A 115,343-nucleotide genomic window follows, 5' to 3' on the forward strand; every position below is an offset into this window, starting at 1 on the left:
GTCAACCTCTTTTTCAGAAGTTTTTCTCCGGCGGAAACTCCTGGGAGCCTCCTGCTGAACACCGCGTTACGTAAGCCGTTGTGCCGTGTCAGTGGAGGCGCATTATAGGGAGTTCTTTCTGAGTGACAAGCATTAATTATAAAAAAATGTCTGAGCGGTTTATTTTTAAACGAACGAGGTAAAAAGAACCACTTCCTGCCTAAACAACGCACGGAAATCACCACGTAGTCTTTGAAAGAGGCGTATTGTGCATTTCTGCCAATGCTATTCTTCTTCATTATCTTTGCTGAAAACATTACGAAGGACGCTCAATGATTAAATCCGCGCGCAGTATGGCCGGTCTGCCATGGATTGCCGCTATGGCATTCTTTATGCAGTCACTGGATGCCACGATATTGAACACAGCCCTGCCCGCGATCGCCACCAGTCTTGACCGTTCCCCGCTTGCCATGCAGTCCGCCGTCATCAGCTACACCTTAACCGTTGCCATGCTTATCCCCGTCAGCGGCTGGCTTGCAGATCGTTACGGCACACGCAAAATCTTCATGATTGCCGTTTCGCTCTTTACCCTTGGCTCGTTAGCCTGCGCCTTGTCGCCTTCTTTATCTGTTCTGGTTACCTCCCGTGTCATTCAGGGCGTTGGTGGTGCCATGATGATGCCGGTAGCGCGCCTGGCACTCTTGCGCGCCTATCCGCGCAGTGAACTCTTACCCATCCTTAACTTTGTGACGATGCCGGGGTTAGTGGGGCCAATCCTGGGGCCGCTGTTGGGCGGTGTAATGGTGACGTATGCCACCTGGCACTGGATATTCCTGATTAACATCCCTATTGGCATACTGGGCATATTCTATGCGCGTAAATATATGCCTGACTTTACTACCCCTAAACGCCGCTTCGACTTTCTGGGCTTTTTACTCTTCGGCATCGGGTTGGTGATGATCTCCACCGGGATAGAGCTGTTTGGTGAGCGTATCGTCTCGCCCTGGATTGCGGCCGGGGTATTGTGTGGCGGTGTTGTGTTATTGCTTCTTTATATTGCGCACGCCCGACGTCATCCCTCTCCCCTTATTAATCTGCCGATGTTTAAGACCCGCACCTTCTCGGTAGGTATTATTGGCAACATCGCCTCGCGGCTTGGTACAGGCTGTGTGCCGTTTTTGATGCCGCTGATGCTTCAGGTGGGTTTCGGTTACTCGGCTATTCTGGCGGGATGCATGATGGCACCCACGGCCGTAGGATCTATTCTGGCAAAACAAAGCGTGACGCAACTGCTGCGCTGGTTTGGTTATCGCCGCTTGCTGGTCAGCATTACGGTGATTATCGGGTTAATGATTGCCAGCTTTTCACTGCAGTCACCTTCTGAAAGCATCGCATTGTTATTGATACCGCTCTTTCTGCTGGGTATGGCGATGTCCACCCAGTTTACGGCGATGAATACCATTACGCTGGCTGATTTAGATGACGACAACGCCAGTGGCGGCAATAGCGTGCTAGCCGTGACACAACAACTGGCGATCAGTTTCGGTGTAGCGGTCAGCGCTGCTGTACTGCGTTTTTATCAGGAGTTTGATAGCACGACGGTAGAACAGTTCCATTCCACCTTCCTGACGATGGGCATCGTAACCGTGCTGTCGGCGCTAACATTTATGATGTTGCGCAATGGTGATGGACGTAACCTGATCAGCAATCGCGATAAAAAGAAAAAGGCTTAAACCGAGCCTCGCGGCACCAGCTCCGGCGTCAGTACCAGCGTTTGCTGGCTGACGTCGGGATTGCTCAGGCGGTGAATCAGCGTATCTATCGCCAGTTCGCCCAGTTCGTCTTTAGGTTGATGAATAGTACTCAGCGGCGGTGACATATAGCGAGCCAGTTCAATATCGTCATATCCCATCACCGCCATATCCTGTGGAATCTGCAGTCCGGCCTGATGCAATGCGTGATAAACGCCAACCGCCATCGCGTCATTGCTGGTAAAAACAGCATGCGGCGGCGTTTCCAGCGCCAGCAATTCAAACATTGCGTTGTAGCCGCCTGAAAACTCAAAGTCGCCACTGACAACATATTCTGGCGGAACATGCAGACCGCTTTTCTGCATCGCCTGGTAATAACCTTCCAGTCGCATGCGTGCAGGTGTTTTATCAAGCGGCCCAGAAATACAGGCAATACGCGAGTAGCCACTGTCAATTAGGTGCTGCGTGGCCAGCTCTCCCCCTAACAACGCGTTATCCTGAATAATATCGCCATGGCCTTCAAAAGGTGCCCAGTCCATCATCACCGTTGGGATAGAAGGATAACGATTAAGGATTTCGGCCGAAGGCAGATGACTCTCGGTACACATGATAAGCAAGCCATCAACGCGCTTTTGCAGCAGCGTTTCCAGGCTACGATTCATGCGCGCTTCGTCGCCAGCGGTATTACAAAGAATCAGACTGTATCCCCGCTCATAGCAACTGTCTTCCACCCCACGCACGACTTCTGCATAAAAAGGGTTGCTACTGGCAGTCAGCAGCATGCCGATGGTATTGGTTTGGTTAAGCTTGAGGCTACGCGCTAATGCCGACGGCGCGTAGTTGAGTTCGCGGATCGCCTGTTCAATTTTTTCACGCACGCCGTCACTGACAAAACGGTTCTTGTTGATGACGTGTGAAACCGTTGAAGTTGAGACACCCGCCAGTCGGGCGACATCTTTCATCGTAGCCAAGCGCTTAACCCTGCTGCTGTAAAAAGTCGTCGATTTCCGCACGCCACGGTACAGAAGGCTGCGCACCTGAACGGGTTACCGCAATTGCCGCGGCGGCATGGGCAAAACGAACGGCATCATGCATGGCCTTACCTTCAAGGCGCGCAGTGATAAACGCACCGTTAAAGGTATCGCCAGCAGCAATGGTGTCGACCGCGTTGACCTCAAAGCCGGCAATACGTTGTCCCTTCCCATTTTCACTGAGCCAGACGCCACGGCGTCCCAGGGTGATCAAAACGGTAGCAATACCTTTTTCATGCAATGCGGCGGCGGCACGTGCTGCATCATCATCATTATTTACCGCAATACCGGTCAGAATTTCAGCTTCAGTTTCATTCGGCGTAATGATGTCGATAAGCGCTAACAAATCATCAGACAGTTTCGTTGCCGGAGCAGGATTTAAAATCACGCGGGTCTGATGCTGTCTGGCCAACGTCGCCGCAGCCAAAACGCTGTCCAGGGGCGATTCCAACTGCATCAGTAAGGCATCCGCCTGGGCAATGACCTGCTGGTGACGTTCAACATACTGCGGCGTCAATGCCGCGTTGGCGCCGGAATAGATGCCAATGTTATTTTCGCCTTCGCCATTCACGAAAATCATCGCCACACCCGTAGATTCACCCTCGACGGCTTCTACTGGATGCGTATCAATATTGTCCTGCGCGAGCTGCTGGCAAATACGTTCGCCAATGTCATCAGCGCCAACACAGGCTATAAAAGCGATATTCGCACCCGCACGACCCGCGGCAACCGCCTGATTCGCGCCTTTACCGCCAAACGCAATCTGGTATTTCTGCCCGATCACCGTTTCGCCAGGGCGGGGAAAATGAGCCAGATTAAGAATGTGGTCAGCATTAATGCTACCAAGAACGGCCAGTTTTGCGTTTTTGCTCATTGGAGGAGTCCAAAATAAGTGCGCCACCGACGGGTGGCGCAATGCCCTGCTTTTCTTTGATTTATTTGGTAACCAGTTTCAGATCGACCGGATTGACCGCCTGCACTTTTTCACCTTTCAGCACTTTATCAGCAGTCTGAACGCCGATCATGCCAATTTTCTCTGGCATCTGAGCCACGGTTGCGGCCAGCTTGCCACCTTCAACGGCTTTCACGCCATCAGGTGTGCCATCGAAACCGACGACCATCACATCGGTTTTACCTGCAGTTTGCAGTGCACGCAGCGCGCCCAGTGCCATTTCGTCATTCTGTGCAAACACCGCCTGAACATCCGGGTGCGCCTGCAGCAGGTTCTGCATAACGTTCAAACCCTTGGTACGATCAAAGTCTGCCGGCTGGCTGGCCAGGATCTGGAATTTATGTGCGTCAGCAGCCTGTTTAAAACCTTCGCCACGTTCACGCGCAGCAGAGGTCCCTGCGATGCCTTCTAACTCGATCACTTTCGCGTTATCACCCAGTTTACGTGCGATGTAGTCACCCGCCATCTTGCCGCCAAAGCGGTTATCAGATGCAACGTGACTGACTACCGTACCCTGTGCAGCTACGCGGTCCAGGGTGATCACCGGGATCTTCGCCTGGTTAGCCATTTTGATGGCGTTGCCGACAGCGTCAGAATCGGTCGGGTTAATCAACAGCACTTTCGTCCCGCGCACGGTTAAGTCCTGAACGTTAGCCAGTTCTTTTGCCGGGTTGTTCTGTGAATCCAGCACGACCAGGTTGTAGCCCAGTTTATCGGCTTCTTTCTGTGCGCCGTCTTTCAGTGAAACGAAGAACGGGTTGTTCAGCGTAGAGATAACTAAGGCAATGGTATCTTTAGCCATTGCGCTGGCGCTGAGCGTTGCACCAAGGATCACAGCTAATGCAGTTAACTTTTTCATCATTTTATCCTGTATTAAGGTCTGAGTTATTTGCTGCTTTTATTGTCCACCAGCACCGCCAGCAGAATGACTACCGCTTTTACGATCATCTGGTAATACGACGATACACCCATCAGATTTAAACCATTGTTCAAAAAGCCAAGGATTAATGCGCCAATTAAGGTGCCAACAATCCGGCCCTTACCTCCGGCCAGGCTGGTACCGCCTAATACAACGGCGGCAATCGCATCCAGTTCATAGCCTGTTCCGGCTGTCGGCTGCGCGGACGAAAGACGGGCGACTTCGATAGAACCCGCCAGCGCCGCCAGCATGCCAGACAGCGAATAAACAATGACTTTGACCCGATTGACGTTGATACCGGAGAGACGTGTTGCGGCTTCATTCCCCCCCAGTGCATAGATGTAGCGGCCCAACCGCGTGTGGTGCAGCATGTACCAGGCCGCCACGAACACCAGCACCATCAGCCATACGGGTGTAGGAATCCCCAACGGACGACCAATACCAAACCAGCCGAACAGATCGGCATTGTCATTAAAGCCGGTATTCACAGGGCTGCCGTTGGTATAAACCATGGTGACACCGCGCAGTAACAGCATCATCACCAGCGTGGCGATAAAAGCCTGCACCTTACCGCGCGCGACAATGGTACCGGTCACCGCGCCAATGGCTGCGCCCAGCGCCAGCGAGGCCGCAACCGCAACAAAGGCATTCACCTCCATTCCCACCAGCGATGCCGCCACCGCACCTGTGAGCGCCAGTAGCGATCCCACAGAGAGATCGATACCTGACGTCAGAATAACCAGCGTCATGCCCACCGCCATAATGGCGTTGACCGATGTCTGCTGCAAAATGTTGAACAGGTTTGCCACGGTAAAGAAATTAGGGCTCTGGCTGGCGACCACGGCAATCAACACAATCAGCGCAATCAGCGACTTTTGCTCAAGCAGCCAGGCTTTGCTGAACCAGCGACGGTTAGACGGAACGGTTTGGGTGGTCATACAACTAAATCCTCACTGTGTTGCTTACCAACGGCTGCGGCCATCAGGCTTTCCTGGGTAGCGTCTTCACGGGTAAATTCGCCGCTTAAACGGCCTTCATGCATCACGACAATACGGTCACTCATGCCCAGAACTTCAGGCATTTCCGACGACACCAAAATAATGCTCAGCCCTTCTGCCTTAAACTGGTTAATGAGCTGATAGATCTCTTTTTTTGCCCCCACGTCAACACCGCGCGTCGGTTCATCGAGAATCAACACGTTGGGGCGCGTCATTAATCCGCGGGCAATCGCGACTTTCTGTTGATTACCGCCGGATAGCAGGCCAATCGGCTGCTCCATTGACGGGGTTTTAACGTTAAACAGACGGATAAAATCGCTGACGGCGAGCTGCTCTTCAGCGTGCCTGAGCCTGCCGCCCAGGTGACTGAAGTAGCGCAGTGCGGTCAGAGACATGTTCTCTTTGACTGACATGCCCAGCACCAGGCCATCGCGCTTACGGTCCTCCGATATATACACGATGCCATTGGCAAGGCCATCCTGCGGTGAGCGGGTCACCACTTCACGTCCACTCAGCCAGATCTGCCCGGCGCTGCGGGGCGCAGCACCGTAGAGGATTTTCATCAGTTCGGTGCGCCCAGCGCCCATCAGGCCAGACACGCCAAGAATTTCACCTTTGCGCAGGGTAAACGAGACGTTATCGACGCCAGGCCCGCTGAGGTTTTCGACTTTAAGGCGCACGTCGCCAGGCGCCTCGTCCAGATGGGGATACTGATCTTCCAGCTTACGGCCCACCATCATCTCAATGAGGCTTTCTTCGCTCAGATCGCTGACGGCACGCTCAGCAATAAACTGACCATCACGGAACACCGTGACATCATCGCAAATCTCAAAAATCTCTTTCATGCGATGGGAGATATAGACGATGCCGCATCCCTGTGCTTTCAGCTCGTTGATAACGCGGAATAACGACAGGGTTTCGGTATCGGTCAGCGCGTCGGTCGGCTCATCCATAATGATGACTTTCGACTCAAAGCTCAGCACTTTAGCGATCTCGACCATTTGCTGATCGCCGATGGATAAATCGCCCACCAGTTTGTGGCTGTTAAAACGTAAATTCAGGCGCTTTAGCAGCGCGTCAGCTTCGGCATACATCCGTTTCCAGTTGATGCAGCCCAGGCCATTAACGAATTCGCGGCCAAGAAAAATGTTTTCCGCGACGGTTAACTGGGGGATCAGGTTAAGTTCCTGATGGATAATACCAATGCCCGCTTCCTGAGAAGCCTTGGGTCCGCTAAACGTCGTTTCTTCACCCAGCCACAACAGTGAACCGCCATCACGACTGTAAATGCCGGTAAGCACTTTCATCATGGTCGATTTGCCCGCGCCGTTTTCCCCCACCAGCGCCATGACGCGTCCCGGCCAGACTGACAACGATGCGCCATTCAGTGCTTTGACGCCCGGAAATGATTTTTCGATGCCTTTAAGCTGCAGTAACGGTTGCATAATGGCCTCAGAAGGTCACACCTGCGCTCAGGATGACATTCGCAAACGGAGAACACTCTCCGCTGCGAATGACCGCCTGACTACGCTGTGTTTGTTGTTTGAACTGTTCGTGACTGATGTAGTGGATACTAATGGTATTTCCCTGGTGCTGTTGCAATGCGTCGAGCACGGCGATCAGTTCGCTATGGAGCTGCGGATTATGCTGCTTAATTTCTTCCGCGATAAAGGCGCTTTCCACCTGCATCTCATGCGTTACCGCTTCAACCACCTGCATAAATCCTGGCGTACCCGGTATCAGTGCCAGATCGATACGCTGCGTTTCTGCCGGAATCGGCAACCCCGCATCGGCGATCGTCAATGTATCCGTATGGCCCAGGCGGGCGATGACGTAAGAGAGTTCAGCGTTTAACAGGCGACCTTTTTTCATTTTTCCACTCCAGAGCGAAACGTTTCGCTTTCAGGAGTGTATTAAATGAAGGTTACAATTCAACCACTGAATAAGAAATTTGTGATCGCTATCGAAACGTTTCGCTGTTGCAGACCAGAATTTGAGTTAGGGGGCAATCAGAAGGGAAAAATGGACCGCCTGGGCGGTCCATTGGGGCAGAATCAGGGCAACTTTTTGACCTGTTTGACGTCCAGCTCGATGCTGTTGAAATCTTTGTCCAGTTCCCCGGTCAGTTCAACACGGTCTTTGGGTGAAACGGTCAGCCCATTCCAGCGCTTATGATCGATTTCTACTTTCATCGTGCCGGTCTGATCACGGAACACGTAGTCTTCGTCACCAATCTGCTTTTCAAGCTGGCCACGAACGGTAATCCAGCTGTCATCTTTCATCTCTTCAGCCTGTTTCACCGTTACAACACTGCTTTGATCGGTTTTGAAACCGCCCTGCTGCTGATGTGCGGCCGGCGCTGGCGCATTTGGATCAACAAATCCGCCTTGTTGTGCAGCAAAGACCGGCGCGGAAGCCAGCATGGTTACGGCTAATAGTGCAGCATACTTTTTCATTTTGTCACCTCTTGTCCATGAAGCAGTTAGGGTAGTGACTGTAGTAAAACATAGAGTTCTTAACAGGATCTTAAGGCAAAAATAAACGCAGTTTTTAGCCAAACTCACTGTACAACCCCCATTCGCCTTCGTATAAATCGCTTACTAAAAGGGAGAAGCGATGCGAATTTTACTGATTGAAGACGACCGCCTGATTGGAGACGGCATTAAAGCGGGACTCAGTAAGCTGGGATTCAGCGTTGACTGGTTTGTCTCTGGCGAGGCCGGTTTTCAGGCATTAACGGCGGCGCCGTGGGATGCGGTCGTACTCGATTTATCACTGCCTGAGCGTGACGGGCTGGACATATTGCGTCAATGGCGTCAGCAGGGGCACGATGTCCCGGTTCTTATCCTTACCGCCCGCGATGCGCTTGATCAACGCGTTGAAGGATTACAGATGGGGGCTGACGATTACCTGTGCAAACCCTTTGCCCTTACAGAAGTTGCCGCACGCTTACAGGCACTGATTCGCCGCCGCCACGGGCAACTCCAGCCCGAACTGCGTCATGGCGATGTAGTGTTGATTCCCGGTAATCTCAGCGTGGAAAGAAACGGCGAAAATATCGCGTTAAAAAGCCGTGAGCTGGCCCTGCTTGAGCTGTTTATGCGAAATCCGGATCGGGTACTGACGCGAAGCCAGCTCGAAGAAAAGCTCTATACCTGGGATACCGAAGTGTCGAGCAATGCGGTAGAAGTGCATATCCATCATCTGCGTAAAAAACTCGGTAACCGCTTTATCCGCACCATCCACGGCGTGGGCTATACGCTGGGGGAAAGCGAATGCGATCGATGAGTTTGTTTTTACGCCTTGGCATTGGTCTGGTGCTGATACTGGGCATTTGTTGGGGAGCGGCCACGCTCAGCGCCTGGTATAAAACACGTGACACCGTTAACGAGCTGTTTGATACGCAACAGATGCTGCTTGCTAAGCGCCTGCTGACCCTGGACTTCACGACGCTGAACGGCACGTCGCTGCCAAAAACGAAAAAGTTGCTGGATCACAATCGTGGCGAACAGGACGATGACGCGCTGGCTTTCGCGGTATTTGACCGGGAGGGAAAACAGGTCCTCAACGACGGTGATAATGGCAAAGATCTGCCCTTTAATGCGGATCATCAAGGTTTCCAGGATGGCCAGCTTAACGGGGATGACGATCTCTGGCGTTTTGTCTGGCTGACTACGCCCGATCAACGTTACCGCGTCGTGGTGGGTCAGGAATGGGAATACCGTGACGATATGGCAAAAGATCTGGTCGATGCCAGCATGTTGCCCTGGCTGATCTCATTACCTTTTATGTTGCTGATGTTAACGGGCCTGGTGTGGTATGAACTTCATCCGCTGAAGAAACTCAGCCACCAGCTTGCCGGGCGGGCACCTGACGATGATGCGCCCTTGCAGGCCGATCGCGTTCCCAAAGAGGTACGACCGTTAATTGACGCCCTGAACGGCCTGTTCAGCCGTATTCATACCATGATGCAGCGGGAACGCCGTTTTACCTCGGATGCCGCACACGAATTACGCAGCCCGCTCGCCGCACTGCGAGTGCAAAGCGAGGTCATTCAACTGGCCGCCGATGACGAGGCGATGCGCACTCACGCGCTGCAACAGCTGGATGCGGGTATTACCCGCGCCACTCGTCTGGTTGATCAGCTGCTTACCCTTTCCCGCATTGAAGCCGAGGATGTTCGCAATACGTTCCAGCCCGTCATGTTAAAAAAGGTGGCACAGGACACGCTGGCTTCACAGCTGCCACTGGCAGATAAGGCTGACATTACGTTGCGCCTTAACGCTGAAGCCGATCCGGTTATTTCGGGACACGCGTTGCTGCTGTCACTGCTGATCAGAAATCTGTTGGATAACGCTATCCGCTATACACCGCCGGGCAGCCGCGTTGACATCGTGCTCAGCCCGAATACGTTGCGGGTGGAGGATAACGGAAACAGTTTATCGGCAGCGGAGTTGCAGCGTTTAGGCGAACGTTTCTGGCGTCCGCCGGGGCAGGAGAAAAGCGGCAGTGGGCTGGGTTTATCGATCGTACGCAATATTGCCCAGTTGCACGGTATGTCGCTGCACTTCAGTCAACATCCCGGCGGCGGATTGTGCGTCACGCTGCACTGGTGAAACGCTGTGCCTGACAGGCAGGCACAGCCGTTTAAATCTCGACCTGCGTTCCCAGCTCGATAACCCGATTCGGCGGGATCTCAAACTGATCGGGCGCACGCAGCGCATTGCGTTGTAACGTCATAAACAGCTTGCCGCGCAGACGCAAATACCAGGGGCGTTTTCCAATGATCAGCGACTCATGGGACATAAAGAAAGAGGTCTCCATCATGCGGCAGTTAAGTCCTTCCAGGCCACAGCGGTGGAAAATCTCTTCAACGTTCGGCGTTTCACGCCAGCCGTAACTGGCTACCACGCGCCAGAAGGTGGGCGACAACTGCTCAATGGTGACGCGCCTGACGTTGTGTACGTATGGCGCATCTTCGGTACGCAGCGTTAACAGCACGACGCGCTCATGCAGCACCTTGTTATGCTTAAGGTTATGCAACATGGCAAAAGGAATCACGTTCAGCGCGCGAGACATGTAAACCGCAGTGCCGGGTACGCGAACAGGCGGTGACTTTTCCAGAGAAGCAATCATTGCTTCCAGGGAATTGCCGTGCTCATGCATGCGGCGCAGCAACCGAAAGCGTTCACTCTTCCAGGTTGTCATCACAATAAACATCATCAGCGCCAGCGTCAGGGGCAGCCAGCCGCCGGAGAAAATTTTAATCAGGTTGGCCGAGAACAGCGACACATCAATGCACAGCATCGCCACTAAAATCAGCCCCACCAGATAACGATTCCAGTGCCAGTTCAGTATCGCAACGGTCGCACACAGAATGGATGTCAGCACCATGGTGCCCGTGACCGCAATCCCGTAAGCCGCAGCCAGGTTACTCGAATGCTCAAAGCCGATGATGACAATCACGACAGAGAAATAAAGCAGCCAGTTAATCACGGGGATGTAGATCTGCCCCGACTCTTTTTCCGATGTATGGACGATGCGCATTGGCGGCAAATAACCCAGACGTACCGCCTGTCGGGTTAATGAGAAGACCCCGGAAATCACCGCCTGTGAAGCAATAACGGTGGCTAAGGTCGCCAGAATCAGCATGGGGATCAGCGCCCAGTCGGGGGCCAACAGGAAGAACGGGTTTTTAATCGCTTCCGGCTGCTTCAGTAACAGCGCGCCCTGACCAAAGTAGTTGAGCACCAGCGAAGGCAGCACCACCACAAACCATGCCAGCCGGATAGGGAATTTACCAAAGTGCCCCATGTCCGCATACAGCGCTTCGACGCCTGTGATTGCGAGCACCACCGCGCCGAGCGCAAAGAAGGAGACAGACTTGTATTCGACAAAAAAGTGCAGCGCCCAGTAAGGATTGAGCGCCTGCAATACTTCGGGATTATTGAGAATGCTGCGCGCACCCAACACGGCCAGGACAATAAACCACAACAGCATGACGGGCGCGAAGAGTTTACCCACGATGCCGGTCCCGTGTTTTTGAATGACAAACAACAGTGTCAGGACGGCGATGGCCATGGGCACGATGTAGCTATCGAGACTTGGCGCCGCAATTTCCAGACCTTCAATCGCCGACAGGACAGAAACCGCCGGGGTGATCACCACCTCGCCGTAGAAAAAACTGCCGCCAATCAGCCCCATAATCACCAGAATTGCGGTGGCTCGCCCGCCCGTATGTCGCCCCGCCAGGGACATCAGCGTCAAGATGCCGCCTTCTCCGGCATTGTCTGCGCGCATGACGTAGCTGATATATTTCAGCGATACCACCAGCACCAGCAGCCAGAAAATCAGCGAAAGAAAGCCAAAGACCGCATCCCGCTCCACGCCAAAGCCAAACTGCCCCGAAAGACATTCGCGTAAGGTATAAAGCGGGCTGGTGCCGATATCCCCGTAGACGACACCAATGGCAGCCAGCGTTAATCCGCCTAGTGAGTGCTTATTATCCGAGCTCATAAAATTATCTTTTGTTGGAGTCTGAGAGGCGCACAAGCCATCAAAAAGCGCACAGTATGCACGTATTCACAAAAATTCCTACACCGCCGTCCGGGTAACCGATGGTCATTCACTGTTTTTTGGTGCTGCATTAACATTTAAAGTCGCGCTGTCGAACCTTCTGAAACAAAAAAGCTGACATCGATTAACGCTTTCGCGCATCATACCCTATAGAGTATTGCGTTCGCTAAAACGCGGCGGCTCGACGATCGTAAGGACATTGATGTGATTATGGCTCAACCCCATCTTTTGGCAGAAAGAATTTCTCGTCTCAGCAATGCGTTAGAAAAAGGTTTGTATGAGCGACATCATGCCATTCGCCTTTGCCTGCTCGCCGCACTCAGCGGCGAAAGCGTATTTTTGCTGGGTCCGCCAGGCATAGCAAAAAGCCTGATTGCCCGTCGCCTGAAATGCGCCTTCCAGCATGCCCGCGCTTTCGAATATCTGATGACCCGCTTTTCTACTCCGGAAGAAGTCTTTGGTCCGCTGTCTATTCAGGCTTTAAAAGATGAAGGACGCTATCAGCGGCTGACCAAAGGCTATCTCCCCGATGCCGAAATCGTTTTTCTGGATGAGATCTGGAAAGCCGGCCCGGCAATCCTTAACACGCTGCTTACCGCCATCAACGAACGCCGTTTCCGAAATGGCGATAGCGAAGAAAAAATTCCGATGCGCCTGCTGGTCACGGCCTCCAATGAGTTGCCGGAAGCCGATAGCGGGCTCGAAGCCCTGTATGACCGCATGTTAATTCGCCTGTGGCTGGATAACGTGCATGAAAAGCAGAACTTCCGCAGCATGCTGACCCATCATCAGGATGAAAATGACAACCCGGTCGCCGAATCGCTGCGCATCAGCGACGAAGAGTATGTGCGATGGCAGCAAGGCATCAGCCAGGTCACCCTGCCCGATAACGTGTTTGAACTGATCTATCAGTTACGCCAGCAGCTGGAAAAGCTACCCGAGGCGCCTTACATCTCCGATCGCCGCTGGAAAAAGGCCATACATCTGTTGCAGGCCAGCGCCTTTTACAGTGGGCGAAACACCATTGCGCCACTGGATCTGATCTTATTGAAAGACTGTTTGTGGCATGACGTTGCATCCATGCAGCTTCTGGATCGTGAAATCGATCAGCTCATGACTCAACATGCCTGGCAACAGCAGGCGATGTTGCTCAGGTTGCAGCAACTGAAAGCCCGACGTCTGGCCCTGCAACAGCAGCAAAGCGTGGCTGCCGCCATTACGCTTGAGAAGCACAGCGGCATGTTCAGTCGTAAACCGCATTACGACATGCCCGAAAGCCTTACCGACGCGCAGTTAACGCTGATGCTGCAAAAGCCGCTCACGCTGCATGATATGCAGGTCACGCATCTGGTTATTGAGCGTGAAGCACTGAACCACTGGTTACAGAAAGGCGGCGATATTCGCGGCAAATTAAACGGTATTGGATTTGCTCAAACGGTGGATATGCTGGTGGATGCGCAGCATTGCCTGGCGGTTCGCGATGTCAGCTTACAAACGGCAAGACTGACACTGCCCGGCAGCAGCAGCAGTGAGGCGTTGCCGGAAGAAATCAGTGAAGCGCTGGATGAACTCGACAACCAGCTGCGTCAACAACGCCACCTGTTCAGTCAGCAACAGCGTTGCCTGTTTATCAGTGATGACTGGCTGGCTCGCGTCGAAACCAGCCTGCAGGACGTTGCGGAACAACTTAAACAGGCGCGTAAATGATCTCACTGGAGACGCTGAGTACCCTGCTGTCAATCGGCGAGACCGAGCTGATTGAAGAGTTAATTCTGGCACTCCTCGCGTCTCCACAACTGGCCCTGTTCTTTGAAAAATTTCCCGGCATGAAAAAGGCGCTGTTACGGGATGTTCCTCGCTGGAAGGCAGAAATTGATGCCGAACTCAAAGCCACGCCGGTCCCGGAAGCACTGGCGGAAGAGTTTCAGTTATTCCAGCGTATTCAGTTACTCAGCGATCGTGAATTCAGCCAGCAGCTTGATGAAACCCTTTCTCACCTTGAACGCCTGACATCCCCCTTCCAGGAAGAAGCAAAACGACTGCTTCTTCATAACGATCCCGGCCATCTCAGCACTGCCCAGCATACGCTGTTCCTGCAACGCTGGCGGCTCAGCCTTACGCTGCAAACGTTAACGCTTAATGAGCAACTTCTTGAGCAGCAGCGCGAACGTCTGATGGCGGAGTTACAGCAACGTATGGCCCTGAGTGGGCAACTGGCACCTGTGCTGGCAGACGATGACGAAGCGGCAGCCGGACGGTTATGGGATATGGGCAAAGCGCCGCTTCAGCATGGCGATTACCAGTTGATGCTGCAATACGGCGAGTTCCTTGCACAGCAGCCCGAATTAATGAAGCTGGCCCAGCAACTGGGGCGGAGTCGTGAGGCAAAATCGGTTCCCTCCCAGGATACGCCGATGGAAGCCTTTCATCATCTGGTGCGCGAACCGGATGCCGTACCGGAAGAAGTCAGCGGTATTCATCAAAGTGATGACGTATTACGTTTGCTGCCACCTGAACTGGCAGCATTGAGCGTCAGCGAGCTTGAACTTGAGTTTTACCGCAGGCTGGTAGAGAAGCGACTGCTTACTTACAAACTTCAGGGCGATGCCTGGCATGAAAAAATCACTCAACGTCCCGTCAGCCACCAGCAGCATGAAGAACAGACTCGTGGCCCGTTTATCGTTTGTGTCGATACCTCAGGGTCAATGGGAGGGTTCAATGAACGTTGTGCAAAAGCCTTTTGTCTGGCCCTTCTCAAAGTGGCACTGGCCGATCGCCGTCGCTGTTACATCATGTTATTCGCTCATGACGTAATTGGTTACGAATTAACGGGCGATGACGGGCTGGAGCAGGCCATCCGTTTTCTCAGCCAACGTTTTCGTGGCGGAACCGACCTCGCAGCCTGTCTTTCCGCGGTGGTCAAACGGATGGAAGGCCCGTTGTGGCAGGATGCCGATGCCGTCATCGTGTCAGACTTTATTGCGCAGCGCCTGCCGGAAGAGGTGGTACGCAGCGTTAAACATCGCCAGCAGCAACAGCAGCAGCACTTCCACGCCGTCGCCATGTCCACGCACGGTAAACCCGGCATAATGCGCATCTTCGATCATATCTGGCGTTTCGATACCGGCTTAAAAAGCCGCATTTTACGTCACTGGCGGCGCTAAGCGAGACAGCAGAAATTCCATTTTGCTTTATAGTAAATATCTGCAATTACTTATTCAGCAATCAGGAGTGTCCTGTGAACACCGTTCAACCCCATCGCGATTTACCTGCGCCAACCCGGACGCTGATGCTCTCTGGCCAAAATGTCGAACAAAAACGTGCCGAGCTGCTGGCTTACTTTAGTCAGACATGGGCGCTGTACGAAGATCTCTTTACCTGCCTCAACGATCAGCGCGCATGGTTTACGAAAGCGATTCCCCTGCGCCATCCGCTGATCTTCTACTTTGGCCACACCGCCACGTTCTACATTAACAAGTTAATGGCTGGACGTTATATCGATGACCGCATTGACGATCGCATCGAAGCCATGCTGGCTATTGGCGTGGACGAAATGAGCTGGGATGATCTCAACGACAACCACTACGACTGGCCTTCTGTAGAAGCCGTTCGCGACTATCGCGGTAGCGTAAAAGCCTTAGTGACACAATTTATTCAGGAGATGCCGCTTGAACTGCCCATCACATGGGACAGCCCGGCCTGGGTGATCCTGATGGGGATTGAGCATGAACGAATTCACCTGGAAACCTCCAGCGTGCTGCTCCGTCAGCTGCCGGTCGAATGGGTGAAACCTCAACCGCAGTGGCCAGCCTGCGCGGAAGCGCGCCGCGATCGTCAGTTGGTGCCCACCAACGCACTGGTCTCCCTGCCCGGTGGCCACATCACGCTTGGTAAAACCGATGATACCTATGGCTGGGACAACGAGTACGGTACTCAGCAGGTTGAGCTAAAGCCTTTCAAGGCCAGCAAAATGCTGGTCAGTAACGCAGAGTTTTATGAATTTGTGCAGGCTGGTGGCTATCAGGAATCCCGCTGGTGGGATGAAGAAGGCCTGGGCTGGCGCCAGTTTGCACAGGCAGAAATGCCCACCTTCTGGGTGGGTAACGCTGCGATGCCCGATCAGCTGAAACTCCGACTGATGTGTGAAGAGGTACCCATGCCGTGGGACTGGCCAGCTGAGGTCAATCAGTTGGAGGCCGCGGCCTTTTGTCGCTGGAAAGCGGAAGAAACCGGTAAGTCAGTCCAGCTACCCTGTGAGGCGGAATGGTATCAACTGCGCGAACAGGTCGAAGGCGATCAGCCAGACTGGCAGCAGGCGCCAGGCAATATTAATCTGGCTTACTGGGCCTCTTCCTGCCCGGTCGATCGGTTCCCGCAGGGTGAGTTCTACGACATCGTGGGTAACGTCTGGCAATGGACAACCACCCCAACCAATGGCTTTGAAGGCTTTAAAGTCCATCCGCTCTATGACGATTTCTCAACGCCCACCTTTGACGGTAAGCACTCACTTATAAAAGGTGGAAGCTGGATTTCCACCGGCAATGAGGCGATCAAATCATCGCGTTATGCCTTCCGCCGTCACTTTTTCCAGCATGCGGGTTTTCGCTATGTGATTTCTTCCCACCAGGAAACCATGGCCTTAAACCCCTATGAAACCGACAGCATGGTTTCTCAGTACCTCGATTTCCAGTATGGGCCTCGCTATTTCGGCGTCGATAACTATGCAGAAGCCCTGGTCAAACTGGCACTGTCGCACAGCCAGAATCGGGGAGAGGCGCTGGATATTGGCTGCGCCACGGGCCGGGCAAGCTTCGAACTGGCCCGCCACTTTGAGCATGTCACCGGCATGGATTATTCGGCCCGCTTTATTGATGTGGCGCTCCAGCTCACCACCGGCGAAGATTTCCGCTACGTGGTACCTGAAGAAGGCGATCTGGTGGAATACCGTCAGGTACGACTTAAGGACTTTGCTATCACCAGTGAGCAGGCGAAGCGCATTCAGTTTGTTCAGGGCGATGCCTGTAACATGAAACCTCAGCCAGCACGTTACGATCTGGTCCTGGCCTCGAACCTGATCGATCGCCTGCGTCAGCCGGCACGTTTTCTTCAGGACGTCACGCCCATGCTGCGTTCTGGTGGGATCTTAGTGCTGTCGTCACCTTACACGTGGCTTGAAGCCTTTACCCCGAAGGAAAACTGGCTGGGCGGCGTACGTGAAAATGGAGAAGCCCTGACCACCCTGCAGGCACTGCAACGGTTGCTGGCCGCCGACTTTGAGCAAATAGGTTCACCACAGGATATGCCATTCGTCATCCGTGAAACGGCGCGTAAATTCCAGCATACGCTCGCGCAGGTCACTCTGTGGCGTAAACGTTAAGGCAACCGGCAGCGGCTTATGCCGCTGCCGGTGTGTTGCCAGTTACGTTATTTTGCTGCACATTCTCCTCAGTTCATTGAAGAAAAACGATAACGAGGACGATCATGCCCGAACATCTGCAACTGGATAACCTTGACCGGGGGATCCTGAATGCACTACTGGAAAATGCACGCACCGCGTATGCCGAACTGGCAAAACAGTTCAACGTCAGCCCGGGAACCATTCATGTCCGTGTCGAAAAAATGAAGCAGGCAGGCATTATTCTGGGAACGCGGGTTGAGATCGATCCCCGCCAGTTGGGCTTTGATGTCTGTTGTTTTATCGGCATTATTCTCAAAAGCGCCCGTGATTACCCGGCGGCGCTGAGTAAACTGGACGCGCTGGATGAAGTCGTTGAAGCCTGGTATACCACCGGGCATTACAGTATTTTTATTAAAGTCATGTGTCGATCTATCGATGCTCTCCAGCAGGTATTAATTAACAAGATCCAGACAATTGATGAAATCCAGTCAACAGAAACCCTGATCTCCCTGCAGAACCCCATCATGCGAACCATCAAGCCCTGATCTTTCCACCCGCTTGTGCACAATTTTATCCTTTAACAATCGGCCGCCTGACAACGGCTGTATCGCCCTTGTCAAAACTAATAACCTTGTTTTCCACAGGTGGATCACCGCTTGATCACAGCGTACAATGCTCACCTTGATCTCAGGAGAGCACGATGGCCGACATTACGTTAATCAGTGGCAGCACCTTAGGCAGCGCCGAATATGTTGCTGAACATCTCGAAGAAAAACTGCAGGAAGCGGGCTTCTCAACGCAGATGCTACATGGTCCTGAGCTTCATGATGTGCCCCTGCAGGGGATCTGGCTGGTCGTGAGTTCTACCCACGGAGCCGGAGAGTTGCCTGATAATCTGCAACCTTTTTATGACGCCATTGATGAAAGCCGTCCCGATCTGTCATCCGTGCGTTTTGGCGCAGTCGGCATCGGCAACCATGAATACGATCTGTTTTGTGGTGCGATACGCAATCTTGACGCTCTGTTAATTACCTGTGGCGCACAGCGCATCGGCGAAAGGCTGGAAATTGATATTCTGCAACATGAGATCCCCGAAGATCCGGCTGAAGAGTGGGTGATGACCTGGAAAGACGCGATCTGAGCCGGTCAGGGATCGGGAAATCACGACGATCCCCAGCAGAAGATACTGTTTTTCCCCGGATCTGGTCTTTTATTTTGTGGATAACTACCCTGTTTAGTTGCGTATAACCGGTAGTTATCCAAAGAACAACGGAAGTTTACTTTATGAGCTGTGGATAAAGTCCTCTTTTGATCCCAGCTTATACGGATCAGGATCACCGATCATTAACAGGTAACGATCCTCTCTACTCACTTGTTTATCCTGTGCTTTTAGCAGATATCCACAAGAGATGGCGATCCTAATAAGAGATCTAACAGAAAGATCATACAAAGAATTAAGATCTTTTCTTTTAATACCTGTCGATCCCGCTGCTTTCACCTCAGCCATAATTTCAGTAGAATCCACGGCCCAGAGAGAACGATCTCTGACTATTCATCAACGAGGTACCACTTCATGTTTTATCAAGATCCTTTTGACGTCATCGTTATTGGTGGTGGTCATGCGGGCACGGAAGCTGCCATGGCAGCAGCCCGAATGGGTCAGCAAACCCTGTTACTGACCCATAACATCGATACGCTGGGACAAATGTCCTGCAACCCGGCCATCGGTGGTATCGGTAAGGGACATTTGGTAAAGGAAGTGGATGCCTTAGGCGGTTTGATGGCCGGTGCAATCGATCGGGCGGGTATTCAGTTTAGGATACTAAACGCAAGTAAAGGTCCTGCCGTAAGGGCGACCCGTGCTCAGGCGGACCGCGTACTCTATCGTCAGGCGGTACGTACTGCGCTGGAGAACCAGCCAAACCTGATGATCTTCCAGCAGGCCGTTGACGATCTTATCGTCGAGAACGATCGCGTTGTCGGTGCGGTAACCCAAATGGGCCTGAAATTCCGTGCCAAAACGGTCGTGCTTACCGTGGGTACCTTCCTCGACGGAAAAATTCATATCGGGCTGGATAACTACAGCGGAGGTCGTGCAGGCGATCCGCCGTCGATCCCTCTGGCAAAACGCCTGCGTGCTTTGCCACTGCGCGTTGACCGCCTGAAAACCGGTACACCGCCACGCATTGATGCACGCAGCATCGATTTTAGCGTACTTGCCCCGCAGCATGGCGATAACCCGATGCCGGTGTTCTCTTTCATGGGCAATGCCGGACAGCACCCACAGCAGGTGCCGTGCTGGATGACCTATACCAATGAAAAAACACATGATGTGATCCGTAATAACCTCGATCGTAGCCCCATGTATGCCGGGATCATCGAAGGGATCGGGCCACGTTATTGTCCGTCGATCGAAGACAAAGTCATGCGCTTCGCCGATCGCAACTCGCATCAGATCTTCCTTGAGCCTGAAGGACTGACCAGCAATGAGATCTACCCCAACGGTATCTCAACCAGCCTGCCATTCGACGTACAGATGCAGATCGTTCGTTCAATGCAGGGCATGGAAAATGCGAAGATCGTGCGCCCGGGTTATGCCATTGAGTATGACTTCTTTGATCCACGCGATTTAAAACTCACGCTGGAAAGCAAATTTATCGACGGCCTGTTTTTTGCCGGTCAGATTAACGGCACCACAGGCTACGAAGAAGCGGCAGCACAGGGATTGCTGGCGGGGCTTAACGCCGCGCGTCAGTCTGCTGACAAAGAGGGCTGGGCACCGCGTCGCGATCAGGCTTACCTCGGGGTACTGGTCGACGATCTTTGCACTCTCGGCACCAAAGAACCTTACCGCATGTTTACCTCACGTGCCGAATATCGCCTGATGCTGCGTGAAGACAATGCTGATTTACGTTTAACGGAAACCGGGCGTGAACTCGGCCTGGTGGATGATGCGCGCTGGGCGCGCTTCAACCAGAAGCTTGAAGCGATCGAGCAGGAACGCCAGCGACTGCGCGATATCTGGGTGCACCCTAAGTCCGAACATGTTGAGGCGGTAAATACCATTACCAGCTCTCCATTGACGAAGGAAGCCAGTGCTGAAGATCTGTTACGCCGCCCTGAAATGACCTATCTGAAGCTGATGGCACTTGATGCTTTTGGCCCTGCTTTGACGGATGAACAGGCTGCTGAACAGGTTGAGATCCAGGTAAAATACGAAGGCTATATTGCGCGTCAGCAGGAAGAGATCGATCGTCAGTTGCGTAATGAGAATACGCTGCTGCCAGCCACGCTTGATTATCGTCAGGTCAGTGGCCTTTCTAATGAAGTTATCGCCAAGCTTAACGATCATAAACCGGTTTCAATCGGCCAGGCATCACGCATCTCAGGCGTCACGCCTGCGGCCATCTCAATTTTACTGATTTACCTGAAAAAACAAGGTCTGCTGCGCAAAAGCGCCTGATCTGAACCGGGGCGGGATTTTCCGCCCCCGCTGACTGGACTGATGCTGTGATCAACAAACTCACTTCGCTGCTGCAAGCGGCCAAAATTTCCCTTTCCGATCAACAAAAACAGCAACTGGTGGCCTATGTAGGGCTACTGGATAAATGGAATAAAGCTTATAACCTGACTTCGGTGCGCGATCCTCAGCAGATGCTGGTTCGCCATATCCTCGACAGCATCGTGGTGGCGCCACATCTTCAGGGTTCACGTTTTATTGATGTCGGCACCGGGCCCGGTTTACCTGGCATTCCGCTGGCCATTGTGATGCCGGAGGCACATTTCACTTTGCTGGACAGCTTGGGTAAACGCGTACGTTTTTTACGGCAGGTGCAGCATGAACTGGGACTCACAAATATCGAGCCGGTCCAGAGCAGGGTCGAAGCCTTTCCTTCCGAACCGCCATTTGACGGGGTGATCAGCCGCGCCTTTGCGTCGCTGGAGGATATGGTGAGCTGGTGTCATCACTTACCCGCGGAAAATGGCCGTTTTTATGCGCTTAAAGGCGTGCGGCCGGATGAGGAAATCGCCAGCCTGCCTGCGGGCTATGCGCTGGACAAGGTGATTTCACTTCAGGTTCCCCAACTGGAAGGCGAACGTCATCTGGTTATCGTTGCCAGGAACAGTACGCCATAGCGCATTCAGGCACCGTAAAGCGTATCAACGCGCGGTGCCATGTAACCAAAGATGCGATGGTCTTTGGGTCATCTACTCTGCTTTTCCGGCTCACGTTGTTAAATCCTGACGCGGAAATTATCTGAAAAACTTTTTCACATTTAACTTTTATTTCACAAAGTTTTATCAAAATAATCACAAGTTTTTGGCGTTTTACCGGTGCGCACCGCGATTAATCATATTTAAGGCCACCCGCCTTTCGGCAAGAGTAATAGGCTTTTTACGATTCTGAAGGAGACTTCGATGTCAATAGACCATTTTCATCGGGAACAAAAAAACGTTACGGTATATTGCTTTTTAACTGATTGATAATAAGGTTTTTTATCCCTTATTTTGCGTTCGGATAATTGGGTCTTAATAAAACATAACGCGGTGCGAATGCTTATTATGTGATCTAAAGCACGCTTTAAAACTGAGTTGCTGTGGAACTTTTTACGGCTTTATCCGAAACGGGCTGCTCAGTATCTTTTGAAAAATAGTCATTCGGAAAGAAATTTAGATAATTGTTCACCTTTTCGTTACTTAACGATTGAAATCACAGGTACGGCCCGTATAATTTGCACGGCTTTTGCTACTTGACTCAAATGCACAAAGGCAGTCTTATACGACACGCGACATACCCCTAAAGGGGCAGGAGAGTATCAGCGTCATGTCAGTGTCTCTTTACAGTGTGAAATACGCCCGAACGGTGCTGGTGATTCAGCTAGTGACCATCGTCATCGTCGGTGCACTCTTTGCCCTGAAAGATGTCACCTGGGGCGGCTCTGCTCTTGCTGGCGGAATGGCAGCCTGGCTGCCAAACGTGTTGTTCTTGTTTATAGCCTGGCGCCTGCAAGGGCAAACTCCGGCTTCGGGGCGCGTCGCGTGGAGCTTCGCTTTGGGGGAAATAGCCAAAGTGTTCGCGACCATTATTTTGCTCATTGTGGCGTTGGGTGTATTCGATGCGGTCTTCTGGCCGGTCGGGATCACCTGGTTATCGGTGCTGGTCGTTCAGATGTTGGCACCGGCGGTAATTAACAACAAAGGGTAAGAGGCATCATGGCTGCAGGAGAAATCTCTACTCCGCAAGAGTACATTGGTCACCACCTGACTCATCTTCAGTTGGACCTGCGTACCTTCGAGTTAGTGAATGCTCACGACGCTCCCGCGACGTTCTGGGTATTAAATATCGATTCCATGTTTTTCTCTCTGGTGCTGGGAGTTATCTTCCTGGTGTTGTTCCGTAGCGTGGCGAAAAGCGTCACCAGCGGTGTGCCAGGGAAAATGCAGGCGGCTATCGAACTGGTTGTCGGTTTCGTTGATAGCAACGTGCGCGACATGTATCACGGTAAGAGCAAACTTATCGCCCCGCTGGCTCTGACGATTTTTGTCTGGGTCTTCTTGATGAACTTCATGGATCTGCTGCCAATCGATTTGCTGCCCTATATTGGTGAGCACTGGTTGGGGTTACCGGCGCTGCGCGTGGTACCTTCTGCAGACGTGAACATCACGCTATCCATGGCGTTGGGCGTATTTATTTTGATTCTGTTCTACAGCATCAAAATGAAAGGCATTGGCGGCTTCACGAAAGAGCTGACGCTGCAGCCTTTTAATCACCCGATCTTTATCCCCATCAACCTTATTCTGGAAGGTGTTAGCCTGCTGTCCAAACCGGTTTCACTCGGTCTGCGACTGTTCGGTAACATGTATGCGGGTGAACTGATCTTTATCCTTATTGCCGGTCTGTTGCCGTGGTGGTCACAGTGGATTCTGAATGTGCCTTGGGCCATTTTCCACATCCTGATCATTTCGCTACAGGCTTTCATCTTCATGGTCCTCACGATTGTCTATCTGTCGATGGCATCTGAAGAACATTGATTTTTTTCTCAACAATACGCGTTTAACTGAAACAAACTGGAGACTGTCATGGAAAACCTGAATATGGATCTGCTGTACATGGCTGCCGCTGTGATGATGGGCCTGGCGGCAATCGGTGCTGCGATCGGTATCGGCATCCTCGGAGGAAAATTCCTGGAAGGCGCTGCTCGTCAGCCTGACCTGATTCCTCTGCTGCGTACGCAGTTCTTTGTTGTAATGGGTCTGGTGGATGCAATCCCAATGATCGCTGTTGGTCTGGGCCTCTACGTGATGTTTGCTGTCGCCTAAAGCCCCTGTGTTCACTCCGTACCTGGTGCGAGAGTGAACGGATTCTGCCGTTTATCGTTGATAGCGGCAGAAAAGTTAAATACTTAATTAGAGGCATTGTGCTGTGAACATTAATGCAACAATCCTCGGCCAGGCCATCGCGTTCATCCTGTTTGTCGCGTTCTGCATGAAGTACGTATGGCCACCGATTATGGCTGCCATCGAAAAGCGCCAGAAAGAAATTGCTGAAGGCCTTGCTTCTGCTGAACGCGCGAAGAAAGATTTGGATCTCGCGCAGGCTAATGCGACCGACCAGCTGAAAAAAGCGAAAGAGGAAGCTCAGGTCATTATCGAGCAGGCGAACAAGCGTCGCACGCAGATTCTGGACGAAGCCAAGACTGAAGCTGATAACGAACGTACTCGCATTGTTGCACAAGCGCAGGCTGAAATTGACGCCGAACGCAAGCGTGCACGTGAAGAACTGCGTAAGCAAGTCGCGTTGCTGGCAATGGCTGGCGCCGAGAAGATCATCGAACGTTCCGTGGATGAAGCTGCTAACAGCGACATCGTTGATAAACTGGTCGCTGAACTGTAAGGAGGGAGGGGCTGATGTCTGATCTGATTACTGTAGCTCGCCCCTACGCCAAAGCAGCTTTTGACTTTGCTGTTGAGCATCAAAGTATTGAACGCTGGCAAAAGATGCTGGCGTTTGCCGCAGAAGTGGCTGCCAATGAACAGATGGCCGACCTGCTTTCAGGTGCATTAGCACCCGAAGCGCTGGCTGCCTCGTTTAATGCAGTCTGTGGTGATCAACTGGATGAACCCGCACAGAACCTGATTAAGGTGATGGCGGAAAACGGACGTTTGACAGCGCTTCCGGCTGTACTGGCGCAATTCATTCAACTGCGAGACGCTTATGAAGCGACTGCCGAAGTGGATGTTATTTCTGCCAGCACGCTGAGTGACGACCAGCTGACTAAAATCAGCGCCGCGATGGAAAAACGTCTGTCACGCAAAGTTAAGCTGAATTGCAAAATTGATAAGTCTGTGATGGCAGGCGTGATCATCCGTTCGGGTGATCTGGTTATTGATGGCAGCGTACGCGGCCGTCTTGACCGTCTGGCTGACGTCTTGCAGTCTTAAGGGGACTGGAGCATATGCAACTGAATTCCACCGAAATCAGCGAACTGATCAAGCAGCGCATTGCTCAGTTCAATGTCGTGAGTGAAGCTCACAACGAAGGTACTATTGTTTCTGTAAGTGACGGTATCATCCGCGTACACGGCCTGGCCGATGTTATGCAGGGTGAGATGATTTCCCTGCCGGGAAACCGTTACGCTATCGCCCTGAACCTCGAGCGTGACTCTGTAGGTGCGGTGGTGATGGGTCCGTATGCTGACCTGGCCGAAGGCATGAAGGTCAAGTGTACTGGCCGTATTCTTGAAGTACCGGTTGGCCGTGGCCTGCTGGGCCGCGTGGTGAACACCCTGGGTGCACCTATCGACGGTAAAGGCGCGATCGACAACGACGGCTTCTCGCCAGTCGAAGTGATTGCACCAGGTGTTATCGACCGTCAGTCCGTAGACCAGCCTGTTCAGACCGGTTACAAATCTGTCGATGCGATGATTCCAATCGGCCGTGGCCAGCGTGAGCTGATCATCGGTGACCGTCAGACCGGTAAAACCGCAATGGCTATCGACGCCATCATCAACCAGCGCGATTCAGGCATCAAGTGTGTCTACGTTGCGATTGGTCAGAAAGCGTCAACCATTTCTAACGTGGTACGTAAACTGGAAGAGCACGGCGCGCTGGCTAACACCATCGTTGTTGTTGCCTCTGCGTCTGAGTCTGCTGCACTGCAGTATCTGGCTCCGTATGCAGGTTGCGCCATGGGCGAATACTTCCGTGACCGCGGTGAAGATGCGCTGATCGTTTACGATGACCTGTCTAAGCAGGCTGTTGCTTACCGTCAGATTTCTCTGCTGCTGCGCCGTCCACCAGGCCGTGAAGCATTCCCAGGCGACGTGTTCTATCTCCACTCTCGTCTGCTGGAGCGTGCATCACGCGTGAGCGCTGACTACGTTGAGCGCTTCACCAATGGTGAAGTGAAAGGCCAGACCGGTTCTTTGACCGCGCTGCCAATCATCGAAACTCAGGCGGGTGACGTTTCTGCGTTCGTTCCGACCAACGTAATCTCGATTACTGATGGTCAGATCTTCCTGGAATCTAACCTGTTCAACTCCGGTATCCGTCCTGCTGTTAACCCGGGTATCTCTGTATCCCGTGTGGGTGGTGCTGCTCAGACTAAGATCATCAAGAAACTGTCCGGTGGTATTCGTACCGCGCTGGCGCAGTATCGTGAACTGGCGGCCTTCTCCCAGTTTGCATCTGATCTGGACGATGCAACCCGTAAACAGCTGAGCCACGGTCAGAAAGTGACCGAGCTGCTGAAGCAGAAACAGTATGCGCCGATGTCGGTTGCGCAGCAGGGTCTGGTGCTTTTCGCAGCGGAACGCGGCTATCTGAACGACGTTGAGCTGGCAAAAATTGGTAGCTTTGAAGCTGCTCTGCTGGCGTTCGCAGATCGCGATCACGCCGAGCTGATGGCTGAAATCAACCAGTCTGGTAACTTCAATAACGATATCGAAGAGAAGCTGAAAGGCCTCCTCGAAACGTTTAAAGCAACCCAGTCCTGGTAATGTCTGGCGGCTTGTCTGAAAGGGCAAGCCGCAAGGCTTTGAGGAGAAGCTAATGGCCGGCGCAAAAGAAATACGTACCAAGATCGGAAGCGTAAAAAATACGCAGAAGATCACCAAAGCGATGGAAATGGTCGCCGCCTCCAAAATGCGTAAAACGCAGGAACGCATGGCGGCCAGCCGTCCGTATGCAGATACCATGCGCAAAGTGATTGGTCACCTTGCACTGGGGAATCTGGAATACAAGCACCCTTACCTGGATGAGCGCGACGTTAAGCGCGTCGGCTACCTGGTCGTTTCGACTGACCGCGGGCTTTGTGGTGGTTTGAACGTTAACCTGTTCAAAAAATTGCTGGCAGAGATGAAGGCCTGGTCCGACAAAGGCGTACAGAGCGATCTGGCCATTGTGGGATCGAAAGGCGTGTCATTCTTCGGCGCTGTTGGTGGCAATGTAGTGGCACAGGTCACTGGCATGGGCGATAAGCCTGCGCTGTCTGATCTTATCGGCCCGGTAAAAGTGATGTTGCAGGCCTACGATGAAGGCCGCATCGACAAGCTGTACATTGTTAACAACAAGTTCAACAACACCATGTCTCAGACTCCGACCATTACCCAACTGCTGCCGTTACCGCCAGCGGAAGGTGAAGAAGAGATGAAGGCGAAGACCTGGGATTACCTGTACGAGCCCGATCCGAAAGCGCTGCTGGATACGCTGCTGCGTCGCTATGTCGAATCGCAGGTTTATCAGGGTGTGGTGGAAAACCTGGCCAGTGAGCAGGCCGCACGTATGGTAGCAATGAAAGCTGCAACCGATAACGGCGGAAATCTGATCAAAGAGCTGCAGTTGGTTTACAACAAAGCTCGTCAGGCCAGCATCACCCAGGAACTTACCGAGATCGTCTCGGGAGCCTCCGCGGTTTAACCAGGTTTGGAATTAGGTAGAGGATTCAAGATGGCAGCTGGAAAGATTGTCCAGATTATCGGCGCCGTAGTTGACGTCGAATTCCCTCAGGATGCAGTACCGCAAGTGTACAGCGCTCTTGAGGTTAAGAATGGTGATGCTCGTCTGGTGCTGGAAGTTCAGCAGCAGCTGGGTGGTGGCGTGGTTCGTACTATCGCCATGGGTACTTCTGACGGCCTGAAGCGCGGTCTGGAAGTCACCGACCTGAAAAAACCGATCCAGGTACCGGTTGGTAAAGCAACCCTCGGCCGTATCATGAACGTGCTGGGCGAGCCTATCGACATGAAAGGCGACCTGACAGAAGAAGACGGCAGCGCAGTAGAGGTTTCCTCTATTCACCGCCCTGCGCCTTCTTATGAAGATCAGTCTAACTCGCAGGAACTGCTGGAAACCGGCATCAAGGTTATCGACCTGATGTGTCCGTTCGCTAAGGGCGGTAAAGTCGGTCTGTTCGGTGGTGCGGGTGTAGGTAAAACCGTAAACATGATGGAGCTGATCCGTAACATTGCGGCTGAGCACTCAGGTTACTCGGTATTTGCCGGCGTGGGTGAGCGTACTCGTGAGGGTAACGACTTCTACCACGAAATGACTGACTCCAACGTTATCGATAAAGTTGCGCTGGTGTATGGCCAGATGAACGAGCCGCCGGGTAACCGTCTGCGCGTGGCACTGACCGGTCTGACCATGGCGGAGAAATTCCGTGATGAAGGCCGCGACGTTCTGCTGTTCATCGACAACATCTACCGTTATACCCTGGCCGGTACGGAAGTATCCGCGCTGCTGGGTCGTATGCCATCTGCGGTAGGTTATCAGCCAACGCTGGCAGAAGAGATGGGTGTGTTGCAGGAGCGTATTACCTCCACCAAGACAGGTTCAATCACCTCCGTACAGGCCGTATACGTGCCAGCGGATGACTTGACTGACCCGTCACCAGCAACCACCTTTGCTCACTTAGACTCAACAGTTACCCTGAGCCGTCAGATCGCCTCGCTGGGTATCTACCCGGCCGTTGACCCGCTGGACTCCACCAGCCGTCAGCTGGATCCACTGGTTGTGGGTCAGGAGCACTACGACGTTGCACGTGGCGTACAGTCACTGCTGCAGCGTTATCAGGAACTGAAAGACATCATCGCCATCCTGGGTATGGACGAGCTGTCTGAAGAAGACAAACTGCTGGTGGCACGTGCGCGTAAGATTCAGCGCTTCCTGTCTCAGCCGTTCTTCGTAGCAGAAGTGTTCACCGGTTCTCCAGGTAAATACGTAACGCTGAAAGACACCATCCGTGGCTTTAAAGGCATCATGGAAGGTGAATTTGACCACCTGCCAGAGCAGGCCTTCTACATGGTTGGCGCCATCGAAGAAGCGGTCGAAAAAGCGAAGAAACTGTAATAACGGTTTCCCAGGAGGAAAATTATGGCTATGACTTATCACCTGGATGTTGTCAGCGCAGAGAGCCAACTGTTCTCTGGTCTGGTACAGAAAATTCAGGTGTCAGGTAGCGAAGGTGAACTGGGGATTTTCCCTGGCCATGCCCCGTTGCTGACTGCCATTAAGCCTGGAATGATCCGTATCGTGAAACAGCACGGCGAAGAGGAGTTTATTTACCTCTCTGGCGGCGTGCTGGAAGTGCAGCCTGGCAGCACCACCGTTCTGGCCGATACCGCGATTCGCGGTACCGATCTGGACGAAGCGCGTGCGCTGGAAGCAAAACGTAAAGCAGAAGAGCATATGAACAGCAGCCACGGCGACGTGGACTACGCTCAGGCTTCTGCGGAACTGGCGAAAGCCATTGCGAAACTGCGCGTGATCGAGCTGACCAAAAAAGCGATGTAATCCGGCTTTGTGCGTCACGAAATGCCAGCCCATTGGGTTGGCATTTTTTTTGCGTGACGGTAAAGCAAAAGGATGCTGGCTAATTTCGGGCCGAGAAAAATGTAGTAATCTCAGTGCTAAATCGTTTAACTTTCTTCAGTCTACAATCAGTCAGGATAGATATGTCTAACAGTGCGATGAGTGTGGTGATTCTTGCTGCTGGCAAGGGCACCCGTATGTATTCCGATCTGCCGAAAGTGTTGCATATGCTGGCAGGAAAACCGATGGTTCAGCACGTCATTGATGCCGCAAAGGGCCTGGGTGCAAAGCATGTGCACCTGGTATACGGGCACGGTGGTGACCAACTCAAAGCAACGTTAAACGACAGCACAGTAAACTGGGTGCTACAGGCAGAGCAGCTGGGTACAGGCCACGCTATGCAGCAGGCGGCCCCTCACTTCTCCGATGACGAAGACATCATGATGCTCTATGGTGATGTCCCGCTGATTTCTGAAGCTACCTTACAGCGTCTGCGCGAAGCAAAACCCGCGGGCGGTATCGGTTTATTAACGGTCGTCCTGGATAATCCCACCGGTTACGGTCGCATCGTACGCGAGAATGACACCATCGTAGGCATTGTTGAACAAAAAGATGCCACGCCTTCTCAACTGACCATTAACGAAATCAATACCGGTATCCTGATCGCCAATGGCGGCGATCTTAAGCGCTGGCTGTCCCAGTTGAATAACAATAATGCTCAGGGCGAATTCTACATTACCGATATTATTGCCCTTGCGCATGAAGAAGGTCGGGTGATTAATGCAGTGCATCCGGCCCGCAATAGCGAAACTGACGGTGTCAATAATCGCCTGCAACTGGCCACGCTTGAGCAAACTTACCAAAGCGAGCAGGCTGAAAAACTGCTGTTGGCAGGCGTCATGCTCCGCGATCCTGCGCGTTTCGATCTGCGTGGCACCCTGCAGCATGGCCGTGATGTTGAAATTGACACCAACGTTATCATTGAAGGCCAAGTGACGCTGGGCAACCGGGTCAAAATTGGTGCTGGCTGCGTCATCAAAAACAGCGTTATCGGGGATGACTGTGATATCAGCCCCTATTCGGTGATCGAGGATGCAAATCTGGCTGCAGACTGTACCGTAGGGCCATTTGCGCGTCTGCGTCCGGGAAGTGAGCTGGCTCAGGCCGCGCACGTAGGTAATTTTGTCGAGATGAAGAAAGCCCGACTGGGTAAAGGGTCCAAAGCGGGTCACCTCTCTTACCTGGGCGATGCCGAGATTGGTGCCAATGTGAATATTGGGGCGGGAACGATCACCTGTAATTACGATGGCGCGAATAAATTCAAAACGATCATTGGCGATAACGTCTTTGTAGGATCGGACACGCAGCTGGTCGCGCCGGTCAATGTGGCGGCAGGCGCGACTATCGCAGCGGGCACCACGGTAATGAAAGATGTCTCTGCAGCCGATCTGGTCTATAACCGTAAAGAACAGAACCATAAAGCCGGTTGGCAACGTCCGCAGAAGAAAAAATAATTTTACGGCCCGTGATACACGGGCCGCTTGCAGTACCAAAACTATAATCCCCACTCTCTACAAGGCTCGGGGAACCGGCAAAGCCGGACTATCAGGTCATATGACAACGCAATGGCGAACAGCCATGAAGTCAGGAAATAACTATGTGTGGAATTGTTGGTGCAGTAGCACAACGTGATATCGCAGAAATTTTGTTAGAAGGGTTACGCCGCCTGGAGTACCGCGGTTATGACTCAGCCGGTCTTGCCGTCGTCGATCAGCAGGGGCACGTAACGCGCCTGCGTCGTCTGGGAAAGGTTCAGATGCTGGCTGCTGCCGCAGAAGAACAGCCCCTTGTCGGCGGAACAGGCATTGCTCACACCCGCTGGGCAACCCATGGCGAGCCCTCAGAAGCCAACGCGCATCCGCACGTTTCTGAGCACATCGTTATCGTCCATAACGGCATTATTGAAAACCATGAGCCCCTGCGTGAAGCGCTGATGGCGAAGGGTTATCACTTCGCCTCAGAAACCGATACCGAAGTGGTGGCGCATCTGGTCCATCTGGAACAGAAACAGGGCGGCTCGCTGCGTGAAGTTGTACAGCGCGTGATCCCTCAACTGCGCGGCGCCTATGGCATGGTGATTATGGACAGCCGCGATCCGTCGCTGCTGGTGGCGGCTCGTTCCGGAAGTCCGCTGGTCATTGGCCGTGGTGTGGGTGAAAACTTTATCGCTTCTGACCAACTGGCGCTGCTACCGGTCACTCGCCGCTTCATTTATCTGGAAGAGGGCGATATCGCTGAAATTAGCCGTCGTGATGTCACCATCATTGATGGCAACGGCAATAACGTCCGTCGTGAAGAGATCGAGTCCAGCGTGCAGTATGATGCGGGCGACAAAGGCCAGTATCGTCACTACATGCAGAAAGAGATCTATGAGCAACCGAATGCGATTAAAAACACCTTAACAGGGCGTTTTAACCACGGTGAAGTGGATCTCAGTGAACTGGGGCCAAATGCAGAAGCCCTGCTCAGCAAGGTTGAGCATGTTCAGATCATTGCCTGCGGCACCTCATATAACTCCGGTATGGTTTCGCGTTACTGGTTCGAGGCGCTGGCAAACGTCCCTTGCGACGTCGAAATCGCGTCTGAATTCCGCTATCGCAAATCTGCTGTGCGTAAAAACAGCCTGCTGATTACCCTCTCTCAGTCGGGTGAAACCGCTGATACGCTGGCTGCGCTGCGCCTGTCCAAAGAGCTGGGTTATCTGGGTTCGCTGGCTATCTGTAACGTCGCGGGTTCGTCGCTGGTGCGCGAATCCGATCTGGCGCTGATGACCAAAGCGGGCACTGAGATTGGTGTGGCCTCCACAAAGGCCTTTACCACCCAACTCACCGTGCTGCTGATGCTGGTGGCAAAACTCGGCCGCCTCAACGGCATGTCCGCAGAAAAAGAGCATGAGATTGTTCATGGTCTGCAGGCGTTGCCAAGCCGCATTGAGCAAATGCTGGCGCAGGATAAGCTGATTGAAAACCTGGCTGAAGATTTCTCTGATAAGCACCATGCGCTGTTCCTGGGTCGTGGCGATCAATATCCGATCGCCATGGAAGGGGCGCTGAAGCTGAAGGAAATTTCGTATATTCATGCGGAAGCCTATGCTGCGGGTGAACTCAAGCACGGTCCGCTGGCGCTAATCGATGCTGACATGCCGGTCATCGTGGTGGCACCGAACAACGAGCTGTTAGAGAAGCTGAAATCGAATATCGAAGAGGTGCGCGCGCGCGGCGGTCTGCTGTACGTGTTTGCCGATCAGGATGCCGGTTTCAGTGACAGCGAGGGAATGAAGATCATTCCCTTGCCGCACGTTGAAGAGGCCATTGCGCCTATCTTCTATACCGTGCCGCTCCAGCTACTCTCATATCATGTCGCCCTGATTAAAGGCACCGATGTGGATCAGCCGCGTAATCTGGCGAAATCGGTCACAGTCGAGTAAAGCCTCTCACGCGTGAATCCCACCAGGGATTCACGCGTTCCATTTATTTGATTTTGCTGCTGACTTGCTCAATTACGCGCTGCTGATCGCTGATTTTACGGTTAGCCTCATCGAGTGAGCGTTGCAGGTTATTGATCGTATCTTCATTTTTACTGAGCTTTTGTGTGAGCTGGTTGAGGGTATCAGTCTGGTTTTCTTGCGTTTTTAATAATTTCTCTACATTCTCCTTCGTTTTACTCACATCCTCAGCATTGACAGAAGCTTGTCTGACCGCGCCACCACTATCAATTGTAGCCAGAGTGCCTCTGTTATCTGTCATTGCAAAAGATTCATCCGAATGAATCTGCGGTACGTCGTACGCCTGGGCGCTGGCCAGCGTACAGAGGACGACGATATTGCCTACCAGAAGCTTCTTCATAAATTTCATCGAACATGTCCTTTTCAATAGTGGGCTTGTAAAAATTAGCAATAATTGTGTCTGTCATATAACTGTAATATTAAATACATTTTTCTGTCACTAAACTGTCCTATTTTCCCTCCTGCAGCAATCACTGACTCTTACTAAAAAGGCACTTAGCCTGACTTTTCTCCCCCGGAGGGAACATGACACTGATGCGTAGCACCGTAGCCCGAATCCTCGCCGCCTCTCTTGCCGTTAGTGCGGTTTCTGCCTTTGCAGCCACCGATCTGACTGGTGCTGGCGGTACATTCCCGGCGCCGGTTTATGCCAAGTGGGCAGCAGAGTATCAGCAAGCCACCGGTAGCAAAATTAACTATCAGGGCATTGGTTCATCTGGCGGTGTAAAACAAATTATCGCCAAAACCGTTGATTTCGGTGCGTCCGATGCGCCTATGAAAGACGAAGATCTGCAGAAGAATGGGCTGTTCCAGTTCCCTACCGTGATCGGTGGTGTGGTGCTGGCGGTTAACCTGCCAGGCGTAAAATCTGGCCAACTGACGCTGGACGGAAAAACCGTAGGTGATATCTATCTCGGCAATATCAAGAAGTGGAACGATCCAGCGATCGTTAAACTGAACCCGGGCGTGAAACTGCCAGACACCAACATCAACGTGGTGCGCCGCGCGGATGGTTCAGGTACCTCTTTCGTTTTCACCAGCTACCTGGCGAAAGTGAACGAAGAGTGGAACAGCAAAATTGGTAAAGGTAACACCGTTAACTGGCCAACCGGTCTGGGCGGTAAAGGTAACGACGGCGTTGCGGCGTTCGTTCAGCGTCTGCCAGGCTCCATTGGTTACGTTGAGTACGCGTATGCCAAACAGAATAACCTGACCTACACCAAGCTGATGGATGCGGACGGTAAGGCCGTTGCGCCAAGCGAAATCAGCTTCTCTAATGCCGCAAAAGGCGCAGACTGGAGCAAATCGTTTGCCCAGGATCTGACCTTTCAGAAAGGCAATGATGCATGGCCGATCACCTCAACCACCTTTATCCTGATTTACAAAGACCAGGCTAATGCGGCGAAAGGTGCCGAAGTACTGAAATTCTTCGACTGGGCTTATAAAAACGGCGGCAAAACGGCTAACGCCCTGGATTATGCCACCCTGCCTGAGAGCGTAGTTCAGCAGATCCGCGCCGCATGGAAAGCCAATATCAAAGACAGTTCAGGTAAAGCGCTTTACAAGTAAGTGAATGACCCTGGCCGGACATCAGTCTGGTCAGCCTTCAGGGGCGGCGTCTGCCGCCCTGATAACTTCTGAGGACTGAGACTTCTATGGCTGCAACGAAGTCGGCATTCAAAGCCCCAGGCAAGCAAGGTGACAGAGTTTTCGGTGCACTGGTAAAACTCTCTGCGCTGATCGTCTTGTTACTGATGGGCGGCATCATTGTCTCCCTGATCTTCTCTTCCTGGCCGAGCATACAGAAATTTGGTTTCGCGTTTTTGTGGACCAAAACCTGGGACGCCCCTAACGAACAATTTGGTGCGCTGGTACCGATTTACGGTACGCTCGTCACCTCAATTATTGCCCTGATTATTGCGGTACCGGTCAGTTTCGGTATTGCGCTTTTCCTTACTGAACTCGCACCAGGCTGGTTACGTCGTCCACTGGGGACCGCCATTGAGCTGTTAGCGGCGATCCCCAGCATTGTTTACGGCATGTGGGGCTTATTTGTTTTTGCGCCACTGTTCGCACAGTATTTCCAGACGCCGGTTGGCGATGTGATGTCGGGCATTCCTATCATTGGCGAGCTGTTTTCTGGCCCCGCATTTGGTATCGGTATCCTGGCCGCAGGCGTTATCCTGGCCATCATGATCATCCCCTACATTGCCTCGGTAATGCGCGACGTGTTCGAACAGACGCCGGTGATGATGAAAGAGTCGGCTTACGGCATTGGCTGTACGACCTGGGAAGTGATTTGGCGTATTGTTCTGCCCTTCACCAAAAATGGGGTGATCGGCGGTGTCATGCTCGGTCTGGGACGTGCACTGGGTGAAACCATGGCCGTGACCTTTATTATCGGTAATACCTACCAGTTAGACAGCGCCTCGCTGTTTATGCCTGGCAACAGTATCACCTCCGCGCTGGCAAACGAATTCGCTGAAGCAGAATCAGGCGTACACGTTGCGGCCCTGATGGAGCTGGGTCTGATTCTGTTTGTGATTACCTTTATCGTGCTGGCGATTTCAAAGTTAATGATTATGCGGCTGGCCAAAAGTGAAGGAGCGCGATCATGACAACAATGGAAGTACAGGCTCGCGCTGAGCTGGAAGCGTCACGTCGTAAGATGCAGTCGTGGCGCAGTACCAAAAACAAAATTGCGCTGACAATGTCCTTACTGACCATGGCTTTTGGCCTGTTCTGGTTAGTGTGGATTCTGTTTACTACGGTAAGCCGTGGCATTGATGGTTTGTCATGGTCGCTGTTTACGGAGTCCACTCCGCCGCCAAACACCGCGGGTGGTGGCTTAGCCAATGCCCTGGCGGGAAGCGGTTTACTGATTTTCTGGTCTACCTTCTTCGGTACGCCGTTGGGCATTATGGCCGGCGTTTATCTGGCGGAGTACGGACGCAAATCAGCACTGGCAGAAGTGATTCGTTTTATTAATGACATTCTGCTGTCCGCTCCGTCGATTGTGGTTGGCCTGTTTGTCTACACCATCGTCGTGGCGCAGATGCACCACTTCTCCGGCTGGGCGGGCGTGATTGCGCTGGCGCTGCTGCAGGTTCCGATAGTGATTCGAACCACGGAAAACATGTTGCGACTGGTACCAGACAGCATGCGCGAAGCCGCCTATGCGTTGGGTACGCCGAAATGGAAGATGATCTCGGCGATTACGCTCAAGGCGTCGGTTTCCGGCATCATCACCGGTGTCCTGTTAGCGATTGCCCGTATCGCCGGTGAAACCGCGCCGCTGCTGTTTACTGCGCTGTCGAATCAGTTCTGGAGCACCGACATGATGCAGCCCGTGGCTAACCTCCCGGTCACCATATTTAAATTCGCCATGAGCCCGTTTGCCGAGTGGCAGAGCCTGGCCTGGGCTGGCGTATTGATTATTACCCTGTGCGTGCTGCTGCTGAATATCGTAGCAAGAGTGGTTTTCGCCAAGGGTAAACACGGTTAACTACCGACACTGCCCTGTGCGGTGTCGATTAAGAGAGAAAAACAATGAGTACTGCGACTGCGTCAGCCGGAAAAATCGAGGTTCGTAATCTGAATTTCTATTACGGCAAGTTTCACGCTCTGAAAAACATTAATCTGGATATTGCTAAAAACCAGGTCACGGCGTTTATTGGGCCATCAGGCTGCGGTAAATCCACATTGCTGCGCACCTTCAACAAAATGTATTCGCTCTATCCGGATCAGCGTGCCGAAGGTGATATTCTGCTGGATGGCGACAATATTCTGGCGTCGCATCAGGATATCGCACTGTTGCGGGCGCGCGTTGGCATGGTGTTTCAGAAGCCAACGCCTTTCCCAATGTCGATTTATGACAATATCGCTTTCGGCGTGCGCCTGTTCGAAAAGCTGTCCCGTGCCGATATGGATGAGCGCGTGCAGTGGGCCCTGACCAAAGCGGCCCTGTGGAACGAAACCAAAGACAAGCTGCACCAGAGTGGCTACAGCCTGTCGGGTGGGCAGCAGCAGCGTCTGTGCATTGCCCGCGGCATCGCTATCCGTCCGGAAGTGCTGCTGCTGGATGAGCCATGCTCAGCCCTGGATCCGATTTCCACCGGCCGTATCGAAGAATTAATTACCGAACTGAAGCAGGATTATACGGTTGTGATCGTGACCCATAACATGCAGCAGGCTGCACGGTGTTCCGACCACACGGCATTTATGTATCTGGGCGAACTGATTGAGTTCAGCGACACCGACACGCTGTTCACCAAGCCGGCACAGAAACAAACAGAAGACTACATCACAGGTCGCTACGGCTGATTTGACAGGAGATCGCCATGGACAGTTTAAATCTGAATAAACACATCTCCGGTCAGTTCAACGCTGAACTGGAGCACATCCGCACTCAGGTGATGATTATGGGCGGGCTGGTCGAGCAACAGCTGACCGATGCGATTACCGCCATGCATAACCTGGACGGTGAGCTGGCCCAGCGCGTCATCGATGGCGACCAGAAGGTCAACATGATGGAAGTGGAGATTGATGAGGCCTGCGTGCGCATCATTGCCAAACGCCAGCCTACTGCGATTGACCTGCGTCTGGTTATGGCAATTATTAAGACCATTTCCGAGCTGGAACGTATCGGCGACGTGGCCGAGAAAATCAGCCGTACCGCACTGGAGAAGTTTGGTCAGCAACATCTGCCTCTGCTGGTCAGCCTGGAATCCCTGGGCCGCCACACCGTACAGATGCTGCATGACGTACTGGACGCGTTTGCACGTATGGATCTTAACGAAGCCGTTCAGATCTACCGCGAAGATAAAAAAGTGGATAAAGAGTACGAAGGGATTGTGCGTCAGCTGATGACTTACATGATGGAAGATCCCCGTACGATTCCCAGCGTGTTAACTGCACTGTTCTGCGCCCGCGCCATCGAGCGTATTGGTGACCGCTGCCAGAACATCTGCGAAATTATTTTCTACTTCGTCAAAGGTCAGGATTTCCGTCACGTCGGCGGAGACAAGCTTGATGAGCTCTTATCCGGCGACGACGGCAGTAATAAACCTTCTTGATTCTGCACAACCGTGTGCTATTCAGGCGCACGGTTGCGGCTATTCTGCATAGACCTCATCAGCATCGCTCTTTATACTTGCGCCAGTTTTTTAACCAACGGGTGCTGATTCATGTCCTCTTCTTCCTCTTCTAAGCAGAGCGTTACGCCTGCCAAAGCGATGCTGGCTGCCGTCAGCGGTTATGCCATGGATGGATTCGACCTGCTGATTCTGGGATTTATGCTGCCTGCCATTAGCCTGTCGCTGGCGCTTGATCCCTCACAGGCGGGCTCGCTGGTGACCTGGACGCTGATTGGTGCCGTGATTGGCGGCATCGTGTTTGGCCATCTCAGCGATCGTTACGGGCGTATTCGTGTCTTAACCATTACGATACTGATGTTCTCCGTTTTTACCGGCCTGTGCGCGGTGGCTCAGGGTTACTGGGATCTGCTGGCGTACCGCACGCTGGCTGGAATGGGGCTCGGCGGCGAGTTTGGTATCGGCATGGCGCTGATTGCGGAAGCCTGGCCGGCAGAGAAGCGCAACCGCGCATCGGCGTGGGTCGGGATCGGCTGGCAACTGGGGGTTCTGCTGGCGGCGTTTATCACGCCGCCGTTGCTGAGTGTTATTGGCTGGCGCGGGATGTTCCTTGTGGGGCTGCTGCCCGCGCTGGTGTCGTTTATCATTCGCCGCAGCATGGGCGAACCTGAGAGCTTTACCCGTCAGATCAAACATGTTCCCTCGCTGTCTTTTCCCGCCCGACTGAAATTGCTGGTTAAAGACCGCGCCACCAGCAAGGCCAGTCTGGGGATCTTTATTCTCTGCTCCGTCCAGAACTTTGGTTATTACGGCCTGATGATCTGGATGCCGAGCTACCTCTCATCAAACTTCGGTTTCAGCCTGACAAAATCCGGCCTCTGGACGGCAGTAACCGTGGTCGGCATGACTTTTGGCATCTGGTTGTTTGGCGTGCTGGCGGACCGCTTTGCACGTTGGAAAATTTTCCTGCTTTATCAGTTCGGCGCAGTCGTGATGGTTGTGGTTTATGCGCAACTGCGCGATCCCACCGTTATGCTGTTTACGGGCGCCCTGATGGGGCTGTTTGTTAATGGCATGATCGGCGGATACGGTGCACTAATCTCGGATACCTTCCCACCGCAGGTGCGCGCGACCGCGCAAAATGTGTTGTTTAACCTGGGACGTGGCGTCGGTGGATTCGGCCCGCTGGTGATCGGCCTGCTGGCAGGCAAGTTTTCTTTCGTGGCGGCCATTACCTTACTGGCGCTCATCTACCTGCTGGATATTGTGGCAACGCTGTTCCTGCTGCCGAAGAAGCAGAGTCAGGACGATGCGCTGGGGGCAATTGGCTAAGTGAAAAGGGGGCAACACAGTTTGCCCCCTTTCTGGATTACGCCTGCATCAACGGCAGCAGCTGCTGATACAGCCGGCTGAACGTCTCACGTCTCGGCTGATAGTGCGCATGACGCGCCGGGTCCGGCTGGTGGCGCTGCACCTGCTTCAAGGCAGGCACGGTCAGATTCTCATCCAGCGCCATTTGCGCCAGACGGGCTGCGCCCAGCGCGGGTCCGACATCGCCACCTTCGCAGTAATCCAGCGTCTGTCCGCTGATATCCGCCAGCATCTGGCGCCAGTAGCCGCTACGGGCGCCGCCGCCAATCAGCATGATACTGCTGGGCGTCACACCACATTCGTGTACCACATCCATGCCTTCGGCCAGTGCAAAACCAACGCCTTCCAGCACGGCTTGCGCCAGCTCTGGTCGTCCGTGCTGGTGGGTAAAGCCAAAGAAGCTGCCACAGGCGTGCGGATTATTATGCGGTGTGCGTTCCCCCGACAGATAAGGCAAAAACCACAGCGGCGGCGCATCCTGTTTTGCCCGCTCCGCCTCTGACAATAAATGGGGAACATCGTCGCAGCCGGTCAGCGCAGCCGCCCAGTCAAGGCAGGACGCAGCACTGAGCATCACGGACATCAGATGCCAGCGCTGTGGCAGGGCATGACAAAAGCTATGAACGGCACGTTGCGGATTACTGAGATAGCCGTCGCTGACCACAAAATAGACGCCGGACGTTCCCAGCGACAACATGCCTTGCCCCGGCGCAGTCATGCCGACACCCACTGCGCCGGCAGCGTTATCGCCCCCACCTGCCACCAGCGGCACCTGAGGCAGTTTCCAGCGCTGTGCGATATCCGCTGACAGCGCACCGGTAATCTGATTACCTTCGAACAGCGCAGGCATGTGGTGACGCGCCAGCCCGCAGGCCGCCAGCATCACTTCACTCCAGTCACGCTTTTCCACATCCAGCCACATTGTGCCCGCCGCATCTGACATATCGCTGGCAAATTCGCCGCTCAGTCGCCAGCGCAGGTAATCTTTGGGCAACAGCACTTTTGCGACCTGAGCAAAAACGTCAGGCTCATGCTCTTTCAGCCACAGCAGCTTTGGCGCGGTGAAGCCCGGCATCATCAGGTTTCCGGTGATCTGACGCGATTCAGGCACCCGCTGTTCCAGCTCACGGCACTGATCGCCGCTGCGTCCGTCATTCCAGAGGATGGCCGGGCGCAGCACCTGATGCTGTACGTCAAGCAGCGTAGCGCCGTGCATCTGCCCGGTCAGGCCAATCGCTTTTACCCCACTCAGATCGTGCTGCTGGGCCAGTGCCTGTATCGCGCGGTCTGTCGCCAGCCACCAGCTTTCGGGATCTTGTTCGCTCCACAACGGCTGCGGGCGGGAAACCGTCAAGGGTGAGGTTTCCACCGCAACAACCACGCCTTGCTCATCCAGCAGCACAGCCTTAACGCCGGATGTGCCGATATCGATCCCGATTACCATGTCGCGCTCCTTACGGATTAAAAATCATAGAGATAGTGATTCACCAGGTTTTCCAGCTGCTCCTGACGTCCACTGTTGTGCTGCGGGTTAAACTGCTGCTGATGCGCATGGGCCGCCAGCGCGTCCAGAGAGAACTCGCCTTTCAAAATCTGCTGGCCGAACTCACCGTTCCAGCCGCTGTAGCGCTGCGCAACGCGTTTATCCAGCTCACCGTCAGACAGCATGCGCGCCGCGACTTTCAACGCCAGTGCCATGGTGTCCATCGCGCCAATATGACCATAGAACAGGTCATACTTATCGGTGCTCTGACGGCGCACTTTGGCATCAAAGTTTAGGCCGCCGGTCGTGAAACCGCCTGCTTTGATGATTTCGTACATCACCAGCGCGTTTTCTTCCACGCTGACCGGGAACTGGTCCGTATCCCAGCCGCACTGCGGATCACCACGGTTAGCATCCACCGAACCAAACACGCCAAGGGCAATGGCCGTTGCAATTTCATGATGGAAAGCGTGGCCGGCCAGCGTCGCATGGTTCGCTTCGACGTTCACCTTAATCTCTTTTTCCAGACCAAACTGCTTCAGGAAGCCATAAACCGTGGCGACATCATAATCATACTGATGCTTGGTGGGTTCCTGCGGCTTAGGTTCGATCAGCAGCGTGCCCTGGAAGCCGATTTTGTGCTTGTGCTCCACCACCATTTGCATAAAGCGGCCGATCTGCTCGCGCTCCTGGCGCAGGTCGGTATTTAACAGGGTTTCGTATCCTTCGCGACCGCCCCACAGCACATAGTTTTCGCCGCCCAGCGTCTGGGTGGCTTTCATGGCACTGCATACCTGGCTGGCTGCCCAGGAAAACACCTCCGGATCGGGACTGGTTGCAGCGCCTGCACCATAACGCGGATGGGTGAAACAGTTCGCTGTGCCCCACAGCAGCTTAAGCCCGGTTTCCTGCTGCTTTTCCAGCAGTTTATCGGTCATGACGGCCAGGTTTTCGCGATAGCTTTTCAGCGAATCCCCTTCCGGTGACACGTCCACATCGTGGAAGCAGTAATAGGGCACGTTCAGCTTGTGAAAAAACTCAAACGCCACGTCCGCTTTGAGTTTGGCCAGATCCAGCGCCTCGCCCGCTTTCTGCCACGGACGATCAAACGCACCCGCGCCAAACATATCGGCACCGTTCCAGCAGAACGTATGCCAGTAACAGGCGGCGAAGCGCAGATGCTCGGCCATGGTTTTACCCATGATCACTTCATCCGGATTGTAGTGACGGAACGCCAGAGGATTGGTGGTTTTTGTTCCTTCGTAGCGAACGCGATCAAGCTGGTCAAAATAAGCGTGCATGGTTTGCTCCTTAGCATCGGCCCCGAATGGGTTACCCAGAAGCGTTATTGTGCGTACCCGCTCTCAGCGCGCTCAATTACGATATTTCACACAGCCGGTAAGATAATTATTTATTGTGCACTTGCTCGCAAAAAAATATGAAGGCTTTATGACGCCCGACAGGTCCTATCTCGCAATCGGTGAGTCTGAAAATGTAAAATTTTCGATCGCGCTCATAAATACAGAAATAAACCAAAAAACGTAATAGCGGGATAAAAATCAGTAATTGCTGGCAGCAGAAAATAAGGTGAACAATTCATCCGCCTGGTTCATAGCCTTACAACGACAATAACCGTACCCTACAGGATGACCATGATGAAAATGAAACCTGCATTACTCGCTGCCCTTGCAGCGCTGGCCCTGTTCAGCCAGGCCAGTCTGGCAAAAGAAGTCAAAATTGGCATGGCAATCGACGATTTGCGCCTGGAGCGCTGGCAAAAAGACCGTGACATCTTTGTCAAACAGGCTGAGGCGCAGGGCGCAAAAGTCTTCGTGCAGTCAGCCAATGGCAACGAAGAAACTCAGATGTCGCAAATTGAAAATATGATCAACCGTGGCGTTGATGTGCTGGTTATCATTCCCTACAACGGTCAGGTATTGAGTAACGTAGTGGCAGAAGCCAAACGTGAAGGGATTAAAGTGCTTGCCTATGACCGCATGATAAATAACGCCGACATCGATTTTTATATTTCCTTTGATAATGAAAAAGTGGGTGAAATGCAGGCGGAAAGCCTGGTGAAAAAGGTACCAAAAGGAAATTACTTCCTGATGGGCGGCTCACCTGTAGATAATAACGCCCGCCTGTTCCGCGCAGGACAAATGAAGGTGTTAAAACCTTACATCGATAACGGCAGTATTAAAATTGTTGGCGACCAGTGGGTGGATGCCTGGCTGCCGGAAAACGCGCTGAAAATTATGGAAAATGCCCTGACCGCCAATAAAAACAATATTGACGCAGTTGTCGCCTCTAACGATGCCACTGCGGGCGGTGCCATTCAGGCGCTAAGCGCTCAGGGGCTGGCCGGTAAAGTGGCCATTTCCGGGCAGGATGCGGATTTGGCTGCCATCAAACGCATTATGAACGGCACCCAGACCATGACCGTGTACAAACCCATCAAAGAGCTGGCTACCGAAGCCGCGAAGATTGCCATCGAGCTGGGCAACGGTCAGACGCCAGCCAGCAACGCCACGCTCAATAACGGCCTGAAAGACGTGCCAGCGCGCCTGTTGACACCGATTGAGGTCAACAAAGACAACATCGACAGCACCGTGGTGAAAGACGGTTTCCACAAGAAAAGCGAACTCTAATCGCGCTACGCGAAGGAGAGTAAACGATGTTGCTGGAAATGAAGAACATCACTAAGCGCTTTGGCGCGGTGAAGGCGCTGGATAACGTCAGCCTGCAGCTGGATGCCGGTGAAGTGCTGTCGCTGTGCGGTGAAAACGGCTCTGGCAAATCGACGCTGATGAAAATCCTGTGCGGGCTCTATCCGCACGGGGATTTCGACGGGCAGATTCGCTTTGCCGGGGAGGATATTCAGGCGCAAACCATCCGCGATACCGAACGCAAAGGCATTGTCATCATCCATCAGGAGCTGGCGCTGGTGCGGCAGCTCACGGTGATGGAGAACATCTTTCTCGGCGCAGAGCTGGGGCGCTTCGGCATGGTAGATGATGAAACCATGACGCTGCGCTGCCAGCAGCTGCTGGAGCGCGTCAAACTCAACGTCTCGCCGGATACGCGCGTGGGCGAACTGGGCCTGGGGCAACAACAGCTGGTGGAGATTGCCCGTGCCCTCAACAAGCAGGTGCGCTTACTGATCCTGGATGAACCCACCTCATCGCTGACCGAGCAGGAGACGACAGTGCTGCTCAGCATCATCCAGAACCTGCGCGAACACGGCATTGCCTGCGTGTATATCTCGCACAAGCTCAACGAAGTGAAGGCTATCTCGGACACGATCTGTGTCATTCGCGATGGTCAGCACATCGCCACCCGGCCAGCGGCAGGCCTGAGCGAAGATGACATCATCACCATGATGGTCGGACGCGAACTCACGGCGCTTTATCCTCATTCGCCTCACGACATTGGCGACACGGTATTGCAGGTCGATAACCTGACAGCCTGGCATCCGGTTAACCGTCATGTGAAGCGGGTGAATAACGTCTCCTTCACCCTGCGAAAGGGCGAAATTCTCGGCATCGCCGGATTAGTCGGTGCAGGCCGAACCGAAACCGTGCAGTGCCTGTTTGGCGTCTGGCCGGGACGCTGGCAGGGCGACATCGCGATCAATGGCCAAAAAGTTACGATTCGCGACTGCCAGCACGCCATCGCGCACGGCATTGCCATGGTGCCGGAAGATCGTAAAAAAGACGGCATCGTGCCGCTGATGGGCGTAGGCAAAAACATCACGCTGGCCGCGCTGGACCAGTTCAGTCATCGGCTTTCCACCCTTGATGAGGCCGAAGAGCTGCGCGCCATCAACGCCGCCATTGCACGACTGCGGGTGAAAACCTCTTCGCCTGAGCTGCCGATTGGTCGCCTCAGCGGCGGTAATCAGCAAAAAGCGATTCTGGCGAAGTGCCTGTTGCTCAACCCGAAAATCCTGATTCTGGACGAGCCGACGCGCGGCATTGATGTTGGGGCGCGCCAGGAGATCTATGTGCTGATCAACGCCCTGGTAAAGCAGGGCATCTCGGTGATTGTGATTTCGTCTGAGCTGCCTGAAGTGCTGGGCCTGAGCGATCGCATTCTGGTTATGCATGAAGGGCAAATCAAAGCCGATCTGATTAACGACAATCTGACTCAGGAGCAGGTGATGGAAGCCGCCCTGCGGAGTGAACATTATGCTTAACAGCGAGAGTAAACCTGCCGTAGCGGCACCGGCTAACAAGCACGTATCCAGCAAGCTCGGCCTGCGTAACCTGCAGGTGCTGGTGATGCTGGGGGCGATTGTCTTGATTGCCCTGTTCTTTACCTGGACCACCGACGGCGCCTGGCTCAGTCCGCGCAACGTCTCTAACCTGCTGCGCCAGACGGCGATCACCGGCATTTTGGCCGTGGGCATGGTGTTTGTGATTATTTCCGCCGAGATCGATCTGTCTGTTGGATCCATGATGGGCCTGCTGGGCGGCGCGGCGGCAATCTTCGATGTCTGGCTGGGCTGGCCGCTGCCGCTGACTATCGTGGTCACGCTGGTGCTGGGGCTGTTGCTCGGCACCTGGAACGGTTGGTGGATAGCTTATCGCAAGGTCCCTTCATTTATCGTTACCCTGGCCGGTATGCTGGCGTTTCGCGGCATTCTGGTGGGCATCACCGATGGCACTACCGTGGCACCGACAAGCCCGGCGATGTCGCAGATTGGGCAAAGCTATCTGCCCGGCGGTATCGGTTTTGGCTTTGGCTTTGCGGGCCTGGCGCTGTTTATTCTGTGGCAGTGGCGGCTGCGGCTGCGCCGTCAGCAACTGGGTCTGGCTCAGCCAGCCGCCACCGGGACCGTAGCGCGGCAGGCCATTACCGCCGTTCTGGTACTGGGTGCGATCTGGCTGCTGAATGATTATCGCGGCGTACCGACACCGGTCCTGCTGCTGGCATTGCTCATGCTGGTGGGGATGTTTATGGCCACCCGCACCGCCTTCGGGCGGCGTATCTATGCTATTGGCGGCAACATTGATGCCGCGCGGCTCTCCGGCATTAACGTGGCGCGCACCAAGCTGGCGGTGTTTGCCATCAACGGCCTGATGGTGGCGATTGCCGGGCTAATCCTCAGTTCGCGCCTGGGGGCCGGTTCGCCTTCCGCCGGGAATATCGCCGAGCTGGATGCGATCGCGGCCTGCGTTATTGGTGGTACCAGCCTGGCCGGCGGAGTCGGTTCCGTCGCGGGCGCGGTGATGGGCGCGTTTATTATGGCCTCGCTGGACAACGGCATGAGTATGATGGATGTGCCGACCTTCTGGCAGTACATCGTTAAAGGTGCGATTTTGCTGCTGGCCGTGTGGATGGACACTGCAACGCGCCGCCGCCTGTAATCGTGTGAACGATCACACTGTGGCGCAAACCATTTCTGTGGCGCATCCGGCTGTGCTATGCAATGCGCTGGGAGTTAAAGGGATGTGCCACTATGCATGAAAAACGATACCGCATTACCCTGCTGTTTAACGCCAACAAGGTTTACGATCGTCAGGTGGTAGAAGGCGTTGGCGAGTATTTACAGGCTTCGCAGACCAACTGGGATATTTTCATTGAGGAGGACTTCCGCTGCCGCATTGAGAATATCCATGAATGGCTGGGCGACGGCGTCATCGCAGATTATGACGACAGTGCCATTGAGCGTTCGCTGGCGGACGTGGCAGTGCCGATTGTCGGCGTAGGCGGCTCCTATCACCGTGAAGAGGATTATCCGCCAGTACACTACATCGCCACCGACAACAGTGCGCTGGTGGAAAGTGCCTTTCTGCACCTGAAAGCGCGCGGCATCAACCGTTTCGCCTTTTACGGTTTACCGGCTTCCAGCGGCAAACGCTGGGCGCAGGAACGCGAACTGGCGTTTCGTAAAATGGTGATGCGCGAACGTTACATGGGCGTCGTCTATCAGGGCATGGAGACTGCCTCTGAGAACTGGCAGCATGCACAAAACCGCCTGGCCGACTGGCTGCAAACGCTTCCTCCCCATACCGGCATTATTGCCGTCACCGACGCCCGCGCGCGTCATCTGCTGCAGGCCTGCGAATACCTGAAGATTCCGGTGCCGGAGAAGCTGTGCGTGATTGGTATTGATAACGAAGAGCTGACGCGTTACCTGTCGCGGGTAGCGCTGTCCTCCGTGGTTCAGGGCTCGCGCCAGATGGGTTACCAGGCCGCCAAACTGCTGCATCGCCTGCTGGATAAGCAAACCCTGCCTCTGCAGCGTATCTTAGTACCGCCGGTAAAAGTCATTGCCCGCCGCTCTACGGACTTTCGCTCACTGCACGATCCCGCCGTGATCCAGGCGATGCACTTTATCCGCTTCAACGCCTGCAAGGGCATTAAGGTAGAGCAGGTGCTGGATGCGATTGGCATGTCGCGCTCAAACCTGGAGAAGCGTTTCCGGGATGAAACCGGCGACACGATTCATGCCATGATCCACCGTGAGAAGCTGGAGAAGGCTAGGGAGCTGCTGGCGGGCTCGTCGCTGAGCATCAATGAGATCTCCCAGATGTGCGGTTACCCGTCGCTCCAGTATTTCTACTCCGTGTTTAAAAAAAGCTATGCCACCACGCCGAAGGAGTACCGGCAGGAGAATGGTGAGGTGATGTAGATGCTTAACGCTTGCCTGGATCGCTGCATGAGGCAATAAGGTTAACCGCATCATTCGACCTTTTCACGAGCAACACTCGCGTATTCTGCTGAAGCTGGATGGCAAGAAACGGACAAAGGCACAGTAAAAAAACGCTCACCAAGGGTGCCAGCTGACTCCCTTTCAAAAGGACAGGAAAACCGCCAGCGCGAAAATATCGTCTTAGTTTTTTGGTCACACCGTCTCACTTCTGCGCATCGGCTTGACGATGCTCTTAGTGAAGATGCCCTGCTGATCGCACCTGTCGTTATCATTACTGATAGTGCACCAATGTGCCTGCAAGAGTCGGGTAAAGCTCACCCGCATTGTCATCGCTTAGTTGTTGTTTTAACCAAAAGGAATTTCCAATGCTCAAGGTCCGCAAAGCCATACCAGAGGATTACTCTGCCTGGCTAACCCTCTGGAAAGGTTATCTGCATTTTTACGGACAGAACCTGGACGATGCCGTCACGTTATCTACCTGGCAGAGAATACAGTCGCCCGAATCAGCGTTAATGTGTTGGCTGGCCGAATTTGATGGCAAGGTGACGGGCTTCGTGGTCTGCGTGATACATGAAGGCACATGGTTTACACAGCCCGTATGCTATCTGGAAGATCTCTTCGTTGAAGAAAATGCGCGTGGCGTGGGAGCGGGAAAAGCGCTCATCACGAGGGTCTGCGATGAAGCCCGTGAGGCGGGCTGGGCAAAGGTGTACTGGGTGACAAATGAAAATAACCCCGCGCGTAAACTCTACGACAAGCTAGCCCAGGTTGATGATGTTGTTCGCTACAACATCAGGTTCTGAAAACCGACCTCTCAGCACCTTCCCAATCGCACAGGAGACTGCCCTTATTAAAATAATAAGGGCAGAGATTAATAACCCCTCTCCCCATATTATTGGCATCTGCCAATAATAAAAATAATCTGTGATAAATATCTCAATATTATAGTATTAAGATTCATTACGACCCTTATTCATTTTCCCTCTGTTTTCAACGGCGCAGGAAGGCTTCTCCAGCGGCTGACATTCCGAAAATAGAAAAACCCCCATTGAAATAAACTGTGCGCGATCACAAGATGGATGGGTTTACTAAAAAACAATAATCAGTAAATTTTGAGGCCAGTTATGCAACACACACTGTTACCGACCACCTTCCAGCTCCAGAAGGCATTTTTCCATACCCAACCCGTAGAGATCGTCAAGGCAGCGGGGTGCAGCGCGACGTTATTTACCTATGAATCAGGAATCGAAGCCGTGCGGCTGAAAAACGCCCGAGGTCATCTGGTGGTGCTTCCTTATTTTGGTCAGATGATCTGGCAGGCCATGTTTGATGGCGTTGACCTGACAATGCAAAGCCGTTTTACCGAGCCACGTCCTGCCAGCGATATTGTCGGCACCTACGGCTGCTTTATGTATCACTCAGGGCTGCTGCGCAACGGTAACCCCACAGCGGAAGACACGCACGCTCTGCACGGTGAAATGCCTGTTGCACCTATGCAGCGGGCACGTATTGAAACGGGCGAGGATGCGCAGGGGCCGTGGCTGGCGCTGGTGAGTGAGCGTGAATACCTGATGGGATTTGGTGACCATTATCTGGCCCAGCCGCGGGTGGTTATCCGTCCGGACAGCGCGACCTTTGAAGTGTGCATGGAGGTAGAGAACCTGTCGCGCAATCCCATGGATCTGATGTACATGTGCCATGCTAACTTTGCCTATGTCGAAGGCGCTCGCATCATTCAGCCTGCGGCCTTTACGGCGGCCGACACGGTGATCCGTTCGTCAGTACCGGCCATCGTGAAAGCGAATGATGCCTATCTGGCAAGGCTTGAGCAACTCAGGCACGATCCCGCCAGCACCGAAGTGCTTAACGCTGAGTTGCAGCCCGATCCCGAACTGGTTTTCTACATCAAAAATCTGCGTAAAGCCGAGGATGGTCAGGTCCATGTCATGCTCAGGCGGCCGGAAGGTGATGCCTTTACGGTGAACTATAACCCGGAACACTTCCCGTTTCTGACGCGCTGGATTCTGGCGAATAACATGCAGAAGGTGTGCGCCTTCGCGATGCCGGCGACCTGCGGCGTTGAAGGTTATCTGGCAGAAAAGCGTGCCGGGAATGTGCGGTCACTGGCCGGAGGGGAACGGGCCTGCTTCAGCATCACGCTCGGCTACCTTAACGCGCAGGAAAGCCAGCATGAAGAAGCCCAGATCCACGATTCAGTTTGATCGCTGCCGCGATTTTGTTAATGAAATGTGTGAGCTTTATCAAAGAAGGAATCTTTATTGGTGGCAGGTAATTTACTTTATTGTTCATTTAAGTAAATTCTTGAGTGTACCAGGACAATTATGCGGTTTGTTTTGGAAAACGGGAAAAACCCTTAACCGGTAGAAAGGTTTATTTTCTCTTTTTATTACTACGAATACCCACTTTTCAGGGTTGATTATTTATTTGCTGTCGTCATTGCTAGCAGCGGACGCTTTATATCAATTTCTGACAAGAGAAGATTTCATCATGTTAATGATAACCAGGGGTAGCAAAATGAATCGCCGCAATATAATTAAACTGTTAAGCATCTCTACGCTGTTATCCGTCTCAGTAAGTTTAGCCTTTCCCATGTCCGCACTGGCCTCCGAAACCAAAACCATGGTGACCGTGGTGAAAGAAGCCGGTGTGCCCTGGTTCAATATCCTTAATCAGGGATTAAAAGAGGGCGGCGAAAAAAACAATCTTAAAACCTCAATGGTGGGACCCACGCGAGCCGATCCTGCGCAGCAGGTGAAGCTGATTGAAGATTTAATTGCCAAAAAAGTTGATGTGATTGGTTTGGTTCCGTTGGATACCAAAGTCACAGCGCAGGTCGTGAAGCGTGCGCGTGATGCGGGCATCATGGTGATCACCCAGGAAGGTCCAAACCAGGAAGGCAAAACCTGGGATGTGGAGCTCATGAGCGCGAAAGCTTACGGCGAAGCACAGATGAAAGCCCTGGCGCGCGAGATGGGTGAAAAAGGGGAATACGTCGTGCTGGTCGGCACATTGACGACCACGGGTCACAATCAGTGGGCCGATGCCGCTATCGCCTACCAAAAAGAGCACTACCCGAATATGAAACTGGCCGCCGACCGCTTTCCTGGCGCGGACTTTATCGATGAATCCGAGCGGGTTACGCAGGATATCCTGAAAGCACATCCGAACGTGACGGGCATTATGTCGATGGGCTCGAACGGTCCGATCGGTGCAGGTAACGTGCTGAAAAAACGTCATCTGGAGAAAAAAATCGCCCTGGTGGGGACCACTATTCCCTCCCAGGCGCGGGCATACATTATGTCTGGTGTGATTCGCGAAGGTTTCCTGTGGAGTCCGAAAGAAGCCGGGCTGGCCATGACGGATGTGGCCCGCCTCGCGCTGGATAATGCGGAATTCAAAACCGGCATGACCATTCCGGGTTTGGGGGAAGCCACTGTGGATAACGAAAACAAGGTGATCATGGTGGACCGCATCCTTCAGATCACCAAAGCCAACGTTAACGATCTCGTCAAACTCGGTCTGTAATTCTCACCATCAATGCTGATGCTGGCCAGGTTCAACAGAACCCGGCCAGTTCCCCGTATTCTGATTAGGTAAGGGATAGTGCTATGCCTGCATTTTTACAACTCGATGGCATATCGAAAATATTCGGCGGCGTGCATGCACTTTCAGATGTCAGCCTCACGCTTGAAGAGGGCGAGGTACATTGTCTGTGCGGACAGAATGGCTGCGGTAAGTCGACGTTGATCAAAGTGATGTCTGGCGTACATCAGCCCGAGCCGGGTGGCCGTATTACGATTAGCGGAAATGAGGTTTCGCCGCTAACGCCAGTAGAAAGTACCCGTCTGGGCGTGCAGGTGATCTATCAGGACCTGTCTCTGTTCCCTAATTTAACCGTGGCGGAGAACATTGCCATCGGTCAGCATACCGGCCGCTTTAAACGGGTTAACTGGAAAAAGATTTATGAGATAGCGGCCGAAGCGGTTGCGCGCATTGGCGTTTCGCTCGACCTGAATGACAAAGTGGCTGATATCTCTATTGCTCAGCGTCAGCTGGTGGCAATTTGCCGGGCGATGGCGGCGAATGCCCGGCTGGTGATTATGGATGAACCCACCTCCTCCCTGACGCGCCATGAAGTGGACGCCTTACTGAAGCTCACCATGCAGCTTAAACAGCGCGGCATCACGATTGTTTTTGTCAGCCATCGTCTGGATGAAGTGCTGGAAATTGCCGATCGCGTGACCGTGATGCGCGATGGCGTGAAGCTGGGCACCTTTGATGCCCGTGAGATGTCAGACCGTAAACTGGCCACGCTGATGACGGGTAAAGAGTTCCATTATGAATCCGTTGCCAAAGACAGACCGCAAACCGAAACGGTGCTCGAAGTCAGCAACTTGTCCCGTAAAGGTGAGTATCGGGATATTTCGTTTGATATCCGTCGTGGCGAAATTCTCGGTCTCACCGGCCTGTTGGGGTCGGGACGCACCGAATTAGCGCTGAGCCTGTTTGGTCTGACGCGCCCACATCAGGGCGAAATAAAACTCCACGGTCATGCCGTACAAATGCGATCTAACCGCGATGCTATTGAACACGGCATTGCCTATCTGTCAGAAGATCGTCTGGGACTGGGCCTGGTACTGGAGCAGTCCATTAGCGCTAACATTACGCTTTCTGTAGTGGAGAAGCTGGTGAACAAAGCCGGACTCATTCGTGACGACCTGTATGAGCAAACGGTCAACGACGCGATTGCCTCCCTGTCTATCAAAGCCGGTAATCCCGACAACAAAGTCAAAACCCTGTCAGGCGGCAACCAGCAGCGGGTGGTGCTGGCAAAATGGCTGGCGACGCAACCCAAACTGCTGATCCTGGACAGCCCTACCGTGGGCGTCGATATTCATGCCAAAGACGGTATTTACGCCATCGTGCGGAAACTGGCCGCCAGCGGTATCGCCATCATTATGATTTCCGATGAGATTCCCGAGATTTATTATCACAGCGATCGGGTGTTAGTGATGCGCGGCGGCAGGCTTAATGGGGAATACTTCCCTGGCCGCTGCAGCGAAGAAGAATTAAAGGAGGCAGTAAATGCGTGATTTCCTCCCGCGTTTTATTCACACCCACGAATGCCGCCTGCTGGCGGTAATGACCCTGATGATTGTGTTCCTGACCGTATTCACCACGGAGTTCGCAACCTTACAAAACCTCCTGGACGTTTCAGGCGCAACAGCCTTTATTGGCATCATGGCTGCGGGCCTGCTGGTGGTGATTATTACCGGCGGCATCGATCTCTCTTTTGCGGCCACCGCCTCCATTACCCAGTATGTCGCCCTGACCTTAGCGAACAATATGGGGCTGGGCTGGGTGGGCATTTTTGCCGTTGCTATCGGCCTGGGCATCGTACTGGGTTTTATCAATGGCGTGCTGGTTAACGTGCTGCGGACCTCCGCGCTGATTATCACCATTGCAACGCTAAACGTTTTCTTCGGCATTCTGCTGACGGTGACCAGCGGCCAGGACATTTTCATGCTGCCGGACTGGTTTAACGCCGGGTTTGAACTGGTGTTCTATACCGATGCGCAAGGGGCTACCTATGCGCTGAACTTCCAGATTATCGCTCTGGTTCTGGCGTTTGTGTTGACGTGGCTGCTGCTCAACCGAAGTAACACCGGCCGACAAATCTATGCCACCGGTGGCAACCCGGATGCCGCGCAACGCGTAGGCTTCAACGTGTTCAAACTGAATATGCTGGTTTATGGCTACATGGGGGCGCTGGCTGGTCTGGCGTCGCTGGTTCAGGCACAACTTGCCCAGTCGGTTTCCCCGACGGCACTGGTTGGCAGGGAACTGGACGTGGTAGCGGCGGTGGTCATCGGCGGTGCCAGCCTGACCGGCGGTAAGGGAACCGTTCTGGGCACCGTACTGGGCGTGGTGCTGATTGCAGTGATGCAGAATGGCCTGATCCTGCTGGGTGTTTCATCTTACTGGTCGTTGTTCAGCACCGGCCTGGTGATCATCGCCGCTATGATCATGATGGCCAGAGAAACCCGCAAACAGAACAAGCTCGTCGATGAAGGAGCAATATCATGAAGCAGACTGGCAACGTGTTGGAGCAGGTGGAAAAACGGCTGGGAACCACCAACGTCCGGCTGCTGTTTATTCTGATAGTTATGGTGATCGGTCTTGGGCTGCTTGAAGGCGACAAACTGTTTGCGGCGGCAGGTTTGCGATCGATGGGCTTCCAGCTGCCGGAACTGGGATTTCTTGCACTCGCCATGATGATTCCTATGCTTTCCGGCGGTATCGATCTTTCGATCATCGCCACCGCCAACTTGTGCGCGTTAACGGTCGCCTACACCTTGACCACCTTCATGCCTGAAATGCAGGGAGCATCAGGGGATCTGCTACAAATTGGCGCACTGCTGCTGGGCCTGGTGTTGTCAGCGCTGGTGGGTTTGCTGAATGGCGTGCTGGTGGCCTACCTGCGCGTGCCGCCGATGCTGGCGACGCTGGGCACGATGACGGCGGTGAAGGGTATTGCCATCGGATTCAGCCATGGCGATGTGATTTCCGGCTTTCCGGCGCCGATTGTGTTTATCGGCAACGGTACGGTGTTTGGCATCCCTTTTGCACTCATCATTTTTGCACTGGCGATTATTCCGTTAAGCATTTTCGTCAATAAAACCCCACTGGGCAAATCGATTGCCATGATCGGCTCCAATGAAAGAGCGGCCCATTATTCCGGCATTAACACGCGCAAAAGCCTGGTATGGGTTTATCTGATCTCGGGCTTATTTGCCGGTATCGCGGGCATTATCATGATGGCGCGTTTCGACTCGGCGAATGCGGCCTACGGTGAAAGCTACCTGCTGGTCGCTATTCTGGCTGCGGTGCTGGGCGGGGTCGATCCGCTGGGTGGATTTGGCCGGGTCAGCGGCGTGATTCTGTCGCTGCTGATTCTGCAGTTGGTGTCTACCGCCTCGATTCTGCTCGATCTTAGCCAGTTCATCACGCTCGCGTTGTGGGGCGCGATTTTGATAGTGGCATCGGGCGGTGTTGTGCTTAAAGAGTGGCTCTCTGAGCGGCGGAAGCTCCGCAATAAAGCGTCTGCTGTCACACGAAAGGCGTAAGTTTTGTAAACCCTTTTGATGCATCGCCATGCCGACCATGGGGCGGCGTGGCGATCGGACCTCATGACATGATAGATTTAAAAAATAATCATCCAACAAGGTATGTCATGAGTAATCGAGCTGATGATGTCAGTGCTATAGGTCCCCGGTTACGACTAATGATCGCCTCATTAACTTCTCTTGAAGCCCGGTTGGTTCACGCCGTGTTATCAAGCGATTTTGATGAGAATGTCTCTATCAAAGCCATTGCCAGCCGTTGCGAAATGTCAGAGGCGATGGTGGTGAAGACAGCAAAGAAGCTGGGTTTCAAGGGTTTCAAAGAGTTACGCATAAAAGCAGCCCTGTATAACCGCCTGCCCATCACCGAAATGCATCAGGAGCTTTCTCCCAGCGATACCACGCGTGAGATCGTCAGTAAGGTCTTTCGCACCTCTGTTCAGGCTATTGAAGAAACACTGGCTATCCTGGATATGGCGGCCTTTGAAAAAGCCGCAGATCTGCTGGCAAACGCCCGCCAGCGAGACTTCTACGGCTTCGGCGGCTCGGCGCAAATCGCGCGGGATGCGGTGCATAAGTTTTTGCGTATCGGCACGCGGTCGGCCGCCTACGACGATCCGCATATGATGTTGATGTCGGCTGCCTTACTGAACGAACAGGATGTGGTTGTCGCCATTTCACATTCCGGCCGCACTAAAGACATTATCGAAGCGGTGAAGGCCGCGCAGCTGCAAGGCGTCCCGGTCATTGCCATTACTAATTCCATTGGTTCACCACTGGCTAACCTTGCCGATACCGTTATCTGCTCGACCGCCCAGGGCTCGCCGCTGACCGGTGAAAACGCGGCTGCGCGCATCGCGCAGTTAAATATCCTGGACGCGCTGTTCGTTGTCGTCGCGCAGCGTGACTATGCCCAGGCCGAACGCCAACTGGGCCGCACGATGCTGGCCGTTGCCCATAAACGCAAATAGCGATAACCACTTTTCACAGGAGCCTCGAATGGCAACACGGGAGCATCATTATCAGGTCAACGTGCGCTGGACGGGTAATCGCGGCGCCGGGACGCAGTCTTACACGGCCTATGACCGAAACGGCGAACTGTCCGGTGAAGGTAAAGCCACGGTCGCACTTAGTGCCGATCCGGCATTTCGTGGTGATGCCGCGCGCTGGAATCCAGAGGAGCTCTTGCTGGCGTCAGTATCGGCCTGCCATAAGCTGTGGTATCTACATCTTTGCGCCGATGCCGGCATTATTATTGACGCTTATGAGGATTCAGCTGAAGGCACCATGGTCGAAGGGGATCGTGGCCATTTTACCCGCATTACGCTAAAACCCAGAGTGGCGCTGCGTAATAAAGATGATGTAGCCCGAGCCGAAGCACTGCATCATCACGCCCACGAAGCCTGTTTTATCGCAAATTCACTGAATTTTCCGGTGAGTTTTGAACCGATGTTTGTTTAAGAATACAGGGCAACGTCTCAGTTAAAACAGATACTGATTCAACGCTTTTGTCAGCCATGGCTGCGCGCCATGCCAGAGCAGTCGATTGGCGCTTAACGCCTTGATGTGATCAGGCTTCGGCACCGATCTCCGTTTTCCTTTAGCGCCCATTTTCTGTTGCATTACTCACGGCGATCGTTGATGTCGGAACCCGTCGTACCGCTGTAATCAGCATCAGAACCACGATGTTAAGACCAATGACACTTTCCCAGGCCAGCCAGAATCCCAGTCGATCGGCCATAACGCTTAATCCCAGGCCTAATACCGTTGAGAGACAGATAAATACAATCTCGTTAAAGGAGAGGATACGAGCCAGCGCCTGGCTGTCTGACTGGGTCATGATCAGTGTGTTTCGTCTTACCCTGATGTGGCAATGGCAGAAGGCGATAAGGAAAAGGCACGCATAGACGGCGCTGAGGGTTTTAAAGAGTAAAGGAAGCAGTAAACCCAGGGTAAACACCGTGCCAAAAAGCAGATATACAGATTTCAGGGTCGGCAGATAGCGCTGAGAATTTAACATGCTACCCGCAATTGCGCCCAGCCCGTAAGGAACCACCAGAATCGCGTATGCGCTCACTGGGGCACCGATCTGTGTAAACAGCGCAGGATATAAGGCATTTAGAAACACCACACAGATATATGGAAACAAAGAAAGCAGTTCTACAACGCGTTTTTGTTCCCCCAGAAAGAAATCATAACCTTTAACATACATGCCACCTTTTAACGTTTTATGGCTTTCAGGTTCAGCGCCGCTGACATTATCCATCGGAATAAAAACGTTAATCAGTAATGACAGCGTGAAGCAGAGAAGCATAACCAAGCACACGTTGTGAATAGATTTGTCCTGAAGGATAAAAAACGCCACGCCCCCTGAAAGAAACGTTATTCCCTGCCTGACCATTTCCAACAATCGGTTCGCGTGGTAAAGCTTTTGCTCAGGCAACACCTTTTTCATATAGGTGGCGCGAATGACCTGATCAGAGGCGCGAATCAACGTAAATACTGATGTGGATAACAAAATGACCGTAAACGAAAGGAGGGCACTGAGCTCGCCTGGATTGATTAAAAAAAAGGCCAGAGCGTTGATGGCGCCCAGGACATACATAATCGTCAGCATCCGCTTACATGTCGTTTTATCCGTTATATGTCCAATGAAGGGCAGTGCAAAGAACGTGATGATGTAGCCCGATGACAAGACCGTTGAGACCAGCAAACTCGACCCGAATTTACTCTCAATAAACCAGGCGATGGCAGTAAAAAACACTGCCATTGAAACACCTGACGTAAGCGCCGAGAGCAGGACAGGAAACATAGTCAAATCCCGAAGTAGTCGACCCGCTGCCGAGGAATATAGTTACCTTCTTTCGAATAATACTCCTCAATTTCAAGGCACTGAAGATCGATGGCATGCTTGATATCGTGTAGGGCATTCAGTATGAAGGACGTTTCTTCCATGTTAGCCAGGGTAACAAGATGCAGATGATCGTCCAGAAGACGTGAATGGCCTAATTCATAATCAATTTGAGAGTGTTTGAAGAAAGGTTCAAGAGTTCCAGGCTGAAGATCGTAATGGCTATTAATGTCCTGAATGGCATTTTTCACCTCAGTCTCGTCAAAATCGTGAGACTCGATCACTTTTGCAATCAGAAAGACCGTCGAGGGATGTGTTATGAACAGCGCCTTCATCATATTAATCAAATTCAGTGTTGAAACGAGCGGAATGGCATTTTCAACTTCTTCCTGCTTCATACCTAATTTAATTAGAGTTTCTAATATGAATGATTCGTGGCCAGTTTCCTGTAGCTTATAAGTCATCAGTACAGACTGAAGTTCAGGGTTGTCTGTACTCTTAATGGCGACGTTAATAATGTCCGGAAAGGCCTTAATGTAATGCCAGGTTTCTATGAAGAAGCCTGTCAGAACGTTACGGTGCGTATCGCCATAAAGAAATTTATTGAACAGATGCGTTTCTTCAACCTGCTCGGCCCACATTTCACATGCCTGAATTGTTTTTTCAAGGATGTCTTCATTGTGCGGTTTTTTTTCGTTTCTGAGCATCCCAATATCGCTAAGAGAAGTCACCATCTCCTCAATGCGCTGAACGGGAACGTTGGTTTTTTTAGCAATGTCAGCGATGGTATTATGGCCGGTGCAGTAACCACGTATTTTATAAAAATCTTGCGCATCCCCTTGTTCTACTTCGTATAGCCCACCCGTGAAGCGAAGGTAGTGCTCACCATCTTCGTTAGTGGTCCAGAGGTTATGAACAAATTTGGGTGAGGTTTGATAATTTTTTTGCATGGCATTTTTTCCTTCAGCGCGGACAGCAGGGCCGGTGCAAACGACCGGCCCCGATTTTTATATGCATGGGTTAGCCGCAGGTTGCGCCGCCCAGTTTTTTCGTGGATTTCTTGCTAACTTTTTTCAGTTTCATGGTTAGTTCCTCTGTTTTAGGATCGGTAAGCCTGATAACAGGCGTTCAGATTGTTTACATAAACTGATGTTTTGGTAAAGTTACTGTGCGTTTTTTTGTTGGAAATATTAGACATACTTCTCATTTATGCAGAATCCTGACTGGTTGAATCGCAGTAATTCTGCGCATCAGGTCGCGTTGGGATAAGGATGACTTTTGGTGGAGGTGATGCTGCCGGGACGGGGTTGAAGACAGGCAAGGTCGACAGGGGTTCTTAACTCGACGCGGGGCGCGGTCAGGAAGGCATGAGCGTGGGATGAAACGAGACGAGAGTTGACGACATGTATCATTTCCGTCTGAGGGTTAGCGCGAATCATTGTTCTGTCGGCATCCAGAGGTCGTGCTTAAAAAAACACCGACCATCCTCAAGTTTATCTCATCATTGCCGATACTTTATGCGCAACTGGCGAAATCCGTCGCCGGTATTATGTGACCCCCATTCGGGGCTCAGTCAACATAAGGAGCAACTGCATGGATATTCAGCAACTCACAACGCTGTCTGCAGGGTTGGAGCAATGGCAGGCACGTGGTGAAGCCAATGCGACGCTGTTAAAGAAAACCCTGAACCAACAGGCAGATACCATCACGACACTGGTTGAAGGCGTCACCGCGCTTCCTGCTAACCCGGCGGTAGGGCGCAATATCAACACCACCGCCTGACGGATCCCCCGGGCGGCTTTTGTTGTGTCGCCCGTTTTAAATGCACCACGCAATCAATTGTTTTGCGTTGAGTGTGCCCGGCTAACCGCCTTCTCAACGCCTCCATGACAAGCAACTCATCCCTCATCCGCTTTCTAAAACCTGCTATGGCAACCATTACCCATGTTCTTCAGTCAATCCGGCAGAACTAAAAGCAGCAAAGCGCTATCAGTGCAATAGATAGCATGATCACAATAACGGCACTTATTGTTAACTATGTATTAATAACAGTGGTTATCATTATCCCCATAGAAAGCGAACCGCTTTCCCGCTTACAAGATAAGGAACAGGATTATGAAAACCATGAAAACACTTTCACTTGCCGCCGTTGCTGCGCTCTCACTGATGTCAGCTTCCGCTTTTGCACAAACCGTTACCGCCACCGGTTCAACGCTCGATGGCACAGAAGCGAAAATTGCTGCCCAGGCTGAGCAGCAGGGCGCACAGTATAAAATCATCGAAGCCAATACCAACGATCGTGTTCACATGACTGCTGAGCTGTATAAATAACAGCGTTATGTTGAGCAAAGCGAAAGAGCTGCCTGATGGCAGCTTTTTTTTTGGGCTTTTATCGCTGACGATGAGAACGTCTTCTTTCGCCGATAGCGCGATTGACCTGAAGTGCACATGTTTCTCAGCACAATGACAGTTTTCCCCTTTTAACGCGGTCATCAGGCAGCGCTGCGTCCGGTATTCAGCCCTGTATCGAAGTTATTAACCTTGTCACAATCTGTTGCTTGTTTATTCGCCATTGTCTCAAGCCCGTTCTTTATCCTGCCGATAACTCATCCAGACCACTCAATATGGCAGTATAAAAATGACAATATTAAAAAAACTATTTTCTGTTTTTCCTAAACACCAGCATAAACACGCCGCCGATTCGCTCAGAGCACTGGACGATGCGGTTCCGATCATCGAATTTACCCCAGATGGCATCATTCTTCGCGCAAATGCCCTGTTTCTGAGCAAGATGGGTTACGACGCGAAAGAGATTGTGGGTCGTCACCACAGTATGTTTTGCCCGCCATCAATGGTGAACTCAGCCGAGTACCGCCAGTTCTGGCTGCGCCTTGCCAGCGGCAAGAGCTTTAGTGGTAAATACCTGCGCCTGGGCAAAGACAGCCATCCGGTCTGGCTGGAAGCCAGCTATGTGTCAGTAAAAGACAAACATGGCCGCGTCATCAAGGTGATTAAGCTGGCAGCAGATATCTCCGAGCGTATCAGTGAGGCACAGCAGCAGGATGCGCTGGTGCAGGCCATCAGCCGTTCAATGGCGGTCATCGCGTTTAATAAAGCCGGTGAAGTGCTGGAGGTAAATGAAAACTTCCTCAAAGCAACGGGCTACAAGGCAGACGAGGTACTGGGCAGGCATCACCGGATGTTCTGCTCTGAGGATCTGCGTAACAGCCAGGAATATCAGCAGTTTTGGCAGCGTCTGAATCAGGGAGAATTTTTCTCTGGGCAGTATCCGCGGCTCAATCGTAATGGCGAAACTATCTGGCTGCGCGCAACCTATAATCCGGTTTTTGATGCAGAGGGGCGGATGTACAAGATTGTCAAATTCGCCAGTGACGTCACCGAGCAGGTATTGCAGAACCAGCAGGAAAATGAGGCGGCTCAACACGCGTGGAAGATGGCGCAGCAAACCCGCGAAAGCTCGGTAACGGGCGCGGATGTGATTGAAGACAGCGTCAGAACGATGGCCGAAATTGCGAAAGAGATGAACAGCGTATCCGCAGATGTCTTTGGCTTAAACGGACAGTCGGATCGTATTGCTGATATGGTACATACCATTCGAAACATCGCCGAGCAGACGCGTTTCATCGCCCTGAATGCGGCAATTGAGGCGGCCAGGGCCGGCACGTCCGGACGCAGTTTCGCCATTGTGGCAGCTGAAGTCCGGACCCTGGCGGCCCGAATTAATGAAGCGACCGAAGAGATAGGGCGCGTGGTGTCCAGCAATAATCAGCTGGCCAAAAAGGTGCTGGAAGATATCGAAAATAACCTGAAAAACACGGCTCGCGGCGTTAATTTGATGCGTCAGGCCGGAGAGGTGATAGCCAGCATTCAGAGTAATTCAGCGCGAGCCGAGGAAGCGGTCAGAAACGTGTCTCGTTCAGCGTCACCGCGTGTCGCGTAGTTTTTGTTATGCCGGATCGCCTGTTTGCACGGGCGATCCCCCTTTTGACCTGCCGTTTTCTGTTACCCGTCCCGTCAACATTTCACTTTGTTTGCCGCCATTCTATAAGGCACTATGAGTTCCCTCTGTCTTTGCTTCTCCATCGTTGAAAGGAACGTCAGCCGCTATGCCCGTTAATTTCGATCTTAACGATCTCTATGCGTTTCGCGCATTGGTCGAATATGGCAATTTCCGTATTGCAGCGGAATCCATCTGCCTGTCTCAGTCGGCGCTGAGCCGCAGGATCGAGAAGCTGGAAACGGCACTGGGAATCAGGCTGTTTGACAGAACCACTCGCCGGGTCACGCTGACGCTTTATGGTCAGACGTTTGCCGCACGTTCAGAGCAGCTTCTGATCAATTTTGAAGAAGTTATGGCGGATATCAGTAAAGTCAGTCAGGACAGAACAGGCCTGGTGACGGTGGCCACAGTGCCGTCCGCTGCCTATTACTTTATGCCGGATGTGATCCGCCGCTTTCAGGCCCGCTATCCCAGAGTGCGTGTCAAAATTATTGACAGTAGCGCAGGCAACGTCATAGAGGCCGTCACCAGCGGTCAGGCAGATTTTGGCATTTGCTTCTCCGGTAATCCGCCGCCTGACGCCGAATTTTTACCGCTGGTTGAGGATGTTTACGTGGTTGCCTGTCGGCACGATCATCCTCTTGCCAGCCGTAAAAGTCTGACGTGGCAAGAGTTTTATCAGCAGGATTACGTGGGGCTGGATAAAACCTCAGGCAATCGTAACCTACTTGATTCCGCGCTGGGCCATGTCGTTCCCGCGCGTCCAAGTATCTGCGAAACCCGGCATGTCACAACCATGTTAGGGATGGTTGAAGCGGGAATCGGCATTGCTGCCGTTCCCGCGATGTCGATGCCGTCATCAGGCCATTCGGTGCTGGTTCATCTGCCGCTTACCGATCCGGTAGTGAAACGCACCGTTGGCCTGATCCGGCGCAGCGGACGCATTCAGTCCTACATTGCCGCTGAACTGGAAAAGCTAATTACTGAACGGTATCACTCTGCTTAGCAGGCTGCTGCGCTTTGACCGAGTGCAGGCCCGTGGCATGGACCACTTCCTGAGCCGGAGCTGACGCCAGGAAATCAAGTAGCGCTTTGCCTTCCTCTGGATGCTCAGCTTTGGCTGGCACGGCGCCGGCAAATCGGGTGATGTATTGCACGTCGTCAGGCAGTTCGCCTACAAAGGTCACGCCCGGCACCGGCAGGAGCTCACTCACCTGCTGGAAGCCCAGCGCATAGTGGCCTTTTGCCACTTCAGACGCCACCGGAATGCGCTCCACCTCGTGGGCTTTGCCTTTAACCTTGTCTTCAATGCCTAACTTTTTAAACAACTGATTGCTAACGTATTGACCGCTGGCGCTGTCGGAATAGGCAATGGATTTAGCATTCAGCAGGGTTTTACGCAGTGTGTCATCCGTTTTGATATCGGGTTTGGCATCTCCCTTCTTCACCACAATGCCGATCGGCGAGTCGGCCAGCTCAACGCGTGAACCTGGTTTGATCCACCGGTCTTTTTCCAGCTGACTGAGTGCATCGCCCACCATAATCACCACGTCGGCTTTTTCCCCGCGCGCCAGTCGGTTGGGGATCGCCTGCGGGGTTTTGCCCATGGAAGGCCCGGACACCAGAATAATTTTATCGCCACTTTTCGCTTCAAACTGAGGCGTCAGTTTTTCCAGCGCGGCTTTGAAGCCGCCAGAAATCATCACGGTCACATCTTTTGCCAGCACCGCGGTGCTGACCGACGAAAGAACCAACGTGGCAAGGAGTGAACGGTAAATTATTTTCATTATGTAAGCCCTGACTCAATGTTTAACGGCGGTTTGCAGATTGACCGTGCTGCGACGGTACAGGTACAGCGTTGCCAGTAAGGCGCAGACGGCAGCGAAGCTCATCCAGTAACCCGGAGAGGCTTTATCGCCGGTGTACTCAATTAACGCTGTTGAAATCACCGGCGTGAATCCGCCAAAGATGGCGGTCGCGAGGCTGTAAGCCAGTGAAAAGCCTGCTACTCGCACCTCAGCTGGCATGATCTCGGTAAGTGCCGGAATCATCGCGCCGTTGTAGAGGCCATAAATAAATGACAGCCACAGCAGGACAGTGAGCATCATGGAGAAGCTGGGGGCAGCAGCCAGCATCGTCAGGGCAGGGTACGCGGTCGCCAGCGCGATCAGCGTCATGCTGACCAGGACGGGTTTACGTCCAAAACGGTCAGACAGCGCCCCGCCAACCGGCAGCCACAAAAAGTTAGAGATGGCGACCAGCAGCGTAACCAGCAGGCTGTCCGAGGCGCTGAGCATCAGCACTTTCTTGCCGAAAGTAGGCGCATAAACGGTGATCAGATAGAACGCGGTGGTGGTCATCGCCACCATCAGCATGCCGGCAATCACAACCTGCCAGTTGGCCAGAAGGGTTTTAAACACGTCGCGCATCGCCAGGTGATGACGACGGGCGTTAAATTCCTGGGTTTCTTCGAGCTTGCGGCGCAGAAAGAAAATGAAAGGCACAATCATGCAGCCAAACAGGAACGGAATGCGCCAGCCCCACTCACGAATCGCGCTCTCTTCCAGCACGGCATTCAGGGCAAAACCCATCGCGGCGGCAACCATAATGGCAACCTGCTGGCTACCGGACTGCCAGCTGGTGTAAAAGCCTTTACGGCCCGGCGTGGCGATCTCAGCCAGATAAACGGAAACGCCGCCCAGTTCGGCTCCGGCAGAGAAACCCTGTAACAGGCGGCCGGTTAACACCAGCATCGGTGCCCAAAGCCCAATGCTTTGGTAAGACGGAATCAGGACGATCAGGAAGGTGCCCGCCGCCATAATTGACAGGGTAACAATCAGACCTTTACGTCGGCCGACCTTATCAATGTATGCGCCCAGCACCACAGCACCAATGGGGCGCATCAGGAAGCCCGCGCCGAACACGGCAAAGGTCATCATCAGTGAGGCAAATTCACTGCTCGCAGGAAAGAAGGTGTGAGCAATATAGGTGGCATAAAAGCCGAACAGGAAAAAGTCGAACTGCTCCAGAAAGTTGCCTGAGGTAACACGTAATATGGCGCCGGTTCGGGCGCGGGTGGTCATAGGTGAAGTCGAGGAATGCATCGGTATCTCCAGTTTATCATTGACGCTTTTTGCCGCGTCTGTTGCTGAAGACTGGATCAGGAAAATAAAGTAAATAAGCGCAATAAACTCATCGACTAATGCGTACTGTGCATCAATAACCCTAAGCCATTACCAGAGGCTATGTGTAACAAGCCTTTAACAACATGGCGGGATAAACGGTCACCGGTAAACACGGAAAAACGGAATGCGTGTTTTGTGACAAGGTTCATACGGGTTTTTGAGGGCGAGCGTGCAGCGTAACGCGATTGTCAGGTTTTATCGGGCGTGCCGGGCGCTGGCCTGGCAGGGGTTAAACTCGCAGCCCGTGGACCTGATCTCCCGCCCTTACCTGAGACCGCCAGACCACAGGGGATGACAACATGCCGTTTGCAAAGGGCCAATGCCGATCGGCCCTATACGGGAACCTCCGATCGGCAATGGGTTATCGTTGTTGGAGACAGAATGCGCGTCTGTCATCCGCAGGATGAGATCACTGTTCGGGTTATGCCTAAAACCAGGCTTCCCACATCGCGCCCAGATTAAAATCGTCCAGTATTTCGTTCTCCCTGCCGTTCACGCGAGCGGTGCGCGCATTGTCCACTTTGCCCCCGGTGACATAGAAGCGCAGCATAGGACGAAACTCCGGCCCCATGGCAATGGCGATATTTTGCGACAGAGTCAGCTTCCAGCCATGGTTACTGCCGCCTTCATCGTAGTTAACGCGCTGATAACCGGCTTCCAGCCAGGTGGAATGGACGTCATTCCAGAAATACATTGGGCGGACAATCGCGGCGTAGTTCTTCCGGTTATCGCTTTTCAGCCGACTGTTATCGTAGTCGTGATAACCCAACAAATACTCGACCTGTGCCTGCGGGCTAAACAGATGCTTACCCTCAAAGCTGGTATACACAGTGCTGAGGCCCTCGGTTTTGCTGTAAACGCTGTTATCCGAATTGTCAGAATAGCGGGCAATCACTTTATTCACGCCATGGTCGTTAGTGTGGCTCAGTACAAACGCACCCTGCCAGGCTTTCAGGCGGTCTTCACTCTCTACGGCTTTAGAGTCGAAACCGTAATTAGCGTACAGCTCCAGATCGAGTGCGCCCAGCTTGATGCCGTGAATTTTAGAGGTGGCAGCGTAGTTGCCTTTATCCCCGGTACCTGAACCTCCCGTACAGGTGATGCGCGAGGGATTAGACTCATCGCTGAGCACTTCAGGGCTACAGGATTCCACGGCAGCGACGGCGGCCACGTCAAATTTTATCCCGCCCACATCGAAGTTCTTCACGCCCGCGCCCTGGCCATCATGGTTCATCCAGAAATAATCATTGATGTTCTGCTGCGGGCGCTGATGAAAGTCCCGTCCGGCCCAGAGGTAGGCATCAGGATTTGATGCCAGCACATTCGTCACGCCGGCATAGGCCTTTTTCAGATTCACCTCGTCGCCCCAGTGATCGATCATCACATTGACATCCCAGATAGCACCACTTTGGCTTTTAAACGCCTTGGAGAGCTGGAATTCGCCACCGTTGCCTTCATTGCCCAGACGGCCAATGCCGGAGGCACCGTTATAAGAACCGTCCACGGCTACATATTTCTGATCGCCGCTTTGATAGTGCGCACCGTAGCGCGCATAGCCGCTGAACGTGACGCCAAAGGGGATTGCCATATCCGGTGACTGGGCCGGGCTTTGCGGGTCGGTCACCACGTCCGTTTTTTTCGCTACGGCCGCATCCATTTTCGCCTGACGTTCGGCCAGGGCTTTATCAACGGCTTTGGCGACGATGGCGTCGATCTGTTCCTGCGTAAACTCCTGTGCAGCGGCGACGGCAGGGCACAGCGCGGCTATCACCGCCAGAGGTAATGGAAGTTTTCGAATAATATTCATGGCTATCTCGTTTGCACAGCGTTATTCGGGTTGATGATGTTCAACCCGAATAACGACGTGTGTTAATGATCAGACAATAACCATCCTGCGCGGGTTTATTGATGACCAGGGCAAGTTGATTTTTATATTATGTTATTTCCAGAGGTTTTTTGTTTTTCAGCCGATCTCCTGTCATGTTTTTTTATTAACGTTGGTAGAGATAAACAATTTCTTCTGCCAGTTCACGTGCCAGCATTGAGGTCATTAAATGATCCTGAGCATGGACCATAATTAAGGTCATTGGCTGGCGGGCTTCACCTGCATCCTGCTCTATTAATCGGGTTTGCATTTGATGCGCGGTGCGGGAATAGTCGTCGGCCTCCTTTAGCCGGGCTTTAGCCTCATCAACGTCACCCTTTCGTGCTGCCTGAAGGGCTTCAAAGCACAGGCTGCGGGCATGCCCGGCATTGACAATAATCGTCATTACCGCGTTTTCAAGTTCAATCATGATCGTCGCTCTCAATTAAAACCGTTATTTTCGGCAACCTCAGCAAACCATTTGCCACTCTTTTTAATCGTACGTTTTTGCGTGGCTAAATCTAACTGCACAAAACCGTAACGATTTTTATAACCGTTTAGCCATGACCAGTTATCAATAAATGTCCACATATGATAACCCAGGCAATGACAGCCTTCGCGAATCCCTTTATGCAGCCATTTAAGATGTTCGGAAACAAATTCGATACGATAATCATCCAGAATTTCACCGTTCTGAATAAATCGCTGTTCATTCTCAACGCCCATACCATTTTCAGAAATAAAACAGCGCGGGTTTCCATAATTAACCCGCAGGTTAGTCAGAATATCGTAAATACCGGGCGCGTAAATTTCCCATCCACGATACGGATTCATCTGACGGCCTGGCATTTCATAGTGGTCGAATAACCACTCCGGCATAAAGGGCGCTTCAGCATTGACGGCGCTGTCCCGACACTTCACCCGGCGCGGCTGATAATAGTTCACGCCCAGAAGGTCGATAATGCCGTCGGCAATCAACGCAGCGTCGCCAGGCTGGCAGCGCGGAAGCTGGTGGTACTGACTCAGTAAGCTCAGCAGATCCACGGGATATTCTCCCTTCAGAACCGGATCCAGAAAGCTGCGGTTAAACAACAGGTCAGCATGATGTGCGGCTTGCACATCGGCCGGATTCGCCGATCGTGAATAGGACGGCGTGAGGTTCAGCACCACACCAATGTCACCGTCGTAGCCGCCGTTACGCCAGGCGCGTACTGCCAGCGCGTGTGCCAGGACTGTGTGCAAGGCCACGTTAGCCGCTCGTCTGAAGTCCACAACGTTGGGATAATGAAAATCGTACAGATAGCCACCTTCGACCGGCACAATCGGTTCATTGAAGGTAAACCAGTGTTTCACCTTATGGCCGAACAGCGCGAAACAGCGCTGGGCATAGCGGCCAAACGCTTCAACAACCTCACGGTTCTCCCAGCCGCCTTTGTCCTGCATAGCCAGAGGCATATCAAAATGAAACAGGGTGATAAACGGTGTAATGCCCTGCGCCAGTAATGCATCGATGACCTTGTTATAAAAAGTCACGGCGTCAGGATTCACGGCGTCAGTGCCGTCTGGCATCAGGCGCGCCCAGCTCAGCGACGTGCGAAAGCTGTTGTGCCCTAACTGCTTTAGTAATGCGATATCGTGCTGCCAGTGCTGATAAAAGCCCGAGGTGTCTTGTGGGCCAATGCCTTGATGGAAACGGTGAGGCTGTTGTGCAAACCAGCGATCCCAGGTGGTAGGGCTTTTACCGCCATTCAGGCTGTCCCCTTCGGCTTGTAACGCCGAGCTGGCGCTGCCCCACCAGAAATTTTCAGGAAAACGGTAGTTCATTTTATGGGCTCCTTAAGCCTGTGGATGACCGGGCACGGGTTGGCCTGCAGGGGGCGCATCCTTGATTTTTTTCTCTTCTGCTTTAATCAGGCTGCGTTCATAGGCACGCAGGAAGGGTAAGTACATCAGCGCCGACATCAGCATACAAATCAGGCACATCACCAGCGGGCTTAGCGCCCAGTTAGCGGCCCAGGAGGCACCGATCGGGGCGGGCGTGGTCCATGGCGTAAGCGAAACCACCTGGGCGATCCAGCCGAGTTTCGTGGCGGTATAAGCCAGCACGGCATTAATCATTGGAACGCAGACGAAGGGGATAAACAGCAGCGGGTTCATGATGACCGGCGCACCAAACAGGATGGGCTCATTGATATTAAAAAAGCTGGGCACCACGCCCATTTTGCCAATGGTGCGTAAATGTAGCACCCGGCTACGCAGCAGTAAGAAGGCCAGCGGTAAGGTGGAGCCCACTCCGCCAATCAGCAGGTAGTGATCCCAGAACCCCTGTAGATAGACATGCGGCAGCGCGGCTCCCGCCGCCAGGGCGGCCTGGTTAGCAGAGAGGTTAGCCATCCAGAAGGGATTCATAATGCCGGTGACGATCAGTGCACCATGAATACCGGCAAACCAGAAAATCTGACACAGCAGGACGGAAAGCAAAATGGCTGGCAAAGAGTCCGAAGCCGAAACCAGCGGCTCCAGCAAATGCATGATCGCCTGTGGCATAATCATGCCGGTTTGCGCTTCGATAAACAGGTTGAGCGGATGTAACGTTGCGATAATCACCAGTACCGGGATCAGAATCTCGAAGGAGCGTGCCACGCCGGTAGGCACTTCTTTCGGCAGGCGGATCGTGACATTATTTTGTTTTAGCCAGGCATAAACCCGGGTGGCGTAAATGGCGGTAATCAAGGCAGTAAAAATTCCCTGACCGGAAAGATACTGGGTAGAGATCTTTTCATCCGCATAAGGCGCGGCCACCAGTAAAAACGCCATAAATGCCAGCAAACCCGACATGATGGGGTCCAGATTAAACTGGCGGCCCAGGCTGGCACCAATCCCGACCGAGATAAAAAAGGTCATAACGCCCATGCTGAGATTAAACGGCAGCATCAGCTGTTGGCGATAAGTGATGGAAAAGTCCAGCCAGGCACGGGCAACGCTGTTGGTGGTGTCCGCTGAAAACGGCGGGAAGATAAATACCAACATAAACGATCCAATAATCATAAACGGTAGCGCCGCCGTAAAGCCGTCACGAATCGCTATCACATACTTTTGCTGACCTAACTTTCCGGCGAGTGGCGTAATGGACTGTTCAATTACCGTCACCATCGACTGATATAACGAACTCATAATGACACCTTTCTAGTGTGCCGCTTCAATAAGCGACAGAGCGTAATCCAGCACCTTGTCACCGCGTTGCATGCCGTAGTCCGTCATATTGATGGCCTGGACAGGAATGCCGTGGGTGGCAGCTTTTTCTGAGAGCGTGGTTAACATGTACTTCACTTGCGGACCGAGCAGAACGACCTGATAGTTTGGAAACTGCGCATCAAATTCGGAAACGCCCCAGGCATCGATCTGCACACTCAGCCCGCGCTGGTTCGCAACGTCGACCATCTTGCGGACTAAAAGACTCGTGGACATTCCTGCTGAACAACACAACATAATCCTGATCATGAGTAACCCTCCTTTGCGTATAAAACGTGTTACAGACGTGATTTGATATGATACGGAAACCGGTTTCCATTTGATGCAAACGGAAGTGTGACAGGCATCATGATCCCCGTTAAATAAACATTTTTCTTACGATTCAGATCACGTAATTTCAAGTTATTGTCGATAATTGAGAAGAAATGGAAAATCGGTTTCCATGAAAAAACGAAAAAGCTATACTGCCGGTGATGATTATTTGAGCCGCAGGATTAGGGCGTTTTTCAGGGATTCAGCGGGGTTTTCAGGGGAAAATAATGTCTACTATCAACGATGTATCGCGTCTCGCGGGTGTGTCAAAAGCCACGGTGTCGCGCGTGTTGAGTGGGTCACGCGGTGTAAAAGAAGCCAGCCGCGTTGCGGTATTAAAAGCGGTGGATGAACTCAGTTATCGTCCAAACGTGATCGCTCAGTCATTACTCAGTCAAACCACCGGCTGTATTGGCGTAATTTGCGCACAGGACAACATTAACCAGACCACCGGTTACCTCTATGCGCTGGAAAAACACCTCAGCCAGCACCAAAAACACCTCTTGCTCCGTTTCGCGAACAGCAGGATGGAAGTGATGACCTGTCTTGATGAGCTGACCTGTGGGTTGTGTGACGATGTGTTGATTATCGGCGCGCGCTTCCCGCTGAACCTGAATCAAAAAAACGTTATCCTGGTGGATTGTCTGGAAGCCGGGGACGACGTTAACTGCATTCAGTTCGATCACGCCTTTGCCGCCGAAACCGCCTGCAACTACCTGATAAGCCAAAATCGCCGACAGATTGCTCTGATTCATCCTGACAGAATGGGATTTTCCGATCGGGTTCTGTTGGGTTATAAACACGCGCTGGAAAAAAACTTTCTGCCGTTTAACCGCAACCTTGTGTTTATGGACGCCACATCCTCCTCGGTAGCACTTCAGGAGTTGCTGAATAACGCGTCCACGCTGAATTTCAGCGCATTGCTGGTGGCGGATGAACAACAGGCGCAGAAAGTCATTCCCCAGTTGCAGGCGTTCAACAAAAAGGTTCCCGACGACATTATGGTCTTCAGTCTGGCGGGCTCGTTGAACTTGCCCGGCATTCCGACTATTCCGGCGATTGAGTACTCGATGGACGCGATGGCAGCGCGCATCGTTAAGGCACTGACTGAACAGACGCGTAGCGTACTGGACTCCTATGTCATGCGGGGTGACCTGATTATCCCTGACTTTCGCCAGCGCTGAGCGCCCTTAGTCCGTTCGCTGCTCTTGTTGTTCAATAATCGCCAGCGCCAGTCCCGTTGCCGGTGCAAGGTGCGACGTCAGAAAATGTACCTGAGTGTGAGCGGCAATGAATGCCAGCTTGTTGGCCTGGGTTTGATTAAGTACGGCCTGACAAAATGTTGGGCTGACGCTCCAGGGGCAATCAATGATGATGTTGGCCGGATTGAGCAACAGCATGATCTGGCTGAGCGCGATACCCAGATAGTTTCCCGCCAGTTGCATCACTTCGTTTACCACGTTAGGCGCGCTGTCGCGGTTGTGCCAGGTCAGCCCCGGCTGACGCTGGGCCAGCTGTTGATTAATGGCAGGTTTACTGATCATGGCTTCCAGACAACCCTGACGGTTGCAGCTACAGCGAGGCCCGTTCGGCTGGACAGTGAGGTGGCCGGCTTCGCCCGCCGTCCAGCTGTTGCCGGTAAAAACGACACCGTGCTGTACCAGTGCGCCGCCAATTCCTTCGGCAATTCGTAAATAAAAATGCCCGCTTTCGGCGGGCAAGTTGAGTTGTTGCACAGACAGCAGCGCAGCGGCTTTAACGTTATTCATAATGCGAATCGGTAATCTGATCTGCTTACGCAGGTTGCTCGCCAGATCAACGTCCTGCCAGCCCAGATGGGTAGATAAATGCATCCAGCCCCGTCTGGGATCGACGACGCCAGGAAAGCCCAGCCCGATGCCCAGCAGGCCCGGCCAGGATTCGGTGAGTTTTTCACATAAGGCGGTCACCTCCGCTAACAGTGGCCCCGGTCGGCTGGTATCTGTCCGCAGGGTTTGTTCCGCCAGGGGTTGAGAGAAATAATCGCAAACCTGCCAGTGGATCAGGTTCTTTTCCACCATTATGCCGGCGCTGACCAGCTTTTCCGGACGCAGGGTAATCTGGATTTTAGGGCGACCTGCCGCAGAGACACTGGCTTTTCCCAGCTCCTGCACGAGATCCTGTTCCAGCAGATCATCAATAATCTGCGACACGGTATTTTTACTGATTGCCAGGATGTGCGCGAGGTCCTGCCGCGACGTGATACGGCGCTGGCGCAGTTGCGCCATGACCCGCTTTTGATTATTCAGCCGCATTAATGCAGGCCCTTTGCCAGTCACTTTCATGGCGGATTACCCCAGGTGTGGAAATCGGCAGCAGATTTGCCACCAACGATGAAGTCTTATTAGTTTGATGTCTAATCAAAACTTAGCATCGTGCAGATAAGCCTGCCAAACGGCGACGGCCTCAGGGCGAGAGAATTAAGTCAGAAATGGGTGCCAGGCCACAGGATTGTATAACGGTAAGGTAAAGAGCTGGCCCGCGTTCGCGGGCAGCCAAATCAGTATTCATCACCGCGAACGCGGCTACGGTAGCTTTCCCAGTCAAAGCGAACCCACAGGCTATTGCCCAGCCGCATGCGATCCATAACGCGTTCACCCAGCAGCGCATTCATCCCGGCGTGATCGAGGTTAGACAGCATGCCCGTCGGGCGTTTCGAGGAGGAACGGCGGTCCACAATCTGGTTAATAATCACTTTCTCGTAGCGCGATTCACTCTGCATACCGATCTCATCGATCACCAGCAAATCAACGCTGCTGAGATCCTGAATCAGCCGTTCTTCCGTAATATTGCTGCTGCCGCTGAAGGTGCCCTTCATGCTCGACATCAGATCTGCCACCGTGACGATTAGCACGCTCTTGCCACGTAAAATCAGATCGTTACCAATGGCGGCTGCCAGGTGGTTTTTGCCAGTGCCTGGACGGCCAGAAAAAACAAAGCTGGCAATACTGCTATCAAATTCGGCCGCATACTGGCGAGCCAGTTCCAGCGCTTTGCGTTGGCCTTCGTTTTCAACCCGATAGTTATCGAACGAGCAGTTGATGTGTAGCTCGCGAATGCCGGAACGGCCCATGATGCGCTGCATTTTCATCGCACGATTTTCGCGCACGATAGATTCTGATCGCAGACGGCCCTGTTCCTGATTCCAGGCCAGTAATTCTTCACCGTTTGTGAACTTGGGTCGGGTACCCGCGGGCATCATTCGTTTCAGACGGTTAAACAGATCGTTCGGCGTTTTCATTATTCACCCCGGAAACCATCAGGAATTGTGCTGTCAGGATTTGGCAACTGTGTAATGTCACGTCTGGGTTGTCCGCCATTGGCCGCCCGATTCATTTGCAGGCTGCGTGCCAGCTTCTGCTGCCACTGCACATGATGAAACAAACGCCCTTCCGCCTGCCAGTAGGCCACAAAGGCAGCCAGTTCAGCTGGCGTCACCGGTTCGCTTAGTGCAACGCCCCAGATGGCCGCCTGTCGCGTAAAGTCAGCGTCCGGCTGCCAGCCATCATACATGGCGAATTTACCCACCGGCGTATGCAGCGTAGCAGAAACATCGTCATACAGGCTGTCGTCCAGCGCCACATCACTGGGTTGCTGGGCGGCGGCCTCAAGTGCCAGTAGCCGCGCGAGGCGCGCTGGCGTAATGGCATACATTACGGGCGTATAATTTTCCAGCACCGCCAGCGTGCCGTCTTCAGCCTGCTGCAAGGCGCTGAGCGGATCCTGACGGAAAGCCTCAAGACCAATAAGCGTTGACGTTAAGATTTTGACTGACATGAAAAGACCTGCGGTTAACTTACACCGAACACCGGATAAAATTTCCAGTGCAGAAGCGGATATTGTACCTTTTTTAACGCGCGGGATCGCTGAAAAAGCGTTGAGGTTTTCCACCCAACCGGATGCGTTTGCACAATGGTTGGGCGGACGTGGCGTAAGCTGTCTTACGCTTTTAGCGACGGGTTTGCCACAGATAGCGGAGCCCGGCCAGCCAGCACAGGCTGTAGCCCAGTAATTCCACGCCTTCTTCGGCCATGTTTTTTACGCCACGATTGTAGTGATCGGGCATCAGGTGAGCCCACAGCGTGTTCATCCCAAACAGTCGGGAAAAAACCAGCACGATCATCAATCCGGCAGCCATAACGGGCCAGCGGTTGTGCCTGAGGAGATCGGCCAGCGCGCTCAGGGTCTGCTTTGGGGTACGCATGGCCACCGCTAAACTGCCCAGCGCGATCGCCAGCGCAAACCACACCCAGCTACCATGACGGATGAGATCGAAGAAAAAATCCAGTTCACGAATAAGCATGCAACTGTAAAAACCGGCAATTAGGGTTAATCCACCGCGTTGTGCAGGCCGATGACGGGCGGCAATAAAAAACAGTGCGGCAAGACTGAATAACAACAGTTCCTGCGCGGTTTCAGTAAAAGACGCTTCGTGCAGCGCATTATTCATCCAGACCACATCGATATAGATGGGGCCGATCATGAAGGTGATAAACAGAGAAGCAAAAAGAAATACGGTGAGCTCACGCCCAATAAGGATGACATTGTTACGCATGGAGTTACCTGAAAATGACTATCGTTATCATTGTATTTACATTCGTTATCGCTGCCTTCGCTTTTTATGCGTGATCGGTTCAGCTAAATGCATGACTGCAGCGGATAACCGAAGCGGCCTCGCAATTTACTGTGACTCGGGTTCAAATGTTGGAGGATTCCCTCTACTATCGAGGCAATAAACATGGCCTGGCATAAAAGGAAAAACACGATGCAACGATGTGGCTGGGTAACGCAAGATCCTGTCTATCTGGCGTATCACGACGACGAGTGGGGCAGACCGCAGAGGGATAAGCAGGCGCTGTTTGAAATGCTTTGTCTGGAAGGCCAGCAGGCTGGGCTATCCTGGATTACCGTACTGAAAAAACGCCAAAATTACCGCGCCGCGTTTCACCAGTTTGAACCGCAAGCCATTGCGCAGATGGACGATCAGGATATCGCCCAACTGATGCAAAACAGCGGCATTATTCGTCATCCCGGAAAAATTGCGGCCATTATTGCTAATGCCCGGGCGATGCTGGCAATGGAAGCAAAAGGGGAGGATTTTGCCCACTTTGTATGGCAGTTCGTTGATAATCAGCCTGTCGTCAATCATGTTGCCGATTACAAACAAAGTCCCACCACCTCTGCGCAGGCTATCGCGCTTTCAAAAGCGCTAAAGACGCGTGGTTTTAAATTCATCGGCCCGACAATTTGTTATTCATTTATGCAGGCCTGCGGCCTGATAAACGATCATCAAACCAACTGCTTTTGTCATCCTGACAACATTTAACGTCGATCCTTTACAAAATAAGACATTGTCTAAGGATTTTCCTCACTTTTGCGCGGCATAATCAATGCCAAACGGGGACAAGGTGCCTCGTTGTGATGAATCTAAGGGACAAATAATGCAGAAAAAGTTAATTGCTCTCACCCTGCTGTTGAGCGGTAGTTTGGTGGTATCAGGTTGTACAACTAATCCTTATACCGGTGAGTCTCAGGCGGGAAAATCCGGTGTAGGCGCAGGTTTGGGTGCATTAGTGGGTGCTGGCGTTGGCGTGCTTTCCTCTTCGAAGAAAGATCGGGGCAAAGGTGCGTTAATCGGTGCAGCAAGCGGCGCGGCGTTAGGCGGCGGCGTGGGCTATTACATGGATGTTCAGGAAGCGAAGCTGCGTGACAAAATGAAGGGAACCGGCGTTAGCGTTACGCGTCAGGGCGATAACATCGTGCTGAATATGCCGAACAATGTAACCTTTGATTCCAGTAGCAGCAGCCTGAAACCGGCGGGCGCTAATACGCTGACCGGCGTCGCTATGGTGCTAAAAGAGTATCCTAAAACCGCCGTGAATGTCGTGGGACACACGGACAGCACCGGCTCGCGTGCTTTAAATATGCGTCTGTCGCAGCAGCGTGCAGAGAGTGTGGCCAGCGCGCTGATCGTTCAGGGTGTAGCCGGCAGCCGCTTGCATACCCAGGGGGCAGGTCCAGACAGTCCAATTGCAACCAACAGCACTGAAGCCGGTAAGGCGCAGAACCGCCGCGTTGAAATCACGCTCAGTCCGTTAAATTGATCATCTCGCCCCCGTTGTCGGGGGCAAAGTCAGACTCGCTGTCCTTTTTTCGACGGCTTTTGGTAATAAAATGGGTAAGGTTTCCAGTTGGGAACCTGCGCACGGTGCCTGTCAACGCTTTATGCCAGAATGGTTCAAATTGAACAATGGATAACGCATCATGTCACTTAAAGCCATTGCGTCAGTACTGGGTCTCTCCGTTACCACAGTGAGCCGGGCACTCAACGGCTATGATGATGTGGCAAAGCAAACGCGGCAGCGCGTGGAAGAAGAAGCGCAGCGGCGCGGCTACCGTCCCAACGTTGCAGCGCGACGGTTGAAAACCGGCCGTGCCAATGCGGTTGGCCTGGTTTATCCAATGACCACACCCGCTTTCAACGATACGCACTTTAACAAGATATTACTGGCGCTCGATCAGCGTCTTTCCAAACACGATATCGATCTCGTGTTGTTAACAGATAAACCGCATGACGGGCAGCGTTCACTGATTCGCATGCTGCGCAGCCGGGCAGTGGATGCCATTGTTGTTACGCACACGTCACCTCATGACGCGCGCCTGCTCAGCCTGCAGCAGAAAGGCGTGAGTTTTCTTACGCTGGGACGCAGTGATTCAGAGCAGAATCATGCCTGGTTCGACGTTGATAACGCCGCAGGTTCGGCACTGGCGGTAAAACACTGCCTGGCGCTGGGTATGCAACGCATCGCCTGGCTCGGAGGCAATACAACCTGCACCTTTGTGCGCGATCGTCGCCAGGGCTACCTCAACGCAATGGATTCCGTACCGCCCTATGCCACGGCGGTGGTTGCGCCGTCGCGCCGGGCGGGCTATCAGCAAACCACAGACTGGCTGGCACAGGGGCTGCAACCTCAGGCCATTATCACCGATTGCAGCGCCCTGGCGGAAGGCGCGCTCGTGGCCTTACAGCAGGCGGGCCGCCTGGAGGGTGATACTGCTGTTGCCTTAGTGGCATGGGATGGGCTACCGGTCGACGCCATTATCGATCATCCGGTTATCGCCATTCGGCAGGCCAGCGAGCAGCAGAGAGGCGAGCAGGTTGCGATGATGGTGATGCGGCTGCTGGAAGGAGCACCGCTGGCGGAGTTACAAGTACTGTGGCAACCCTGGCTGCAATTTCCTCAGTAACGCGAACGTTTTTGCCATGTTGTATGGCTGTGGTAGTCTCGCGGGATGCTTAATTTGCGGAATACTTTATGAAAATCAGGCCGCCTCGCGCCACTATCAGCGATGTTGCTCATGCGGCAAAAACCGGTAAAACCAGCGTCTCGCGCTATTTAAACGGCGAGCAACATCTGCTTTCTGCCGATTTAAAAATGCGCATCGAGCAGGCGATTAGCGATCTTAACTATCGGCCAAGCCAGATGGCACGTGGCCTGAAACGGGGGCGTACCCGACTCATTGGCCTGATCATCGCCGATATCACCAATCCCTATTCTGTAGACGTCATGTGTGGCATTGAAGCGGCCTGCCGTGAATGTGGCTTTACGTTACTGATGTGTAATACCAATAACGAAGTCGATCTGGAGCAACATTACCTGCAATTGCTGAGCAGCTATCAGGTTGAGGGCATTGTCGTTAACGCCGTTGGCATGCATGAAGCGGTACTGAGCCGACTACAACAGTCTTTACTGCCCATGGTGCTGATCGACCGAAAAATCCCTGATTTCCCCTGCGATGTGGTCGGGTTGAATAATGCCGAAGCGGCAGAAACGGCCACCGCCCATCTTATTGACAACGGTTATGAGTCGCTGCTGTTTCTCAGCGAACCCTTAGGCAGCGTGAATACGCGCCGGGAGCGACTGCAGGCGTTTCGGCAACGTCTTGCTGCACATCCCGCAATCGCCCATGAGAATGCGGAAGTCGCGCTGCACCAGCCCGGGATAACGGATAAGATTCTGCGCGACTTTCATCAGCGGCACGCGGGAAAACGCTGTGCGGTAATGGTAGCCAATGGCGCGCTGACCTTGCAGGTGGCTCATTCTCTGCAGCGTCTTGCCCTACGCTGGGGTAGAGATATTGGCCTGTTAGGGTTTGACGAGCTCGAATGGGCTGCGTTGGCTGGCGTCGGTATTACCACCTTAAAGCAGCCCACCTGGCAAATCGGTTATCGCGCGCTCGAACGTCTTATATCCCGTATTGAGGGGCACGACCATCCACCTTGTGAACAGGTTTTTTCAGGCGAACTCATCGTGCGCGGTTCCAGCCAACGCCTCGGCTGATTTTCAGACTCTTCCCTTCGATTACGTGCTCGCTTCGTGAGCACGATCATACTTCCGCATTTTGCTACTTTGCTTTGGAACCGGTTCCATTTAACGTTTTTATAACGTTAATGCAGATTTTCACATCAGGAGTCGTAATGAAGCCCGAAATCATCGTCGTGGCCGCCGCGTATGGTCATCAACAGATTGCTGAGCTGGGCGGGCAGGCCGCGCTATTGCCCCTTATCCAGCAGGCGGGCGCCGACGGTGTGGAAATCCGCCGTGAACTGTTTGATGAGACCACGTTAGCCCATTTACCCGCGCTGGCGCAGGCAGCGCAGGTGCACCAGCTGCGCATCAGTTATTCGGTACCCGACACCTTGTTCTGTGAGGACGGCAAACTTAACCCCTTACTGGACGGTTACTTTTCCGAAGCACGTCAGTTGAATGCACAGCGGCTGAAAGTGGCGCTGGGTAACTTTACGGGCGCGCTGTACAGCGAAAAGCTACGTGGCTTGATGACAGAATATGGCGTGCCCCTGACTGTGGAAAACGATCAAACCCGCTTCGGCAAACAGCAACCGATGGTAGGGTTCTTTAAGGCCGCCGGTGAGGCGGCGCTGCCGATTACCATGACATTTGACATGGGTAACTGGTGCTGGACAGGTGAAGACCCGATCCAGGCGGCTGGTCTGCTGGCTGAGCATGTGGGTTACGTGCATGTCAAAGCGGCGGTGCCGCAGGGGACAAGCTACCGCGCCATCGCGCTGGATGATGCCGGCCCTGGCTGGCAAAGCCTGTTACACCGGTTGCCAGCAGCAGTGCCTCGCGGCATTGAGTTTCCGCTGGAAGGCGACGATTTGATTGCGGTGACGCGCCATTATGTGACGCTGCTGCGTAACGTCTGAGGAGTACATATGACTACCCATCCAAACGGCACGCTTGATGTAATCACCATCGGTGAGGCCATGGCCATGTTTGTCGCCCGTGAAACGGGCGATTTGGCCGCAGTAGACACCTTTGTGAAGCGCGCCGCTGGCGCAGAGCTGAACGTCGCTATTGGTCTGGCGCGACTGGGGCTGAAAGTGGGCTGGGTGAGCCGCGTGGGGCAGGACGCCTTTGGTCGCTTCATCTGTCAGGTGCTGGATAAGGAAAACATCGATCATCGTCAGGTGACCGTTGACCCGCGCTATCCAACCGGCTTCCAGCTGAAATCCAAAGTCGACGACGGTTCAGATCCGCTGGTGGAGTACTTTCGTAAGGGCTCCGCCGCCAGTCATCTGTCGCCAAAAGATTTTGATCACGACTATTTTGGCGCTGCACGTCATCTGCACCTCAGCGGGGTTGCAGCAGCGATTTCAGACAGCTCACTTGAGCTGACAAAGCATGCTGCGAAAGAGATGCGGGCGCGAGGCAAAACGCTTTCGTTTGACCCCAATCTGCGTCCAGTACTGTGGCGCAGCGAAGGCGAAATGCGCAAGCAGCTCAATCTGTTAGCAGAATACGCGGACTGGGTACTGCCTGGCGAAAAAGAGGGCTATATCTTAACTGGCTATCGCCAGCCGCAGGATATCGCTGACTTTTATCTTGATAAGGGCGTAAAGGCGGTGATCATTAAAACCGGCTGTGAGGGGGCCTGGTACAAGACGGCCAGCGGTGAACAGGGCCAGGTGGAGGCGATGAGAGTGGATAACGTCGTCGATACTGTAGGGGCAGGGGATGGCTTTGCCGTGGGTGTGATTAGTGCGTTGCTGGAAGGGAAGCCACTGGTGCAGGCGATCCGCCGGGGTAACAAAATAGGTTCACTGGCGATTCAGGTTATTGGCGACAGCGAAGGGTTGCCGACGCGTCAGCAGTTAGGCGATGCATAGCCCAGCCCTCAAACACAGACAGAGGAGTTCCCGATGAAAACGCAGACGATCGCGCCAAAACGCTGGTGGTTCATCATGCCCATCGTGTTTATTACATACAGCCTTGCCTACCTTGACCGTGCCAATTTTAGTTTTGCCTCAGCAGCGGGCATTAACGACGATTTGGGCATCACGAAAGGCATGTCGTCACTACTGGGCGCCTTGTTCTTTCTGGGATATTTCTTTTTTCAGATACCCGGCGCGATTTATGCCGAACGCCGCAGCGTAAAAAAACTGATCTTCTGGTGCCTGATTCTGTGGGGTGGCTGCGCCTCACTGACCGGCGTAGTCAGTAATATTCCCATGCTGGCGGCCATTCGCTTTATCCTCGGCGTGGTTGAAGCGGCCGTAATGCCTGCGATGCTGATTTATATCAGTAACTGGTTTACTAAATCTGAACGCTCGCGGGCTAATACCTTTCTGATCCTGGGCAATCCGGTCACGGTATTATGGATGTCAGTGGTCTCCGGTTATCTGATTGAGGCCTTTGGCTGGCGGGAAATGTTTATTTTTGAAGGCATTCCTGCGGTTATCTGGGCCGTAGCCTGGTGGTTTATGGTGCAGGACAAACCCTCACAGGCACGCTGGATGAGTGAGGTCGAAAAAGCCGCGCTGCAGGCCGAGTTGCAAAAAGAGCAGGAAAGTATCAAGGCCGTGCGTAACTATGGGGAAGCCTTCCGTAACCGCAATGTGATCATTCTTTGTATGCAATATTTTGCCTGGAGCATTGGCGTTTACGGTTTCGTGCTGTGGCTACCTTCAATTTTGCGTAACGGTACGCAAATGGGCATGGTGGAGGCGGGCTGGTTATCGGCAGTGCCTTATCTGGCGGCGACCATTGCAATGGTGCTGGTGTCCTGGGCGTCAGACAAAACCCAAAACCGTAAGTTATTCGTCTGGCCTTTATTGCTGATTGGGGCGCTGGCCTTCCTCGGCTCCTACCTGGTAGGATCGGGCAATTTCTGGCTATCCTATACGTTGTTAGTGATCGCCGGGGCTGCGATGTACGCGCCATATGGCCCCTTCTTTGCCATTATCCCGGAAATGTTGCCACGTAATGTTTCAGGTGGCGCAATGGCCCTGATTAACAGTATGGGTGCGCTGGGTTCCTTTATCGGCTCATGGATTGTGGGTTATCTGAATGGCGCGACCGGGAGTCCTTCTGCCTCCTATATCTTTATGGGAGGGGCGTTACTGCTGTCAGTGGTACTGACGCTTATCGTCAAACCTGCACAAAATAAGGCGCCGTCGCTTCATGGGGCGAAACCGGCCTGAAAGCGTAAGCGTTAGCCTCTTCTCCGGGCGACCTTAGCGTTGCCCGTCATCTATTTACAGGAAGCTATCTGATGAAACCCGCCGTCATTCTATACAAAAAATTGCCTGACGATCTGCGTGCGCGTCTTGCTGAACATGCCACGGTGACTGAAATGAAGGATCTGTCGCCAGAAAGCCAGCAGCAGCACGAAAAAGCGCTACAGGAGGCAGAAGGATTACTGGGCTCGGGCGGCAAAGTTAATCGCGATCTGTTGGCAAAAATGCCCAGACTGCGGGCCTGCTCAAGCGTGTCTGTGGGCTATGACAACTTTGATGTGGATGCGTTAAATCAACGAGGCGTGGTGCTGATGCACACGCCGACGGTGCTGACTGAAACGGTCGCCGACACCATCATGGCGCTGGTGCTCAGCAGCGCGCGCCGCATTCCGGAGCTGGATGCCTGGGTCAAGGCTGGCAACTGGCAAAAAAGCATCGGTCCGGCGCATTTTGGTATTGATGTACACCACAAAACGTTGGGCATTCTGGGGATGGGCCGCATAGGCATGGCGCTGGCCCAGCGGGCGCATTTCGGTTTTGGCATGAAAATTATTTATCAGGCTCGCCGCCAGCACGCGCAGGCCGAGTCACAGTTCGCCGCAGAACGGTGTGAACTGGAAACGCTATTGAAACAGAGCGACTTTGTATGCATCAGCCTGCCGCTGACTGAAGAGACTTACCATTTGATCGGCGCGGAACAGCTGAAACTGATGAAATCCAGTGCGGTACTGATCAATGCCGGCCGTGGGCCAGTGGTGGATGAAAACGCCCTGATTGCCGCCCTGCAGGAGGGCACTATTCACGCCGCCGGGCTGGATGTCTTCGAAAAAGAGCCTTTACCCACTGACTCGCCGCTGCTGTCGTTACCGAATGTCGTGACGCTGCCGCACATTGGTTCAGCGACCCACGAAACCCGATACGGAATGATGCAGGATGCGGTTGAAAACCTGATTGCAGCCCTTAACGGCAATGTAGAGAAAAACTGCGTTAATCCGCATGTCCTGACGTAATCCCCACGGCTTTCCATTGCGCCCGCCGGGAGCGGGCGTTATGGTGGTTCTCCCATTATTCATTACAAATTTTTAACCGCTATGGCCTTTTCTCAGTTCGGCGACAAATTTACTCAGCATTCCGGCATCTCACGTCTGATGGAAGACATGGGTGCAGGCTTACGCACGCCAGGCACTATCATGCTTGGCGGTGGCAATCCCGCGCAGATTCCGGAGATGAACGACTATTTTCAGCAGTTGCTGCAGCATATGCACGATGAAGGCAAACTGAGTGAGGCCTTGTGTAATTACGATGGCCCTCGCGGCAAGGCGGTGCTGTTGGATGCGCTGGCGACGATGTTGCGAGAGCAACTGGGCTGGTCTATTACTGCACAGAATATTGCCCTGACCAACGGCAGCCAGAGCGCGTTTTTCTATCTGTTTAACCTGTTTGCAGGGCGCCGCAGTGACGGCAGCAAAAAACGCGTGCTGTTCCCTCTGGCCCCCGAATATCTGGGCTATGCCGATGCGGGTCTGGATGACGATCTGTTTATTTCGGCCAAGCCGAATATTGAGTTACTGCCGGAAGGGCAGTTTAAGTACCACGTCGATTTTGAACATTTGCCCATGAATGATGACGTCGGCCTGATTTGTGTATCACGCCCGACGAATCCAACCGGTAACGTGATTACCGATGACGAACTGCTGAAGCTGGATGTGCTGGCGCAGCAGCATGAAGTTCCGCTGCTGATCGACAATGCCTATGGCGTCCCCTTTCCGGGCATTATTTTCAGCGATGTCCGGCCTTTGTGGAACCCCAATATCATTCTCTGCATGAGCCTGTCCAAACTCGGCCTGCCTGGCGCGCGCTGCGGAATTATCATCGCTGATGAAAGTACCATCACGGCGATTAGTAACATGAACGGCATTATCAGCCTGGCACCGGGCAGTATTGGGCCCGCTATCGCCTGTGAAATGATCCAGCGTGGCGATCTGTTGCGGCTGTCTGAAGGGGTGATCAAACCCTTCTACCAGCGCAAGGTCATGGAGACGATTAACATTATTCGTCGTTATTTGCCCGCAGAACGTTGTCTGATACATAAACCCGAAGGGGCGATTTTCCTGTGGTTATGGTTCCGCGATTTGCCGATCAGCACGGAGCTGCTGTATCAACGGCTTAAGGCGCGAGGCGTACTGATGGTGCCCGGGCACTTTTTCTTCCCGGGGCTGGAACATGACTGGCCGCACACGCATCAGTGCATGCGTATGAACTACGTGCCGGATGCGGAAAATATTGAACGAGCCGTACAGATTCTTGCAGAGGAAGTGGAGCACGCCTGGCGGGACAGTTAGACCTGCTCCCGGTCTGAACACGGACAGCCCTATGTGAGGTTACCTGGTTATACGCCACGCTGCCTCAACCTGATATTGAGGGGCTGCCGAGGCCTGTTTTTGCATTATCGATAGATGCGATTGAGCTCAGCGCTATTGTGGCCTGAGACGGGCAAAAGGAGTGTGCTGTGTCGGGAAAAGATATGCTGTTGGCCCTTTGCGTGGTGGTTGCCTGGGGCGTGAACTTTGTGGTGATCAAACTGGGCCTGCAGAATATGCCGCCCTTCCTGCTGGCCGGGCTGCGTTTTGCCCTGGTCGCCTTTCCTGCCATTTTGCTGGTGCGTCGTCCTGCCGTGCCACTGCGCTGGATTTTACTCTACGGGATGACCATCAGCTTTGGACAGTTTGCGTTTCTGTTTTTGGCGATCAAGCTGGGCATGCCCGCAGGTCTGGCCTCGCTGGTGCTACAGGCCCAGGCGTTCTTTACGTTGCTACTCGGCGCGCTGTTCCTGGCAGAGAAACTCCGCTGGAACCATATCGCGGGCATTATTATCGCCACGCTGGGCATTTTTTTGTTAGCGACCTCAGGAATGGTGGGCCAGAGTGCGGCTGGTATTACGCTCACCACGATGATGCTTATGCTGGCAGCGGCATTCTCCTGGGGGCTGGGGAACATCACGAATAAGATCATTACGCGTCACTATCCGGTGCCGGTGATGTCGCTGGTGGTCTGGAGCGCACTGGTCCCGGTTATCCCCTTTATTGGCTGTTCGCTGCTGTTCGACGGTAAAGCCGCGATAGTCAGTAGCCTGGCGCAGATTAACCTGCAGACGGTACTGGCGCTCGTTTATCTGGCCTTTATCGCGACTATTTTGGGCTATGGCATCTGGAGTACGCTGCTTAGCCGTTATGAAACCTGGCGCGTGGCACCGCTTTCTCTGCTGGTTCCGGTTGTTGGAATCGTCAGTGCAGCCTTGTTGTTGAACGAAACGCTGTCACTCCAGCAGGTTGTCGGCGCTGCGATCATTATTGTCGGCCTGCTGGTGAATATGTTTGGTGGCATGATCAGGCAGCGGTGGTTTATGCGCCCGCAGATCTAAAGTATCAGGCTGAGGTTGCAGGCCTCTGACGAGCATACAACCTCATTTTCTGATTGTTTATCCGTGGGCGTGATGATCAAAGCCATAGAGATCTGATGGATTATCGCGCAAAATCAATAACCTGTCCGCAGACGAAGGTGCCCAGTGCGCCAGTAAATCGAGCATAGCGGCATCATCGGGCTTATCATTTTCTGCTTTTGTCGGATGGGGCCAGTCACTTCCCCATAACAGGCGGTCTGGCCGGCGCCTTACCAGTTCCGCAGCGACCTGGCCGACATCCTCATAACCCGGTGGTCCGATGCGCGACTTGATATAGGGTCCAGACAGTTTTATCCAGGTATTACCCGCGTCAAGAAGACGGGTTAATGTCTGGAAACACGGCGCTTTTGTTCCCTCGGGTTGCGGAACATGTCCCATGTGATCGATAACCAGCTTTGTCGGCAATGCTCTCAGGCGCGATGCCAGCTCAGCCAGTTTTTCACCGGGCGCAACAACCTGAATATGCCATCCCAGTGGTGCGATTCGAGAAGCAAGAGGCTCCAGACTGTCCAGAGAGGTTTCCCCTCTGCTCAAATTAAAACGGATACCACGCACGCCCTGCCGGTCCATTTCTTGTAGCTCTGCATCACTCACCGAAGCGTCGACAACGGCCACGCCCCTTGCCTGTCCACCACTCTGCCTGAGACCCTCAATTAAAAGCCGGTTATCTGTGCCGTAGGTCGAAGGTGTGACAATGACCATGCGGCGAAGTCCCAGCCGGGTTTGTAACTGGTGGTAGTCGGCAAGAGAGGCATTGGCGGGCCGTAAGCTGGCACCGGGCGCAGCAGGGTATCTATCGTTATAAAGGTGCATATGACAGTCCACGCTGCCTTCGGGAACGTCCAATACAGGTTGTTTTTCTCCTGAGCTAAAAGGTGTGCTGCTGAGGGCGTTAAAAACCGTTAGCGCACTCAGCGCACCGCCGGCCTGTAATATAAAGCGTCGGGTTATAGCCATTAAGAGACTCCTTACATGTTGGAAAGAGTATTTAATGTATCGTCGTGTAACGTTATATTCTAATCTGTCGTTACGGTTAAGTTTATCGCTAAGCGTTTTTGGTCAGCATGATTTATAAAAATAAATTTAATCCTGTGTGAGTGTATAGGTGATGAAATGTTATAGAAAAATTTTTAAGGAAAATAAGTGATGAGAATGGCCAGGGTTGAAGGGGATGTTATTGCATGCATGTTTTTACGTGATGCATATAAAACGATTGGTTATCACACATGAGTGGTCATTATTTTCATTGGTAGGGCGTTTAAATATAGAAGTCGGCGCGGCATTATATTTATTAACGACGGGTCAGCAGGCATAAATATGGAACGCACTCCTCAGAAAAGATAATTAGCCTGGACAGCTCGCCGGGGAGATGAAAGTATCAATCCACCAAGGCAATGAAAGACCAAAAAAATTGCACGACTCCCTCAGCCTCAAACGTTACCTCGGGCCGGGGACCTGTGCTTATTATCATTCACAGGCCGGATGTGATGAAAAAAATACTACGCCAACACCGCACGATGCGACTTTCCGGCAATTTTTAACCCAGCCCGAAATTGCCCGCGATTTTATGGATATTCATCTTCCTGAAGAACTGCGCGCTGTTTGTGATCTCAATACGTTAAAGCTGGAGTCAGGTTCTTTTGTCGAAGCGGATCTTCGTCAATATTTTAGCGATGTGCTTTACAGCCTGAAAACCGCAGGCGGTGAGGGTTATGTTCATGTGTTGATCGAGCATCAGTCTTCACCCGATAAACATATGGCGTTCAGGCTCCTGCGCTACGCGGTAGCGGCAATGCAGCGCCATCTCGAAGCTGGCCATAAAGCCTTGCCGCTGGTGATACCCGTACTGTTTTATATGGGGAGACGCAGGCCATATCCTTATTCCACCTGTTGGCTGGATGAATTTACCCATCCCGCGCTGGCCGGTAAATTGTACAGCACCCGCTTTCCGCTGGTTGATGTCACGGTAATATCGGATGACGAAATAGCGGGCCATCGCAGTATGGCTGCGCTGACGCTGTTACAAAAGCATATCCATCAGCGCGATCTCGCCGATCTGATGGACAGGCTTGTTCCTGTGCTGCTGTCAGGTTATCTTTCATCATCACAGGTCGTATCATTGGTACATTATATCATGCAGGCGGGGGAAACCCCGGCCGTCGAGGCTTTCATTCAGGAACTCGCCCTGCGGGTGCCGCAACATGGAGACGCGCTAATGACCATTGCACAGCAGCTTGAACAAAAAGGGATTCAGAAAGGCCTTGAGCAAGGTATTCAGAGAGGCCGCGATGAAGGGAAACGTGAAGTCGCGCGAACCATGCTACAGAATGGTCTCGATCTTTACACCATAATGAAAATGACAGGCCTGAGCGAGGAAGAACTGGCGCAGATTCAACACTGATTTCTGTGCAGTTGGTCGTTCAGGGCGGTTGTATTCCTGCCTTATTTAGCGCGTTCTCCTTTTTTCAGTCAGTTTCCCTGACCGCGGCGCTTCTAAGTGACGCGTTATCGCCATCGTATCCAAAAAAAACGGCCACAGCACGTATGCTGTGGCCGTTTTCAAAATGACGTAGCCATTACGGCCGCTTTATTTCAGAATTTCAATCCGGCGAGGTTTCGCTTCTTCAGGCACCAGGCGCTCGAGATCGATGCTTAACAGACCATTTTCCAGACGCGCATCGCGTACGACGATATGGTCAGCCAGCTGGAACTTGCGCTCGAAATTACGCTCGGCGATGCCCTGGTAGAGATACTTACGTTCAGTCTGCTCTTCTGGGTGGGCACCGCGCACGATCAGCACGTTGTCGTGGGCAGTAATATCAAGTTCACTCTGGGCAAAGCCGGCCACCGCAATGGTAATGCGATAATGGTTTTCATCAACCAGTTCGACATTATAAGGAGGATAACCGCCATTGCTCTGATTTTGATTGGACTCAAGCAGGTTGAACAGGCGATCAAAACCGATAGCAGAGCGATAAAGTGGAGACAGATCAAAGTTACGCATAAAAATACTCCTGAATGTCAGCAAGTTTTGGCAACCTTCCACCATTGGACAGGTTGTGTCGTACCGCATTGCCCCTTACGGCGGCAACCTTAACGGCCTGCTATAAAAATGGGTGCGGACAACATCCTTTCAAGGGCCTGTGCGTAATTTTTTCGCCAAATCGGTGAAATGACATACACTCAGGGGTAGATTGCCGGACCAGAACGGACTTCACTATCAGGTGGGAAGGTACGCTGGCGAGCAAACTCAGCCAGGTGTGACCAGGACTGAAGGGATGACGATATGAAAATGATGAAAAGGTTACCGCTGGCTGGCGTTATGTGCTGCGCAGTCGTTTCAAGCGGCTGTTCGAGCGTGATGTCGCATACCGGAGCAAGCCAGGGCTATTATCCGGGCACGCGCGCCAGCGCGGATATTCTGACCGACAGTAACACCAGTTGGGCGCTTAAGCCGCTGGCCTTGGTTGACCTGCCGTTTTCTGCGGTCATGGATACGCTGTTATTGCCATGGGACTACTATCGCAGTGACAGCGACCAAAGCCTGGATTCTCCGCGCGCTCGGGTGCTGCAGAGCGAAAAGCTGGCGCACACTGAAGAAAATCTGGCGCATGCCCAGCCCATGCCCACTATGCAACCGCAACGGTAAACAACTGTCGCCAGCCCTCAATCTCACGCATGAAGGCAATCTGCTTCCCGTCTGGTGACCAGACGACCGCATCACCAGACGGTGCTTCACTGCTTCGCACCGTTAAACGCTCACACTCGCCCGTTACCACATGGCAGCGCATAACGCTGTTGTCGCTGATAAAGGCAATGGCTTCGCCGCGAGGCTGCCAGCTAAACGCCGACTGAATACTGTGGGTAAGCCGGGTCACCTGATGTGGTTCGCCGCCATTGGGCGACACGACCCAGAGCTGGATGACCTGGTGGTTATCCGCCATCAAAAACGCAATTTTGCTGCCGTCTGGCGAGCTGCGCAACCAGTGACGAGGCTGTGATGCCAGGCCCCGGGTAGTCGTTATTCGACGTTGCCGGACGCCAGCGGGTGGAGCCGGTAAACGATCGCTGCTACCTTCCAGCGGGAAAAAGCCGGGTTTTGCGAAGTCTTCCAGCTTCTCTGGCAGATCGACCACGAACACCTCAGGGCACTTTTCGCCTGAAGCGGAAAGGGTATCGCCTGTAAAGGCGATGGCCCAGCGCTGCCAGCTACCGTCAGGTTTTTGATAGCCTTGGTTGCCAATCCATCCCTCTTCATATGCCCGACTGATCTGATCGCTGCCCGGCTGCGGATTGACGTGGGTTTCACTGACCAACACACAAAAATGGCTACCGTCATATTCTCGTGGGTGCTGCTTTTCTGGCGTAACCGCCCGCAGGGGAACGGCGACGCCAACGTTACGCAGGTCGAGGCGCCGATCCCGCTCGTGCATCACATGATCGTTATAGGTGAAACTGAGACGTGTCCCATCCGGGCTAAAAACATGTACGTGGGAGCCGCCCCGCAAGGCTCCGGCAGTAAAGGGCGGAGTAATGTCACATGCATCCAGATTTTCTGCCTGACCCTTTTCAACGATCACGCCACGGCGATGATGAAAATCGTACTGCCAGTTGTCATCGGGATGTTCAGGCCCATGAATACAAACGTAACGTGGGGGCAATGTCGGACTCACGGTGACAACCCCGACGTGCGCGCCATCCCTTGCCTGATATAACACCTCCACGTCGCCGGTGTTCACATTGACCCGCTCAATGGTCTGGCTGGTAAAAGAGGCACCGGAGGGCCGCACATCAAATGCCAGCCACTGGCTGTCGGCTGTCCAGACGTTGATGTTAGTCAACTGATGATGGCGTGATGCAAATGTGATCTGTTTTTCAGACATGACAAAATCCAGTGAGCGGTAATATTCAGACAAGTTACGCGCGTATTTACCGATGAAACGGCAGCGTCAGGTGCTTTCACTCGCCGTTTCATCCTGCGTCAGGAAAGAATTAAAGTACCCATTTTTCAATCGCGTGCGCGACGCCATCTTCCCTGTTGGTTTTGGTAATAAACTGGGCAATTTTCTTCACCGACTCAATTGCATTGCCCATCGCCACGCCAGTGCCCGCGTAGTCAATCATGGCCAGATCGTTTTCCTGATCGCCTATCGCCATGACGTCTTCCGCTTTCAGGCCCAGTTTTTCTGCCAGCATTTTTACGCCATAGCCTTTGTTCACCCGGCGATCGAGAATCTCCAGGTAATAAGGCGCACTTTTCAGGATGGTGTAAGTCTGATGCGCCTGCTCAGGCAGTTTTGCAATCGCCGCATCAAGCAGGCCGGGTTTATCAATCATCATCAGTTTCGGGAAACGCGTGGCGGGATCCATCTCTTCTACTGCGCGATAACGTACCGGAATACCGGTCAGGCTGGCTTCGTGAATAGTGAATTCGCTGATGTCTTTGTTTGGCGTATAGAGATGGGATTTATCAAAAGCCTGAAAATGTACGCCCAGTTCTCGCGCCAGCTTCTCGACATACAAATAATCGTCAAAGCCCAGCGTCACATCCGCCACGACCTCGCCATCTTCGGCCTGATGAACCAGTGCGCCATTATTGCTGATGCAGTACTGTCCGTGAGCCTGTAGATCAAGCTCCTTCAGATAACGCTCAATGCCAACGAAAGGCCTGCCGGTCGCTAACACAATGGACACCCCTTTTTCCCGGGCGCGGTTCAGGGCGGTTTTTACCGCAGGTGTGATCTCATGCTGCGGATTAAGCAGCGTGCCGTCCATATCAATTGCGATCAGTTTTATAGCCATAGCATCCTCGTTGTGTCGGGTTTACTGCAATGCTAGCGCGATTCAGCTCACATTGACCAGTTTGTCGACGCTTTACAGCACGCGTAAACCATTATCTTGTTGCTGCGGGTTCTGCCCCACGCAGGGCAGTCAGACGTATTGGGCAAAAAAAAACCCTTCCGGTGGGAAGGGTTTTGTCTGTCGCTGGGCGATTAGATATCAATATTTGCGGCTTTCAGCGCATTCTCTTCAATGAAGGCGCGGCGCGGTTCAACCGCGTCACCCATCAACGTGGTGAACAGCTGATCGGCGGCAATCGCATCTTTGATGGTCACGCGTAACATACGGCGGCTGTCCGGATCCATGGTGGTTTCCCACAGCTGCTCTGGGTTCATTTCGCCCAGACCTTTATATCGCTGCACTGACAGACCGCGACGCGACTCTTTCTCCAGCCAGTCAATCGCCTGTTCAAAACTGCTGACAGGCTGACGACGTTCGCCACGTTCGATATAGGCATCTTCTTCAAGCAGGCCGCGAAGCTTGCCGCCCAGTGCACAGATCTTGCGGTATTCGCCACCCTGCAGGAACTCGGCATCCAGAGGATAATCCGTGTCCACTCCATGTGTACGAACGCGTAAAACCGGCTCAAAGACATTCTGCTCACGGTTCTCACGCACCTGGGCCAGATAGGTACTGCCGTGCGCCTCGCGTGCTGTCAGGTAGCTAACCAGACCGTTAATCCAACTGGTCACCTGCGCTTCGTTGCTGATATCGCTCAGTGTGTCGTGATAAATCAGCGCACGCAGCATGGCCATCGGATAACGACGCTCCATGCGTTTGATCATCTTCTGAGTGCTGTTGAATTCAGCGACCAGTGTTTCCAGCGGTTCGCCGCCTAGCGCGGGTGCGCTGGCGGTGGTATGCAGCGAGGTACCGTCAAGGGCGATAGCAATCTGGTACTGCAGCATGGCTTCGTCATCCTTGATGTATTGCTCCTGCTTACCTTTTTTCACCTTATACAGCGGCGGCTGCGCGATATACACGTGACCACGCTCGATAATCTCTGGCATCTGACGATAGAAGAAGGTCAACAGCAGTGTACGAATGTGGGAGCCGTCGACGTCCGCATCGGTCATGATGATGATGCTGTGGTAACGCAGTTTATCCGGATTGTATTCATCGCGGCCGATGCCACAGCCCAGCGCGGTAATCAACGTGGCGACTTCCTGAGAAGCCAGCATCTTATCGAAACGCGCCTTCTCAACGTTCAGGATCTTACCTTTCAGCGGCAGAATGGCCTGATTCTTACGGTTGCGGCCTTGCTTGGCAGAACCGCCAGCAGAGTCACCCTCCACCAGGTAAATTTCTGACAGCGCCGGGTCGCGCTCCTGGCAGTCCGCCAGTTTGCCTGGCAGGCCAGCAAGATCCAGAGCGCCTTTACGGCGGGTCATCTCACGGGCACGGCGTGCGGCTTCACGAGCGCGTGCGGCGTCAATAATTTTGCCCACAACGATTTTTGCATCGCCCGGATTTTCCAGCAGATATTCAGCCAGCAGTTCATTCATTTGCTGCTCAACGGCCGATTTCACTTCTGAAGAAACCAGTTTGTCTTTGGTCTGTGAAGAGAATTTCGGGTCCGGCACTTTGACCGACACGACCGCAATCAGACCTTCACGGGCATCGTCACCGGTCGCGCTGACTTTGGCTTTTTTGCTGTAGCCTTCTTTATCCATGTAGGCATTCAGCGTACGCGTCATCGCGGCGCGGAAACCCGCAAGGTGTGTACCGCCGTCGCGCTGTGGAATATTGTTCGTGAAGCAGTAGATGTTCTCCTGGAAGCCGTCATTCCACTGCAGTGCGACTTCCACGCCAATGCCGTCTTTCTCGGTTGAGAAATAGAATACGGTTGGGTGAATAGGCGTTTTGTTTTTATTCAGGTACTCAACAAAGGCGCGGATACCACCTTCGTAGTGAAAGTGGTCGTTTCTTGCATCACGCTTGTCTTCCAGACGAATCGATACGCCAGAGTTCAGGAAGGACAGTTCGCGCAGGCGTTTGGCCAGAATGTCGTATTCGAAATCGGTAACGTTGGTGAAGGTGTCATGGCTTGGCCAGAAACGAATGCGGGTACCGGTTGCATCGGTATCTCCCGTAACCGCCAGCGGCGCTTCAGGTACGCCGTGCAGATAAATCTGCTGGTGCACTTTGCCTTCACGACGAATGGTCAGTTCCAGTTTCTGGGACAGGGCGTTCACAACGGAAACACCTACGCCGTGCAGGCCGCCAGACACTTTATAGGAGTTGTCGTCAAACTTACCGCCAGCGTGCAGCACGGTCATGATAACTTCAGCCGCCGACACACCTTCTTCTTCGTGGATACCGGTAGGAATTCCGCGTCCGTCATCCTGAACGGAAACCGAATTATCGGCATGGATTGTCACGACAATATCTTTACAGTGACCGGCGAGCGCTTCGTCGATTGCGTTATCCACGACCTCGAATACCATGTGATGCAGACCGGTTCCGTCATCGGTATCGCCGATGTACATGCCCGGGCGTTTGCGTACCGCATCAAGCCCTTTCAGGACTTTGATACTTGAAGAGTCATAAGAATTCGACATCAACGTTTCTCGCTCATTTAATCTTTAGGTTGAACCGCTATTTTACCCTGTTCCACGCGGAACATCTTGCCCTTTTCGTCAGTCATGTCGATTACATGCTCTGACGAGATGGCGCTGACAAAAACCTGTGCCTGGGTTGCTTTAAGTCGTTCCGCCAGCAGGCGGCGACGGCTGTCATCCAGTTCAGAAGCAAAGTCATCAATGAGGTAAACACAGCGGCGTCCGCTCTGGCGGGTCAGGAACTCGCCCTGTGCCAGACGCAATGCGCACATCAGCAGTTTAAGCTGACCGCGTGAGAGTAAATCTTCCACCGGCGTGCCCTCGGCACGAATACGAAAATCCGCTTTGTGCGGGCCGCTGGCGGTATAAGTCAGGGCGCGATCGCGTTCGAAGTTGCGCTCAAGCAACTCGGCATAATCGCTTTCTTTGTCCCAGCCGCGCTGGAACGAAAAACGCAGATCACATTCGGGCAGGAACTGTGCACAGGTGGTGACAATTTCGGCCGAGATGGCTGCGCTGTAGTCGGCGCGCCACTGGCTGATTTGCTCCGCCAGCGGCACCAGCTCCTGATCCCAGGGACGAATCTGGCTGTAGCGCGTTACCTGGCGCAACGCCGCATTGCGTTGCTTAAGCAGGCGTCGCAGATTGCTCCAGGCATTAAAAAAACCGGGTGTGTTATGAAAGCAGCCCCAGTCGACATAGGCTCTACGATATTTGGGACCGCCGTTGAGTAAGGTAAAACCTTCCGGCGTGATCAACTGCATTGGCAGCAACTGTGCCAGCTCAGCGACTTTGTGGCCATCGCTGCCATCAATACGCACTTTGCTTTCGCCAGCGCGATTTTTACTGAGCCCGACCGAAAACTCACGTTCCTGGCCTTCCAGCCTGCCGTGCAGCACAAATGCAGCCTGATCGTGGCGAATTACCCGGCCGGCCTGCAAACTGCGGAAAGCACGGCCGTGACCCAGTGTGTAAATCGCCTCCAGCACGCTGGTTTTACCGCTACCATTCGCCCCTACCAGAAAGTTAAATCCTGGCGCTAACGCTAAGTCGGCCTGTTCAATATTACGAAAATCTTTTATCAGCAGGCGGGTTAAAGCCATGAATCAATCCAGCGTGAAGGGCAAATGAGGTTTATCGAATCTCAGTGAGTAAGGACGTCAACGGCACCGCACCTTTTCGCACGGGCAGTGAGCCTGACGCATACAGCGTACGTGACAGGTGCACTGCCCGAATAAAGCCCGTGTGCTACAGACGCATCGGCATGACGACATAGGCCGCTGCCGGACTCACCACATCTTCAATCTGCACGCTCGAAACGGAATCCGTCAGCAGCAGGCGGACATTCTCGCACTTAAGTGCATTCAGCACATCCAGTACGTAACTGACGTTGAAGCCGATTTCCAGCTCGCTGCCGGTATAGCTGACATCCAGCATCTCTTCCGCTTCTTCCTGCTCAGGATTATTAGCGGTAATTTTTAGCTGATTTTCGGTGATATGGAGACGAACACCGCGGAATTTCTCATTAGAGAGGATCGCCGCACGGGCAAAAGCCTGCTTGAGCAGATCGCAGCCTGCTTCCAGCGCTTTATCCGGATTTTTTGGCAGCACCCGACGATAATCCGGGAAGCGACCATCCACCAGCTTAGAGGTAAAAATATAGTCGCCAACGTGCGCGCGGATGTTGCTGCTGCCAATCTGCACCTGAAGCGGTGTATCACCGCCGTCCAGCAGGCGTAACAGCTCGATAACCCCTTTACGCGGCACAATAACTGAATGGCTGGGAAGCGCCTGGCCAATGGGCATGGAGCAGACCGCCAGACGGTGACCGTCGGTGGCGACCGTACGCAGCTCTTCGCCTTCCGTCTCAAACATCATGCCGTTCAGGTAGTAGCGTACGTCCTGATGGGCCATAGAGAACTGCGTGGCTTCGATCAGGCGTTTTAGCGTGGCCTGAGGCAGCGTGAATTCCACCTCGTTCTGCCAGTCATCCAGATTTGGGAAGTCGCTGGCGGGCAGGGTAGAGAGCGAAAAACGGCTACGGCCGGAACGCACTAACATGCGCTCGCCTTCCAGCGTCACGTTTATCTCCGCCCCTTCCGGCAGGCCACGGCAAATATCCAGGAATTTGCGTGCCGGAACGGTCGTCGCACCCGTTTCGTGCGGCTGGGTTAAGGCAACCCGTGCAACCATTTCCATTTCCAAATCGGTGCCGGTCAGTAACAACGATCCTTCATTAACCTGCATCAGCAGATTGCCGAGGATAGGCAACGTCGGGCGACCGCCTAGCGGACCGCTGACTTGCTGCAGCGGCTTTAGCAACTGTTCACGTTCAACAATAAATTTCATAGCGTCACGAAGATAATGTTCTGATGAGATTTGAGAAATCTTCTTTGATGTCGTGGCTTTCTTCACGCAGTTGCTCAATCTTACGGCAAGCGTGAAGTACCGTGGTATGGTCGCGACCACCAAAAGCGTCGCCGATCTCCGGCAAACTGTGGTTAGTCAGCTCTTTAGCCATCGCCATCGCCATTTGACGCGGACGCGCTACCGAGCGCGAGCGGCGCTTAGAAAGCAGGTCAGCGACTTTAATTTTGTAGTACTCAGCAACGGTCTTCTGAATATTATCAATAGTGACCAGCTTCTCCTGCAGGGCAAGCAGATCCCGCAGTGCTTCACGAACGAAGTCGATGGTAATCGCCCGGCCGGTAAAGTTGGCGTTGGCGATAACCCTGTTCAGTGCCCCTTCCAGCTCACGGACGTTAGAGCGTAAACGCTTGGCAATAAAGAAAGCCACTTCGCCCGGCAGGCGGATATCGTTTTCATCCGCCTTTTTCATCAGGATCGCAACGCGTGTTTCCAGTTCCGGCGGCTCGATCGCCACCGTTAAGCCCCAGCCAAATCGCGACTTCAGACGATCTTCAACACCGTTGATCTCTTTTGGATAACGATCCGAGGTCAGGATGATCTGCTGATTGCCTTCTAACAGCGCATTAAAGGTGTGGAAAAACTCTTCCTGAGAACGCTCTTTGTTGGCAAAGAACTGAATGTCATCGATCAGCAGGGCGTCAACCGAACGGTAATAGCGCTTAAACTCTTCGATAGCATTATTTTGCAGCGCTTTAACCATGTCCTGCACAAAGCGCTCAGAGTGCATATAAACCACTTTGGCATTGGGTTTACGCGCAATAATGCCGTTGCCGACTGCATGCAACAGGTGGGTTTTCCCGAGGCCCGTACCGCCATAAAGAAACAGTGGGTTGTAGGCGCCGCCAGGGTTATCAGCCACCTGACGTGCCGCCGCGCGTGCCAGCTGGTTCGATTTACCTTCAACAAAGTTATCGAAGTTATGACGATTATTAACGTTAGAGCGATAAGTGACATCCGCAGGCGCAGGGACGTTGTCCCAGCTTGGGCGAACAATTTGTGCCGGTGCCGGACGGTTTTGAACCGGTGCAGCCGGCGCGCTGACGCTGGCCATCGCTGGCTGACTGACCGCTGCGGCTTGTTGAACCGGGCGCGTGCCCACCTCAAAACGCAACAGAGGTACATTCGCACCGCAGAACTCATTCAGTAGTGCATTGATGCTGTTGAGGTATTTATCCCGAACCCAGTCGAGTACGAAGCGGTTAGGAGCATATAAGGCAAGCGTATTGTCGTTTAATTCAGCCTGAAGTGGACGGATCCACATGCTGAATTCGGTGGCAGGAAGCTCATCCTGCAAACGGGCAAGACACTGTTGCCAAAGCGTAAGTGACACGGCGGACTCCACTCGTACAAATTCGATAAGAAAAGTAGGTGCTAATCTAAGAAACGTTCATTTTGACACAGACGAAAGAAAGCGCCTGCGACCGCTATCAGCGGTTTTCCATCCTGCAATCATTAGAGGATCGTCAGAGGAAGGGCGGATCATAGCGCAAAGCGCGACAGAGATCTTCCCTTTCTACACAGTTTTTATCCTTTTTATCCACAGGACATGAACGCGAAGGAAAGTCTACGCCTGTGGCAGAAAAAACCACCTGGGATCGCGCTGAATGATTCAATTTTTCGGACGATCTCTCGTTTTTGTCTGCGCCTGCGGCAGGTCGATCGCAATAAGATCCTGCGCGATCCTTGCGCTTTAACGCAGACCCCGTATAATTCTTCCCCCGGCGTTGTCGCGTAAAGCTCAATGCCCGGACTCAGCGGGCTGTATCCGGGTTATCTGGTACCGCGACAAGCGAAGTAAATTGACTCGGGACTGTACAATTATTACAATCCCGCCTCTTTATTAAAGACACATTGAGGCGTCGGTCTGTTTTTTGGTCCGGAAACGCGTCACCCAGTGAAAATTTTCAAGTTTAGGTAGAAATCGCCATGAAACGCACTTTTCAACCGTCCGTACTGAAGCGCAACCGTTCACACGGCTTCCGTGCTCGTATGGCTACTAAAAATGGTCGTCAGGTTCTGGCACGTCGTCGTGCTAAAGGCCGCGCTCGTCTGACCGTTTCTAAGTAATAAAGCTAACCCTGATGGGTAAGCTCGCATTTCCCAGGGAGTTACGTTTGTTAACTCCCACTCATTTCACTTTCGTCTTTCAGCAGCCACAACGGGCTGGCACGCCGCAAATTACTATTCTCGGCCGCCTTAACGCGCTGGGGTATCCCCGCATCGGTCTGACCGTCGCGAAAAAACATGTGAAACGCGCTCACGAACGCAACCGGATCAAGCGATTGACCCGCGAAAGCTTTCGCCTGCGTCAACATGAATTGCCGTCGATGGACTTTGTGGTGGTTGCGAAGAAGGGTGTTGCCGATCTCGATAACCGTATGTTGGCGGAAGCGTTGGAGAAATTATGGCGTCGTCACTGTCGCCTGGCGCGCGGTTCCTGATCGTCCTGATACGCGTCTATCAACGCGGCATCAGTCCATTACTGGGGCCACACTGTCGGTTTCATCCGACCTGCTCTCAATACGGAATTGAGGCCTTGCGCAGGTTTGGGTTGATAAAAGGCAGTTGGTTGACTTTAAAACGCGTATTAAAATGCCACCCTTTGAACCCGGGTGGTGACGATCCTGTGCCGCCAAAAACCTTTGATACCAGAGAACATTAACGATGGATTCGCAACGCAATCTCTTTCTCATCGCTTTTCTGTTCGTGTCTTTCATGATCTGGCAAGCCTGGCAGACGGACCATGCTCCGAAGCCTTTGCAGACCCAGACCACGCAGAACACAAACAGTGCAGCCGGTGATGCTGCAGGCCAGGGTGTACCGGCCAGCGGCCAGGGTAAAACGATCACCGTTAAGACTGATGTCCTGTCATTAACGATCAACACCCGCGGTGGCGATGTTGACCAGGCTCAACTGCTGACTTACCCGGATAAGTTGGGTTCTGACAAGCCGTTTGAGCTGCTGGAAACCACACCGTCGTTTGTTTACCAGGCGCAAAGTGGTTTAACCGGCCGTAATGGTCCGGACAACCCGAATAATGGTGCGCGTCCGCTGTATAACACGGCTCAGGATCACTTCGAACTGGCTGAGGGTCAGAGCGAACTGCGTGTTCCGATGACGTTCACCGCTGAAAACGGCGTTGTTTACACCAAGACATTCGTGTTCAAGCGTGGCGACTATGCGGTTAACGTTGACTACAACATTAACAATACCAGCCAGCAGCCGCTGGAATTGTCGATGTTTGGTCAGTTAAAACAGACGATCGATTTGCCTAAGCACCGTGATACCGGCAGCAACAACTTTGCGTTGCACACCTTCCGCGGAACGGCTTACTCCACCAGCGAATCGAAATACGAAAAGATTAAGTTCGATACCATCGCCGATAACGAAAACCTCAATACCACCACCAGCAATGGCTGGGTGGCAATGTTGCAGCAGTATTTCGCGACCGCATGGGTACCGCGCACACAGGGGACAAACACGCTTTATACCAGCAATCTGGGTAATGGCGTTGCTGCAATCGGCTATAAATCTGCGCCGGTAACCGTCGCACCAGGTGCGCAACAGACGCTGGATGCCACGCTGTGGGTAGGGCCGGAAATCCAGGACAAGATGGCCGCGATTGCGCCTCACCTTGACCTGACGGTTGACTACGGTTGGTTATGGTTCATCTCTCAGCCACTGTTTAAACTGTTGAAGTTCATTCACAGCTTTATCGGTAACTGGGGCTTCTCCATCATCATTATCACGTTCATCGTGCGTGGCATCATGTACCCGCTGACAAAAGCGCAGTACACCTCGATGGCGAAAATGCGCATGCTGCAGCCGAAGATTCAGGCGATGCGTGAGCGTTTAGGTGACGATAAGCAGAAGCAGAGCCAGGAGATGATGGCGCTGTATAAGGCAGAAAAAGTGAATCCGCTGGGTGGCTGCTTGCCGCTGGTCATTCAGATGCCTATCTTCCTTGCCTTGTACTACATGCTGTCTGGCTCGGTAGAACTGCGTCATGCGCCGTTTATATTGTGGATCCACGATCTGTCAGCACAGGATCCGTACTATATCCTGCCGATTCTGATGGGTATCACCATGTTCTTCATTCAGAAGATGTCACCAACCACCGTGACCGATCCGATGCAGCAGAAGATCATGACTTACATGCCTGTGATTTTCACCGTGTTCTTCCTGTGGTTCCCGTCAGGTCTGGTGCTGTACTACATCGTCAGTAACCTGGTAACCATTCTCCAGCAGCAGCTGATTTATCGCGGCCTGGAAAAACGTGGCTTACACAGTCGCGACAAGAAGAAAGCGTAAGACCGTCGCGGGAGGTTTCCCGCGATAAATACGGTTATGCTCAGGCGGTCAAAGCGACCGCCTTTGTTTTTTGTAGTGAGAGAGAATTTATGAGCCATAGCGATACCATTGTTGCTCAGGCAACCTCGCCCGGACGGGGCGGCGTTGGCATTTTGCGCATTTCCGGTCCGCGAGCCGCAGAGGTTGCCCAGCAGATACTGGGTAAACTGCCCAAACCGCGTTACGCCGACTATTTATCGTTTAACGATAGTGACGGTAGCGTGCTGGATCAGGGAATCGCGCTATGGTTTCCCGGCCCTCACTCTTTTACCGGTGAAGACGTGCTGGAGTTACAGGGCCATGGCGGTCCGGTGATTCTGGATCTGCTGCTGAAACGTATTGTGGCGCTGCCCGGCCTGCGCATTGCCCAACCGGGCGAATTCTCTGAGCGGGCTTTCCTTAACGATAAACTCGATTTAGCCCAGGCAGAAGCCATTGCCGACCTGATTGATGCTAGCTCAGAACAGGCGGCACGCTCGGCGGTCAACTCGCTGCAGGGAGCCTTCTCTGTTCGCATTAATCATCTTGTAGAAGCCCTGACGCACCTGCGTATCTATGTTGAGGCGGCCATTGATTTCCCCGATGAGGAGATCGATTTTCTGTCTGACGGCAAAATCGAAGGGCAGTTGAATACGGTCATCAGCGATCTTGATGCCGTGCGTGCCGAAGCCAAACAGGGCAGCCTGTTGCGCGAAGGCATGAAGGTGGTGATTGCCGGCCGCCCCAACGCAGGAAAATCCAGCCTGCTGAATGCGCTTGCCGGTCGTGAGGCGGCCATCGTGACGGATATTGCCGGCACAACGCGCGATGTGCTGCGTGAGCATATTCATATTGACGGTATGCCGTTGCATATCATTGATACCGCAGGGTTGCGTGAGGCCAGCGATGAAGTGGAACGTATTGGTATTGAACGCGCCTGGCATGAAATCGAACAGGCCGACAGGGTGCTTTTTATGGTGGACGGCACAACGACGGACGCAACCGAGCCCGCGGAGATCTGGCCGGATTTTGTCGCGCGTCTCCCGCCTCAGTTGCCGATTACCGTCGTACGCAATAAGGCGGACATCACCGGTGAAGCACGGGGACTGACCAACGCGAATGGCCACGCGCTCATCAGGCTGTCAGCCCGAACCAGCGAAGGCCTGGATACACTGCGTGACCATCTGAAACAGACCATGGGCTTTGCCGATAATATGGAAGGCGGTTTCCTGGCTCGTCGCCGCCATTTGCAGGCACTGGAGCTTGCCGCTACGCATCTTGAACAGGGCAAATCCCAACTGTTGGGTGCCTGGGCTGGCGAGTTGCTGGCAGAAGAACTGCGTCTTGCGCAGCAGGCGCTTAGCGAAATCACTGGTGAATTTACGTCAGACGATTTGCTGGGGCGAATTTTCTCCAGTTTCTGTATCGGCAAATAACACTGCACATGGCCCGTAAGCGGCCCGGTAAAACGAAGCCGTCGCCGTTTACGGGCCAACGCGTCATGTGTTGCTTATTGGTTGTTGTGGCGTAGATTATTGTAGGGTTGGATGTTATGAAGCCGTATTTTCAGCTGGACGTCGACAAGCACATCACGCAATGAGACGGGCTGAAACGCATCCAAAAACGTGAACTCACCGTATAGGTCGAATACTGGATGTTTTCCCTGGAGAGTTATATGACTACATCGCTTGATAATGCCGCGCTAGACACCCTTTTTTACCACGCCCGCACCCATAATCACTGGCAGCAAAAACCGGTCGAACAGGCCCTGCTGGAACAGCTCTACCAGCTCGTTGCCCTGGCCCCAACTTCAGCAAACTGCTCCCCGGGACGCTTCGTTTTTGTCACCTCAGCCGAGGGGAAAGAAAAGCTGAAACCGGCGCTGGCGTCCGGCAATCTTGAGAAAACAATGAGCGCACCGGTCACCGTTATTATTGCCTGGGACAGCGAGTTTTATCAGCATCTGACGATGCTGTTTCAACATGCCGATGCGCGTAACTGGTTTACTAACACGCCAGATTTAGTCAAAGAGACGGCGTTTCGCAACAGTAGCTTACAGGCAGGCTATCTAATTCTGGCAGCCCGAGCGCTGGGGCTGGATGCGGGACCCATGTCGGGCTTCGATCCGCTAAAAGTTAACGATGCCTTTTTTGCCGATACCACCTGGCAGGCGAATCTGTTAATTAATCTGGGCTATGGCATCCCGGATAAACTTCCTCCCCGTTTGCCCCGCTTGAGTCTTGAGCAAGCCTGCCAGTTCGTCTGATATCCCAGCGCGTTACGACTTTTTCGTAACGCCCGTTTCTGCTGGTGACTTCTGCCTGTAGTGAGGGCTCCAGCCTGCTGCTTTTCTGAAAAAAGGGCAAGCTGTATGCGGTAGCCTGAGAAAGCGCTTATAATGGGGTTGATGATTATTTGACCATTTTCATGGAGAGACAGATGGCGGGTCATTTTGTTCGTTGGACAGGCAATCCCGGGCAGTTGGTGGCTGATAGCGCCATCCCGCAGGACATCATCGACAGCGCGCAGCATCTTGCGGATAAACGTCGAGGGCGATTTCTGGCGGCCCGTATCTTGCTGGCACAGCTCATGCAGCGTATTTACGGCCTTCATCGTCTTCCGCCCATCGTTAAGCGTCATAACGGCCGCCCGGCCTTTGCGGATCGCGATCTTCCTGACTTCAATATTGCCTACGCGGGGAATACCGTGGGCGTCCTGCTGGCTGAAGAGCGCAGTCAGGTCGGCCTGGATATGGATATCGTGCGGGCACACAGTCGTCAGACGCAGGCGCTGATGGTGCAGGGGTTAAGTTCAGGAGAAATCGCCTGGATCAATGCTCAGCAAGATGTGCCTGAGGCCGTGACGCAGATCTGGACGCTGCGCCACAGCGTAATGAAACTGCAGGGCGCAGGTGAAGAAGGGCTGCGTTCGCTACAGCTATTGCCCGGCGCCGGGCGCCTGCGTACAACGCTGCCCACCGACCTGCAGATTCTGTGCGATGCGGAGCCCACGCTGGTGTGGTCCTGTGCTTTATCACCCCATGTGCGGCGCCTGTACTTATGGGAAATCACCGGCGGCGGCCAGTGGTCTGCACTGCGTGATATCGCGTTAGATAAGCCGGATGACGGGACAAAAATGATGCGTCTGACGACGCTGCATGGACGCGCGCTGGCCTCATACTGACCCAGTAACAGGCCGCCAGCGCACGACTTCCCAGGGCGCTCAGTGTGCGTCGATAAACGCGATTTTAAGCACAAACAGTAACGCGACAATCACCACGCAGGGGCTGATTTCACGCCAGCGCCCGGTGCCAAGTTTCATGACACAGTAAGCAATAAAGCCCAGCGCGATGCCTTCCGTAATGGAGAAGCTAAACGGCATCATCGCGGCCGTAACAAAAGCGGGAACGGCCTCCGTCAGATCGTCCCATTTAACCCGCGACAGGCTGGCGGTCATCAGCACGCCAACGTAGATCAGCGCGCCCGCTGCGGCATAGGCCGGAACCATGGCTGCCAGCGGTGATAAAAATGTGACCAGCAGGAACAGAAGGCCGGTGACGACCGCCATCAGTCCGGTACGACCACCAACGGCGACGCCAGACGTACTTTCAATATAGGCCGTAACGGAAGAGGTCCCTGCCAGCGCGCCAGTAACGGAACTGATGCTGTCGACATAGAGCGCCTGTTTCATCCGTGGGAAAGTCCCTTTTTCATCGACCAGGCCGGCTTTATCGGTGACGCCAATCAGCGTACCTGATGAGTCAAACAGATTGACCAGCATAAAAGAGAAGATGATGCCGGCCATGCCAATATTGAACGCGCCTTTGATATCGACCTGACCGACCACAGAGGTGATGGACGGAGGCGCAGAGAACAGACCCACAAACTTCACGTCGCCCAGCATCCAGCCAATCGCCGTGGTGACGATCATCGAAATCAGCACGGCGGCGTGAATATTGCGTGACGCCAGAATGGCGATAATAAAGAAACCCAGAGCACCCAGCAGCACGTTATGCGAGCTGAGGTTGCCCACAGTGACCAGCGTATCCGGGTTGGCCACAATGATGCCGGCGTTTTTCAGGCCCATCATGGCAATGAACAGGCCAATGCCGGCGGTAATGCCCACGCGCAGGCTAAGTGGAATATTGGCGATCATCCAGTAGCGAATACGCAGCAGCGTCAGGATAAGCAACCCCAGCGCGCCCCAAAAGATGGCGCCCATACCGACCTGCCACGAGTAACCCATAGCACCCACGACGACGAAGGCAAAAAAGGCATTGAGGCCCATTGCCGGTGCCAGTGCGACCGGAAGATTGGCGAACAGGCCCATCAGGATGCTGCCGAATGCGGCAATAAGACAGGTCGTTACGAACACCGCCTGGGCGTTCATCCCTGCCACACCCAAAATTTGTGGGTTTACAAAAACGATGTATACCATGGTCAAAAACGTGGTAACGCCAGCAATGACCTCGGTACGAACCGTTGTACCGTGTTCCTGCAATTTAAATACGCGCTGAAAAAGGCTTTGTTTGTTCATGCCGTTTATCCGGAAGAAAATTTCACCGGCGCGTATCCTGGCGATTTTGCCCGGGCAATACAATGATTTTTCGCAACCGATTGCCATTATCACAACGCGTCAGGCTTAGGGTAGAGTGTAGGGGCACCCAACTAAAAGGATGGAGTCAGATGTCAGCAGAATGCGTCTTTTTCGATTGTGATGGTACCCTGGTAGACAGCGAAGTGCTTTGTACACGCGCTTACGTCACCACCTTTGCCCGTTACGGTATAACGCTCTCCCTGCAGGAGATGTTCGAAAAGTACAAAGGGGTGAAACTGTATGACATCATCCGTGACGTTAGCGAGTCGCATGGGGTCAGATTACCGCTGGACGAACTTGAACCCGCCTACCGGAGTGAAGTTGCCCGACTTTTCGATCTGGAGTTGAAGCCGATAGCCGGGGCGAAGGCGTTGGTGGAGCAGATGAACGTCCCGGTGTGCGTGGTATCCAACGGTACGGTCAAGAAGATGCAGCACTCGCTGGGATTAACCGGCATGCTGGACTACTTTGCCGAGCGCCTTTACAGCGGTTACGACATTGGTCACTGGAAACCCGAGCCTGAGCTGATGTTTCACGCCGCAGAGCAAATGCGAGTGCCTGTTGAGCGTTGTATTTTAGTGGATGATTCTGAAGCGGGCGCGCGGGCCGGAATCGCCGCTGGCATGCCAGTGTTCTACTACTGTGCCGACGCGCACAACCCGGAACTGGATCACCCGCTGGTCACGGTGTTTACGGATATGGCGGCGCTGCCTGAACTGTGGCGTGCGCGGGGTTGGAACCTGACAACCTAGCCTCAGGTTACCCAGTGGCGCCTGTCCAGCCGACTGAGCAGCATCGCCAGAAGCAGGCTGCCTGCCAGGGTGACCATAAAGACGGCGGGCAGATCCAACCAGGGACGCGTCATATCATCATAGTGATTTGTACGGATGAAATGGATAAACAGCGCGTGAAAACCGTAGATGGGCAGCGAGTAGCGCGAAATCGTCGCCAGGCCAGGCAGAGTGCGTTGATTAAAGGCATTTTTGAACACCAGCAGGGCGCTGATGGCCGCAATAAACACCAGCGGTCCACAATAGAGATACCAGGTATCGTTAAATGCGCCGTTGACGATTAATGCCCGTTTAGTGCCCAACATAATACCGGTCACGCAGGCCAGGAAGGCCAAGACCGCCAGCGCAGTTACGCCGCGCCTGTCTGTTTCCATGGTGCCGATAGCACGCCCCAACAGCGCGTAGAGCAGGTAATAAATACTGTCTCCGCTCAGATAGAGGTTGATCGGTAACCAGTGAAACCGCCCCCATGACTGATCCATGGTATTGGGATTAGCCAGCACCGCCACAACCAGCACCAGCACCGCCACATAGCGGGGGCGCACGCTTTTGACCTGAATTAAGGGCGATAGCAGGTAAATGCCGATCAGCGCGAAGAAAAACCACAGATGATAAAACACCGGTTTCTGTAGCATTTTCAATATTGAACGGCCTTCACCGATGGGCGTTAGCAGGCTGATATAGACCAGCGCGACGGCGCTGTAAAACAGCAGGCATCCGACGAGTCGCCATAGATGACGGGGTTGTGCGCTGCGTTCGCCAAAGAACAGGTAGCCGGAAATCATAAAAAACAGCGGCACACAGATGCGTGACGTTGAGTTGAGCAGGTTGGCGATGTCCCACCAGTGACCTTTTATCGCCATCGGCCCGGCCAGATACCAGGTGGTGGTATGGATGACGATGACCATCAGGCAGGCAACTGCCCGCAAATTATCTATCCAGTAAATCTTTTGCGACATGGTTTCCTCTGGCGCAGTGCGTCCCGGTGCAAAGCGTAGCCAGTCGCGTTGCAGTCAACAAGCGCGCCGACAGGGATTCAGAACCCTCTGTGCGCAAGATCGCATGAAAAAAGCCAAACGGCACAGGTTAATTTTGCCGTTCAGCATCGCTGTGGCGCTGAACGTCATCCTAAAATCCACTCTCCAGGCTGCGCGGCAGGATTTCCGGCTGCACATCGCGCGGTCAAAGGGTATACTGTCGCACTCTTTTTTTATCTAGCCGAACCGCGTGCGAACTCATCATGCAAAAGTTTGATACCAAGACCTTTCAGGGCCTGATCCTGACATTGCAGGATTACTGGGCGCGCCAGGGCTGCACCATTGTTCAACCACTGGACATGGAAGTGGGCGCTGGTACTTCACACCCAATGACCTGCCTGCGCGCACTTGGCCCGGAGCCGATTGCCGCCGCCTATGTGCAGCCGTCCCGCCGTCCTACCGACGGCCGCTACGGCGAAAACCCGAACCGCTTACAGCACTATTACCAGTTTCAGGTGATCATCAAGCCATCGCCGGACAACATTCAGGAGCTGTACCTTGGGTCGCTGAAAGAGCTGGGTATGGATCCCACGGTGCACGATATTCGCTTTGTCGAAGATAACTGGGAAAACCCTACGCTGGGTGCCTGGGGACTCGGCTGGGAAGTGTGGCTTAACGGCATGGAAGTGACGCAGTTTACCTATTTTCAGCAGGTAGGTGGCCTGGAGTGCAAACCGGTTACCGGTGAGATCACCTACGGTCTTGAGCGCCTCGCGATGTACATCCAGGGCGTTGACAGCGTTTACGATCTGGTCTGGAGCGACGGTCCGTTAGGTAAAACAACCTACGGCGACGTGTTCCACCAGAACGAAGTCGAGCAGTCTACCTACAACTTTGAATACGCCGACGTGGATTTTCTCTTCACCTGTTTTGAGCAGTATGAGAAAGAAGCGCAGCAGCTGCTGGCGTTGGAAAAACCTCTTCCGCTGCCTGCTTACGAGCGCATTCTGAAAGCCGCACACAGCTTTAACCTGCTGGACGCGCGTAAAGCGATCTCGGTGACGGAGCGTCAGCGCTACATTCTGCGTATCCGCACCCTGACTAAAGCCGTGGCTGAAGCCTATTACGCTTCTCGCGAAGCGCTGGGCTTCCCGATGTGCAATAACAAAAAGTAAGAGGCAGCCATGACTGACAAAACGTTCCTGGTGGAAATCGGCACCGAAGAGCTGCCACCGAAAGCATTACGCAGCCTGGCGGAAGCCTTTGCTGCTCAGGTGACTGCCGAGCTGGATGCGGCTAATCTGAACCATGGCGAGGTAAGCTGGTTTGCTGCCCCGCGCCGTCTGGCGTTGAAAATCGCCAGCCTGAGTGCCTCCCAGCCCGATCGTGAAGTAGAAAAGCGTGGGCCTGCGGTCGCGGCGGCCTTCGATGCAGAAGGCAATGCCACTAAAGCAGCGGAAGGCTGGGCACGCGGTAACGGTATTACGGTTGAGCAGGCTGAACGCCTGAGCACCGACAAAGGCGAATGGCTGGTTTATCGTGCCCAGGTTAAAGGTGAGGCTGCTCAGGCATTGCTGCCAGGAATGGTTGCCACTGCTCTGAGTAAACTGCCAGTACCTAAACTGATGCGCTGGGGCGACAGCGACGTACAGTTTGTGCGTCCGGTGCATACCGTCACCCTGCTGCTGGGCGATGAACTGATTCCCGCCACGATCCTTGGCATTAAGTCAGATCGCGTTATTCGTGGTCACCGCTTCATGGGCGAAAGTGAGATCACGCTGGAGAACGCCGATCAGTATCCGGATGTGCTTGAAAAGCGCGGTCAGGTCATTGCTGACTATCAGGTTCGCAAGGCCATGATTAAAGCCGATGCAGAAGCCGCGGCGCGTCGTTTAGGTGGGGTCGCTGACCTCAGCGACAGCCTGCTGGAAGAGGTGACGTCGCTGGTGGAATGGCCGGTCGTATTGACCGCCACCTTTGAGGAAAAATTCCTTAAGGTGCCGTCTGAAGCGCTGGTTTACACCATGAAAGGCGATCAGAAGTACTTCCCGGTTTATGATGCGGAAGGCAACCTGCTACCAAACTTCATTTTTGTGACCAACATTGAGTCCAGCGATCCGCAGCAGATCATTTCCGGTAATGAGAAGGTTGTACGCCCGCGTCTGGCGGATGCCGAATTCTTTTTTGATACCGACCGCAAAAAGCGCCTTGAAGATCACCTGCCGCGCCTCGAAACCGTGCTGTTCCAGAAAGAGCTGGGTTCGCTGCGTGACAAAACCGATCGTATTCAGGCCCTTGCCGGTTGGGTCGCAGCGCAGATTGGTGCTGATGTGAATCACGCCACGCGCGCGGGCCTGCTGTCCAAATGCGACCTGATGACCAATATGGTGTTTGAGTTCACCGACACGCAAGGCGTGATGGGCATGCACTATGCGCGTCATGACGGCGAAGCCGAAGATGTTGCGGTGGCGCTGAACGAGCAGTACCAGCCGCGTTTCGCAGGGGACGATTTGCCGTCCAGCCCGGTTGCCTGTGCGCTGGCGATTGCCGATAAAATGGACACGCTGGCCGGGATTTTTGGTATTGGTCAGCATCCAAAGGGCGATAAAGATCCCTTTGCACTGCGTCGTGCCGCGCTGGGCGTGCTGCGCATTATCGTAGAAAAAAATCTGCCACTCGATCTGCAAACGCTGACCGAAGAAGCCGTGCGCCTGTATGGCAGCAAGCTGAGCAATGCCAATGCGGTTAATGACGTCATCGACTTTATGTTGGGTCGCTTCCGCAGCTGGTATCAGGAAGAAGGCCACAGCATTGATACGCTGCAGGCGGTACTGGCACGTCGTCCAACCCGTCCGGCCGACTTTGATGCCCGCATGAAGGCGGTCTCACATTTCCGCACGCTGGATGAGGCTGCCGCGCTGGCCGCTGCCAATAAGCGCGTCTCTAACATTCTGGCTAAATCGACCGAACCGCTGAATGACAGCGTGCAGGCGTCGTTGTTAAAAGAGAATGAAGAGATTCAGCTGGCCACCTTCGTGACCGCTCTGAGCAGTAAACTGCAGCCTTACTTTGCAGAAGGTCGCTATCAGGATGCGTTAATTGAGCTGGCGCAGCTGCGCGAAGCCGTAGACAACTTCTTCGATAAAGTGATGGTTAATGCGGAAGACGAGGCGGTGCGGATTAACCGTCTGACGCTGCTGTCGAAACTGCGCGAACTGTTCCTGCAGGTCGCTGATATTTCGCTACTGCAGTAACCTGCCTCGACGATGTTGAAAAGGGACGAGAAATCGTCCCTTTTTTATTCTGTGTGTCCCGTCCTGAATAATCGAGGTACGATGCCCATCGACAGGGCGATATGTGAAATCTCATCTGTAGAGCATGTTTATATTCAGGCGCTGCAGCCGGTTACCGGCACAGGCGGCGCTATTCGCGTGTCTCTCTCAAGCCGCCAGGCATCGTAGCGGCACAGCCCGAATGCCCGCTTTAAAATGTCCAGGTAACGCCTGAAGAAAGCGTCCAGTAATACTGTTGATCCGTCATCGGACTGTCGCGAAGTGCGCCAGTCAGGAAGGTGACTTTGGGCTGAAGATAAATATGCAACGGCGTAACCGGGTGCCAGTCAAACGCCAAAGCAAGCCACGGCGTAATGCCCTGATGACGCCAGGAAGGTAAACCGCTGCGCTCGGATTCCTGAGCGTTCACGCCGTAGTAATAGCTTGCCTGCTGCTTATTCAGCCAGTCCACCCCAACCTGCGGATAAACGTCCAACTGCATGAACGACACCTGGCCCGCCCATGCGACGGTTCCCAGTAATCCCCGGCTTTCATTCAGCGTATCCGCAGAGAGTTCCGTTCTGAAAGCACCGACGGGGGTTATCTTTTGATAGCTGATGCCGCCCATCATGGTGCTGTGGCGGATGTCTAGCTGTCGAAGCGCCGGGTCAGATGACTGGCCGGGATCGAATTCGTTATCCAGATACCACCAGCGCGCCTTTAGCTGTGTGGTGTCATCTTTGATCAAATAGGCGCCGACTTCGGTGCCGTCAATATAGACATGGTTGTTGTCATATCCTACATAAGGCAGACCTGAAAACTGCGTTTTGTACTGGCGATAAGGCGTAAAGTTCGCCTCGCCCTGGGCGCCCAGCGTCAGCCCCTCAGCCCAGGCCTGTGTGATATTACCGACCAGGAGGCAGCACAAGGCCATTCTGAAGTGTGATCGCATGATAGTGATTTGTCCGGTTTTCGTCTGTCTGAGGCAGTGGGCTGCCAGGTCTCACAGCCCATGACGAGGCCGGAGCGTAAATAAAAAAACTGAGCGTGGTAATGAACTGCCTTTTACCCTGGCTTACGGCCCGCGCGCGCCGGGCCGCTTCAGGACAGGGCCTGAGCGAAAGATATAGCGGACTCGCTGCAGCAATGCAAGGCGCGGCGATGCTTATTCTTACCGGGTTCATCCCCTGATTACCGCTACCTTCTCTGACTACTGGGACGTAACATCAATCAATCGTCAATCGGTCCTGAATTCCGTCAATTTTATCCCTTTATTTATTGTGGGAATAAGGTGTTTTTGTTAAGGTCCCGTTCCGCCAGATAACCGTTAATTTCGCAGGTTTACCGCGATCTAATGATGTTTTTCCCGTGAGTGGCAAGGCTTAAAAAGAAAATATCTGGCGCAAACAGGCTGTTTCATTTCGGATGAGACAGGGCTGAATAATACTGAACTCACAGCCCTGTCTTGAAAGGATAAGGCTGTCTGTATCAGAGAATTAACAGGGTGCGATGCGCCACCTGTTTTTTATTATCAGGACTGTTGTATGAACAAGGTGATTATTTCCGCTATTTTCTGTGCGCTGCTGAGTGGTGCGGTGCCCGCAGTGGCAAGTCAAACGCTGTCTGTAGGCTATGCGCAGAGTAAAGTTGAAGATTTTAAAAATATGCCCGGTGTGAATCTGCAATATCGTTATGAGTGGGACTCGCCGGTTAGCGTAGTGGCCTCTTTCACCACTCTGGAGAACAGTGAGGACAGCAACAGTTCTTTTTTTCAGCGCCATACGTCCGATCACGTAAGCGCAAAATATTATTCTTTACTGGCGGGGCCGGCATATCGTCTGAATCAACGGGTCAGTGTTTATGCGCTGGCCGGCTTTTCCCATGCCGCGATGAGCCGCCAGTATCACGGCTATGATTCTCAGGGAATGCCTCAGGACATCCAGTTTTCGGAGACGACCAATGCGTTGGCTTACGGGGCCGGTATTATCATTAACCCGGTTAATTATCTGTCTGTAACCCTGGGTTACGAAGGTTCCCGCACCCGGGTTGAAGGAGAGCAACGCGCTGTTAACGGCGTTAATCTGGGGGTGGGTTACCGTTTCTGATTGCACGTTTATGCAGATTTGCTCTGCATCCTTCGCGGCGTGCCTCTCACAGCTTCAGAATACGCATAACGCCGCTGGCCCTTCAGAAACCCGGCTACTGGCAACTTGCTGCGCCGAGTGATCAGGATGCGGGCGGCGTGGTTCGGGCAAAGCTTTCGCGCTGAAACAGGTTTTCTGCCAGCTTGACTAACGCCGGGCGGCCAACGCACCAGTTCGGCACGACGCGACGGAAATTCAGATAACCGATCATGCAGCCCGTCGCAATATCCGCCAGATTAAGTGCGCCAGTGTTGATCCATTTTCCTTCGTTCACGGAGGCTTCCAGGCTGTCCAGGCCACGCTGAATCTTTTCACGATTACGCAGTAAAACCTCTTCTGACTGCATATCGCCCGGACGTAACTGCTCACGCACAATCACCAGCGCCGCGTCACTAATACCGTCAGCTAACTTCTCGAGCTGACGAACGTTTAACGATGCGAGGGAAGTGTCAGGTAATAAAGCAGGCGTCGGGCTGCGCTGTTCCAGGTACTCAGCGATGATGCTGGAATCGAACCAGATCTGATCGTCCTCCGCGACCAGTGCAGGCACTTTTCCCAACGGATTATATTGCGGAACGTGGCTGTCATCGCTGTAAGGCGAAGCATTAACGAATTCAAACATCATACCTTTTTCCAGCATGATGATAGATATCTTGCGTACAAAAGGGCTGGTATAGCTGCCAATCAGTTTCATTGCGTAGCTCCGTTTAGCGAGGTTTTTTAGCAATAGCTATTCACCAGGGAACATAAAGGGATTCAGACTGCTTCGTGTAAAGCCTTCCTGCTCCATACGGGCATCCAGCACCAAAGAAGCGAGATCGTCCGCGACGGGTTCCATTGCCGGATTCTTTTGCTGGTACAAGATTTTCAGATAGCTACCACAGTCACCACAGCTTTCAGCTTTTACTGCTGCATGTTCAATGTCCAGCGACCAGTAGTGAAGATCGCGGGATTGTTCGCAGTTTGTGCACTTGCTACGCACCACGTACCACTCACTTTCGCACAGATTGCAATGCAGGTAACGTGCGCCTTCGTCGGTGCCCATATGAACCATGCTGGCAACGGGCATGCTGTTGCACACCGGGCAGTACTGGCGTTGATTGCCCATCTCTGCCTGTGCTTTACCCGGTATCAACGCCGCCATTTGCGCCCAGTAAATTGACAGTGACGCCCAGATAAAAGGCGCTTTGTCGCTACTGACCTGAGCATACTCGCCCGCAAAGAGTGCGCTGGCCATCGTTTCCAGCTCGCTGGCAGAGGCTTTTTCCAGGTTCTCCAGCACTGCCAGCGCCTGGCCGCTCATCTCGGGTTTAAGTTCCGCAATCAGCGAATGCAACAGGCGGTGCCAGTGCGTATCCCGCGGTAAAGTATGAATATCCAGCGGCGGTTTGCCTTCCTGAGCACTCTGTACCAGGCGGGCATGAAGATTCATCTGCAGCGGATGGTCATACAGCACAATTTCCTGCGCCTGGGCTATGACGGCGGCAAAGCGTAAATAATCGCCCAGTGGATTTTTAGCGGCCAGATCACGCAGTCGCGCGGCGCGGCGGCTGTATAAACGCTTCAACTGGGGGAAAAGTAACGGCGGGATTGTCTCCGCTGGATTTTTTTCGCTCTTCTCCAACTGATCTTGCGGGATAATGCGGATGCTCATAGAGGGCATTTTCCTGTTTTGTTGGCTGATTACGCGATTCACGACACCAGCAAGAATAGGTTTTCAGTCGTGGCTCAGGCCATTCGGACGGTGGCTTTGTCGCCGGTTTTACGTTTTTTCTGTTGCGGTTATCTCCATCATGACAGGACTCGTCGTCAGTCAGAAGATTGCAGCATTTCAGGATCTCATCAATGTTCCCGACAGGCTGATCATAGCAGTCCAAATCCCGCCCTTGTGGATGAAATGTATTTTTCCCGAGGCTGGATGATTTCATACAGATAGACATCGAGCATGCCGGGCCAGCCGCGCGCCATTTCACGCTTTATGCTATCAGGGTGCCATGCGCTTGTTGCTCTCTGTCAGCAGGTTCAGAATAGGCACTATTCAGCATAACGGAATACTATTACCTTTCAATCATTGCGGAATCAGCCAGGATCAGAAAAAAGTGAATAAAAACGAGGCGAGAAGTGATGCTGATGTAATCGGGAATGCCGGTCTGCGTGAAACTCTGGTGTGGCAACGTGACGATTTACATCACTCCCGGGCTGACTGGCTAGCGGAAGAGGTTCCCGTGGCGCTGGTTTATAACGGCATTTCCCACGTCGTGATGATGACAACGCCCAAAGACCTGGAGGCTTTTGCCATCGGTTTTTCTCTCTCTGAAGGCATTATCGATGCGCCGGCAGATATCTTCGGTATGGATGTGGTCGCGGGTTGCAATGGCATTGAGGTACAGATTGAGCTATCCAGCCGTCGTTTTATGGCGCTGAAAGCGCAGCGACGGGCCCTGGCGGGGCGGACCGGCTGTGGCGTTTGCGGGGTTGAGCAACTGGACCAGATTGGTAGGCCGCTTACGCCGTTGCCGTTCACCCAGCGGTTTACGTTAGCGCATCTGGATCGCGCACTGGGGCAACTTAACCAGTTTCAGCCAGTGGGGCAAAAAACGGGCTGTACTCATGCAGCGGCCTGGATACAGCCTGATGGTGTGCTGATTCACGGCTGCGAGGACGTCGGTCGTCATGTGGCGCTGGATAAGCTGTTGGGCTATCGCAGTCAGGCCGCCTGGGGCGAGGGCGCCCTGTTAGTTTCCAGTCGCGCCAGCTATGAGATGGTGCAGAAATCTGCAATGTGCGGCGTGGAGATTTTGTTTGCCGTCTCCGCTGCGACCCGACTGGCTGTTGAGGTTGCAGAACGCTGCAACCTTACCCTTGTCGGTTTCAGTAAGCCGGGCCGGGCGACCATTTACACTCATCCACAGCGGCTGATGTAAATGCTGAGCAGCGCGAATGAGTGCCTGCAGAAGCGGTTATCAGGCCGTCACGGGCTCGCTGACTGCGCCTGCGCGAAGCCCGTTTTGCGGTCAGCATCAAACGAAAAATGCGCAGTCTTTGCATGTTTTTTCAAAACCTTATGTTTAATAGGGCATTGATTACGCTTTTACCGATCATGAATTTAACTATAATGATAAGACTGCTTACGCGGCACGTGCCGACAT

106 protein-coding genes and 1 pseudogene are annotated in these 115,343 nt (G+C 53.3%); 68 read left to right on the plus strand and 39 right to left on the minus strand.

Annotated elements, in window-relative coordinates:
• Positions 1-278 (minus strand): annotated as a pseudogene (locus ACPXSQ_RS18760) (hypothetical protein); the annotation flags it as partial.
• Positions 279-311: 33 nt separating this feature from the next.
• On the opposite strand from ACPXSQ_RS18760, the gene mdtD reads away from it, so the two are divergent.
• Positions 312-1,712: a multidrug transporter subunit MdtD gene (mdtD, locus tag ACPXSQ_RS18765; protein WP_210454360.1), complete on the plus strand. Its 1,401-nt coding sequence runs from the start codon at positions 312-314 to the stop codon at positions 1,710-1,712.
• Here mdtD and rbsR read toward each other — a convergent pair.
• From rbsR to ACPXSQ_RS18800, 7 genes are all read right to left on the minus strand, one after another.
• Positions 1,709-2,692: a ribose operon transcriptional repressor RbsR gene (gene rbsR / locus ACPXSQ_RS18770; RefSeq protein WP_014604728.1), complete on the minus strand. Its 984-nt coding sequence runs from the start codon at positions 2,690-2,692 to the stop codon at positions 1,709-1,711. The genes mdtD and rbsR overlap by 4 nt on opposite strands.
• Before the next feature lie 13 nt (positions 2,693-2,705).
• A complete protein-coding gene (gene rbsK / locus ACPXSQ_RS18775) occupies positions 2,706-3,635 on the minus strand; it encodes a ribokinase (protein ID WP_014594922.1) in 930 nt (309 codons plus the stop codon).
• A 61-nt stretch (positions 3,636-3,696) separates the two neighbouring features.
• Positions 3,697-4,572 (minus strand): ribose ABC transporter substrate-binding protein RbsB, encoded by an 876-nt coding sequence (gene rbsB / locus ACPXSQ_RS18780; RefSeq protein ID WP_026020887.1) that lies wholly within the window; start codon positions 4,570-4,572, stop codon positions 3,697-3,699.
• Between the two features lie 26 nt (positions 4,573-4,598).
• Positions 4,599-5,570 (minus strand): ribose ABC transporter permease, encoded by a 972-nt coding sequence (gene rbsC, locus ACPXSQ_RS18785; protein WP_013023916.1) that lies wholly within the window; start codon positions 5,568-5,570, stop codon positions 4,599-4,601.
• Positions 5,567-7,075 (minus strand): ribose ABC transporter ATP-binding protein RbsA, encoded by a 1,509-nt coding sequence (gene rbsA / locus ACPXSQ_RS18790; RefSeq protein WP_426144235.1) that lies wholly within the window; start codon positions 7,073-7,075, stop codon positions 5,567-5,569. Before rbsA ends, rbsC begins: the two co-directional genes overlap by 4 nt.
• Positions 7,076-7,082: 7 nt before the next feature.
• Complete coding sequence (gene rbsD, locus ACPXSQ_RS18795; RefSeq protein ID WP_014594925.1) at positions 7,083-7,502, minus strand: D-ribose pyranase; 420 nt, start codon at positions 7,500-7,502, stop codon at positions 7,083-7,085.
• Between the two features lie 182 nt (positions 7,503-7,684).
• Positions 7,685-8,086: a YgiW/YdeI family stress tolerance OB fold protein gene (locus ACPXSQ_RS18800; protein WP_019104646.1), complete on the minus strand. Its 402-nt coding sequence runs from the start codon at positions 8,084-8,086 to the stop codon at positions 7,685-7,687.
• A gap of 160 nt (positions 8,087-8,246) precedes the next feature.
• On the opposite strand from ACPXSQ_RS18800, the gene qseB reads away from it, so the two are divergent.
• Positions 8,247-8,918, plus strand: a complete 672-nt coding sequence (qseB, locus tag ACPXSQ_RS18805) for a quorum sensing response regulator transcription factor QseB (protein ID WP_014332976.1) — start codon at positions 8,247-8,249, stop codon at positions 8,916-8,918.
• A complete protein-coding gene (gene qseC, locus ACPXSQ_RS18810) occupies positions 8,906-10,246 on the plus strand; it encodes a quorum sensing histidine kinase QseC (protein ID WP_104932996.1) in 1,341 nt (446 codons plus the stop codon). The genes qseB and qseC overlap by 13 nt, the downstream gene beginning before the upstream one ends.
• A gap of 31 nt (positions 10,247-10,277) precedes the next feature.
• On the opposite strand, the gene kup is transcribed toward qseC, so the two are convergent.
• Complete coding sequence (gene kup, locus ACPXSQ_RS18815) at positions 10,278-12,146, minus strand: low affinity potassium transporter Kup (RefSeq protein ID WP_014332974.1); 1,869 nt, start codon at positions 12,144-12,146, stop codon at positions 10,278-10,280.
• Between the two features lie 270 nt (positions 12,147-12,416).
• Here kup and ravA point away from each other — a divergent pair, with 270 nt between their 5' ends.
• From ravA to mioC, 5 genes are all read left to right on the plus strand, one after another.
• The gene (gene ravA / locus ACPXSQ_RS18820) at positions 12,417-13,913 is read left to right on the plus strand and encodes an ATPase RavA (RefSeq protein WP_014332973.1); all 1,497 of its coding nucleotides are present in this window, start codon (positions 12,417-12,419) and stop codon (positions 13,911-13,913) included.
• Complete coding sequence (viaA, locus tag ACPXSQ_RS18825) at positions 13,910-15,370, plus strand: ATPase RavA stimulator ViaA (protein ID WP_426144236.1); 1,461 nt, start codon at positions 13,910-13,912, stop codon at positions 15,368-15,370. The genes ravA and viaA overlap by 4 nt, the downstream gene beginning before the upstream one ends.
• A gap of 74 nt (positions 15,371-15,444) precedes the next feature.
• The gene (gene ovoA, locus ACPXSQ_RS18830; protein WP_176698722.1) at positions 15,445-17,583 is read left to right on the plus strand and encodes a 5-histidylcysteine sulfoxide synthase; all 2,139 of its coding nucleotides are present in this window, start codon (positions 15,445-15,447) and stop codon (positions 17,581-17,583) included.
• 104 nt (positions 17,584-17,687) lie between these two features.
• Positions 17,688-18,149, plus strand: a complete 462-nt coding sequence (asnC, locus tag ACPXSQ_RS18835; RefSeq protein ID WP_013023927.1) for a transcriptional regulator AsnC — start codon at positions 17,688-17,690, stop codon at positions 18,147-18,149.
• 155 nt (positions 18,150-18,304) lie between these two features.
• Positions 18,305-18,745, plus strand: a complete 441-nt coding sequence (gene mioC, locus ACPXSQ_RS18840; RefSeq protein WP_133345129.1) for an FMN-binding protein MioC — start codon at positions 18,305-18,307, stop codon at positions 18,743-18,745.
• A gap of 141 nt (positions 18,746-18,886) precedes the next feature.
• On the opposite strand, the gene ACPXSQ_RS18845 is transcribed toward mioC, so the two are convergent.
• Positions 18,887-19,111, minus strand: coding sequence for a hypothetical protein (locus tag ACPXSQ_RS18845; protein WP_275269792.1), 225 nt, complete (start codon positions 19,109-19,111; stop codon positions 18,887-18,889).
• A 66-nt stretch (positions 19,112-19,177) separates the two neighbouring features.
• Between ACPXSQ_RS18845 and mnmG the strand changes: the two genes are divergently transcribed.
• The 13 genes from mnmG (at position 19,178) to glmS (ending at position 32,899) form a co-directional block, all read left to right on the plus strand.
• On the plus strand, positions 19,178-21,067 hold the full coding sequence (gene mnmG / locus ACPXSQ_RS18850) for a tRNA uridine-5-carboxymethylaminomethyl(34) synthesis enzyme MnmG (protein ID WP_029569302.1): 1,890 nt from the start codon (positions 19,178-19,180) through the stop codon (positions 21,065-21,067).
• A gap of 47 nt (positions 21,068-21,114) precedes the next feature.
• Positions 21,115-21,741, plus strand: a complete 627-nt coding sequence (rsmG, locus tag ACPXSQ_RS18855) for a 16S rRNA (guanine(527)-N(7))-methyltransferase RsmG (RefSeq protein WP_014332970.1) — start codon at positions 21,115-21,117, stop codon at positions 21,739-21,741.
• Between the two features lie 688 nt (positions 21,742-22,429).
• Positions 22,430-22,810, plus strand: coding sequence for a F0F1 ATP synthase subunit I (atpI, locus tag ACPXSQ_RS18860; RefSeq protein ID WP_014332968.1), 381 nt, complete (start codon positions 22,430-22,432; stop codon positions 22,808-22,810).
• Between the two features lie 8 nt (positions 22,811-22,818).
• Entirely contained in the window at positions 22,819-23,637 is an 819-nt protein-coding gene (atpB, locus tag ACPXSQ_RS18865) for a F0F1 ATP synthase subunit A (protein WP_013023932.1), read from the plus strand.
• A gap of 48 nt (positions 23,638-23,685) precedes the next feature.
• A complete protein-coding gene (gene atpE, locus ACPXSQ_RS18870) occupies positions 23,686-23,925 on the plus strand; it encodes a F0F1 ATP synthase subunit C (protein ID WP_003849523.1) in 240 nt (79 codons plus the stop codon).
• A 103-nt stretch (positions 23,926-24,028) separates the two neighbouring features.
• Entirely contained in the window at positions 24,029-24,499 is a 471-nt protein-coding gene (atpF, locus tag ACPXSQ_RS18875) for a F0F1 ATP synthase subunit B (RefSeq protein ID WP_013023933.1), read from the plus strand.
• A 14-nt stretch (positions 24,500-24,513) separates the two neighbouring features.
• Positions 24,514-25,047, plus strand: a complete 534-nt coding sequence (gene atpH / locus ACPXSQ_RS18880) for a F0F1 ATP synthase subunit delta (RefSeq protein WP_006121199.1) — start codon at positions 24,514-24,516, stop codon at positions 25,045-25,047.
• A 14-nt stretch (positions 25,048-25,061) separates the two neighbouring features.
• Complete coding sequence (atpA, locus tag ACPXSQ_RS18885; RefSeq protein ID WP_013023934.1) at positions 25,062-26,603, plus strand: F0F1 ATP synthase subunit alpha; 1,542 nt, start codon at positions 25,062-25,064, stop codon at positions 26,601-26,603.
• Positions 26,604-26,655: 52 nt separating this feature from the next.
• Positions 26,656-27,522: a F0F1 ATP synthase subunit gamma gene (atpG, locus tag ACPXSQ_RS18890; protein WP_006121201.1), complete on the plus strand. Its 867-nt coding sequence runs from the start codon at positions 26,656-26,658 to the stop codon at positions 27,520-27,522.
• 30 nt (positions 27,523-27,552) lie between these two features.
• The gene (atpD, locus tag ACPXSQ_RS18895) at positions 27,553-28,950 is read left to right on the plus strand and encodes a F0F1 ATP synthase subunit beta (RefSeq protein ID WP_014332967.1); all 1,398 of its coding nucleotides are present in this window, start codon (positions 27,553-27,555) and stop codon (positions 28,948-28,950) included.
• 24 nt (positions 28,951-28,974) lie between these two features.
• Positions 28,975-29,394 carry a F0F1 ATP synthase subunit epsilon gene (locus ACPXSQ_RS18900; protein ID WP_013023936.1) on the plus strand — a complete coding sequence of 140 codons (420 nt, stop codon included), beginning with the start codon at positions 28,975-28,977 and terminating at the stop codon, positions 29,392-29,394.
• A 161-nt stretch (positions 29,395-29,555) separates the two neighbouring features.
• The gene (glmU, locus tag ACPXSQ_RS18905; RefSeq protein WP_426144237.1) at positions 29,556-30,926 is read left to right on the plus strand and encodes a bifunctional UDP-N-acetylglucosamine diphosphorylase/glucosamine-1-phosphate N-acetyltransferase GlmU; all 1,371 of its coding nucleotides are present in this window, start codon (positions 29,556-29,558) and stop codon (positions 30,924-30,926) included.
• 143 nt (positions 30,927-31,069) lie between these two features.
• Entirely contained in the window at positions 31,070-32,899 is a 1,830-nt protein-coding gene (glmS, locus tag ACPXSQ_RS18910; protein ID WP_013023938.1) for a glutamine--fructose-6-phosphate transaminase (isomerizing), read from the plus strand.
• 43 nt (positions 32,900-32,942) lie between these two features.
• Here glmS and ACPXSQ_RS18915 read toward each other — a convergent pair whose 3' ends face one another.
• On the minus strand, positions 32,943-33,326 hold the full coding sequence (locus ACPXSQ_RS18915; protein WP_014332964.1) for a hypothetical protein: 384 nt from the start codon (positions 33,324-33,326) through the stop codon (positions 32,943-32,945).
• 176 nt (positions 33,327-33,502) lie between these two features.
• Between ACPXSQ_RS18915 and pstS the strand changes: the two genes are divergently transcribed.
• From pstS to ACPXSQ_RS18945, 6 genes are all read left to right on the plus strand, one after another.
• Positions 33,503-34,546 carry a phosphate ABC transporter substrate-binding protein PstS gene (gene pstS, locus ACPXSQ_RS18920; protein WP_013023940.1) on the plus strand — a complete coding sequence of 348 codons (1,044 nt, stop codon included), beginning with the start codon at positions 33,503-33,505 and terminating at the stop codon, positions 34,544-34,546.
• 86 nt (positions 34,547-34,632) lie between these two features.
• A complete protein-coding gene (gene pstC, locus ACPXSQ_RS18925) occupies positions 34,633-35,595 on the plus strand; it encodes a phosphate ABC transporter permease PstC (protein ID WP_013023941.1) in 963 nt (320 codons plus the stop codon).
• Positions 35,592-36,482, plus strand: coding sequence for a phosphate ABC transporter permease PstA (gene pstA / locus ACPXSQ_RS18930; protein WP_013023942.1), 891 nt, complete (start codon positions 35,592-35,594; stop codon positions 36,480-36,482). Before pstC ends, pstA begins: the two co-directional genes overlap by 4 nt.
• A 44-nt stretch (positions 36,483-36,526) precedes the next feature.
• Positions 36,527-37,300 (plus strand): phosphate ABC transporter ATP-binding protein PstB, encoded by a 774-nt coding sequence (gene pstB, locus ACPXSQ_RS18935; RefSeq protein ID WP_013023943.1) that lies wholly within the window; start codon positions 36,527-36,529, stop codon positions 37,298-37,300.
• 17 nt (positions 37,301-37,317) lie between these two features.
• On the plus strand, positions 37,318-38,052 hold the full coding sequence (gene phoU / locus ACPXSQ_RS18940; RefSeq protein ID WP_013023944.1) for a phosphate signaling complex protein PhoU: 735 nt from the start codon (positions 37,318-37,320) through the stop codon (positions 38,050-38,052).
• Between the two features lie 111 nt (positions 38,053-38,163).
• A complete protein-coding gene (locus ACPXSQ_RS18945) occupies positions 38,164-39,402 on the plus strand; it encodes an MFS transporter (RefSeq protein ID WP_013023945.1) in 1,239 nt (412 codons plus the stop codon).
• A gap of 37 nt (positions 39,403-39,439) precedes the next feature.
• Here ACPXSQ_RS18945 and xylB read toward each other — a convergent pair whose 3' ends face one another.
• A complete protein-coding gene (gene xylB / locus ACPXSQ_RS18950; RefSeq protein ID WP_426144238.1) occupies positions 39,440-40,885 on the minus strand; it encodes a xylulokinase in 1,446 nt (481 codons plus the stop codon).
• Between the two features lie 17 nt (positions 40,886-40,902).
• A complete protein-coding gene (xylA, locus tag ACPXSQ_RS18955) occupies positions 40,903-42,225 on the minus strand; it encodes a xylose isomerase (protein WP_014332960.1) in 1,323 nt (440 codons plus the stop codon).
• A 354-nt stretch (positions 42,226-42,579) separates the two neighbouring features.
• Between xylA and xylF the strand changes: the two genes are divergently transcribed.
• The 12 genes from xylF (at position 42,580) to ACPXSQ_RS19015 (ending at position 56,188) form a co-directional block, all read left to right on the plus strand.
• Positions 42,580-43,572 carry a D-xylose ABC transporter substrate-binding protein gene (xylF, locus tag ACPXSQ_RS18960; protein ID WP_019104653.1) on the plus strand — a complete coding sequence of 331 codons (993 nt, stop codon included), beginning with the start codon at positions 42,580-42,582 and terminating at the stop codon, positions 43,570-43,572.
• A 26-nt stretch (positions 43,573-43,598) separates the two neighbouring features.
• Positions 43,599-45,119 carry a xylose ABC transporter ATP-binding protein gene (locus ACPXSQ_RS18965; RefSeq protein ID WP_022623735.1) on the plus strand — a complete coding sequence of 507 codons (1,521 nt, stop codon included), beginning with the start codon at positions 43,599-43,601 and terminating at the stop codon, positions 45,117-45,119.
• Positions 45,112-46,293 (plus strand): xylose ABC transporter permease XylH, encoded by a 1,182-nt coding sequence (gene xylH / locus ACPXSQ_RS18970; protein WP_014332957.1) that lies wholly within the window; start codon positions 45,112-45,114, stop codon positions 46,291-46,293. Before ACPXSQ_RS18965 ends, xylH begins: the two co-directional genes overlap by 8 nt.
• Positions 46,294-46,385: 92 nt before the next feature.
• Positions 46,386-47,561: a D-xylose utilization transcriptional activator XylR gene (xylR, locus tag ACPXSQ_RS18975; protein WP_014332956.1), complete on the plus strand. Its 1,176-nt coding sequence runs from the start codon at positions 46,386-46,388 to the stop codon at positions 47,559-47,561.
• A 386-nt stretch (positions 47,562-47,947) separates the two neighbouring features.
• Positions 47,948-48,385 (plus strand): GNAT family N-acetyltransferase, encoded by a 438-nt coding sequence (locus ACPXSQ_RS18980; protein ID WP_014332955.1) that lies wholly within the window; start codon positions 47,948-47,950, stop codon positions 48,383-48,385.
• Positions 48,386-48,706: 321 nt separating this feature from the next.
• Complete coding sequence (locus tag ACPXSQ_RS18985) at positions 48,707-49,804, plus strand: aldose 1-epimerase family protein (RefSeq protein ID WP_210451117.1); 1,098 nt, start codon at positions 48,707-48,709, stop codon at positions 49,802-49,804.
• Between the two features lie 313 nt (positions 49,805-50,117).
• The gene (locus ACPXSQ_RS18990; protein WP_014332953.1) at positions 50,118-51,128 is read left to right on the plus strand and encodes an autoinducer 2 ABC transporter substrate-binding protein; all 1,011 of its coding nucleotides are present in this window, start codon (positions 50,118-50,120) and stop codon (positions 51,126-51,128) included.
• 83 nt (positions 51,129-51,211) lie between these two features.
• Complete coding sequence (locus ACPXSQ_RS18995; RefSeq protein WP_426144239.1) at positions 51,212-52,696, plus strand: sugar ABC transporter ATP-binding protein; 1,485 nt, start codon at positions 51,212-51,214, stop codon at positions 52,694-52,696.
• A complete protein-coding gene (locus ACPXSQ_RS19000; RefSeq protein ID WP_014332951.1) occupies positions 52,689-53,690 on the plus strand; it encodes an ABC transporter permease in 1,002 nt (333 codons plus the stop codon). The genes ACPXSQ_RS18995 and ACPXSQ_RS19000 overlap by 8 nt, the downstream gene beginning before the upstream one ends.
• A complete protein-coding gene (locus ACPXSQ_RS19005) occupies positions 53,687-54,730 on the plus strand; it encodes an ABC transporter permease (protein ID WP_072136237.1) in 1,044 nt (347 codons plus the stop codon). Before ACPXSQ_RS19000 ends, ACPXSQ_RS19005 begins: the two co-directional genes overlap by 4 nt.
• Before the next feature lie 68 nt (positions 54,731-54,798).
• Entirely contained in the window at positions 54,799-55,698 is a 900-nt protein-coding gene (locus tag ACPXSQ_RS19010; protein WP_014594942.1) for a MurR/RpiR family transcriptional regulator, read from the plus strand.
• Positions 55,699-55,726: 28 nt separating this feature from the next.
• A complete protein-coding gene (locus tag ACPXSQ_RS19015) occupies positions 55,727-56,188 on the plus strand; it encodes an OsmC family protein (RefSeq protein ID WP_014332948.1) in 462 nt (153 codons plus the stop codon).
• Between the two features lie 139 nt (positions 56,189-56,327).
• Here the strand turns inward: ACPXSQ_RS19015 and ACPXSQ_RS19020 are convergent, their stop codons facing one another.
• Positions 56,328-57,497, minus strand: a complete 1,170-nt coding sequence (locus ACPXSQ_RS19020; protein WP_110286912.1) for a hypothetical protein — start codon at positions 57,495-57,497, stop codon at positions 56,328-56,330.
• A 44-nt stretch (positions 57,498-57,541) separates the two neighbouring features.
• A complete protein-coding gene (locus ACPXSQ_RS19025; protein ID WP_028716104.1) occupies positions 57,542-58,528 on the minus strand; it encodes an iron-containing redox enzyme family protein in 987 nt (328 codons plus the stop codon).
• 643 nt (positions 58,529-59,171) lie between these two features.
• Here ACPXSQ_RS19025 and ACPXSQ_RS19030 point away from each other — a divergent pair.
• From ACPXSQ_RS19030 to ACPXSQ_RS19045, 4 genes are all read left to right on the plus strand, one after another.
• Positions 59,172-59,360, plus strand: a complete 189-nt coding sequence (locus ACPXSQ_RS19030) for a YjfB family protein (RefSeq protein WP_014332946.1) — start codon at positions 59,172-59,174, stop codon at positions 59,358-59,360.
• A gap of 333 nt (positions 59,361-59,693) precedes the next feature.
• Complete coding sequence (locus ACPXSQ_RS19035; protein ID WP_013023962.1) at positions 59,694-59,909, plus strand: YdgH/BhsA/McbA-like domain containing protein; 216 nt, start codon at positions 59,694-59,696, stop codon at positions 59,907-59,909.
• A gap of 307 nt (positions 59,910-60,216) precedes the next feature.
• Positions 60,217-61,539: a methyl-accepting chemotaxis protein gene (locus ACPXSQ_RS19040; protein WP_014604713.1), complete on the plus strand. Its 1,323-nt coding sequence runs from the start codon at positions 60,217-60,219 to the stop codon at positions 61,537-61,539.
• A 166-nt stretch (positions 61,540-61,705) separates the two neighbouring features.
• Positions 61,706-62,605 carry a LysR family transcriptional regulator gene (locus ACPXSQ_RS19045; RefSeq protein WP_110286911.1) on the plus strand — a complete coding sequence of 300 codons (900 nt, stop codon included), beginning with the start codon at positions 61,706-61,708 and terminating at the stop codon, positions 62,603-62,605.
• Here the strand turns inward: ACPXSQ_RS19045 and ACPXSQ_RS19050 are convergent.
• The 7 genes from ACPXSQ_RS19050 to ACPXSQ_RS19080 all read right to left on the minus strand — a co-directional run bounded on the left by ACPXSQ_RS19050 (position 62,580) and on the right by ACPXSQ_RS19080 (position 70,149).
• The gene (locus ACPXSQ_RS19050; protein ID WP_014594946.1) at positions 62,580-63,386 is read right to left on the minus strand and encodes a substrate-binding domain-containing protein; all 807 of its coding nucleotides are present in this window, start codon (positions 63,384-63,386) and stop codon (positions 62,580-62,582) included. The two genes, ACPXSQ_RS19045 and ACPXSQ_RS19050, sit on opposite strands and share 26 nt — an antisense overlap.
• A 15-nt stretch (positions 63,387-63,401) precedes the next feature.
• Positions 63,402-64,703: an MFS transporter gene (locus ACPXSQ_RS19055; RefSeq protein WP_014594947.1), complete on the minus strand. Its 1,302-nt coding sequence runs from the start codon at positions 64,701-64,703 to the stop codon at positions 63,402-63,404.
• A 508-nt stretch (positions 64,704-65,211) separates the two neighbouring features.
• Positions 65,212-66,591 (minus strand): carbohydrate porin, encoded by a 1,380-nt coding sequence (locus ACPXSQ_RS19060; protein WP_013023968.1) that lies wholly within the window; start codon positions 66,589-66,591, stop codon positions 65,212-65,214.
• 184 nt (positions 66,592-66,775) lie between these two features.
• Positions 66,776-67,078 (minus strand): PTS lactose/cellobiose transporter subunit IIA, encoded by a 303-nt coding sequence (locus ACPXSQ_RS19065; protein WP_110286910.1) that lies wholly within the window; start codon positions 67,076-67,078, stop codon positions 66,776-66,778.
• Positions 67,079-67,089: 11 nt separating this feature from the next.
• Positions 67,090-68,472, minus strand: coding sequence for a glycoside hydrolase family 1 protein (locus ACPXSQ_RS19070; protein WP_019104660.1), 1,383 nt, complete (start codon positions 68,470-68,472; stop codon positions 67,090-67,092).
• Positions 68,473-68,484: 12 nt separating this feature from the next.
• Positions 68,485-69,822 (minus strand): PTS cellobiose transporter subunit IIC, encoded by a 1,338-nt coding sequence (locus ACPXSQ_RS19075; protein ID WP_013023971.1) that lies wholly within the window; start codon positions 69,820-69,822, stop codon positions 68,485-68,487.
• A 12-nt stretch (positions 69,823-69,834) separates the two neighbouring features.
• Complete coding sequence (locus tag ACPXSQ_RS19080; protein WP_013023972.1) at positions 69,835-70,149, minus strand: PTS sugar transporter subunit IIB; 315 nt, start codon at positions 70,147-70,149, stop codon at positions 69,835-69,837.
• A 290-nt stretch (positions 70,150-70,439) separates the two neighbouring features.
• Between ACPXSQ_RS19080 and ACPXSQ_RS19085 the strand changes: the two genes are divergently transcribed.
• Complete coding sequence (locus ACPXSQ_RS19085; protein WP_014604710.1) at positions 70,440-71,396, plus strand: LacI family DNA-binding transcriptional regulator; 957 nt, start codon at positions 70,440-70,442, stop codon at positions 71,394-71,396.
• A gap of 6 nt (positions 71,397-71,402) precedes the next feature.
• Here ACPXSQ_RS19085 and ACPXSQ_RS19090 read toward each other — a convergent pair whose 3' ends face one another.
• The 4 genes from ACPXSQ_RS19090 to ACPXSQ_RS19105 form a co-directional block, all read right to left on the minus strand.
• Positions 71,403-72,536: an ROK family transcriptional regulator gene (locus ACPXSQ_RS19090; RefSeq protein ID WP_013023974.1), complete on the minus strand. Its 1,134-nt coding sequence runs from the start codon at positions 72,534-72,536 to the stop codon at positions 71,403-71,405.
• Between the two features lie 215 nt (positions 72,537-72,751).
• A complete protein-coding gene (dnaC, locus tag ACPXSQ_RS19095) occupies positions 72,752-73,492 on the minus strand; it encodes a DNA replication protein DnaC (RefSeq protein ID WP_014604709.1) in 741 nt (246 codons plus the stop codon).
• Positions 73,492-74,028 carry a primosomal protein DnaT gene (dnaT, locus tag ACPXSQ_RS19100; RefSeq protein WP_014332936.1) on the minus strand — a complete coding sequence of 179 codons (537 nt, stop codon included), beginning with the start codon at positions 74,026-74,028 and terminating at the stop codon, positions 73,492-73,494. The genes dnaC and dnaT overlap by 1 nt, the downstream gene beginning before the upstream one ends.
• Positions 74,029-74,200: 172 nt before the next feature.
• Complete coding sequence (locus ACPXSQ_RS19105) at positions 74,201-74,806, minus strand: hypothetical protein (protein ID WP_014594952.1); 606 nt, start codon at positions 74,804-74,806, stop codon at positions 74,201-74,203.
• 210 nt (positions 74,807-75,016) lie between these two features.
• Between ACPXSQ_RS19105 and ACPXSQ_RS19110 the strand changes: the two genes are divergently transcribed.
• The 10 genes from ACPXSQ_RS19110 to ACPXSQ_RS19155 all read left to right on the plus strand — a co-directional run bounded on the left by ACPXSQ_RS19110 (position 75,017) and on the right by ACPXSQ_RS19155 (position 85,214).
• Complete coding sequence (locus ACPXSQ_RS19110; RefSeq protein ID WP_029570816.1) at positions 75,017-75,577, plus strand: DNA-3-methyladenine glycosylase I; 561 nt, start codon at positions 75,017-75,019, stop codon at positions 75,575-75,577.
• A gap of 115 nt (positions 75,578-75,692) precedes the next feature.
• The gene (locus ACPXSQ_RS19115) at positions 75,693-76,355 is read left to right on the plus strand and encodes an OmpA family lipoprotein (protein ID WP_014604707.1); all 663 of its coding nucleotides are present in this window, start codon (positions 75,693-75,695) and stop codon (positions 76,353-76,355) included.
• Positions 76,356-76,515: 160 nt separating this feature from the next.
• On the plus strand, positions 76,516-77,499 hold the full coding sequence (locus tag ACPXSQ_RS19120; RefSeq protein WP_145033163.1) for a LacI family DNA-binding transcriptional regulator: 984 nt from the start codon (positions 76,516-76,518) through the stop codon (positions 77,497-77,499).
• 68 nt (positions 77,500-77,567) lie between these two features.
• Positions 77,568-78,593, plus strand: coding sequence for a LacI family DNA-binding transcriptional regulator (locus tag ACPXSQ_RS19125; protein WP_145033160.1), 1,026 nt, complete (start codon positions 77,568-77,570; stop codon positions 78,591-78,593).
• Between the two features lie 137 nt (positions 78,594-78,730).
• Entirely contained in the window at positions 78,731-79,480 is a 750-nt protein-coding gene (locus ACPXSQ_RS19130) for a sugar phosphate isomerase/epimerase family protein (protein ID WP_014332930.1), read from the plus strand.
• A gap of 9 nt (positions 79,481-79,489) precedes the next feature.
• On the plus strand, positions 79,490-80,443 hold the full coding sequence (locus ACPXSQ_RS19135; protein ID WP_426144240.1) for a sugar kinase: 954 nt from the start codon (positions 79,490-79,492) through the stop codon (positions 80,441-80,443).
• Positions 80,444-80,476: 33 nt separating this feature from the next.
• Positions 80,477-81,757, plus strand: coding sequence for an MFS transporter (locus ACPXSQ_RS19140; RefSeq protein ID WP_013023984.1), 1,281 nt, complete (start codon positions 80,477-80,479; stop codon positions 81,755-81,757).
• A 71-nt stretch (positions 81,758-81,828) separates the two neighbouring features.
• Positions 81,829-82,803 (plus strand): glyoxylate/hydroxypyruvate reductase GhrB, encoded by a 975-nt coding sequence (gene ghrB, locus ACPXSQ_RS19145; RefSeq protein WP_013023985.1) that lies wholly within the window; start codon positions 81,829-81,831, stop codon positions 82,801-82,803.
• An 81-nt stretch (positions 82,804-82,884) separates the two neighbouring features.
• Positions 82,885-84,135 (plus strand): valine--pyruvate transaminase, encoded by a 1,251-nt coding sequence (locus ACPXSQ_RS19150; RefSeq protein WP_013023986.1) that lies wholly within the window; start codon positions 82,885-82,887, stop codon positions 84,133-84,135.
• Between the two features lie 167 nt (positions 84,136-84,302).
• Positions 84,303-85,214, plus strand: coding sequence for an O-acetylserine/cysteine exporter (locus ACPXSQ_RS19155; protein WP_014604704.1), 912 nt, complete (start codon positions 84,303-84,305; stop codon positions 85,212-85,214).
• Between the two features lie 57 nt (positions 85,215-85,271).
• Here the strand turns inward: ACPXSQ_RS19155 and ACPXSQ_RS19160 are convergent, their stop codons facing one another.
• Positions 85,272-86,210, minus strand: coding sequence for an amidohydrolase family protein (locus tag ACPXSQ_RS19160; protein ID WP_210452225.1), 939 nt, complete (start codon positions 86,208-86,210; stop codon positions 85,272-85,274).
• A 412-nt stretch (positions 86,211-86,622) separates the two neighbouring features.
• Between ACPXSQ_RS19160 and ACPXSQ_RS19165 the strand changes: the two genes are divergently transcribed.
• Entirely contained in the window at positions 86,623-87,654 is a 1,032-nt protein-coding gene (locus ACPXSQ_RS19165; protein WP_014332926.1) for an Rpn family recombination-promoting nuclease/putative transposase, read from the plus strand.
• Positions 87,655-87,840: 186 nt separating this feature from the next.
• On the opposite strand, the gene ibpA is transcribed toward ACPXSQ_RS19165, so the two are convergent.
• Positions 87,841-88,257 (minus strand): small heat shock chaperone IbpA, encoded by a 417-nt coding sequence (gene ibpA, locus ACPXSQ_RS19170; protein ID WP_014332924.1) that lies wholly within the window; start codon positions 88,255-88,257, stop codon positions 87,841-87,843.
• Between the two features lie 282 nt (positions 88,258-88,539).
• On the opposite strand from ibpA, the gene ACPXSQ_RS19175 reads away from it, so the two are divergent.
• Entirely contained in the window at positions 88,540-88,902 is a 363-nt protein-coding gene (locus tag ACPXSQ_RS19175) for a YceK/YidQ family lipoprotein (protein ID WP_013023991.1), read from the plus strand.
• Here the strand turns inward: ACPXSQ_RS19175 and ACPXSQ_RS19180 are convergent.
• From ACPXSQ_RS19180 to dnaA, 6 genes are all read right to left on the minus strand, one after another.
• Positions 88,883-90,136, minus strand: a complete 1,254-nt coding sequence (locus ACPXSQ_RS19180) for a DUF3748 domain-containing protein (RefSeq protein ID WP_014604701.1) — start codon at positions 90,134-90,136, stop codon at positions 88,883-88,885. The genes ACPXSQ_RS19175 and ACPXSQ_RS19180 overlap by 20 nt on opposite strands.
• Positions 90,137-90,245: 109 nt before the next feature.
• Positions 90,246-91,055 (minus strand): sugar-phosphatase, encoded by an 810-nt coding sequence (yidA, locus tag ACPXSQ_RS19185; RefSeq protein ID WP_013023994.1) that lies wholly within the window; start codon positions 91,053-91,055, stop codon positions 90,246-90,248.
• Positions 91,056-91,246: 191 nt separating this feature from the next.
• Positions 91,247-93,655 carry a DNA topoisomerase (ATP-hydrolyzing) subunit B gene (gene gyrB / locus ACPXSQ_RS19190; protein WP_014332922.1) on the minus strand — a complete coding sequence of 803 codons (2,409 nt, stop codon included), beginning with the start codon at positions 93,653-93,655 and terminating at the stop codon, positions 91,247-91,249.
• A 17-nt stretch (positions 93,656-93,672) separates the two neighbouring features.
• Entirely contained in the window at positions 93,673-94,758 is a 1,086-nt protein-coding gene (gene recF / locus ACPXSQ_RS19195) for a DNA replication/repair protein RecF (RefSeq protein WP_014332921.1), read from the minus strand.
• Positions 94,759-94,903: 145 nt separating this feature from the next.
• Positions 94,904-96,004, minus strand: coding sequence for a DNA polymerase III subunit beta (gene dnaN / locus ACPXSQ_RS19200; protein WP_014332920.1), 1,101 nt, complete (start codon positions 96,002-96,004; stop codon positions 94,904-94,906).
• A 4-nt stretch (positions 96,005-96,008) separates the two neighbouring features.
• A complete protein-coding gene (gene dnaA, locus ACPXSQ_RS19205; protein ID WP_014332919.1) occupies positions 96,009-97,415 on the minus strand; it encodes a chromosomal replication initiator protein DnaA in 1,407 nt (468 codons plus the stop codon).
• Between the two features lie 596 nt (positions 97,416-98,011).
• Between dnaA and rpmH the strand changes: the two genes are divergently transcribed.
• The 7 genes from rpmH (at position 98,012) to ACPXSQ_RS19240 (ending at position 103,597) form a co-directional block, all read left to right on the plus strand.
• Positions 98,012-98,152, plus strand: coding sequence for a 50S ribosomal protein L34 (gene rpmH, locus ACPXSQ_RS19210; protein WP_000831330.1), 141 nt, complete (start codon positions 98,012-98,014; stop codon positions 98,150-98,152).
• Positions 98,153-98,166: 14 nt separating this feature from the next.
• Positions 98,167-98,526, plus strand: a complete 360-nt coding sequence (gene rnpA / locus ACPXSQ_RS19215) for a ribonuclease P protein component (protein WP_013023999.1) — start codon at positions 98,167-98,169, stop codon at positions 98,524-98,526.
• Entirely contained in the window at positions 98,490-98,747 is a 258-nt protein-coding gene (gene yidD / locus ACPXSQ_RS19220; RefSeq protein ID WP_014607035.1) for a membrane protein insertion efficiency factor YidD, read from the plus strand. The genes rnpA and yidD overlap by 37 nt, the downstream gene beginning before the upstream one ends.
• 2 nt (positions 98,748-98,749) lie before the next feature.
• Entirely contained in the window at positions 98,750-100,396 is a 1,647-nt protein-coding gene (gene yidC, locus ACPXSQ_RS19225) for a membrane protein insertase YidC (protein WP_013024000.1), read from the plus strand.
• An 89-nt stretch (positions 100,397-100,485) separates the two neighbouring features.
• Positions 100,486-101,850 carry a tRNA uridine-5-carboxymethylaminomethyl(34) synthesis GTPase MnmE gene (mnmE, locus tag ACPXSQ_RS19230; RefSeq protein ID WP_014594967.1) on the plus strand — a complete coding sequence of 455 codons (1,365 nt, stop codon included), beginning with the start codon at positions 100,486-100,488 and terminating at the stop codon, positions 101,848-101,850.
• A 239-nt stretch (positions 101,851-102,089) separates the two neighbouring features.
• Entirely contained in the window at positions 102,090-102,680 is a 591-nt protein-coding gene (locus tag ACPXSQ_RS19235) for a malonic semialdehyde reductase (protein ID WP_014607034.1), read from the plus strand.
• Positions 102,681-102,853: 173 nt separating this feature from the next.
• Positions 102,854-103,597 (plus strand): 4'-phosphopantetheinyl transferase family protein, encoded by a 744-nt coding sequence (locus ACPXSQ_RS19240; protein WP_015701322.1) that lies wholly within the window; start codon positions 102,854-102,856, stop codon positions 103,595-103,597.
• 39 nt (positions 103,598-103,636) lie between these two features.
• Here the strand turns inward: ACPXSQ_RS19240 and ACPXSQ_RS19245 are convergent, their stop codons facing one another.
• Positions 103,637-104,950 (minus strand): NCS2 family permease, encoded by a 1,314-nt coding sequence (locus ACPXSQ_RS19245; RefSeq protein ID WP_014607032.1) that lies wholly within the window; start codon positions 104,948-104,950, stop codon positions 103,637-103,639.
• A 149-nt stretch (positions 104,951-105,099) separates the two neighbouring features.
• Here ACPXSQ_RS19245 and yieH point away from each other — a divergent pair, with 149 nt between their 5' ends.
• Positions 105,100-105,762, plus strand: coding sequence for a 6-phosphogluconate phosphatase (yieH, locus tag ACPXSQ_RS19250; RefSeq protein WP_029570824.1), 663 nt, complete (start codon positions 105,100-105,102; stop codon positions 105,760-105,762).
• Positions 105,763-105,764: 2 nt separating this feature from the next.
• On the opposite strand, the gene ACPXSQ_RS19255 is transcribed toward yieH, so the two are convergent.
• Complete coding sequence (locus ACPXSQ_RS19255; RefSeq protein WP_014594971.1) at positions 105,765-106,760, minus strand: acyltransferase; 996 nt, start codon at positions 106,758-106,760, stop codon at positions 105,765-105,767.
• 281 nt (positions 106,761-107,041) lie between these two features.
• Here ACPXSQ_RS19255 and glyQ point away from each other — a divergent pair, with 281 nt between their 5' ends.
• On the plus strand, positions 107,042-107,953 hold the full coding sequence (gene glyQ / locus ACPXSQ_RS19260; RefSeq protein WP_013024007.1) for a glycine--tRNA ligase subunit alpha: 912 nt from the start codon (positions 107,042-107,044) through the stop codon (positions 107,951-107,953).
• Positions 107,954-107,962: 9 nt separating this feature from the next.
• On the plus strand, positions 107,963-110,032 hold the full coding sequence (gene glyS, locus ACPXSQ_RS19265) for a glycine--tRNA ligase subunit beta (RefSeq protein ID WP_014607029.1): 2,070 nt from the start codon (positions 107,963-107,965) through the stop codon (positions 110,030-110,032).
• Between the two features lie 229 nt (positions 110,033-110,261).
• On the opposite strand, the gene ACPXSQ_RS19270 is transcribed toward glyS, so the two are convergent.
• Entirely contained in the window at positions 110,262-111,002 is a 741-nt protein-coding gene (locus tag ACPXSQ_RS19270; RefSeq protein WP_015701319.1) for a MipA/OmpV family protein, read from the minus strand.
• 592 nt (positions 111,003-111,594) lie between these two features.
• Here ACPXSQ_RS19270 and ACPXSQ_RS19275 point away from each other — a divergent pair.
• Positions 111,595-112,155, plus strand: a complete 561-nt coding sequence (locus ACPXSQ_RS19275) for an Ail/Lom family outer membrane beta-barrel protein (protein ID WP_019104678.1) — start codon at positions 111,595-111,597, stop codon at positions 112,153-112,155.
• A gap of 121 nt (positions 112,156-112,276) precedes the next feature.
• Here the strand turns inward: ACPXSQ_RS19275 and ACPXSQ_RS19280 are convergent, their stop codons facing one another.
• Both ACPXSQ_RS19280 and fdhE read right to left on the minus strand, forming a co-directional pair.
• Positions 112,277-112,888 carry a glutathione S-transferase gene (locus tag ACPXSQ_RS19280; protein WP_014607026.1) on the minus strand — a complete coding sequence of 204 codons (612 nt, stop codon included), beginning with the start codon at positions 112,886-112,888 and terminating at the stop codon, positions 112,277-112,279.
• A gap of 36 nt (positions 112,889-112,924) precedes the next feature.
• Positions 112,925-113,848, minus strand: a complete 924-nt coding sequence (gene fdhE / locus ACPXSQ_RS19285) for a formate dehydrogenase accessory protein FdhE (protein WP_426144241.1) — start codon at positions 113,846-113,848, stop codon at positions 112,925-112,927.
• Positions 113,849-114,293: 445 nt separating this feature from the next.
• Between fdhE and fdhD the strand changes: the two genes are divergently transcribed.
• The gene (gene fdhD / locus ACPXSQ_RS19290) at positions 114,294-115,118 is read left to right on the plus strand and encodes a formate dehydrogenase accessory sulfurtransferase FdhD (RefSeq protein ID WP_426144242.1); all 825 of its coding nucleotides are present in this window, start codon (positions 114,294-114,296) and stop codon (positions 115,116-115,118) included.
• Positions 115,119-115,343: the final 225 nt, after the last annotated feature.

Origin of the sequence: Pantoea sp. EEL5 (assembly GCF_049892805.1) — a bacterium.
GTDB classification, from domain to species: domain Bacteria; phylum Pseudomonadota; class Gammaproteobacteria; order Enterobacterales; family Enterobacteriaceae; genus Pantoea; species Pantoea ananatis.

Bases quoted from the DNA above. Each gene is read 5' to 3' on its own strand.
- mdtD (WP_210454360.1), top strand. From the start codon at position 312: ATGATTAAATCCGCGCGCAGTATGGCCGGTCTGCCATGGATTGCCGCT.
- rbsR (WP_014604728.1), bottom strand. From the start codon at position 2,692: ATGAAAGATGTCGCCCGACTGGCGGGTGTCTCAACTTCAACGGTTTCA.
- rbsK (WP_014594922.1), bottom strand. From the start codon at position 3,635: ATGAGCAAAAACGCAAAACTGGCCGTTCTTGGTAGCATTAATGCTGAC.
- rbsB (WP_026020887.1), bottom strand. From the start codon at position 4,572: ATGAAAAAGTTAACTGCATTAGCTGTGATCCTTGGTGCAACGCTCAGC.
- rbsC (WP_013023916.1), bottom strand. From the start codon at position 5,570: ATGACCACCCAAACCGTTCCGTCTAACCGTCGCTGGTTCAGCAAAGCC.
- rbsA (WP_426144235.1), bottom strand. From the start codon at position 7,075: ATGCAACCGTTACTGCAGCTTAAAGGCATCGAAAAATCATTTCCGGGC.
- rbsD (WP_014594925.1), bottom strand. From the start codon at position 7,502: ATGAAAAAAGGTCGCCTGTTAAACGCTGAACTCTCTTACGTCATCGCC.
- ACPXSQ_RS18800 (WP_019104646.1), bottom strand. From the start codon at position 8,086: ATGAAAAAGTATGCTGCACTATTAGCCGTAACCATGCTGGCTTCCGCG.
- qseB (WP_014332976.1), top strand. From the start codon at position 8,247: ATGCGAATTTTACTGATTGAAGACGACCGCCTGATTGGAGACGGCATT.
- qseC (WP_104932996.1), top strand. From the start codon at position 8,906: ATGCGATCGATGAGTTTGTTTTTACGCCTTGGCATTGGTCTGGTGCTG.
- kup (WP_014332974.1), bottom strand. From the start codon at position 12,146: ATGAGCTCGGATAATAAGCACTCACTAGGCGGATTAACGCTGGCTGCC.
- ravA (WP_014332973.1), top strand. From the start codon at position 12,417: ATGGCTCAACCCCATCTTTTGGCAGAAAGAATTTCTCGTCTCAGCAAT.
- viaA (WP_426144236.1), top strand. From the start codon at position 13,910: ATGATCTCACTGGAGACGCTGAGTACCCTGCTGTCAATCGGCGAGACC.
- asnC (WP_013023927.1), top strand. From the start codon at position 17,688: ATGCCCGAACATCTGCAACTGGATAACCTTGACCGGGGGATCCTGAAT.
- mioC (WP_133345129.1), top strand. From the start codon at position 18,305: ATGGCCGACATTACGTTAATCAGTGGCAGCACCTTAGGCAGCGCCGAA.
- ACPXSQ_RS18845 (WP_275269792.1), bottom strand. From the start codon at position 19,111: ATGGCTGAGGTGAAAGCAGCGGGATCGACAGGTATTAAAAGAAAAGAT.
- mnmG (WP_029569302.1), top strand. From the start codon at position 19,178: ATGTTTTATCAAGATCCTTTTGACGTCATCGTTATTGGTGGTGGTCAT.
- atpI (WP_014332968.1), top strand. From the start codon at position 22,430: ATGTCAGTGTCTCTTTACAGTGTGAAATACGCCCGAACGGTGCTGGTG.
- atpB (WP_013023932.1), top strand. From the start codon at position 22,819: ATGGCTGCAGGAGAAATCTCTACTCCGCAAGAGTACATTGGTCACCAC.
- atpE (WP_003849523.1), top strand. From the start codon at position 23,686: ATGGAAAACCTGAATATGGATCTGCTGTACATGGCTGCCGCTGTGATG.
- atpH (WP_006121199.1), top strand. From the start codon at position 24,514: ATGTCTGATCTGATTACTGTAGCTCGCCCCTACGCCAAAGCAGCTTTT.
- atpA (WP_013023934.1), top strand. From the start codon at position 25,062: ATGCAACTGAATTCCACCGAAATCAGCGAACTGATCAAGCAGCGCATT.
- atpG (WP_006121201.1), top strand. From the start codon at position 26,656: ATGGCCGGCGCAAAAGAAATACGTACCAAGATCGGAAGCGTAAAAAAT.
- atpD (WP_014332967.1), top strand. From the start codon at position 27,553: ATGGCAGCTGGAAAGATTGTCCAGATTATCGGCGCCGTAGTTGACGTC.
- ACPXSQ_RS18900 (WP_013023936.1), top strand. From the start codon at position 28,975: ATGGCTATGACTTATCACCTGGATGTTGTCAGCGCAGAGAGCCAACTG.
- glmU (WP_426144237.1), top strand. From the start codon at position 29,556: ATGTCTAACAGTGCGATGAGTGTGGTGATTCTTGCTGCTGGCAAGGGC.
- glmS (WP_013023938.1), top strand. From the start codon at position 31,070: ATGTGTGGAATTGTTGGTGCAGTAGCACAACGTGATATCGCAGAAATT.
- ACPXSQ_RS18915 (WP_014332964.1), bottom strand. From the start codon at position 33,326: ATGAAATTTATGAAGAAGCTTCTGGTAGGCAATATCGTCGTCCTCTGT.
- pstS (WP_013023940.1), top strand. From the start codon at position 33,503: ATGACACTGATGCGTAGCACCGTAGCCCGAATCCTCGCCGCCTCTCTT.
- pstC (WP_013023941.1), top strand. From the start codon at position 34,633: ATGGCTGCAACGAAGTCGGCATTCAAAGCCCCAGGCAAGCAAGGTGAC.
- pstA (WP_013023942.1), top strand. From the start codon at position 35,592: ATGACAACAATGGAAGTACAGGCTCGCGCTGAGCTGGAAGCGTCACGT.
- pstB (WP_013023943.1), top strand. From the start codon at position 36,527: ATGAGTACTGCGACTGCGTCAGCCGGAAAAATCGAGGTTCGTAATCTG.
- phoU (WP_013023944.1), top strand. From the start codon at position 37,318: ATGGACAGTTTAAATCTGAATAAACACATCTCCGGTCAGTTCAACGCT.
- ACPXSQ_RS18945 (WP_013023945.1), top strand. From the start codon at position 38,164: ATGTCCTCTTCTTCCTCTTCTAAGCAGAGCGTTACGCCTGCCAAAGCG.
- xylB (WP_426144238.1), bottom strand. From the start codon at position 40,885: ATGGTAATCGGGATCGATATCGGCACATCCGGCGTTAAGGCTGTGCTG.
- xylA (WP_014332960.1), bottom strand. From the start codon at position 42,225: ATGCACGCTTATTTTGACCAGCTTGATCGCGTTCGCTACGAAGGAACA.
- xylF (WP_019104653.1), top strand. From the start codon at position 42,580: ATGAAAATGAAACCTGCATTACTCGCTGCCCTTGCAGCGCTGGCCCTG.
- ACPXSQ_RS18965 (WP_022623735.1), top strand. From the start codon at position 43,599: ATGTTGCTGGAAATGAAGAACATCACTAAGCGCTTTGGCGCGGTGAAG.
- xylH (WP_014332957.1), top strand. From the start codon at position 45,112: ATGCTTAACAGCGAGAGTAAACCTGCCGTAGCGGCACCGGCTAACAAG.
- xylR (WP_014332956.1), top strand. From the start codon at position 46,386: ATGCATGAAAAACGATACCGCATTACCCTGCTGTTTAACGCCAACAAG.
- ACPXSQ_RS18980 (WP_014332955.1), top strand. From the start codon at position 47,948: ATGCTCAAGGTCCGCAAAGCCATACCAGAGGATTACTCTGCCTGGCTA.
- ACPXSQ_RS18985 (WP_210451117.1), top strand. From the start codon at position 48,707: ATGCAACACACACTGTTACCGACCACCTTCCAGCTCCAGAAGGCATTT.
- ACPXSQ_RS18990 (WP_014332953.1), top strand. From the start codon at position 50,118: ATGAATCGCCGCAATATAATTAAACTGTTAAGCATCTCTACGCTGTTA.
- ACPXSQ_RS18995 (WP_426144239.1), top strand. From the start codon at position 51,212: ATGCCTGCATTTTTACAACTCGATGGCATATCGAAAATATTCGGCGGC.
- ACPXSQ_RS19000 (WP_014332951.1), top strand. From the start codon at position 52,689: ATGCGTGATTTCCTCCCGCGTTTTATTCACACCCACGAATGCCGCCTG.
- ACPXSQ_RS19005 (WP_072136237.1), top strand. From the start codon at position 53,687: ATGAAGCAGACTGGCAACGTGTTGGAGCAGGTGGAAAAACGGCTGGGA.
- ACPXSQ_RS19010 (WP_014594942.1), top strand. From the start codon at position 54,799: ATGATAGATTTAAAAAATAATCATCCAACAAGGTATGTCATGAGTAAT.
- ACPXSQ_RS19015 (WP_014332948.1), top strand. From the start codon at position 55,727: ATGGCAACACGGGAGCATCATTATCAGGTCAACGTGCGCTGGACGGGT.
- ACPXSQ_RS19020 (WP_110286912.1), bottom strand. From the start codon at position 57,497: ATGGCAGTGTTTTTTACTGCCATCGCCTGGTTTATTGAGAGTAAATTC.
- ACPXSQ_RS19025 (WP_028716104.1), bottom strand. From the start codon at position 58,528: ATGCAAAAAAATTATCAAACCTCACCCAAATTTGTTCATAACCTCTGG.
- ACPXSQ_RS19030 (WP_014332946.1), top strand. From the start codon at position 59,172: ATGGATATTCAGCAACTCACAACGCTGTCTGCAGGGTTGGAGCAATGG.
- ACPXSQ_RS19035 (WP_013023962.1), top strand. From the start codon at position 59,694: ATGAAAACCATGAAAACACTTTCACTTGCCGCCGTTGCTGCGCTCTCA.
- ACPXSQ_RS19040 (WP_014604713.1), top strand. From the start codon at position 60,217: ATGACAATATTAAAAAAACTATTTTCTGTTTTTCCTAAACACCAGCAT.
- ACPXSQ_RS19045 (WP_110286911.1), top strand. From the start codon at position 61,706: ATGCCCGTTAATTTCGATCTTAACGATCTCTATGCGTTTCGCGCATTG.
- ACPXSQ_RS19050 (WP_014594946.1), bottom strand. From the start codon at position 63,386: ATGAAAATAATTTACCGTTCACTCCTTGCCACGTTGGTTCTTTCGTCG.
- ACPXSQ_RS19055 (WP_014594947.1), bottom strand. From the start codon at position 64,703: ATGCATTCCTCGACTTCACCTATGACCACCCGCGCCCGAACCGGCGCC.
- ACPXSQ_RS19060 (WP_013023968.1), bottom strand. From the start codon at position 66,591: ATGAATATTATTCGAAAACTTCCATTACCTCTGGCGGTGATAGCCGCG.
- ACPXSQ_RS19065 (WP_110286910.1), bottom strand. From the start codon at position 67,078: ATGATTGAACTTGAAAACGCGGTAATGACGATTATTGTCAATGCCGGG.
- ACPXSQ_RS19070 (WP_019104660.1), bottom strand. From the start codon at position 68,472: ATGAACTACCGTTTTCCTGAAAATTTCTGGTGGGGCAGCGCCAGCTCG.
- ACPXSQ_RS19075 (WP_013023971.1), bottom strand. From the start codon at position 69,822: ATGAGTTCGTTATATCAGTCGATGGTGACGGTAATTGAACAGTCCATT.
- ACPXSQ_RS19080 (WP_013023972.1), bottom strand. From the start codon at position 70,149: ATGATCAGGATTATGTTGTGTTGTTCAGCAGGAATGTCCACGAGTCTT.
- ACPXSQ_RS19085 (WP_014604710.1), top strand. From the start codon at position 70,440: ATGTCTACTATCAACGATGTATCGCGTCTCGCGGGTGTGTCAAAAGCC.
- ACPXSQ_RS19090 (WP_013023974.1), bottom strand. From the start codon at position 72,536: ATGAAAGTGACTGGCAAAGGGCCTGCATTAATGCGGCTGAATAATCAA.
- dnaC (WP_014604709.1), bottom strand. From the start codon at position 73,492: ATGAAAACGCCGAACGATCTGTTTAACCGTCTGAAACGAATGATGCCC.
- dnaT (WP_014332936.1), bottom strand. From the start codon at position 74,028: ATGTCAGTCAAAATCTTAACGTCAACGCTTATTGGTCTTGAGGCTTTC.
- ACPXSQ_RS19105 (WP_014594952.1), bottom strand. From the start codon at position 74,806: ATGCGTAACAATGTCATCCTTATTGGGCGTGAGCTCACCGTATTTCTT.
- ACPXSQ_RS19110 (WP_029570816.1), top strand. From the start codon at position 75,017: ATGCAACGATGTGGCTGGGTAACGCAAGATCCTGTCTATCTGGCGTAT.
- ACPXSQ_RS19115 (WP_014604707.1), top strand. From the start codon at position 75,693: ATGCAGAAAAAGTTAATTGCTCTCACCCTGCTGTTGAGCGGTAGTTTG.
- ACPXSQ_RS19120 (WP_145033163.1), top strand. From the start codon at position 76,516: ATGTCACTTAAAGCCATTGCGTCAGTACTGGGTCTCTCCGTTACCACA.
- ACPXSQ_RS19125 (WP_145033160.1), top strand. From the start codon at position 77,568: ATGAAAATCAGGCCGCCTCGCGCCACTATCAGCGATGTTGCTCATGCG.
- ACPXSQ_RS19130 (WP_014332930.1), top strand. From the start codon at position 78,731: ATGAAGCCCGAAATCATCGTCGTGGCCGCCGCGTATGGTCATCAACAG.
- ACPXSQ_RS19135 (WP_426144240.1), top strand. From the start codon at position 79,490: ATGACTACCCATCCAAACGGCACGCTTGATGTAATCACCATCGGTGAG.
- ACPXSQ_RS19140 (WP_013023984.1), top strand. From the start codon at position 80,477: ATGAAAACGCAGACGATCGCGCCAAAACGCTGGTGGTTCATCATGCCC.
- ghrB (WP_013023985.1), top strand. From the start codon at position 81,829: ATGAAACCCGCCGTCATTCTATACAAAAAATTGCCTGACGATCTGCGT.
- ACPXSQ_RS19150 (WP_013023986.1), top strand. From the start codon at position 82,885: ATGGCCTTTTCTCAGTTCGGCGACAAATTTACTCAGCATTCCGGCATC.
- ACPXSQ_RS19160 (WP_210452225.1), bottom strand. From the start codon at position 86,210: ATGGCTATAACCCGACGCTTTATATTACAGGCCGGCGGTGCGCTGAGT.
- ACPXSQ_RS19165 (WP_014332926.1), top strand. From the start codon at position 86,623: ATGAAAGTATCAATCCACCAAGGCAATGAAAGACCAAAAAAATTGCAC.
- ibpA (WP_014332924.1), bottom strand. From the start codon at position 88,257: ATGCGTAACTTTGATCTGTCTCCACTTTATCGCTCTGCTATCGGTTTT.
- ACPXSQ_RS19175 (WP_013023991.1), top strand. From the start codon at position 88,540: ATGAAAATGATGAAAAGGTTACCGCTGGCTGGCGTTATGTGCTGCGCA.
- ACPXSQ_RS19180 (WP_014604701.1), bottom strand. From the start codon at position 90,136: ATGTCTGAAAAACAGATCACATTTGCATCACGCCATCATCAGTTGACT.
- yidA (WP_013023994.1), bottom strand. From the start codon at position 91,055: ATGGCTATAAAACTGATCGCAATTGATATGGACGGCACGCTGCTTAAT.
- gyrB (WP_014332922.1), bottom strand. From the start codon at position 93,655: ATGTCGAATTCTTATGACTCTTCAAGTATCAAAGTCCTGAAAGGGCTT.
- recF (WP_014332921.1), bottom strand. From the start codon at position 94,758: ATGGCTTTAACCCGCCTGCTGATAAAAGATTTTCGTAATATTGAACAG.
- dnaN (WP_014332920.1), bottom strand. From the start codon at position 96,004: ATGAAATTTATTGTTGAACGTGAACAGTTGCTAAAGCCGCTGCAGCAA.
- rpmH (WP_000831330.1), top strand. From the start codon at position 98,012: ATGAAACGCACTTTTCAACCGTCCGTACTGAAGCGCAACCGTTCACAC.
- rnpA (WP_013023999.1), top strand. From the start codon at position 98,167: ATGGGTAAGCTCGCATTTCCCAGGGAGTTACGTTTGTTAACTCCCACT.
- yidD (WP_014607035.1), top strand. From the start codon at position 98,490: ATGGCGTCGTCACTGTCGCCTGGCGCGCGGTTCCTGATCGTCCTGATA.
- yidC (WP_013024000.1), top strand. From the start codon at position 98,750: ATGGATTCGCAACGCAATCTCTTTCTCATCGCTTTTCTGTTCGTGTCT.
- mnmE (WP_014594967.1), top strand. From the start codon at position 100,486: ATGAGCCATAGCGATACCATTGTTGCTCAGGCAACCTCGCCCGGACGG.
- ACPXSQ_RS19235 (WP_014607034.1), top strand. From the start codon at position 102,090: ATGACTACATCGCTTGATAATGCCGCGCTAGACACCCTTTTTTACCAC.
- ACPXSQ_RS19240 (WP_015701322.1), top strand. From the start codon at position 102,854: ATGGCGGGTCATTTTGTTCGTTGGACAGGCAATCCCGGGCAGTTGGTG.
- ACPXSQ_RS19245 (WP_014607032.1), bottom strand. From the start codon at position 104,950: ATGAACAAACAAAGCCTTTTTCAGCGCGTATTTAAATTGCAGGAACAC.
- yieH (WP_029570824.1), top strand. From the start codon at position 105,100: ATGTCAGCAGAATGCGTCTTTTTCGATTGTGATGGTACCCTGGTAGAC.
- ACPXSQ_RS19255 (WP_014594971.1), bottom strand. From the start codon at position 106,760: ATGTCGCAAAAGATTTACTGGATAGATAATTTGCGGGCAGTTGCCTGC.
- glyQ (WP_013024007.1), top strand. From the start codon at position 107,042: ATGCAAAAGTTTGATACCAAGACCTTTCAGGGCCTGATCCTGACATTG.
- glyS (WP_014607029.1), top strand. From the start codon at position 107,963: ATGACTGACAAAACGTTCCTGGTGGAAATCGGCACCGAAGAGCTGCCA.
- ACPXSQ_RS19270 (WP_015701319.1), bottom strand. From the start codon at position 111,002: ATGCGATCACACTTCAGAATGGCCTTGTGCTGCCTCCTGGTCGGTAAT.
- ACPXSQ_RS19275 (WP_019104678.1), top strand. From the start codon at position 111,595: ATGAACAAGGTGATTATTTCCGCTATTTTCTGTGCGCTGCTGAGTGGT.
- ACPXSQ_RS19280 (WP_014607026.1), bottom strand. From the start codon at position 112,888: ATGAAACTGATTGGCAGCTATACCAGCCCTTTTGTACGCAAGATATCT.
- fdhE (WP_426144241.1), bottom strand. From the start codon at position 113,848: ATGAGCATCCGCATTATCCCGCAAGATCAGTTGGAGAAGAGCGAAAAA.